The 100,258-nt window shown below is 63.5% G+C and carries 94 protein-coding genes; 65 read left to right on the top strand and 29 right to left on the bottom strand.

What is annotated here, in order from left to right:
* Positions 1 to 645: 645 nt before the first annotated feature.
* The 6 genes from NCR93_RS19565 to fba are packed head-to-tail and all read left to right on the top strand — an operon-like array spanning position 646 to position 7,175.
* Positions 646 to 1,062 carry a ribulose bisphosphate carboxylase small subunit gene (locus NCR93_RS19565; protein WP_008354337.1) on the top strand — a complete coding sequence of 139 codons (417 nt, stop codon included), beginning with the start codon at positions 646 to 648 and terminating at the stop codon, positions 1,060 to 1,062.
* 15 nt (positions 1,063 to 1,077) lie between these two features.
* Positions 1,078 to 1,998 (top strand): CbbX protein, encoded by a 921-nt coding sequence (gene cbbX / locus NCR93_RS19560; RefSeq protein WP_008354338.1) that lies wholly within the window; start codon positions 1,078 to 1,080, stop codon positions 1,996 to 1,998.
* A gap of 16 nt (positions 1,999 to 2,014) precedes the next feature.
* A complete protein-coding gene (locus NCR93_RS19555; protein WP_008354339.1) occupies positions 2,015 to 3,109 on the top strand; it encodes a class 1 fructose-bisphosphatase in 1,095 nt (364 codons plus the stop codon).
* Positions 3,110 to 3,158: 49 nt separating this feature from the next.
* Positions 3,159 to 4,031, top strand: coding sequence for a phosphoribulokinase (locus tag NCR93_RS19550; RefSeq protein ID WP_175982833.1), 873 nt, complete (start codon positions 3,159 to 3,161; stop codon positions 4,029 to 4,031).
* A gap of 35 nt (positions 4,032 to 4,066) precedes the next feature.
* A complete protein-coding gene (gene tkt / locus NCR93_RS19545; RefSeq protein ID WP_175982834.1) occupies positions 4,067 to 6,109 on the top strand; it encodes a transketolase in 2,043 nt (680 codons plus the stop codon).
* 28 nt (positions 6,110 to 6,137) lie between these two features.
* On the top strand, positions 6,138 to 7,175 hold the full coding sequence (gene fba / locus NCR93_RS19540; protein WP_008354342.1) for a class II fructose-bisphosphate aldolase: 1,038 nt from the start codon (positions 6,138 to 6,140) through the stop codon (positions 7,173 to 7,175).
* A 164-nt stretch (positions 7,176 to 7,339) separates the two neighbouring features.
* Here the strand turns inward: fba and NCR93_RS19535 are convergent, their stop codons facing one another.
* On the bottom strand, positions 7,340 to 8,716 hold the full coding sequence (locus tag NCR93_RS19535) for a glycosyltransferase family protein (RefSeq protein WP_175982835.1): 1,377 nt from the start codon (positions 8,714 to 8,716) through the stop codon (positions 7,340 to 7,342).
* Between the two features lie 192 nt (positions 8,717 to 8,908).
* Here NCR93_RS19535 and NCR93_RS19530 point away from each other — a divergent pair, with 192 nt between their 5' ends.
* A complete protein-coding gene (locus tag NCR93_RS19530) occupies positions 8,909 to 9,457 on the top strand; it encodes a thioredoxin family protein (protein ID WP_175982836.1) in 549 nt (182 codons plus the stop codon).
* Here NCR93_RS19530 and NCR93_RS19525 read toward each other — a convergent pair.
* Genes NCR93_RS19525 through NCR93_RS19515 form a run of 3 tightly spaced genes read right to left on the bottom strand, consistent with a single transcriptional unit; the run spans position 9,454 to position 13,486 of the window.
* Positions 9,454 to 10,854, bottom strand: coding sequence for a DUF6513 domain-containing protein (locus NCR93_RS19525; protein ID WP_175982837.1), 1,401 nt, complete (start codon positions 10,852 to 10,854; stop codon positions 9,454 to 9,456). The genes NCR93_RS19530 and NCR93_RS19525 overlap by 4 nt on opposite strands.
* Positions 10,833 to 11,432, bottom strand: coding sequence for a flavoprotein (locus NCR93_RS19520; RefSeq protein WP_250532277.1), 600 nt, complete (start codon positions 11,430 to 11,432; stop codon positions 10,833 to 10,835). Before NCR93_RS19520 ends, NCR93_RS19525 begins: the two co-directional genes overlap by 22 nt.
* Positions 11,429 to 13,486, bottom strand: coding sequence for a sigma-54-dependent Fis family transcriptional regulator (locus NCR93_RS19515; RefSeq protein ID WP_008354347.1), 2,058 nt, complete (start codon positions 13,484 to 13,486; stop codon positions 11,429 to 11,431). Before NCR93_RS19515 ends, NCR93_RS19520 begins: the two co-directional genes overlap by 4 nt.
* Before the next feature lie 327 nt (positions 13,487 to 13,813).
* Between NCR93_RS19515 and NCR93_RS19510 the strand changes: the two genes are divergently transcribed.
* Positions 13,814 to 14,305 (top strand): dihydroneopterin aldolase, encoded by a 492-nt coding sequence (locus NCR93_RS19510; RefSeq protein WP_075583615.1) that lies wholly within the window; start codon positions 13,814 to 13,816, stop codon positions 14,303 to 14,305.
* 161 nt (positions 14,306 to 14,466) lie between these two features.
* Here the strand turns inward: NCR93_RS19510 and NCR93_RS19505 are convergent, their stop codons facing one another.
* From NCR93_RS19505 to NCR93_RS19465, 9 genes are all read right to left on the bottom strand, one after another.
* On the bottom strand, positions 14,467 to 14,868 hold the full coding sequence (locus tag NCR93_RS19505; RefSeq protein WP_008354350.1) for a hypothetical protein: 402 nt from the start codon (positions 14,866 to 14,868) through the stop codon (positions 14,467 to 14,469).
* Positions 14,869 to 14,953: 85 nt separating this feature from the next.
* Entirely contained in the window at positions 14,954 to 15,463 is a 510-nt protein-coding gene (fae, locus tag NCR93_RS19500; RefSeq protein ID WP_008354351.1) for a formaldehyde-activating enzyme, read from the bottom strand.
* Between the two features lie 172 nt (positions 15,464 to 15,635).
* Positions 15,636 to 16,493, bottom strand: coding sequence for a triphosphoribosyl-dephospho-CoA synthase (locus NCR93_RS19495; protein ID WP_175982838.1), 858 nt, complete (start codon positions 16,491 to 16,493; stop codon positions 15,636 to 15,638).
* Complete coding sequence (locus NCR93_RS19490; RefSeq protein ID WP_175982839.1) at positions 16,480 to 17,409, bottom strand: ATP-grasp domain-containing protein; 930 nt, start codon at positions 17,407 to 17,409, stop codon at positions 16,480 to 16,482. The genes NCR93_RS19495 and NCR93_RS19490 overlap by 14 nt, the downstream gene beginning before the upstream one ends.
* Positions 17,406 to 18,404 carry a methenyltetrahydromethanopterin cyclohydrolase gene (gene mch / locus NCR93_RS19485; protein ID WP_175982840.1) on the bottom strand — a complete coding sequence of 333 codons (999 nt, stop codon included), beginning with the start codon at positions 18,402 to 18,404 and terminating at the stop codon, positions 17,406 to 17,408. The genes NCR93_RS19490 and mch overlap by 4 nt, the downstream gene beginning before the upstream one ends.
* A complete protein-coding gene (locus tag NCR93_RS19480; protein ID WP_008354355.1) occupies positions 18,401 to 19,576 on the bottom strand; it encodes an ATP-grasp domain-containing protein in 1,176 nt (391 codons plus the stop codon). Before NCR93_RS19480 ends, mch begins: the two co-directional genes overlap by 4 nt.
* Complete coding sequence (locus tag NCR93_RS19475; RefSeq protein WP_008354357.1) at positions 19,573 to 20,502, bottom strand: NAD(P)-dependent methylenetetrahydromethanopterin dehydrogenase; 930 nt, start codon at positions 20,500 to 20,502, stop codon at positions 19,573 to 19,575. The genes NCR93_RS19480 and NCR93_RS19475 overlap by 4 nt, the downstream gene beginning before the upstream one ends.
* 49 nt (positions 20,503 to 20,551) lie before the next feature.
* Positions 20,552 to 21,604 carry a beta-ribofuranosylaminobenzene 5'-phosphate synthase family protein gene (locus tag NCR93_RS19470; protein WP_008354358.1) on the bottom strand — a complete coding sequence of 351 codons (1,053 nt, stop codon included), beginning with the start codon at positions 21,602 to 21,604 and terminating at the stop codon, positions 20,552 to 20,554.
* Positions 21,605 to 22,446: 842 nt separating this feature from the next.
* Positions 22,447 to 22,827 carry a 4a-hydroxytetrahydrobiopterin dehydratase gene (locus NCR93_RS19465; RefSeq protein WP_008354359.1) on the bottom strand — a complete coding sequence of 127 codons (381 nt, stop codon included), beginning with the start codon at positions 22,825 to 22,827 and terminating at the stop codon, positions 22,447 to 22,449.
* Between the two features lie 345 nt (positions 22,828 to 23,172).
* Between NCR93_RS19465 and NCR93_RS19460 the strand changes: the two genes are divergently transcribed.
* The 11 genes from NCR93_RS19460 to NCR93_RS19410 all read left to right on the top strand — a co-directional run bounded on the left by NCR93_RS19460 (position 23,173) and on the right by NCR93_RS19410 (position 34,100).
* Complete coding sequence (locus NCR93_RS19460; RefSeq protein ID WP_008354360.1) at positions 23,173 to 24,984, top strand: methanol/ethanol family PQQ-dependent dehydrogenase; 1,812 nt, start codon at positions 23,173 to 23,175, stop codon at positions 24,982 to 24,984.
* A 112-nt stretch (positions 24,985 to 25,096) separates the two neighbouring features.
* Positions 25,097 to 25,519 carry a c-type cytochrome gene (locus NCR93_RS19455; protein ID WP_008354361.1) on the top strand — a complete coding sequence of 141 codons (423 nt, stop codon included), beginning with the start codon at positions 25,097 to 25,099 and terminating at the stop codon, positions 25,517 to 25,519.
* 62 nt (positions 25,520 to 25,581) lie between these two features.
* A complete protein-coding gene (locus NCR93_RS19450; protein ID WP_175982841.1) occupies positions 25,582 to 26,493 on the top strand; it encodes a substrate-binding domain-containing protein in 912 nt (303 codons plus the stop codon).
* Positions 26,490 to 27,239 (top strand): hypothetical protein, encoded by a 750-nt coding sequence (locus NCR93_RS19445; RefSeq protein WP_175982842.1) that lies wholly within the window; start codon positions 26,490 to 26,492, stop codon positions 27,237 to 27,239. Before NCR93_RS19450 ends, NCR93_RS19445 begins: the two co-directional genes overlap by 4 nt.
* A 685-nt stretch (positions 27,240 to 27,924) precedes the next feature.
* Positions 27,925 to 28,899 (top strand): LysR family transcriptional regulator, encoded by a 975-nt coding sequence (locus tag NCR93_RS19440; protein ID WP_033536897.1) that lies wholly within the window; start codon positions 27,925 to 27,927, stop codon positions 28,897 to 28,899.
* Entirely contained in the window at positions 28,896 to 29,828 is a 933-nt protein-coding gene (locus tag NCR93_RS19435; RefSeq protein ID WP_034473493.1) for a quinoprotein relay system zinc metallohydrolase 2, read from the top strand. The genes NCR93_RS19440 and NCR93_RS19435 overlap by 4 nt, the downstream gene beginning before the upstream one ends.
* 20 nt (positions 29,829 to 29,848) lie before the next feature.
* The gene (locus NCR93_RS19430; protein ID WP_175982844.1) at positions 29,849 to 30,715 is read left to right on the top strand and encodes a quinoprotein dehydrogenase-associated SoxYZ-like carrier; all 867 of its coding nucleotides are present in this window, start codon (positions 29,849 to 29,851) and stop codon (positions 30,713 to 30,715) included.
* Entirely contained in the window at positions 30,712 to 31,644 is a 933-nt protein-coding gene (locus tag NCR93_RS19425; RefSeq protein ID WP_175982845.1) for an MBL fold metallo-hydrolase, read from the top strand. Before NCR93_RS19430 ends, NCR93_RS19425 begins: the two co-directional genes overlap by 4 nt.
* Positions 31,645 to 31,697: 53 nt before the next feature.
* A complete protein-coding gene (locus tag NCR93_RS19420) occupies positions 31,698 to 32,006 on the top strand; it encodes an EthD family reductase (protein WP_008354369.1) in 309 nt (102 codons plus the stop codon).
* 186 nt (positions 32,007 to 32,192) lie between these two features.
* Complete coding sequence (locus NCR93_RS19415) at positions 32,193 to 32,807, top strand: TetR/AcrR family transcriptional regulator (protein WP_175982846.1); 615 nt, start codon at positions 32,193 to 32,195, stop codon at positions 32,805 to 32,807.
* Between the two features lie 69 nt (positions 32,808 to 32,876).
* Positions 32,877 to 34,100, top strand: coding sequence for a YbfB/YjiJ family MFS transporter (locus NCR93_RS19410; protein WP_175982847.1), 1,224 nt, complete (start codon positions 32,877 to 32,879; stop codon positions 34,098 to 34,100).
* Here NCR93_RS19410 and NCR93_RS19405 read toward each other — a convergent pair.
* Together NCR93_RS19405 and NCR93_RS19400 are read right to left on the bottom strand one after the other, a co-directional pair.
* Positions 34,097 to 34,840: a Pr6Pr family membrane protein gene (locus NCR93_RS19405; RefSeq protein ID WP_175982848.1), complete on the bottom strand. Its 744-nt coding sequence runs from the start codon at positions 34,838 to 34,840 to the stop codon at positions 34,097 to 34,099. The two genes, NCR93_RS19410 and NCR93_RS19405, sit on opposite strands and share 4 nt — an antisense overlap.
* Before the next feature lie 278 nt (positions 34,841 to 35,118).
* A complete protein-coding gene (locus NCR93_RS19400; protein WP_175982849.1) occupies positions 35,119 to 36,507 on the bottom strand; it encodes a dihydrolipoyl dehydrogenase in 1,389 nt (462 codons plus the stop codon).
* A 228-nt stretch (positions 36,508 to 36,735) separates the two neighbouring features.
* On the opposite strand from NCR93_RS19400, the gene phnC reads away from it, so the two are divergent.
* From phnC to phnE, 3 genes are all read left to right on the top strand, one after another.
* A complete protein-coding gene (gene phnC, locus NCR93_RS19395) occupies positions 36,736 to 37,572 on the top strand; it encodes a phosphonate ABC transporter ATP-binding protein (protein WP_175982850.1) in 837 nt (278 codons plus the stop codon).
* Positions 37,569 to 38,531 carry a phosphonate ABC transporter substrate-binding protein gene (gene phnD / locus NCR93_RS19390; RefSeq protein WP_008354376.1) on the top strand — a complete coding sequence of 321 codons (963 nt, stop codon included), beginning with the start codon at positions 37,569 to 37,571 and terminating at the stop codon, positions 38,529 to 38,531. Before phnC ends, phnD begins: the two co-directional genes overlap by 4 nt.
* Positions 38,532 to 38,615: 84 nt before the next feature.
* On the top strand, positions 38,616 to 39,350 hold the full coding sequence (gene phnE, locus NCR93_RS19385; RefSeq protein WP_239295411.1) for a phosphonate ABC transporter, permease protein PhnE: 735 nt from the start codon (positions 38,616 to 38,618) through the stop codon (positions 39,348 to 39,350).
* 52 nt (positions 39,351 to 39,402) lie between these two features.
* Here the strand turns inward: phnE and phnN are convergent, their stop codons facing one another.
* The 3 genes from phnN to phnF are packed head-to-tail and all read right to left on the bottom strand — an operon-like array spanning position 39,403 to position 41,407.
* On the bottom strand, positions 39,403 to 39,963 hold the full coding sequence (phnN, locus tag NCR93_RS19380; protein WP_008354378.1) for a phosphonate metabolism protein/1,5-bisphosphokinase (PRPP-forming) PhnN: 561 nt from the start codon (positions 39,961 to 39,963) through the stop codon (positions 39,403 to 39,405).
* Complete coding sequence (locus NCR93_RS19375) at positions 39,960 to 40,652, bottom strand: DUF1045 domain-containing protein (protein ID WP_175982853.1); 693 nt, start codon at positions 40,650 to 40,652, stop codon at positions 39,960 to 39,962. Before NCR93_RS19375 ends, phnN begins: the two co-directional genes overlap by 4 nt.
* Complete coding sequence (gene phnF / locus NCR93_RS19370; RefSeq protein WP_175982854.1) at positions 40,649 to 41,407, bottom strand: phosphonate metabolism transcriptional regulator PhnF; 759 nt, start codon at positions 41,405 to 41,407, stop codon at positions 40,649 to 40,651. Before phnF ends, NCR93_RS19375 begins: the two co-directional genes overlap by 4 nt.
* A gap of 163 nt (positions 41,408 to 41,570) precedes the next feature.
* On the opposite strand from phnF, the gene phnG reads away from it, so the two are divergent.
* The 10 genes from phnG to NCR93_RS19315 all read left to right on the top strand — a co-directional run bounded on the left by phnG (position 41,571) and on the right by NCR93_RS19315 (position 51,141).
* Positions 41,571 to 42,053, top strand: a complete 483-nt coding sequence (gene phnG, locus NCR93_RS19365; RefSeq protein ID WP_034473491.1) for a phosphonate C-P lyase system protein PhnG — start codon at positions 41,571 to 41,573, stop codon at positions 42,051 to 42,053.
* A complete protein-coding gene (phnH, locus tag NCR93_RS19360) occupies positions 42,050 to 42,673 on the top strand; it encodes a phosphonate C-P lyase system protein PhnH (RefSeq protein ID WP_175982855.1) in 624 nt (207 codons plus the stop codon). The genes phnG and phnH overlap by 4 nt, the downstream gene beginning before the upstream one ends.
* Entirely contained in the window at positions 42,673 to 43,773 is a 1,101-nt protein-coding gene (locus NCR93_RS19355) for a carbon-phosphorus lyase complex subunit (RefSeq protein ID WP_008354383.1), read from the top strand. Before phnH ends, NCR93_RS19355 begins: the two co-directional genes overlap by 1 nt.
* Positions 43,770 to 44,624, top strand: coding sequence for an alpha-D-ribose 1-methylphosphonate 5-phosphate C-P-lyase PhnJ (locus tag NCR93_RS19350; RefSeq protein WP_175982856.1), 855 nt, complete (start codon positions 43,770 to 43,772; stop codon positions 44,622 to 44,624). Before NCR93_RS19355 ends, NCR93_RS19350 begins: the two co-directional genes overlap by 4 nt.
* Positions 44,621 to 45,391 (top strand): phosphonate C-P lyase system protein PhnK, encoded by a 771-nt coding sequence (phnK, locus tag NCR93_RS19345; RefSeq protein WP_008354386.1) that lies wholly within the window; start codon positions 44,621 to 44,623, stop codon positions 45,389 to 45,391. Before NCR93_RS19350 ends, phnK begins: the two co-directional genes overlap by 4 nt.
* A 10-nt stretch (positions 45,392 to 45,401) precedes the next feature.
* Positions 45,402 to 46,169: a phosphonate C-P lyase system protein PhnL gene (gene phnL / locus NCR93_RS19340; RefSeq protein WP_175982857.1), complete on the top strand. Its 768-nt coding sequence runs from the start codon at positions 45,402 to 45,404 to the stop codon at positions 46,167 to 46,169.
* Complete coding sequence (locus NCR93_RS19335) at positions 46,163 to 47,296, top strand: alpha-D-ribose 1-methylphosphonate 5-triphosphate diphosphatase (protein WP_008354389.1); 1,134 nt, start codon at positions 46,163 to 46,165, stop codon at positions 47,294 to 47,296. The genes phnL and NCR93_RS19335 overlap by 7 nt, the downstream gene beginning before the upstream one ends.
* Positions 47,297 to 47,571: 275 nt before the next feature.
* Entirely contained in the window at positions 47,572 to 48,936 is a 1,365-nt protein-coding gene (locus tag NCR93_RS19330; RefSeq protein WP_008354390.1) for an MFS transporter, read from the top strand.
* A gap of 226 nt (positions 48,937 to 49,162) precedes the next feature.
* Positions 49,163 to 50,701 (top strand): methyl-accepting chemotaxis protein, encoded by a 1,539-nt coding sequence (locus tag NCR93_RS31940; RefSeq protein WP_175982858.1) that lies wholly within the window; start codon positions 49,163 to 49,165, stop codon positions 50,699 to 50,701.
* A 155-nt stretch (positions 50,702 to 50,856) separates the two neighbouring features.
* Entirely contained in the window at positions 50,857 to 51,141 is a 285-nt protein-coding gene (locus NCR93_RS19315; RefSeq protein WP_008354392.1) for a hypothetical protein, read from the top strand.
* A gap of 45 nt (positions 51,142 to 51,186) precedes the next feature.
* Here NCR93_RS19315 and NCR93_RS19310 read toward each other — a convergent pair whose 3' ends face one another.
* On the bottom strand, positions 51,187 to 51,621 hold the full coding sequence (locus tag NCR93_RS19310; RefSeq protein ID WP_008354393.1) for a VOC family protein: 435 nt from the start codon (positions 51,619 to 51,621) through the stop codon (positions 51,187 to 51,189).
* A 117-nt stretch (positions 51,622 to 51,738) separates the two neighbouring features.
* Here NCR93_RS19310 and NCR93_RS19305 point away from each other — a divergent pair, with 117 nt between their 5' ends.
* Both NCR93_RS19305 and NCR93_RS19300 read left to right on the top strand, forming a co-directional pair.
* Complete coding sequence (locus NCR93_RS19305) at positions 51,739 to 52,665, top strand: LysR family transcriptional regulator (protein WP_008354394.1); 927 nt, start codon at positions 51,739 to 51,741, stop codon at positions 52,663 to 52,665.
* A 35-nt stretch (positions 52,666 to 52,700) separates the two neighbouring features.
* Entirely contained in the window at positions 52,701 to 53,831 is a 1,131-nt protein-coding gene (locus NCR93_RS19300) for an FUSC family protein (protein ID WP_175982859.1), read from the top strand.
* Positions 53,832 to 53,837: 6 nt separating this feature from the next.
* Here NCR93_RS19300 and NCR93_RS19295 read toward each other — a convergent pair whose 3' ends face one another.
* The gene (locus tag NCR93_RS19295; RefSeq protein ID WP_175982860.1) at positions 53,838 to 55,721 is read right to left on the bottom strand and encodes a PAS domain-containing hybrid sensor histidine kinase/response regulator; all 1,884 of its coding nucleotides are present in this window, start codon (positions 55,719 to 55,721) and stop codon (positions 53,838 to 53,840) included.
* Between the two features lie 357 nt (positions 55,722 to 56,078).
* Here NCR93_RS19295 and NCR93_RS19290 point away from each other — a divergent pair, with 357 nt between their 5' ends.
* Positions 56,079 to 56,306 (top strand): hypothetical protein, encoded by a 228-nt coding sequence (locus tag NCR93_RS19290; protein WP_008354398.1) that lies wholly within the window; start codon positions 56,079 to 56,081, stop codon positions 56,304 to 56,306.
* Positions 56,307 to 56,361: 55 nt separating this feature from the next.
* Here NCR93_RS19290 and NCR93_RS19285 read toward each other — a convergent pair whose 3' ends face one another.
* Positions 56,362 to 57,879, bottom strand: coding sequence for an MDR family MFS transporter (locus NCR93_RS19285; protein WP_175982861.1), 1,518 nt, complete (start codon positions 57,877 to 57,879; stop codon positions 56,362 to 56,364).
* Positions 57,880 to 58,334: 455 nt separating this feature from the next.
* Between NCR93_RS19285 and NCR93_RS19280 the strand changes: the two genes are divergently transcribed.
* Both NCR93_RS19280 and NCR93_RS19275 read left to right on the top strand, forming a co-directional pair.
* Positions 58,335 to 59,684, top strand: a complete 1,350-nt coding sequence (locus NCR93_RS19280; RefSeq protein ID WP_175982862.1) for a sensor histidine kinase — start codon at positions 58,335 to 58,337, stop codon at positions 59,682 to 59,684.
* Positions 59,685 to 59,860: 176 nt separating this feature from the next.
* The gene (locus tag NCR93_RS19275) at positions 59,861 to 60,544 is read left to right on the top strand and encodes a response regulator transcription factor (RefSeq protein WP_175982863.1); all 684 of its coding nucleotides are present in this window, start codon (positions 59,861 to 59,863) and stop codon (positions 60,542 to 60,544) included.
* A gap of 24 nt (positions 60,545 to 60,568) precedes the next feature.
* Here NCR93_RS19275 and NCR93_RS19270 read toward each other — a convergent pair whose 3' ends face one another.
* The gene (locus tag NCR93_RS19270; RefSeq protein WP_008354402.1) at positions 60,569 to 60,763 is read right to left on the bottom strand and encodes a DUF3563 family protein; all 195 of its coding nucleotides are present in this window, start codon (positions 60,761 to 60,763) and stop codon (positions 60,569 to 60,571) included.
* A gap of 279 nt (positions 60,764 to 61,042) precedes the next feature.
* On the opposite strand from NCR93_RS19270, the gene NCR93_RS19265 reads away from it, so the two are divergent.
* The 6 genes from NCR93_RS19265 to NCR93_RS19240 all read left to right on the top strand — a co-directional run bounded on the left by NCR93_RS19265 (position 61,043) and on the right by NCR93_RS19240 (position 66,530).
* Complete coding sequence (locus tag NCR93_RS19265) at positions 61,043 to 61,408, top strand: hypothetical protein (RefSeq protein ID WP_008354403.1); 366 nt, start codon at positions 61,043 to 61,045, stop codon at positions 61,406 to 61,408.
* A gap of 82 nt (positions 61,409 to 61,490) precedes the next feature.
* On the top strand, positions 61,491 to 62,669 hold the full coding sequence (dinB, locus tag NCR93_RS19260; RefSeq protein ID WP_175982864.1) for a DNA polymerase IV: 1,179 nt from the start codon (positions 61,491 to 61,493) through the stop codon (positions 62,667 to 62,669).
* A gap of 113 nt (positions 62,670 to 62,782) precedes the next feature.
* Positions 62,783 to 63,679, top strand: a complete 897-nt coding sequence (locus tag NCR93_RS19255) for a TauD/TfdA dioxygenase family protein (RefSeq protein WP_175982865.1) — start codon at positions 62,783 to 62,785, stop codon at positions 63,677 to 63,679.
* A gap of 29 nt (positions 63,680 to 63,708) precedes the next feature.
* The gene (locus tag NCR93_RS19250) at positions 63,709 to 64,731 is read left to right on the top strand and encodes an ABC transporter substrate-binding protein (RefSeq protein WP_008354407.1); all 1,023 of its coding nucleotides are present in this window, start codon (positions 63,709 to 63,711) and stop codon (positions 64,729 to 64,731) included.
* Between the two features lie 99 nt (positions 64,732 to 64,830).
* Positions 64,831 to 65,655 (top strand): ABC transporter ATP-binding protein, encoded by an 825-nt coding sequence (locus NCR93_RS19245; RefSeq protein WP_008354408.1) that lies wholly within the window; start codon positions 64,831 to 64,833, stop codon positions 65,653 to 65,655.
* Positions 65,652 to 66,530, top strand: coding sequence for an ABC transporter permease (locus NCR93_RS19240; protein WP_175982866.1), 879 nt, complete (start codon positions 65,652 to 65,654; stop codon positions 66,528 to 66,530). Before NCR93_RS19245 ends, NCR93_RS19240 begins: the two co-directional genes overlap by 4 nt.
* A 6-nt stretch (positions 66,531 to 66,536) precedes the next feature.
* Here the strand turns inward: NCR93_RS19240 and NCR93_RS19235 are convergent, their stop codons facing one another.
* Complete coding sequence (locus tag NCR93_RS19235; RefSeq protein WP_175982867.1) at positions 66,537 to 67,430, bottom strand: LysR family transcriptional regulator; 894 nt, start codon at positions 67,428 to 67,430, stop codon at positions 66,537 to 66,539.
* Between the two features lie 108 nt (positions 67,431 to 67,538).
* Here NCR93_RS19235 and NCR93_RS19230 point away from each other — a divergent pair, with 108 nt between their 5' ends.
* Entirely contained in the window at positions 67,539 to 68,543 is a 1,005-nt protein-coding gene (locus tag NCR93_RS19230) for an aldo/keto reductase (RefSeq protein ID WP_008354411.1), read from the top strand.
* Between the two features lie 68 nt (positions 68,544 to 68,611).
* Positions 68,612 to 69,424, top strand: a complete 813-nt coding sequence (locus NCR93_RS19225; protein ID WP_175982868.1) for an exodeoxyribonuclease III — start codon at positions 68,612 to 68,614, stop codon at positions 69,422 to 69,424.
* On the opposite strand, the gene NCR93_RS19220 is transcribed toward NCR93_RS19225, so the two are convergent.
* Positions 69,421 to 70,245, bottom strand: coding sequence for an alpha/beta hydrolase (locus tag NCR93_RS19220; protein ID WP_175982869.1), 825 nt, complete (start codon positions 70,243 to 70,245; stop codon positions 69,421 to 69,423). The two genes, NCR93_RS19225 and NCR93_RS19220, sit on opposite strands and share 4 nt — an antisense overlap.
* Before the next feature lie 538 nt (positions 70,246 to 70,783).
* On the bottom strand, positions 70,784 to 72,154 hold the full coding sequence (locus NCR93_RS19215) for a nucleobase:cation symporter-2 family protein (RefSeq protein ID WP_008354415.1): 1,371 nt from the start codon (positions 72,152 to 72,154) through the stop codon (positions 70,784 to 70,786).
* A gap of 382 nt (positions 72,155 to 72,536) precedes the next feature.
* Between NCR93_RS19215 and NCR93_RS19210 the strand changes: the two genes are divergently transcribed.
* The 17 genes from NCR93_RS19210 to NCR93_RS19130 all read left to right on the top strand — a co-directional run bounded on the left by NCR93_RS19210 (position 72,537) and on the right by NCR93_RS19130 (position 91,836).
* On the top strand, positions 72,537 to 73,454 hold the full coding sequence (locus tag NCR93_RS19210) for an STAS domain-containing protein (protein WP_008354416.1): 918 nt from the start codon (positions 72,537 to 72,539) through the stop codon (positions 73,452 to 73,454).
* A 62-nt stretch (positions 73,455 to 73,516) separates the two neighbouring features.
* The gene (locus NCR93_RS19205; RefSeq protein ID WP_008354417.1) at positions 73,517 to 73,876 is read left to right on the top strand and encodes an STAS domain-containing protein; all 360 of its coding nucleotides are present in this window, start codon (positions 73,517 to 73,519) and stop codon (positions 73,874 to 73,876) included.
* A gap of 21 nt (positions 73,877 to 73,897) precedes the next feature.
* Positions 73,898 to 74,338 carry an anti-sigma regulatory factor gene (locus tag NCR93_RS19200; RefSeq protein WP_008354418.1) on the top strand — a complete coding sequence of 147 codons (441 nt, stop codon included), beginning with the start codon at positions 73,898 to 73,900 and terminating at the stop codon, positions 74,336 to 74,338.
* Entirely contained in the window at positions 74,323 to 75,390 is a 1,068-nt protein-coding gene (locus NCR93_RS19195; protein ID WP_008354419.1) for an ATP-binding SpoIIE family protein phosphatase, read from the top strand. The genes NCR93_RS19200 and NCR93_RS19195 overlap by 16 nt, the downstream gene beginning before the upstream one ends.
* The gene (locus tag NCR93_RS19190) at positions 75,387 to 77,111 is read left to right on the top strand and encodes an ATP-binding response regulator (protein WP_175982870.1); all 1,725 of its coding nucleotides are present in this window, start codon (positions 75,387 to 75,389) and stop codon (positions 77,109 to 77,111) included. The genes NCR93_RS19195 and NCR93_RS19190 overlap by 4 nt, the downstream gene beginning before the upstream one ends.
* Positions 77,108 to 79,027, top strand: coding sequence for a hybrid sensor histidine kinase/response regulator (locus NCR93_RS19185; protein WP_008354421.1), 1,920 nt, complete (start codon positions 77,108 to 77,110; stop codon positions 79,025 to 79,027). The genes NCR93_RS19190 and NCR93_RS19185 overlap by 4 nt, the downstream gene beginning before the upstream one ends.
* 100 nt (positions 79,028 to 79,127) lie before the next feature.
* Positions 79,128 to 80,144 (top strand): glycosyltransferase family 2 protein, encoded by a 1,017-nt coding sequence (locus tag NCR93_RS19180; protein ID WP_175982871.1) that lies wholly within the window; start codon positions 79,128 to 79,130, stop codon positions 80,142 to 80,144.
* A 198-nt stretch (positions 80,145 to 80,342) separates the two neighbouring features.
* Positions 80,343 to 80,996: a GntR family transcriptional regulator gene (locus tag NCR93_RS19175; protein WP_175982872.1), complete on the top strand. Its 654-nt coding sequence runs from the start codon at positions 80,343 to 80,345 to the stop codon at positions 80,994 to 80,996.
* A gap of 26 nt (positions 80,997 to 81,022) precedes the next feature.
* Positions 81,023 to 81,829: an SDR family oxidoreductase gene (locus NCR93_RS19170; RefSeq protein WP_175982873.1), complete on the top strand. Its 807-nt coding sequence runs from the start codon at positions 81,023 to 81,025 to the stop codon at positions 81,827 to 81,829.
* 15 nt (positions 81,830 to 81,844) lie between these two features.
* Positions 81,845 to 82,777 (top strand): 3,5-dioxohexanoate:acetyl-CoA acetone transferase, encoded by a 933-nt coding sequence (gene kce, locus NCR93_RS19165; RefSeq protein ID WP_008354425.1) that lies wholly within the window; start codon positions 81,845 to 81,847, stop codon positions 82,775 to 82,777.
* Between the two features lie 14 nt (positions 82,778 to 82,791).
* Positions 82,792 to 83,565, top strand: coding sequence for an N-acyl homoserine lactonase family protein (locus NCR93_RS19160; RefSeq protein ID WP_175982874.1), 774 nt, complete (start codon positions 82,792 to 82,794; stop codon positions 83,563 to 83,565).
* A 40-nt stretch (positions 83,566 to 83,605) separates the two neighbouring features.
* Positions 83,606 to 84,733, top strand: coding sequence for a sugar ABC transporter substrate-binding protein (locus tag NCR93_RS19155; protein ID WP_008354427.1), 1,128 nt, complete (start codon positions 83,606 to 83,608; stop codon positions 84,731 to 84,733).
* Between the two features lie 9 nt (positions 84,734 to 84,742).
* Positions 84,743 to 86,254, top strand: coding sequence for a sugar ABC transporter ATP-binding protein (locus NCR93_RS19150; protein WP_175982875.1), 1,512 nt, complete (start codon positions 84,743 to 84,745; stop codon positions 86,252 to 86,254).
* A gap of 10 nt (positions 86,255 to 86,264) precedes the next feature.
* A complete protein-coding gene (locus tag NCR93_RS19145) occupies positions 86,265 to 88,364 on the top strand; it encodes an ABC transporter permease subunit (protein ID WP_175982876.1) in 2,100 nt (699 codons plus the stop codon).
* A 27-nt stretch (positions 88,365 to 88,391) separates the two neighbouring features.
* On the top strand, positions 88,392 to 89,336 hold the full coding sequence (locus tag NCR93_RS19140; RefSeq protein WP_175982877.1) for a 3-hydroxyacyl-CoA dehydrogenase: 945 nt from the start codon (positions 88,392 to 88,394) through the stop codon (positions 89,334 to 89,336).
* Between the two features lie 15 nt (positions 89,337 to 89,351).
* Positions 89,352 to 90,254 (top strand): SMP-30/gluconolactonase/LRE family protein, encoded by a 903-nt coding sequence (locus NCR93_RS19135; RefSeq protein WP_175982878.1) that lies wholly within the window; start codon positions 89,352 to 89,354, stop codon positions 90,252 to 90,254.
* A 52-nt stretch (positions 90,255 to 90,306) separates the two neighbouring features.
* Positions 90,307 to 91,836: a class I adenylate-forming enzyme family protein gene (locus NCR93_RS19130; RefSeq protein WP_175982879.1), complete on the top strand. Its 1,530-nt coding sequence runs from the start codon at positions 90,307 to 90,309 to the stop codon at positions 91,834 to 91,836.
* Here the strand turns inward: NCR93_RS19130 and NCR93_RS19125 are convergent.
* The 4 genes from NCR93_RS19125 to NCR93_RS19110 are packed head-to-tail and all read right to left on the bottom strand — an operon-like array spanning position 91,829 to position 96,342.
* Positions 91,829 to 93,268, bottom strand: coding sequence for an efflux transporter outer membrane subunit (locus NCR93_RS19125; RefSeq protein WP_175982880.1), 1,440 nt, complete (start codon positions 93,266 to 93,268; stop codon positions 91,829 to 91,831). The genes NCR93_RS19130 and NCR93_RS19125 overlap by 8 nt on opposite strands.
* Positions 93,269 to 93,278: 10 nt before the next feature.
* The gene (locus NCR93_RS19120; protein WP_008354441.1) at positions 93,279 to 94,439 is read right to left on the bottom strand and encodes an ABC transporter permease; all 1,161 of its coding nucleotides are present in this window, start codon (positions 94,437 to 94,439) and stop codon (positions 93,279 to 93,281) included.
* Positions 94,436 to 95,389 carry an ABC transporter ATP-binding protein gene (locus NCR93_RS19115; protein WP_372492620.1) on the bottom strand — a complete coding sequence of 318 codons (954 nt, stop codon included), beginning with the start codon at positions 95,387 to 95,389 and terminating at the stop codon, positions 94,436 to 94,438. The genes NCR93_RS19120 and NCR93_RS19115 overlap by 4 nt, the downstream gene beginning before the upstream one ends.
* Positions 95,386 to 96,342, bottom strand: coding sequence for an HlyD family secretion protein (locus NCR93_RS19110; RefSeq protein WP_175982881.1), 957 nt, complete (start codon positions 96,340 to 96,342; stop codon positions 95,386 to 95,388). The genes NCR93_RS19115 and NCR93_RS19110 overlap by 4 nt, the downstream gene beginning before the upstream one ends.
* 248 nt (positions 96,343 to 96,590) lie before the next feature.
* On the opposite strand from NCR93_RS19110, the gene NCR93_RS19105 reads away from it, so the two are divergent.
* From NCR93_RS19105 to NCR93_RS19095, 3 genes are all read left to right on the top strand, one after another.
* Positions 96,591 to 96,761 (top strand): hypothetical protein, encoded by a 171-nt coding sequence (locus NCR93_RS19105; protein ID WP_008354446.1) that lies wholly within the window; start codon positions 96,591 to 96,593, stop codon positions 96,759 to 96,761.
* Between the two features lie 169 nt (positions 96,762 to 96,930).
* Positions 96,931 to 99,354 (top strand): penicillin acylase family protein, encoded by a 2,424-nt coding sequence (locus NCR93_RS19100; protein WP_175982882.1) that lies wholly within the window; start codon positions 96,931 to 96,933, stop codon positions 99,352 to 99,354.
* A gap of 309 nt (positions 99,355 to 99,663) precedes the next feature.
* On the top strand, positions 99,664 to 100,044 hold the full coding sequence (locus NCR93_RS19095; protein WP_175982883.1) for a DUF4148 domain-containing protein: 381 nt from the start codon (positions 99,664 to 99,666) through the stop codon (positions 100,042 to 100,044).
* Positions 100,045 to 100,258 lie beyond the last annotated feature (214 nt).

The raw sequence follows: 100,258 nt of genomic DNA, 5'->3' as shown, positions 1-100,258 counted from the left end.
GCTACCGCTTCGAGCGAACGGGAGAGATCAGCTTCCGGACGCCAGATTCAATATACAAGTAACCAAAGAAAGCAGCTTTTCAGGCCCGCGGTCACACGCACGTTGGGTAGTCCTCTCGTCACAGGCGGCACTCGCCTAAAGAGTGCCCTCAAACACCTAATCGGGCTTGGATCGCGCACGGTCCGCCGCCCGAAAACGCTGAGGACACTGGTTCAGCACGAAAGAGCTTCGGCACAGCGCTACGCGCTGCCGCCGGGTATGCAAGGGAAACCATCGGTTTGCGCGCGCAGTGCGATAAAGATGTTAGTAGCGAAGCACGCGCATTCCCGATTGACCGTTCGGCCGCGAAGCGGGCTGGAGCTATTTGGTGCTGAACCAGATTGTTGTGTGGTGCGATGTGGCAGACCGTGCGCGAGCCAAGCCCGATTAGGTGTTTGAGGGCACTCTTTAGGCAGCCCACGATGGACGAGAGGACTACCCAAATTGCGTGTGACCGCGGGCGTATCAGTAGCTGCTTTCTTTGCTTACTTTCTTTGCAGCAGCAAAGAAAGTGAGTGCCGCCCCGCACAGGGGCAACGCTAATAGACCTCCGCGAACACAGGATTTCATAGAAGAAGCCGAATCTCCAAACATAAGGAACCCGAAATGAACATCACCCAAGGAACATTCTCCTTCCTGCCACCATTAACCGACGAAGAAATATCCGCACAGATCAATTACGCGTTAGAGCAAGGCTGGGCCTGCTCGGTGGAATACACCGACGATCCCCATCCAAGGAATACGTATTGGGAAATGTGGGGCCTCCCCATGTTCGACCTCCACGATGCCGCCGGCGTGCTGATGGAAGTGAACGAATGCCGCAAGACGTATCCGAACCACTACATCAAGGTAAACGCCTTCGACTCGGTCCGCGGATTCGAAACGATGCGCCTCTCGTTCATGGTGAATCGCCCAGCGGAAGAACGAGGCTTCCGACTCGAACGCCAGGACGACAGAAGCCGCATCCAGCGCTATGCGATCCGCACCTACGCAACCGATCGCCCGAGCGGCGAGCGTTATTGATGAGGAACACCGACCATGAACGCCGAAGCCACGCTCGAAGAAGCGCCGCAAGCGAAAGCGATGCACGCCGACCTGATGGCGCTCTATCGCGAATCGCGCATCGGCGAAGTACTGGCGGAACTGGACCGCGATCTCATCGGCCTCGCGCCGGTCAAGACGCGCATCCGCGAGATCGCCGCCCATCTGCTCGTGGAGCGCGCCCGCGAGACACTCGGTATCGCATCGGGTGCGCCCACGCTGCACATGTGCTTCTCGGGCAATCCCGGAACCGGCAAGACCACGGTTGCGCTGCGCATGGCGCAAGTGCTGCATCGCCTGGGCTATATCCGCCGCAATCATCTCGTCTCGGTGACACGCGACGATCTCGTCGGCCAGTACATCGGCCATACCGCGCCCAAAACGCGCGAAGTGCTCAAGCGTGCGATGGGCGGCGTGCTCTTCATCGACGAGGCCTATTACCTGTATCGCCCGGAAAACGAACGCGACTACGGACAGGAAGCCATTGAAATCCTGCTGCAAACGATGGAGAACCAGCGCGACGACCTCGTCGTGATCCTCGCGGGATACGAGTCGCGCATGGAGACGTTCTTTCATAGCAACCCGGGCTTTCGTTCGCGCATCGCGCATCACCTCGTATTTCCGGACTACGCGCCCGGCGAGCTTCTGCAAATCGCCGAGCACATGCTGAGCGACATGCACTACCGCTTCGACGACGCCGCCCGATGCGCCTTCGAAGACTATCTCGCGCATCGCATCAGACAGCCGAACTTCGCCAACGCGCGTTCGGTGCGCAATGCGCTGGATCGCGCGCGACTGCGTCAGGCGAACCGGCTGTTCGCCGCGGCCGAAAGCGGCAACGGTGTCGCCGATGCCAACGCGCTGATGCAACTCGACGCCAGCGATATCCGCGCGAGCCGCGTGTTCACCGATTCATAACTCGAAGGAGAACGCGATGCAGGATGGACGCACGACCTTATCGAAGTTCCTGATCGACACGCTCGACCGCAAGCCCGGACCCGAGGCGGCGAGCGGACTCTCCGCGCTGTTGATCGACGTGGCCGCATCGATCAAGACGATCGCGGCCGCATTGACGCGCGGCGCGTTGAGCGGACAGCACGGCTCGGCACAATCGATCAATACGCATGGCGAGGAACAAAAGAAGCTCGACCTCGTGACCAACGATATCTTCCTGCAGCATTGCGAATGGGACGGTCTGCTCGCGGGCATGGTCTCGGAAGAAATGGACGACGTCTACGCGATTCCCGAGCCGTATCCGCGTGGCGAGTATCTGCTCGCGTTCGATCCGCTCGATGGCTCGTCCAACATCGATATCAACGGCGTAGTCGGATCGATCTTCTCGGTGTTGAGGCGCGCGAGCGACGAAAGCGACGCGCCCAACGACGCAGCGTTTCTGCGTCCGGGCCGCGAGCAGGTTGCGGCAGGCTATGCGATCTACGGCCCGTCGACGATGCTCGTGCTCTCCGTCGGCAATGGCACGCACGGCTTCACGCTCGAACGCGATGTCGGCAACTTCGTGCTCACGCATTCCGATATTCGCATTCCCGAGGATTCGTGCGAGTTCGCGATCAACGCATCGAACGAGCGCTTCTGGGAACCCCCCGTGCGCCGCTACGTGCAGGAATGCAAGGACGGCCGCACCGGATGCCGCGCGCAGGACTTCAACATGCGCTGGATCGCATCGATGGTCGCGGAAGTGCATCGCATCCTCATGCGCGGCGGCGTGTTCATGTATCCGCGCGACTTCAAGACGCCAGCGATGGAAGGCCGCCTGCGTCTCCTGTATGAAGCCAGCCCGATGAGCTTTCTCGTCGAGCAGGCGGGCGGGCTGTCGATCACCGGGCGCGAACGCATTCTCGATGTCGAGCCGAAAGCGCTGCATCAACGCGTGCCCGTGATACTCGGCTCACGCAACGAAGTCGACCGCATTCAGCGCTATCACGGCGAATACGATCGCGGCGAGGACAAGCCGTTCACGTCGCCCTTGTTCAAGGAGCGCTCGCTGTTCCTGCCGGAAACGGAAGCCTGATCCCGCATCTGAAACGGCGCTCATCGATTACATTCAGGGAGACAAGCGCATGTCAGTCAAACATCCGATCGTTGCAGTGACCGGTTCGAGCGGCGCCGGCACCACCACCGTCATGAAGAGCTTCACGCATATCTTCAGGCGCGAAAAAATCAACGCGCAGATCGTCGAAGGCGATGCGTTCCATCGATACGATCGCCTCGGCATGCGCGAAGCGATGAAGCAGAGCGAACGCGACGGTCTCGTCAACTTCAGCCACTTCGGGCCGGAAGCGAATCTGCTGCTTGAACTCGAAACGCTGTTCGATACCTACGGCGAAACCGGCGGCGGCAAGTTCCGCCACTACGTGCACGATGAAGGCGAAGCCGTGCATTACAAGCAGGAAGCGGGCACCTTCACGCCATGGGAAGACGTCACGCCCGGGACGGACATGATGTTCTACGAAGGCCTGCATGGCGCAGCCGTCACCGACAAGGTCGATATCGCGCGTCATGCGGACTTGCTCGTCGGCGTGGTGCCGATCATCAATCTCGAATGGATTCAGAAGCTGCATCGCGATCAGACGATGCGCGGTTACTCGCATGAAGCCGTCGTCGATACGATCCTGCGCCGCATGCCCGATTACGTGAACTACATCTGCCCGCAATTCTCGCGCACGCATGTGAATTTCCAGCGCGTGCCGACCGTGGATACGTCGAACCCGTTCACGTCGCGCGAGATTCCGCAGCCCGACGAGAGCTTCGTCGTGATCCGCTTCGCGAAGCCGAAGGGCATCGACTTTCCGTATCTGTTGACGATGCTGCACGACTCGTTCATGTCGCGGCCGAATGTGATCGTCGTGCCCGGCGGCAAGATGGGTCTCGCGATGCAGCTCATCTTCACGCCGATGATCCTGCAGCTACGCGACCGGCGCGCGCGCGCATGAAAGGTTTCTCATCATCGCATCCAAGGAGGCATCACATGAATGCCGTCGCTGAAGCATTGCCCCGACTTCATCGCTCACCCGACACGCGGCAGATGGCGAACGCGTTGCGCATGCTCGCCGTCGATGCCGTGAGCCAGGCCAACTCCGGTCATCCCGGCATGCCGATGGGCATGGCGGAGATCGCGGTCGCGTTATGGGGACGTCATCTGAAACATAATCCCGCCGATCCCGACTGGCCCGATCGCGACCGCTTCGTGCTGTCGAACGGGCACGGCTCGATGCTGCTCTATGCGTTGCTGCATCTGAGCGGCTATGACTTGTCCATCGACGAGATCAAGCGCTTCCGGCAGATGGGCAGCAAGACGCCCGGACATCCGGAATTCGGCGTGACGCCCGGCGTCGAAACGACGACCGGACCGCTCGGGCAAGGGCTGACGAACGCAGTCGGCATGGCGCTTGCCGAAGCGTTGCTCGCGCGCGAGTTCAATCGGCCGGGGCATGAGATCGTCGACCATCGCACGTATGTTTTCGCGGGCGATGGCTGTCTGATGGAAGGCGTGTCGCACGAAGCGGCGTCGCTTGCGGGCACGTTGCGGCTGAACAAGCTCACCGTGCTTTACGACGACAACGGCATTTCCATCGATGGCCACGTCGACGGCTGGTTCACCGACGATACGCCGAGGCGCTTCGAATCGTACGGCTGGCATGTCGTGCGGGCGGTGGACGGCCACGATGTCGACGACGTATCGCATGCGTTGCAGCTCGCGCGCGAGTCGGACCGGCCGACGCTGATCTGCTGCAAGACGGTGATCGGCCTCGGCGCGCCGAAGATGGCCGGCACGCACGATGTGCACGGCGCGCCGCTTCCCGCCGACGAAGTGGAGGCGACGCGGCACGCGCTTGGCTGGATGCATCCGCCGTTCGAGATCCCATCGCCGATACGCGCGCTGTGGGACGCGCGCGAGGCGGGCGCGGCGGCACAGGACGACTGGAATCGTCGCTTCGGTGCGTATCGCCGCGTGTTTCCGGGCGAGGCCGCCGAATTCGAGCGGCGCGTGCGCGGCGCGTTGCCCGCGAACTGGCGCGACACGGCGCATACGCTCGTGCGCGATGCGGATCGCGCGCGACAGAGCATCGCGACCCGCAAGGCGTCGCAACTCGCGATCGAAGGACTGGCGCGCGCGTTGCCCGAACTGCTCGGTGGTTCGGCCGACCTGACCGGCTCGAATCTCACGCGCTGGAAGGACGCGGTCGATGTAAGCGCCGCGCCGGAGAAGGGCAACTACATCCACTTCGGCGTGCGCGAGTTCGGCATGAGCGCGGTGCTGAACGGCGTTGCGCTGCATCGCGGGTATCTGCCGTTCGGCGGCACGTTTCTGACGTTCTCCGACTATTCGCGCAATGCGCTGCGCACGGCCGCGCTGATGAAGACGCGAACGGTGTTCGTTTTCACGCACGATTCCATCGGACTCGGCGAGGATGGCCCGACGCATCAGCCGATCGAACACGCCGCGACGCTGCGCATGATTCCGGGCCTCGACGTGTGGCGTCCGTGCGATACCGTCGAGACGATGCAGGCGTGGATCGGCGCGATCGAGCGCGACCGGCCTTCGTGTCTGCTGTTGTCGCGGCAGAATTTGCCGTTCGTGCCGCGCGACGAAGCGCAGATCGACGGCATCGAGCGCGGCGGCTACGTGCTCGCCGACTGGCCTTCGACTTGCGAGCGCGATGCGCGCCGCGTCGTGTTGATCGCGACCGGCTCGGAAGTCGCGCTTGCGCTCGCCGCCGTCGAGCCGCTGAAGAAAGAGGGCATTCTCGCGCGCGTCGTGTCGATGCCTTCGACGACCGTGTTCGATCGCCAGTGCAACGCGTGGCGCGAACGCGTGCTGCCCGAAGGCGTGCCGCGTGTCGCGATCGAAGCGGGCGTCACGGCGTTCTGGCGGCAGTACGTCGGGCTGAATGGCGGCGTGATCGGCATCGATCGCTTCGGTGAATCGGCGCCCGCCAGCGAACTGTTCGCGCACTTCGGCGTGACGACCGATGCGCTCGTCGACGAAGCGCGCCGCGTGGCCGCATGATTTTCGCGTTTTGCATGGAGACATCACGATGGCTTTCATCGCATTGAGGCAGTTGCTGGATCACGCGGCGGAGCACGGTTACGGCGTGCCCGCGTTCAACGTCAACAACATGGAGCAGGTCCACGCAATCATGCAGGCGGCCGAGGCGACGAGAAGCCCGGTCATCCTGCAGGCGTCGGCGGGCGCGCGCAAGTATGCGGGCGAGCCGTATCTGCGGCATCTGGTGTTGGCGGCGGTCGAGGCGCATCCGGATATTCCGGTGGTGCTGCATCAGGATCACGGCGCGAGCCCGTCGGTTTGCCAGCAGGCGATTCGTTCGGGCTTCACCTCCGTGATGATGGACGGCTCGCTCATGCCCGATCAGAAAACGCCCGCGGAATACGACTACAACGTGGACGTGAGTCGGCGCGTCGTCGAGGCGGCGCATTCGGTGGGCGTGTCGGTGGAGGGCGAGCTGGGTTGTCTCGGATCGCTGGAGACGGGGCGCGCCGGCGACGAGGACGGCGTCGGCGCACAAGGCGCGCTGAGTCACGATCGCCTGCTGACCGATCCCGACGAAGCGCGCGCGTTCGTCGAGGCGACGGGCATCGATGCGCTCGCGATCGCCATCGGCACGTCGCACGGCGCTTACAAGTTCAGCCGCCAGCCAACCGGCGATATTCTCGCGATCGATCGCATCGCCGAGATTCACGCGCGCATTCCGGATACGCATCTCGTGATGCACGGTTCGTCGTCAGTGCCGCAGGAATGGCTCGCGATCATCCGCGAGCATGGCGGCGAGATACCGGCGACGTTCGGCGTGCCCGTCGATGAAATTCGGCGCGGCATCGCGAACGGCGTGCGCAAGGTGAACATCGATACGGATATCCGGCTCGCGATGACCGGCGCGATGCGGCGCGCGATGGCGTCGGCGAAGTCGGAGTTCGATCCGAGGCATGCGCTGAAGGCGGCGACGGCGGCGGCGCGGGATTTATGCGTCGAGCGGTTCGAGGCGTTCGGCTGCGCGGGACACGCGGATCGCATCAGGCCGATGGGACTCGAGGCGATGGCGAAGCGGTATCACTGAGAGGAGCGCCGCTCGGTGAGACGGGCGGCTTCAGGCAGATCCTTCTGCGCTTCTTCGACACTGAAAATATACTCATGTCCTCGGATAGTTAAGGAGAACTTCGATGCTATCCGAGTGCAATCGCCCCACCAATATGCCAAACCGCCAATCGAAACAATTGGGACCTATTTCATGCCTACCGAATCACCGACAGCCATCCCCGCATGTTCCATCTCGGCCCTGCGCAATCGAAGATCGTACGACATGAGCAGCGCCCGCATCTGCGGCGACATGCCGTGATAGTGAACGAGAAAGCTCGACGGCACACGAAAGCCCCACGGCGTGTTGATGTCAACGAGGCTGCATATCTCTTCGCTGCCCAACGATGCCTGCTCCGAGACCGCGCAATTGAAATGCCATTGATCCCCGCCGCCCGATACGAGACTTTGCTTGTCATCGACGTTCTCGACGCTTGCGATGACCCGATCGAGTAGCGCGGCATTCGCAGGCGTGCGGCGAAAGCCCATCACGCCTGAATTGAAAATCCAGGTGCCGACATCGCGCGCAAGAACGAGATCGCGGCTGCTGCAGAAAGACTCGAGCGGCCGGTCGAGATCGTTGACGAGCGTGTCGGCGTCGAGCCAGAAAGCCCATTCGTGATGCGGGAGGTTTTCGCGCAGCAGGAAAGGCTTGACCCAATTGCCGCGCATCGGCAGGCGTTCGGCGATGCGGCGCGGAACCTCGCGATGCACGTACAAGGTATAGCCATGACGTTCGCAATACTCACGCAGGTTCGCTTCTGCGATGCGTCCGTAGATCGCTGCCTCTGGCGTGTAGACGGTCGTGATCGACACGGGCCGTCCGGGATTGCAGGTGCTCATGGCCGTCATCGTGCTTTCATCGGATGCGCCGTCCTCGAACGCACGCGCATGGTTGTTGCGATGTGCATTGAGATGCTCGATGAGCGCTTCCCGCAGCCGGGGATGCACGCATGTTCGCGAGAGATCGGCGTGCTCTTCGGCGATAGCGAGCGCGAATACGCGAAACCGCGGCCATACGGGCATGAGGGGGCCACTGGCGGCGAGCACCGCGTAGATCGGGTTCCGCGCGTTACCGCAAACGCGAGGAAACGTGCATGCATCGAAGGCATCGAGCAGGTCGGTTTCGATTGGCGGTATAGGCGATCCGAACCGGCAGCGATTCACGACTTTCAGCAGCTCGGCGCGCACCCGATCCGTGTTGCGCCAGATTTGAACATCGGGTTGAGGCCGCACGTCCTTGATACGGGTGAGCAGCCAGTCGCGTTCGCCGAGCACGAAGTCGAGCGGCACCGGCTCGACGATCGCAGCGTTCTCGCTCAGCAACAAAACGATCTCGCCCTCTTCGGCGCGGTGCATTTCGGAGAGCAGCGACTCGTACTTGAAGAGCCATTGCGCCGGCGCGTTCCGATAGATGTCTGCCGCGTCGATGACGATATGGCGATAGCCATGCAAGGCGGCATAGTGTCGATGATTGTCGAGCGCTGCGCGGGAGGGGTGAAGAAAAAGACTGATGACTTGCATGATGGCGGCGCCGCTCCGTTGAAAGGAGAGCTGCGCGAAGGCTTAAAGGCGTGGAGAAATGTTCAACGGCGGATGCGAAGTACAAAAAACTAAGGATTACGCTGTAGTTCATGTTGTTAGCGGAACCGCATTTTAGGCTATTTGCAGTCAACCATTGAATAGTTCGAGCAACCTTTTTGGAGCGATGTCATCATGCCTACCGAATCACCGACTGCCGAACTCGGCGCGATCGCATCCGGTTTCGTGCTCCCCGCGACCGACGGCAGCATGCACACACCTCATTCTCTGAAGGGTGAGAACGGCCTCGTGATCGTCTTCATGTGCAATCACTGTCCCTACGTGAAGGCCGCGATGCCGAACCTGATCCGCGATGCGCGCGCGTTGCATGAAATCGGCGTCAACGTGGCAGGCATCAATTCGAACGATGCGGCCGTCTACACCGACGACGCCTTCGATCGCATGATCGCGGTCGCCGAAGAATGGAACCTGCCGTTTCCGTATCTGCACGACGAAACGCAGGAAATCGCGCGCGCGTACGGCGCGGTCTGCACGCCGGAGTGCTTCGGCTTCGACCGCGAATTGCGCCTGAAATATCGCGGCCGAATCGATGCGTCGCGCAAGCAGGCTTTGCCCGATGCGCGCCGCGATCTCTTCGAAGCGATGCGCGCAGTAGCAATAAACGGCGAAGCGCCCGAAGCGCAATATCCCGCGCTCGGCTGCTCGATCAAATGGAAGCCTTAGCTTGTCTTTTTTGTGCTGCCGGGCGCATGCCACGCCATCAGGTCTTCATCGGGCCGATCGACTTCGCATCCCCAATCGAGTTGCTCATCCTGATCGAAGCGCTTGCCCAGCTGCCACGCGATTTCCGCGCGCGCGAGCTGCACGCCGAGGTAGAACGCGTGCCCGCCATCGTTTTCGATCTTCAGCGCGGGATAGAGCGCGAACGGATCGACGGCGACGTGATGCCCGTCGCGGTTATAGACATGTATGCCGTCCGCCGATACTTGCACGCGAAAATTCGGATCGCGCACGGCGGCGGCGAATGCGGCGATCTCTTCGGCATCGTACGGAAACGGCCGCTTTGCGTGCAGCGCGGACAGATCGGCGGATATGCCTTTGGGCAGCGTCTGCGTTTCGCGCGCGGCGTGCATCACGCGACGCGCGACATCGGCTTCGCGAACGGCGCGGCGCGCGTGCAGGCTGACCGACGTCGTCAGCACGGCGGCGATGCGCAATTCCGCCGCCATGCCGAACAACACTGCGTTGATGCCGCTCGTGTCGGCCTCGGTCAGCTCGGTCACATTGCCGACGCCCATCATGATCGGCACTTCGGGATGACGCTCGCGCAACGACACGTAACGCGCGATGGACGCCGCGAGTCCGAACGGAATCGGATCGAGAATCGGATCGGCGAGAAAGGCGCGGCCGCGCCTCGTCATCGCATCGATTGCGGCATCGAGCGATGCGACGTCCGCGGGCTCGCGCGGCACGAGTATCGGCGTCGACGCAATTTCATCAGTTATCCATAGCGTATCGACGTTGAGGCTCATCACATAGTCCGCGCCCGCGCGCCCGCCGCGCACGAGTTCCTCTTCACGCATCGAATCGACGCTCACGCGATAGCCTTGCTCTTTAAGCATCGCGACCGCGTCCTCGAGATGAGCAAACGGCGTTTCCGGCAGACAGCCGATATCGATTACATCCGCGCCTTGCCGCTTGTATTCGCGCGCGCGCGCCGCGATGCCGTCGAGATCGAGACGCGGCGCATCGACGATCTCCGCGAATATCTCCGTCTCGTAGCGCGACAGATCGACATGCCGCGCCTCGCGTCCGAAGAATTGCGGCAAGTCCTTCACCTCTTCGGGACCGCGCTCGACCTTCACGCCGTAATGCGCGGTGAGGGCGTCGAGATCGCCGCGGCATCGGCCGGGCACGATCATGCGAGTCGTGCCTTCGCCCAAGGGCGTCGCGACGCGCCGGCGGATCATGTCGGCGGTCATCAGGCCCGCGACCTGAAGGCCGATCTCGCGCACTTCCCATGTGAACGGCGATCCTGCGGCCGCAGGCGCGATGCTTTCGAGCACTTGCCGAAGGCTCGGCTCCGCGAGCCGTCCCGTCAGGAAGACGATGTGTTCCATGCGAGCTTCAGGTCCGCCAGGCGTTGATCGAGCGCGGCTTTGAGATCGTCGAGCGAGCGGGCCACCGTGGTATGCGCGAAGCGCGCGAGCCGCTCGACGTTCTCGAACTCGATCGCGCGCGGCCTCACTTCGACCCATTCGTGCGGGGCGTGCGTGATGACGGAGGGCGCGGTATCGCATGCGAACACGATGCCCGGCACGCATTGCTTGCCGGCTTGCGCATAGAGATTGGTGGGCAGGGTGTCGGAGATGCCGAACGCGCATTTGGCGACGGTGTTGCTCGTCGCGGGCGCGATCACGACCGTGTGATATTCGCCGTTATAGATCATGCCGATGGGCACGCTGCTCGCGCTGTTGTCGCGCAACACCTTGAAGTGCTCGCGCAGTTTCGCGACAGTCCAGCCGTAGAGCGGCAGCACTTCCTCGCCGGCAGACGAGAGAAACAGATCGACGCCCGGAAGCTGCCGTGCGAGCGCGATCGATTCTTCGAGCATATGGCCCGAGCCCGTCACGCACCACGCAAAGCGCGCGTCGGGCTTGAACTCGTCGAGCCGGCGGGCGGGCGTGGGTTGCGTCATGCGTCGGATGCGCCCGGCGTATCGTGCGACAGCCGGATATGCAGACGATGCATCTTGCGATACAGCGTATTGCGGCTGATGCCGAGCACCTTCGCGACATTGCTCACGTTCCAGCGATGCTCGTCGAGCAACTGAAGCACGGTCTCGCGCTCCTTGACCTGGATCGCGTTGAGCGACGACGTATCGGCATCGTCGGCGAGATGCGGCGCTGCGGTTATCGGCGTGCGTGCGGCGGTTTGCGTGACCGGCGTGACGCCGTTCGCGATCTCTGGCGGCAGATGCGCGCAGCGAATCTCGGGGCCGTCGCAGAGTGCGATCGCCATCTGCAGCACATGCCGCAACTGGCGGATATTGCCCGGCCACGGATAGTTCAAGAGCGCCTGCTTCGCTTCGGCGGAAAGCGCGGGCGGTTCTTCGGCTTCGGTCTCGAGAATATGGCCGATGAGCGCGAGCGCATCGGCGCGTTCGCGCAGCGGCGGCAGATTGATCTCGATACCGTTCAGCCGGTAATACAGGTCCTCGCGGAACATGCCGGTTTGCACGAGCTCGACGAGATTGCGGTGGCTCGCGCTGATGAGCTGAAAGTCCACCTTCACCGTCGTTTCCGCGCCGAGCGGCGTGACCTCGTGTTCTTCGAGCACGCGCAGAAGACGCGCTTGCAAGGCGAGCGGCATGTCGCCGATTTCATCGAGGAAAAGGGTGCCGCCGTTCGCCTGCACGATCTTGCCGCGACGGCCTTCACGCTGCGCGCCGGTGAACGCACCCGCGCGATATCCGAACAGTTCGCTTTCGATCAGATTCTCCGGCAGCGATGCGCAATTCACCGCGACGAACGCACCGGTTCCGTTAGGGCTGATGCTGTGCAGCGCATTGGCGAAGACTTCCTTGCCGGTGCCTGTCTGGCCGCGCAGGATGATCGGGATCTTCCGCTGGATCACGCGCGCCGCGAGTTGAATCTGCGAGGCCATGCGCGGATCGCCGAACTCCAGATGCGCGAGCTTGTCGAGGCGGCCCGCCGATGCCGGCTCGCGCGCGTCCTTCTTCGACGCTTTGGCGCGCGCGCCGGGCGCGGACAGATCGCGCGATGCCGGATCGTTCATCAGGATGCGCGTTGCGCCCTTCGCGCCTTCGCGCGACGTCTGCGCAGTGAGGAAGAAGCGGCTGTTCGCCTTCGCGCTGTAGACCGTCACCGGATGGAACGAGCCGCGAATGCTGCGCGCGATCATGTCTTCGAGCGACGCATTGAACGCTTCCTCGATGCGCTTGCCGCACAGCTCGGCGGGCGAGCGCAGATCGAGCTGGAAGAGGGCGCTGCGGCTTGCGGCGAGCACGACGCCATCGTCGCTGACGGCGAGCTTGCCCGCATGCAGAGTGCCGACGAACTCGGGCCGGCTATGAAAGTGGATCATGTTCGCGTGCCGGTAGCGCGCATCGATCAGACGATTTTCGATCATCTGCCGCGACATGCCGACGAGCACGAGCGAATGCTGCTGCAACAGCTTCGAGCGGCTCGTGACATCGAGCACGCCGACGACGGTGCCGCGTTCATCGAAGATCGGCGCGGCGGAGCACGTGAGCGATGTATAGCGTGGATAGAAATGCTCGTGCTGACAAACGGCGATGCAGTCGCGCTCGATGAGGCACGTGCCCATGCCGTTGGTACCGGCTTCGCGCTCGCTCCACATCGCGCCGACGCGCAGGCCGTCGGCGGCGACGGCTTCGCCGAACGGCACCGACGACACCTGATGCACGATGACGCCATCGGCATCGACGAGCACGACGGCGAGTTCAGGATCGGCGAGTTGCTGATAGAGCGTCGTCATTTCGAGCTTCGAGCACGCGATGAGATCGCTCGCGGCTTCGCGACGCTCGTTGAGTTCGTGCTGCGCGAGCACGGGCGGCATGACGAAGCGGCCTGGATCGAGCCTGAATTCCGTGAGGCATCGCAGCCACGATTGCGCGACCGAATCGCTGGCGCGGCGCGCGGCCAGCGGATTATTGACGATGTTCAGCACTTCCCGGACATGCGTGTCTACGTCAGCAAGTGACGACATGGGGGCAAGTCTCCGTTGCGCCGCATTCCGGTGCGCGTTTCGCGCGGCCGTTCGACGCCGAATCTGTTGTGTTTTACGCTGGCGCTGCGGCCAATCGTGCCTGAAGGCGCGCCTCGTGGCCGGATGATCGGGAGATTTCAGGTGCTGTCTGCGGACCCGAACGACCGGTTCTCAAAAACTGTACATCCTTAGGCGCGTAGGTTCAATAAGTAGTCGCATAGAGTGATGCGAACGCGCCCGCTTTTTGCTTGCCATTCGCGGATGGATTCGGCGATTGGCGCCGGGTCTCTTTTCTATAAAGGGCCGCATTCGCGCGGTGATGAACATATGGGCCGATTCGAACCGATCCGCGAAGCTGCGTATGTTGCGCCGCAACCTGATGCGTCCCTATCGCATGCTGCAATGGACATCGTTTATATCGAGGGACTGACGGGGCAGACGGTTATCGGCATCGACAAGAGCGAGCTGCATGATCCGCAGCCGGTGCGGATGAGCCTCGCGATCGGAGTGCCGTCGTTGCGCGCCTGCGTGACGGATCGGATCGAGGACACGGTCAACTATGCGGCAGTGCGGGAGGCGGTTCACGGGCTGCTTGCGTCGCATGGATTGCAGTTGCTGGAGGCGCTGGCGGAGCGCATCGCGCAGATGCTTATCGCGGATTTCGGTGCGCATTGGGTAAGGGTTACGCTGGCCAAGCCAGCCAAGTTCGATGATGTCGATGCTGTGGGTGTTGTGATTGAGCGACGACGTAGCGTCGATGTGCGGGGCGGCGGTTCTGTTAGCCTTGCTTGGATCGGGCGGGGGTATGTGCCGGGGTGATGGGTTTTTGGTTTTTTTCGCTTTTGGTTTTTGGCTTTGGTTTTCGCCGGATCCCGGTTTCGCGTCGGTCTGTTAGCGTTGCCCCTGTGCTAATAGACCGACACGATCACGGGATCCGGCGAAATCAAGAGCGCGAGAGAAAACCGCAAGCAAAAAGAACTTCACTTGGCAGCAGCCTTCTGCTGAATCCCACAAGCCTTATAAGCATCCCTCTGCAATTCCCGATACTTTTTGGTTTGAGCCTTCGCGCGATCCACGCGAAACTCTGCCCCACCTTCCCCACCCAACGTAGCGTACTTGGAAAACGTAGATTGCTCGACGTAATCGTCATAAGTAAGCACCTTGGCGATCTTGTCGATCGCACACGAGCACTTGTACACGTTGGCGAAATCGTGCCCGTTATCGTCCATGCATCCGAGCACGTATTCCACGCGCCCTTCGGTCGGATAATCGTGCGTCTTCGCCGGCGGCGGCCCGCCACCCGCGCCTGTCGCGGCGAACGAAAGCGGCGAGATCAGCGAGAGGCAAAGAAGCACCGACAACGCGCAGCAACGTGGGGTCATGCGAAGAGCCTCGTGGTTATGAAACGAACAACGCCAAGACAGCCGGCACGCAAAAGTCCCACACGCACCGGCCCCAAACAACAAATCAGCTCGGCGAGAACGGATGCGACATCGTTCCCTTCTTCGATACTACATCTTGGGCCGATGGCTCGCCCGCCACCGCGCGCGCAATCGCTTCCTTCGTCGCCTGATAGTTGAAGTCGTGAATCTTCTGGTCGTTGTCCGCTTCCCAGTGAATGAACACGCCGACGCAAATGAACAGGTCGTCGGCTTCGTCGGCGGGAATGACGCCGCCTTCCACGCTGTCGGCGACAGCCATCGCCACCGCGCGCTGCGCCGGGCCGAACATCTGCACGGCCTGCTTCGCGCCCTTGATCGTCACCTTGTTGAAGAGAATCGTGTTCGGCTTGGTCAGCAGATTCGGCGCAACCACGGCGAGCAGCGACGTGAAGCCGTCCTTGTTGTTCGTGAGCGCGTTGCAGAACGCGGTCTCGGCAGCGGAACCTCGCGGTCCGATGATCAAGTCGATGTGTGCCACCTCGTTGCCATCGCCGACGAGCGACTCTCCTACCAGGACGCGGTTGATCTTGGCCATGCTGTTCCTCCAGTGATGTGTGGTTCTAGGGACTAGCGACTTGCTCTCGACTCGCGACGGGCACCTCTTTAGCCGCGCAAGGCTCGCGGTCCCACCGGATTGCCGATGCGACCGCTCAACCGCGAACTTCCTAACATGTTCCGTGCCAATTTCCGGTCCGCGCGGGCAGACTTCATGCATTCGCCGATGACGTCGTCAACGCGACGAAAAGCGCCGCCACCGCGAGGTCCGCGCTCGTGCCGGGATTGATGCCGCGCGCCTTCAGTTCGGCATCCCATCGATCGAGCGCGGGCGACTCCGCGGGACAACCCGCCGCGTGCCAGTTCGCGCGATGCATCGCCGCATCGCGCGTGACACTTTGCGCCATCGCCGCGCCCTGCTTGCGCACAATGTGCGAATCGGGCCAGCCGGAAAGAAACGTCAGGAACGCTTCCAGCATCGCGCGATGCTCCGTCGCCGACGACACGGCGCCCACCGCATCGAGGCCCGCGCCGAAGATATCGGCGAAACCGTTCTCATACTGACGCGCAATGCTGTCGCGATCCGCCGCGAGCGACATCGCCGCGCGCAAGGTCACGGTCGGCGGCGCATGCACGGGCTGCTCGGGCGCGTCGCCGAGGCCGCCCGGATTCGCCAGCGCGATCGCGCGATACGCGAGGCGCGCATCGTCGACGTCCAGTTCCGCGAGCACGCGCTCGGTCGCCGCGCGCCAGCGCGATGCATCGATCGGAGCGTCGCCATCGAAACGTTCGAGCGCGGCGCACAAAGGCGCGGCGAGCAGCACGATGCCCAGATTCGTGTTGCAGCCGACCGCGTCGAAAGTCCGCCGCACGGCGTCGAGAATGCGCGCGCCCACGCGTGCGCGCGGCGTGAAAAGTCCCGCCGCCGCCGTGCCCGCGCTCGCGATGAATTGCGCCGATGTCATGTTGTGCCCCGCGCTCGCGACGCTCACGTTGCCGGGCTTCCTGGTCTCGACATCGAGCCGGCACGCGCGCAGAAACGCGGTGCGCGCGGCGTCAGACGCGCTCATCGCCGCTGGCGAGCGCAAGCGGGCCTTTCGATGCGGCCAGCTTGCGATCGAGAAAATCGTCGACGAGCAGCGCCGCGATATCGCGCGGCGTCACCGATTGCAAACCGCGCCACGCCGCGACGCCGTTCACTTCGAGCACGACCGGCCGTCCGCCTTCCGCCGGAATCAGATCGACGCCCGCGTAGTCGAGACCGAGCGCCTGTGTCGCGCGCACGGAGATGTCTGCGAGCGCGGGCGTGATTTCGGCAGGCTCGCATTTCGCGCCGCGCGCGAAGTTGTGGATCCAGTCTTCGCCGCCGACGCGCTTCATCGCCGCGACCGCCTTGCCGCCGATCACGAGCACGCGCCAGTCGAAGCCAGGCGCACCCGCATCGACATAACGCTGCAGATACGCGACCTGACTGAAGGGTTCCAGCGACGGCAGCGTCACGCCGGGCTTCTTCAGCCCTTTGCCCTGCGAACCGAAAAGCGGCTTCATCACGACTTGCCGGCCCGCCGCCGCCTCGCGCATCAGCACGCGCTGCGCATGCGACGGCGATTCGCTTGCCCACGTCGCGGGCGTCGGCACGCCGTATCGGTTGAGCAGAAAGCTCGTCATCGACTTGTCGACGCTGCGCTCGATCGCGCGCGCATCGTTATAGACGGGCACGCCGCTCTCGCGCAGCGCATGCAGGATGCCGAGCCGCAACGTCACCTGCTCGAACGTGCCGCCCGCGATGCCGCGCACGAACACCGCGTCGGGCAGCGTGTGGCCGAAGCCGGGAATCGCGAGACCGTGCGGTTTCCATGTCGTGTCGATGCGGCAATCCGCGAGATCGACGCAACGCGCTTCGACATCGCGCGCGCGGAATGCTTTCTTCAGGCGGCCGGTGTGCCAGCCTGTCTCATCGGTCATGATGGCGACGCGCAAGCTCATGACGCGCTCCATTGCGCGTCGAGCAAAGGCTTGTCGACCTTGCCGCCGTGATACGTCGCGCCGCTTTCGAGACTCGACACCCACGTTTCGGCGGGCGCGAAGAGCGCCGGATCGATCTGATAGAAGTCGTAGTTGAACGACGTGAAGATCTCCGCGAACGGACGCCCGTAATCGCGCGCATTCGACGACGGCAATTCGGCGGCGAGCCGCTTCGCGACCGCATCGCTTTTGACCGTCAGATGCACGCGGCCGCCGTAGAGGATCGCGTCGTTGGTGCGGCCCATCGCCTGGATGCCGTCGGGCGCGGGCGGCGGAAGCGGCGCGCTGCCGCTGCCTTCGACGATCTCCGCGAGATCGACGCCCAGCACATGCGTCTTGTGCAGCGCGACTTCCACGACACGCGCGACGACCTGCACCGTGCCCGCAACAGACTGTGTCGGCGTCACGGCGATGACGAGCTTGTCCGGCGCGAGGCCGCAATCGTTGAGCACTTTGTCGATGACAACTTGCGGCGGCAGCCGGTCCACTTCCATCACGAGCGCACCGCGATCGTGACGGTCGCGATAGCCCAGTTCGTCGAAGAGCGGTTCCTTGCACGCGAGCGCGCGCGCCGGCCCCGAGCCGAGCGAGAAAAATTTCTTGCCGCCCGTTTGCTCCTTGGTCGCGGAAAGGCTCCAACCCGCGTACTGACTTGCGAGGCACGCGAGCACCGGGTTGCTCGTATGCACTTCGATGAAGCTCGGCCAAAGCGGTGCGTCATCGAACGCGCTGCGCCGCGCGACCCGCCCGAGCCCGCCCATGCAGATGCGCGCAATCAGGATGCCCGCGTCGGCGCTGCCTTTGGCGTCCACGCCCGCATCGACGATGACGGTGCCGCCATCGGTGCGCGTGACGTCGACGTGAAGACGCGCGGCATCGTCGATGAGACGCGCGACGAGCCGCTCGCTCGATGCGTTGACGCTCACCGCCGAATCCGCCTGGAAAGTTGAAGTCATGGTCTCGATAAGAGTTCGATGCGTTGCAAAAGGCGCGCATGCTCGCGATCCAGCGCGTCGCGCAGATCGGAGAACGCGGGCGCGGACGCGGTCATCGTGCAGACCGGCTGGCCCGCTTCGATGCGCGCGCCGACGAGCGGCACGTCGTGACACGCGGGATCGTCGAAACATGCGTCGCTGAACGCGGGCGACGCCGTGAAGCCTTCGTGCGCGAACACGACGCGCTGCCCCGCATGGAGCGGCGGGGTGCGAGCGGCGGTATCCGGCGCGTGCGGCAGCTCGCCGTGCAAACACGCATCCAGATGCGCGCCGATCAAACCGCGCGGCCAGGCGTCGGGCCAGGCGGCTTCATAGAGCGCCATCGTCGATGACGGGCGCGTGTTGATTTCGAGCACGCTGAACGTGTCGCCGTCGAGCAGAAAGTCGATGCTGTTCAGCCCCGTCAGATCCGTTTGCCAGACGATTCGATCGATCGCTTCGACGATGCGCGCCGCGATGCGCGCGGACAATCGCACCGGCCCGAGCGAGCCCGCGTGCACGAAGGGCAGACGTCCCGCCGCGACCGTCAGTTGCTCCGCGAAGCCGATGACCGCCGCCTCGCGATGCGCGGCGACGAAAAGCGCGGACATCGAACGGCCCGGCGCGAGCCGCTGAAAATACGCGCCGGCGGGCGCGCGCCCGACATCATCGGCCCATTCGATATGCGTGCCGCCGCAGCCGTCCGAACGTTTGACGAGCCAGCCGCTGCGATCGGCGGGCGGCGTGTAGCGCACTTCCGGATGCGCGATGTGCGCTTCGTCGAGCAGCGCGAAGAAGCGGCGCGGATCGCGCACCGCCGCCGCCTGCGCGCCGTTGCCGATGAAGCGCGGCATGTGCGGCGCGCGGCTCAGTTCGCCCGCGAGCGGCTCCAGTCCGCTCGTCACGATGAGACCGAGCATGCGCGGCAGGCGCGCGGCGTGTTCGAGCGCATCGAAGAGACGCGCGCGATCGATCGACAGACCCTTGCCGCCAATATCGAACCACATGCCCGCGTGCTCGCGCGTGTCGCGATCGCCGAAGATATCGAGCGCGACGACGTTCAGTCCCGCGCGCGCCGCCGATTGCGCCAGAAGCCGCGCCGACAAACCCGCGACGGCGATGCGCGGTGCGCGGGATAGCTCGCCTGCGATCATGAGCTTTGTCCCGCGACGATCGCGCGGGCTTCGTCGAATGCTTCGGGAAAGCCGAGATAAACGGGCTTGCCGCCGGTGCGCATGCGCAAAAACAGCCGATGCTCTGCCTGATATTTGACGTTGCCGATCGCGAGCGCGCCGATGCCGACCGCGTCCGCGCGCGCGGCGCCCGCGAGCGGCTTGCCGTCGTCCATCACGTTGACGCCGGCGATGCCTTCGGGCGGCACGGCGTTCACATCGGCGGCGATCAGCAGGTTTTTTGCGTGGGCGAGATCGGCGGATGTCATCACCTGTACGCCCGCGACCGCCGTCGCGAACACGACTTCGGCGCGCGCGAGTTCGCGATGCAACTGATCGGGCGAGCCGGTCGCGACGCCCGAAGTCGCGATATCGAAGCGGCGATTGATTTCGTCGCTCACTTGCGTCGCGCGCGACTGGCTCGAATGGCTCGCGACGACGACATCCGCGCCGAGCGATGCGGCCATCGCCGCGGCCACGCGTCCGACCGCGCCGGTGCCGCCGAGAATGAGCACGCGCTTGCCGCCGAGATCGACGGAATGCGCGGCGCGCAGATGCTTTTCCGCGAGCGCGACGAGCGCGGCGGCGGTCGTGTACGCGCCGCTCGGATCGGCGAAGACGGAGACTTCGAACGGCGGGACCATCGCGTTGCGGGCTTTTTCGAGCATGTCGGCGGCGAGCATCACGTCGCGTCCGCCGATGAAGATGCCCGTGCGCGACACGCCTTTTGGCCCGCGCGAGAAGATCGCGTCCTGCGTGAGCTGCACGACGATGTCTTCATCGACATTGCAGTAGGGCACGAGGATCTGATAGCCCGCGTCGGCGGCCATGTTCACATCGAACGGACTCATTTGCGGCGTGCTGGTGAACATGTGCAGGACGTAGGGTCTTTCGGTGGCTTCGGGCATGGCGATGGACTCGTTGGGCGTGGTGGATGGTTCGATGTGCGTTCCGTGCTCAGGCCGCGTCCGCGCCGTGATGACGATGACCCGCCGCACGCCACGTCGCGCCGCGATTGCGTCCGGCGGCGATCGTGAACGCGAGCGGTGCGCCTTGCGAGACGCGCTGCGCGGCGGCGAGCGCGCGTTCGGCGTCCTGCGCGCTCGCGACGAACGCGAAGCCGACCGGCCCCCACGATGTCTGTCCGATGCCCGCTTTCTGCTCCGCGGCGACGGCTTCGAGCGCGCGCGCGACGGCGGGGCTCGCGAACACGCCGCCTTGAACGGGCGCGAAGTATTCGCCGATGGTGTGTTGCAGGTCGCAGATGGCGTCGGCGTAGGTGTCGAAATCGTGTTCCGCGACGGCGGGCAGGACGCGCATCAGCACGAGATGCGAAAGGTGCGCGGCGAGCGATGCGGGGAAGGGTGCGAGCGATGCGAGGCCGCGTTTCTCTTCGTCGCCGTGGAGGCCTTCGCGCGAGGTGTCGTCGATGAGCAGGACGCGCCATGCGTCCGGGAATGGCTGGCGGGCGATGAGCGGCGGCAGTTTCGTCGTGGAGGTGTGGCGGGTATTGCGCGCGTCGCGGCCGCCGTCGACGATCAGGCCGCCGTGATCGAAGCCATGTATGCCGATGCCGGAGCGCGCGCCTCGCGCGAGGATTGTGGCGATATCGGCGGTGGTGGCTTCGTGGCCTCGTACGCGGGCGTAGGCGGTTCCCAGGGCCAAGGCCAGCTGCGTGCCGGAGCCTAAGCCCGTGTGGGCGCGTGGGGTTTCGTGTACCTCGATGTCGATCGTTGGGCCTTTGCCCAGTGCTGCTTCCAGTTGCTCGACGTGGTGTTCGATGCGTTCGCGTTGTGCTTCGGTGGTTGCGCCTTCGATGTGCGCATCGCGTCTGGATGCTGGTGCTTGCCTCGCCGTTATGCGCGTGCCGTGCGCGTCGATCGCAAGACCCACGCTGCCGAAGACGCGGCCCAGCGAGCCATTCGGATCGATGAAGCCAAGATGCAGGCGCGCAGGCGATTCGACTGTGATCGCCGTGGGCGGCGAGATGCGTGCTGGTTGAGTCGGCATCGGGATGGGCTTCCTTTTTCTTGGCGGGATTTTTTTTGGGGCTTTGGGGTTAGGCAAATCCTGTACCAGTTTTTTTGTTTCGCCGGATTCCGTGGTCTGTCGGTCTATTAGCGTTGCCCCCTGTGCGGGGCGGCACTCGCTTTCCTTGCTGTAGTCGCCGGATCCCGGTTTCGCGTCGGTCTATTAGCGTTGCCCCTGTGCGGGGCGGCACCTACTTTCTTTGCTGCTGCAAAGAAAGTAGGCAAAGAAAGCAGCTTTTCAGGCCCGCGGTCACACGCAATTTGGGTAGTTCTCTCGTCACAGGCGGCACTCGCCTAAAGAGTGCCCTCACCACAATAACGGGGCTTGGATCGCGCACGGTCCGCCGCCCAATAACTTCGGGGGCGCTGGTTCAGCACGAAATGGCGTCGGCACAGCGCTACGCGCTGCCGCTGGGTCTGCAAGGGAAACCATCGGTTTGCGCGCGCAGTGCGATAAAGATGTTAGTAGCGAAGCACGCGCCGACCCGATAGACCGGTCGGCCGCGCAGCGGGCTGGAGCTATTTGGTGCTGAACCCGTTTATTGTGTGGTGCGATGTGGCAGACCGTGCGCGAGCCAAGCCCGATGGGGCCTATGAGGGCACTCTTTAGGCAGCCCACGATGGACGAGAGGACTACCCAAATTGCGTGTGACCGCGGGCGTATCGGAAGCTGCTTTCTTTGCTTACTTTCTTTGCAGCAGCAAAGAAAGTGAGTGCCGCCCCGCACAGGGGCAGTGCTAATAGACCGACACGAATACGGGATCCGGCGAAAGCGAAAGCGAAATCAAAAGCGGAACCGAAAGCAAAAGCAAAAACAAAACCTCAACCCTCGTCATACTTGATATAGCGGAAGCGCTGATCATCCGAGGGAGTGCCCTCGAGCGGCCCATCCTCCTTCCCGGGCTGCCATTGAATGACCTCTTCGATCTTCGAAGCAAGAGCAAAGTCCTTATCCGTGATGCCTTTAGCGGAATGCGTCTTGAGCTTGACGATGACGAACGCATAAGAAACCGTGAGATCCGGATGATGCCAGGCCGCTTCGGCAAGATGCCCCACCGTATTCACGACCATGAGCGTCCCCTTCCAGCTTTCGGTCTTGAACTTGCGCCTGAGCCACCCATCCTCGACATACCAGTGCTTGAGCACACCGGTCAGACGCTGCTTGATCTCCTCATCGGAATAGACCTTCTCGGCTTGAGCCATGGCGAAGCCTCCGCAAAGTTATCGACGCAAGACCCAGTATGCGCCAAACAAAACATGCTGCATCGCGTCATGTCACACGCGCCGCATGACTGTTCGCGTATTTGACACAGTATGTGTCGCCACCCGACAGAAATTCGTCCACTAACGACAGCATCACCCGTCGAATTCCCGATTTAAAGCAACAGAAGTTAAACCGGCATGGAATATGCAATTGGCCTCTCTACGCAAACGTCCGGCTATGTACTGGACGAAGCGCAACTCGTTACCTGCATTTGAAGGCGCGCACGATGCAACCCGGTAGCGTGGTCATCCCTGGGTCGGAGGCATCACCATTCTGGAGGAGACATGAACTTACGCACCCTGGTTCTTGGACTGGCGGTGGCAGCGACGGCAGGCCTGAATTCTTATGTCGCTCAGGCCGACTCGCAGCTCGACAGCCTGATCAAGAATCCCTCGAACTGGGCGGCGCAAGCGGGCGATTACTCGAATCACCGCTATAGCACGCTCAAGCAAATCAACGAAAACAACGTCGGCAAGCTACAGGTTGCCTGGACCATGTCGACTGGTGTGCTGCGCGGTCATGAAGGCTCGCCGCTCGTCATCGGCGACACGATGTATATCCACTCGCCCTTCCCCAACAAGGTTATCGCCATCAACCTGAAGGATCAGACCTTCATCTGGCAATACCAGCCCAAGCAGGACAATCAGGTCATATCGGTGATGTGCTGCGATACGGTCAACCGTGGCCTTGCATATGGCGACGGCAAGATCTTCCTCCAGCAAGCCGACACCAAGCTCGTCGCGCTCGACGCAAAAACCGGCGACGTCGTATGGACCGCGACCAACGGCGATCCGAAGAAAGGCGAAACCAACACCAACGCGCCGCACGTTTTCGGCGACAAGGTCCTGACCGGCATCTCGGGTGGTGAGTTCGGCGTGCGCGGCCGTATCGTCGCGTACAACATCAAGGACGGCAAGGAAGTCTGGAAGGCCTACAGCACCGGTCCCGACAACGAAATGCTGATGGACCCGCAGGCGACCATGACCTGGACCGACGGCAAGATGACGCCGGTCGGTGCGGACTCGTCGCTCAAGAGCTGGCAGGGCGACCAGTGGAAGTACGGCGGCGGCACGACATGGGGCTGGTACGCATGGGATCCGAAGCTGAATCTCATCTACTACGGCTCGGGCAATCCGGGCACATGGAACCCGACGCAGCGTCCGGGCGACAACAAGTGGTCGATGACGATCTTCGCGCGCGATCTCAACACGGGCCAGGCGAAGTGGGTCTATCAGATGACGCCTCACGACGAGTGGGACTATGACGGCGTCAACGAGATGATCCTCTCGGACCTGAACATCGGCGGCAAGACCGTGCCGGCGATCGTTCACTTCGACCGCAATGGCTTCGGCTATACGCTGAATCGCCAGACGGGCGAACTGCTCGTCGCGCAGAAGTACGACCCGGCGGTGAACTGGGCCGATAGCGTCGATCTGAAGAGCGGCCTGCCGATTCGCAATGCGAGCTACTCGACGCAGAAGGCCGGTCCCGATCACAACGTGAAGAACATCTGCCCCGCAGCGCTCGGCTCGAAGGATCAGCAGCCGGCCGCATTCGATCCTGGCTCCAAGCTCTTCCTCGTGCCGACGAATCACGTCTGCATGGACTACGAGCCGTTCCAGGTCGATTACGTGTCGGGTCAGCCGTTCGTCGGCGCGACGCTCTCGATGTATCCGGGCCCGAACGAGAAAGGCGCGATGGGTAACTTCATCGCGTGGGATGCCTCGAAGGGCAAGATCGTGTGGTCCAAGCCGGAGAAGTTCTCGGTGTGGTCCGGCGCGCTCGCGACCGCAGGCGGCGTCGTGTTCTACGGCACGCTCGAAGGCTACATCAAGGCAGTGCGCATTAAGGACGGCAAGGAGCTGTGGAAGTTCAAGACGCCATCGGGCGTCATCGGCAACGTGTTCACGTACCAGTACCAGGGCAAGCAGTATATCGGCGTGTACTCGGGCATCGGCGGCTGGGCCGGCATCGGCATGGCGGCGGGTCTCGAGAAGTCGACGGAAGGCCTGGGCGCGGTCGGCGGCTACAAGGAGCTCGCGAAGTACACGGCTCTCGGCGGCACGCTCTTCGTGTTCGCGATTCCGGGCGGTTGATGTTTCTTCGATGTGAATCAGTCGATGTGCGATGCGCGGCGGCTGCAACGGCCGCCGCGCCGCAGCAACACGAAGCACCTCATATACAAGACATGTTCAAGGAGTCAGACGTATGAAAGGCCGATCACTCTTGCTGCTGACGATGACGCTCGCTGCTTCGTCCGCTTCCTTTGCACAGACGCCGCCTGCGATGCCTGCGCAAATCAAGCCGGTCGCGTATAAGGTCGTCGATGGCAACAAGGTAGACAGCGACACGCTGCAGGGCTGGAAGACCTGGCGGGCGCTCGCGTGCGAACGCTGTCACGGGGCGAAACAGGAAGGGATGGTCGGCCCGTCGCTGATCGATGCTTTCAAGACGCTCGACAAGAATGAGTTTCATCGAACCGTATTCGGCGGTCGCGTGGACAAGGGTATGCCCGACTTCAGCGCGAGCCAGATGATGCAGAAGAACTGGGAGAACCTCTATGCGTATCTGAAGGGGCGCTCCGACGGCAAGATCAACCCGGGCGATCTGCAGGCAATCGATGCAAAATGAAGACGTTGCATGGCCGATTGGCGGCTGACGTCTGATGATTGCTCTCATACCCGGAGGTGTCGATGTCTGATCGTAATGCAAGCCGCGCCGCTTCGTTCCGATTCGTAGCCACGTTATGCGCGGCATTCGCGACGTTCTCGGCGCAACAGGCGTTCGCGCAAGGTGCGCTCGCTCCGCCGCCCGATCTGCCGAACAACGATGGCGCGGACGGCATCCTGCGCGTGTGCGCCGATCCGAACAACATGCCGCTCTCCAACAAGAAGGGCGAGGGTTACGAGAACAAGATCGCGAGTCAGATGGCGAGCGATTTCGGCTACAAGCTCGAATATACGTATTGGCCGCAACGCATGGGATTCGTGCGCAACACGCTGCGCGAGAAAGTGCCGCAGACGGAGCGCTTCAAATGCGATCTGATCATCGGCGTGCCGAAGGGTTATGAATTGACCGCGACGACGCGTCCGTATCTGCATTCCACCTACGCGATGGTGTTTCCGAACAAGCCCGAATACGCGAGCATCAAGACTCCATCGGATCTGATGAATCTGCCGCCGGATCAGTTGAAGAAAATGAAGCTCGGCGTCTTCGTGAAGAGCCCCGCCGTGGACTGGCTGCTTCGCCATGATCTGATCGCTCAGGCTGTGTCGTATCAGGGGCAAAGCGGCGATCCCGAGGCGTTTCCCGGCGAGATGATCGAACGCGATCTGGCGAAGGGCGACGTCGATGCGGCTTTCGTATGGGGGCCGATCGCGGGCTATTTCGCGAATCGTTCCGATAACAGGGTGCGTCTCGTGCCGTTCCCGGCCGGTCAGCCGATTCGCTTCGACTATGAGATTTCGATGGGCGTGCGTTATGGCGAAAAAGCGTGGCGGGACAAGGTCGATAACTGGATTGCATCGAACCAGCCGAAGATCGATCAGATTCTGACGAGCTATCAGGTTCCGTTGTTGCCGTTGCAGCCGGAAAGCGCCCAATGAAGCGGATATACGCGGCTTCTCTTTGCGCGTGGGTTATCGCGCTGGGCAGTGCGATGCCGCGCGTCGCGATGTGTGCGGACGCGCCCGTGGCTTCGGCGCCGGCGTCCGTCGATATCAAGCCCGCTGAGCAGTTGCTCTTCATGCAGCCGCATATGACCGGTGTCGAGGCGCAGACCGAGCTCGATTACGCGGTGGATTATTCCGGGCCGCCGTCGAAGGTCAATGACACGTTGCGCGTGCTCGTCGTGAGTCAGGGCAACAGCAAGAACGACGCGAAGGTTTCCGATCGGACGGGGAATGTCAACGTGCCGGGCGGCTTGCCTTGCAATCCGGTGATCATCTATTTTCTGGAGCATGACATCGCGGAGATGGAGCAACTGACGGGCGGTCAGCGGCGCTATTTCCAGCAGCGCGTGAGGATGGCGCTTGCGGCGGGGCCTGCTATCACGCCGGTGTCGAGCGAAGCGCTCGGGCTTGGCAAGCATGCGAAGGCGCAGCAGATCGTCATTCAGCCTTATTTGAACGATCCCAACGCCGAGCGGTTCACCAAGTACCTCGCCAAGCGCTATACGTTCGTCATGGCCGATGACGTGCCCGGGCGATTGCTCATGATTCGCACCGAAGTGCCCGGTGATGGGAACGATTTTGCGCATCCGCTGCAGAAGGAGACGATTGCTTTTCAAGGGACGTTCAGGAATATGGGCGCGCCGGGGAAGCCCTCGAATGCGCCTCGGGCTAGTCGGTGATTTTTTTTCTTCTTCGCCGGATCCCGATTTCTTAGTGGTCTATTAGCGTTGCCCCTGTGCGGGGCGGCACTCACTTTCTTTGCTGCTGCAAAGAAAGTAAGCAAAGAAAGCAGCTTTTCAGGCCCGCGGTCACACGCAATTTGGGTAGTCCTCTCGTCACAGACGGCACTCGCCTAAAGAGTGCCCTCAAACACCTAATCGGGCTTGGCTCGCACACGGTCTGCCGCCCGAATACGTTGAGCGCGCTGGTTCAGCACGAAATGGCTTCGGCACAGCGCTACGCGCTGCCGCGGGGTCTGCAAGGGAAACCAACGGGCGGCGAAGGCGGCGAGATCGAGGCGTTAGTAGGGAAGCACACGCGGTCCCGATTGACCGGTCGGCCGCGAAGCGGGCCGGATCTATTTGGTGCTGAACCAGTTCGGTGTGTGGTGCGATGTGGCAGACCGTGCGCGAGCCAAGCCCGATGAGACCTATGAGGGCACTCTTTAGGCAGCCCACGATGGACGAGAGGACTACCCAAATTGCGTGTGACCGCGGGCGTATCAGTAGCTGCTTTCTTTGCCTACTTTCTTTGCAGCAGCAAAGAAAGTAGGTGCCGCCCCGCACAGGGGCAGTGCCAATAGACCGACACGATCACAGGATTCCAAAGAAGCCGCAGCGAACCAAACCCGCCCAAAACGACCCCGTGAATTTCATCCGCTCCCTAACCCTGCGTCAGCTGCAAATCTTCGTGATAGCAAGCCGCTGTCCAAGCTTCGCCCGCGCAGCGGAGGAACTGCACCTCACCCAACCAGCGGTATCGATGCAAATCCGGCAACTCGAAGAAGCGATCGGCTTACCGCTATTCGAGCGAGTCGCGCGACGCTTATCGCTGACCGAAGCCGGCGAAAGGCTCTCACATCACGCGAGCCGCATACTCGGCGAAATCAAAGACGCCGAAGACGCCATGATGTCGCTCACACAAGCCGATAGCGGCGCGATAGCGGTGAGCATCGTCAGTTCGGCGACGTACTTCGCCCCCAAGCTTCTCGCGCTCTACAGGCAGCAATATCCCAAGGTCGATGTGCGCTTCTCCGTCGGCAACCGAGAAACGCTCTTGCGTCTCTTGCAGGACAATGCAACCGATCTAGCCATCATGGGCCGCCCGCCGCCCGAACTCGGTACGACCGCCGAGCCACTCGCCTATCATCCGCATGTGATCGTCGCGCCGCTGTCGCATCCGCTGCGTCATGCAAAACAATTCGACCTTCAGGAACTTGCGAACGATACGTTCCTGCTACGCGAACCCGGCTCGGGCACGCGCGCCGTCGCCGAGCATGTCTTTCGGCAGAACCTCTTCGTGCCCGCGCATAGCGTCACGCTCGGCAGCAACGAAACCATCAAGCAGGCCGTCATGGCGGGCATGGGCGTGAGCCTCATCTCGCTGCACACGCTCTCGCTCGAACTGCGCACCGGCGAAATCGCCGTGCTCGACGTGAACGGCACGCCCGTCGAACGCACGTGGCAACTCGTGCATTCACGCTCGAAACAACTTTCGCCGACTTGCCTCGCTTTTCGCCGCTTCCTCCTCGAACACGCCGAACCGTTTCTGGAGCGCGAATACGCGCAGTTCGGCCTGCGCAGACCCAGGCGGCTCGCCGAAGCAAGCGACGTCCGATGAACGTCGCATCGGCCTGCCGTCGCATCACGTTCCTCGTACTAATTGCGTGTGCAACTATCGCGCGTGCGCAGACCGCGCTGCAGGTCACGCAGATCGCGCCCGGTAACTACGCGCATCGCGGTCACGACGATGTCGCGACGCACGAGAACGGCGGCGATATAGCGAATGTGGGCTTCATCGTCGGAACACGCTGCGTCGCGGTGATCGACACAGGCGGCACGCTCGCGGAAGGCCGCGCGTTGCGCGCCGCGATACGCGCTGTCACGCCGCTGCCGGTCTGCTATGTCATCAACACGCACATGCATCCGGATCACATCTTCGGGAATGCGGCTTTCAAGGACGATCATCCGCAATTCGTCGGCAGCGTGACGCTCGCGCAAGCCGAAGCCTCGCGCGCGGACAACTACATGCGCGCGCTCAATCGCGAGTTGGGTAGCGCGGCAGCGGGCAGCGAAATCGTTGCGCCGACGAAGACGATCGACGGAACGGGCACGCTCGATATCGGTGGACGCACGCTCACGCTGCGCACATGGAAAACCGCGCATACCAACAACGACTTGACGGTATACGATGAGAAGAGCGGCACGTTGTGGACGGGTGATCTGCTCTTTGTGCACTGCATTCCTGTGATCGATGGCAGCGTTATCGGCTGGCTCGACGACATTGCGCGCATTCGACAGATGAATCCGCGTCATGTCGTGCCGGGGCACGGTCCGCTCGATCCGCCTTGGACGCAATCGCTCGACGCCGAGGAACGCTATCTCGCCGATCTGGCGCGCGATGTGCGTGCTGCGATCAGGAAGGGCGAAACGATCGGGCAGGCAGTCGATAGCATCGGTCTCGGCGAGAAAGACAAGTGGCTTCTCTTCGACATGTATCACCGTCGCAATGTGACGGCCGCTTATGCGGAGCTCGAATGGGAGCAGTAGTGCAGGACTGGAGGGACATCATGAAGACAACATGGTCCGGCGTTCGCGCGATGACGGTCGCGAGCCTCGCCGCCGCGGCGCTCTCGCCGTATGCCGCGCAGGCGGCGCAGCCCGACGACGATCCCGACAAGGTGGCGCGCTGGATCGACTTCAGGGAAGGGACGTTCAAGGGCCGCACGATCGACACGCACGGCGATGCGGTCATCAGGCTCGACGCCCCCGCGCGCGCAGCCGATGCCGCCGTCGTGCCGATCGCGATCAACGCGCAGTTTCCGCAATCGCCCGCGCGTTACATCAAGAAGCTCTATCTCTTCATCGACGAAAATCCCGAGCCGTATGCAGGATCGTTCGAGTTCACGCCGGAATCGGGACTCGCGACGATCGAAACGCGCGTGCGCGTGGAGGACTACACGTTCATGCGCGCGATTGCTGAGACGAACGACGGCAAGCTCTATAGCGCCGTTCGTTTCGTGAAGGCGTCGGGCGGATGTTCCGCACCCGCCGACAAGGACGAAGACGCGGCCGAGCGGACAGCGGGACAGGTCCGTCTTCAGGCCGAAGGTCAGGCCGTGGCGGGCAAGCCCGAACTCGCGCAACTGATGGTGCGTCATCCGAATCGAACCGGCATGGCGATGAACCAGGTCACGCGCAACTACGCGTCGGCCTATTTCATTCGCAAGGTGTCGGTCACCTATGCGGATAAGCCGGTGATGACCGCGAACGTCAACTTCTCGATTAGCGAGAACCCGAATTTCCGCTTCTATTTCGTGCCGAGCGGAACCGGCGAACTGAAGGCGTTTATCGAGGATACGAAGAACAAGCATTGGGACGGCGCCGTGGCGGTCAACGCGCAAACGGGCAGCGCGCAGACATCGGCGATGAAATGACGGTGCGCCGCTTGCGAGCGCTGTTCTTCACGCTGCTCTTGGCTGTCAGCACGCTCACGCATGCGGCGATGAGCGGCATGCCCGCACCTGTCGCCATTGCGCCGGGCGTGTACGCGTTCATCGGCGACAACGATGCCGTCGCGCCCGCGAATCACGGCATCGTCGCGAACAACGGCTTCATCGTCGGACAGGACGGCGTGACAGTCATCGACACAGGTTCGTCTTATCGCTATGGCCGCGCGATGATCGAAGCGATCCGCAAGGTCACGCCGTTGCCGGTGAAGCTCGTCATCATCACGCATCAGGCGCCCGAGTTCGTGTTCGGCGCGGCCGCGTTTCGCGACGAGGGCGTGCCGATCCTCGCGCACGCGCGCGCCGCGCAATTGATTCGCGAACGCTGTTCGATTTGTCTCGCCAATCTGCGCAAGACGCTCGGCGAAGATGAAATGGCCGGCTCGCGCGTGACCGTTCCCGATCAGACGGTAAACGGCACGACGGAGATCGAAAGCGGCGGACGCAAGCTGCAACTGCTGCACTTCGGTCCTGCCAGCACGCCCGGCGATCTCGCCGTGCTCGACACGCAAACCGGCGTGCTGTTCGCGGGCGGGCTCGTATCGAATGGACGCATACCCGAGCTGCGCAACGAGCAGATTTCCGGCTGGCTCGCCGCGCTCGAGAACCTGCGCGGGCTCGACCTGAAGACGGTTGTACCCGGCTTCGGCAAGCCCTTGCGCGGCGACGACATCATGCGGACCGGCACGTATCTGCGCGAGCTCGAAGCCGCGGTGAAGCAAGCCTACACGAGCGGCGTCGGACTGACCGAAGCGATGCACACCGTACAGGTGCCCGCGTTCAGGAACGACAAGCTCTATGCGATCGCGCAGCCGCAGAACGTGCAGCGCATCTATCTGCAACTGGAAAAGCAGTAGCGCGTTGACGCAACCTTTCTTCCAACGCCGTACAACTACCAGGAGACACAACGATGGCCCAGCTCGTAGCGCTATATAAAAATCCGTCCGACCCGCAGGCATTCGACGACTACTATGCGTCGACTCACGCGCCGCTGGCAAAGACGCTGCCGGGCCTGCGGCGCTATGAGATCAGCGCGGGACCAGTCGTGGCGGCATCGGGAGAATCGCCATATCACCTCGTCGCGCTGCTTCAGTTCGATTCGCTGGAAGCGATCCAAGCCGCGTTCGACTCGCCCGAAGGCCAGAAGACCGCCGGCGATCTCGCGAATTTCGCGCAAGCCGGCGTCGATCTGCTGATGTTCGATTCGAAAGAAGCCTGACCGACCTTCATGCCTTCGGAGATGCAACCGCGTCTCCGAAGCGCGTCTCTTTCCTCAGCTTATTTCCCCGAACGCAAGACCCGCGTCGCCGAATGGGGATGCTGCACGGTTTTATATCTATCGATACAATACGTTTTCTATCGGACGATATAAAACGTCCGTCCTTCAATTCGATGGAGCGGGATCATGGCGCGACCGCGCAATTTCGACGAGGACAGCGTGCTGGATGCCGTTGCCGAAGCGTTCTGGACGCACGGCTACGACGGCACGTCCACACGCGACCTCGTGCAGTACACGGGCCTTACACAGCCGAGCCTCTATAACGCTTTCGGCGACAAGCGCGCGCTCTTTCTGCGCGCGCTCGATCACTATCTCGAACACACCTTGCGCGAGCGCATCAACAGGCTCCAATCCACGATGACGCCCGATCGCGCGATCAGCGCGTTCTTTCGCGAGGTCGTCGAGCGTTCGGTGTCGGACGAGCATCGGCGCGGCTGCATGCTCGTCAATGCGGCGCTCGGCGCATCGCCGGAAGACGAAGCGTTTCGCGAGCTCATCGCGGAGGAGATGTCGCTGATGCGCGCGTTCTTCGAGCGCTGCCTGAAGGCCGGATTCAAGAGCGGCGAAATCGAGCGCGTGATGCCGGCCGATGCCGCCGCCACGAATCTGCTCGCGGTGTTGCTCGGCGTGCGCGTGCTCGCGCGCGTCGATCCGAAGCCCGCGTTGTTGATCGGCGCCGTCGCGCCGACGCTGGCGATGCTGAAGCTGCCGCCGCTCGGGCTCAGCGTCGGCAAGCGTTAAGGCCTTCGTATCCATTCACGTCACGTTGTCCGTCCGCGTGCAAGCGCTGCGGCCGGGGGAGTCGTCATCATGTCGGAACAAACGGTATCGGCCGTCAGCGCCGATCAGCCTACTGCGCTCGATGCCCGCACTTTCTTCGCGATGCTCGCGGGCTTTTGCGCGAGTCTCGTCGCCATCGGCCTCGCGCGCTTCGCCTACACGCCGCTGATTCCGCCGCTGATCGAGGCGCACTGGTTCACGTCTTCCCAAGCGGTGACGCTCGGCGCCGCCAACTTCGCGGGCTATTTCGCGGGCGCGCTCTTCGGCCGCGCGATCGCCCATGCGCTCACGAATCGTCACGCGCTGCGGCTGCTCATGGCGATCGCGACGGTGGCCTTCTTCGCCTGCGCGTTTCCGCTGTCGATTGCCTGGTTCTTCGCGTGGCGGTTCCTTTCGGGCTTGTCGGGCGGCGCGATCATGGTGCTCGTCGCGACGACGATCCTGCCGCATGTTCCGCCCGCGCGTCGCGGCTTCGCGAGCGGGATGATCTTCGTCGGACTGGGCTTCGGCATCGCTGCATCGGGGACGCTGATTCCGAAGCTCCTTCATCACGGATTGCACGATACGTGGATGGGGCTCGGCGTGTTCTCGCTGATATTGACGGCGATTGCGTGGTTCGGATGGCCCGCGTCGAATCCTCCTGCCGTCGCAAAGCAAGATGCGGCAACGCATTCGAACCCGCACGGCAATACGCGTTTGCGCCTGCTGTATGGGCAATATGCGGCGAACGCGCTCGGCCTCGTGCCCGTGATGATCCTGCTCGTCGATTGCATCGCGCGCGGCTATGGCCGAGGCGCCGAAGTGGGCGCGAGCTATTGGGTGCTGTATGGCGTCGCGGCGATCTTCGGGCCGCTCGTCTGCGGCAATGCGGGCGATCGCATCGGCTTCGGCATGGCTTACCGTTTTGCGCTGCTGGTGCAGGCGTGCGCGGTGGCGTTGCTGGCTTTATCGGCGAATCCATATGTGATCGGTGTCGCGACGGTGGCGCTCGGCATCTCGACGACCGGCATCGTGCCCCTCGCGCTCGGGCGCGTGCATGAACTGCTGCCGCACGATCATACCGAGCAACGTGCGGCATGGAGCAGGGCGACGTCGGCGTTCGCGTTGTGTCAGGCGCTTGCCGGATATGGCTACTCGTTTCTGTTCTCGCATACGCATAACGATTACGCGCTGATTTTTGCGTGCGGAGCGTGTGCGCTGGCCGTTGCGTTCATTGCGGATATCGTCGTGAACCGCAAGCGCGCCGCGAGCTAATCGATGTGGCCGGAAGTCGAATCGTCCGCTTCGACTTCGGGGTCTGCGACGCTCAAGTCCTCGCGTCGATGATTGATGACGAGAAACACGCTCATCAGCGCGAGGAAGGCACCGACCAGCATCGCGGCATTGATGAAGACACGTTCATAGCCGAGCTCGGCGACGTTGATGAACGGATAGGGATAAAAGTCGGAGAGACGTCCGCGCCACAGCGTGATGCAAAGATAAGACAGCGGATAGACGAGCCAGAGCGCGCATCGTTTCAATGAAAGGTGAAAGCGCGGCACGAAGAGATACCAGTACAAGGCCGCGAGCGCGGGCACGATGGTATGCAGCGATTCGTTGACGAGCGCGCGATAGCCCGATGGTGTCCATAGATAGCGCAGCAACGCGTTATAAGCGATGCCGACGAACACGATATATACGACGACCGCCGTGACGACGGTCGGTTTGCGGAAGAAGCGCGCCAGGGGGAATCGCGCGCGTGTTGCAACGCAGGTGAAGCAGAACGCGGTCAGCAGCACGGTCAGGTTCGTCAGGTAGCTGCTCATGCGCGCGAGGCCGTCGAAGACGGTGAAGCCGCGATGGACGAGACGCGCGATGGTGATGTCCGTCTGCGCCGCGAACGCGAGCCACGCGATCATCGCGATGGCGGCGGCCAGCGCGAGCGATGCGGTGCTGGGCGTGTGAAGCGGCAACTCGGGTTCTTGCCGGAGAGGTTGGCGGGACGTGTTCGACATGACGCCATTTTACGTGCGCGCCAGGCGACTGCACCGACGATCGCGTCAGCCGTCACCGCGTGAAGCGTGGAAGGCCATAGATCCAGCCTGGCGCCCGTTCGAGACACGTCCGATTCTGGTGCACGGCAAACTCGACTTATAAGTATCCGTGCTTCGCCCTCGAGGAAATCCAGACATGATGTGGCGGGGATTTCCCGGATGCGCACAACAACGTTCGTCTCGCTTGGAAGTGCGGCGGGGCGCAATCGATACGCACGGAGTGCCTCGCCGCGACCCGCTCACCCGAGCCTGACAACCGCATCCCTCAACGCCGTCCTCAACCCTTCCTCGACCACCGGGTGATAAAACGGCATCCGCAGCATCTCATCGACCGTGAGCTTCATCTGCAACGCCCACGCCAGCAAATGCGCGATGTGTTCCGCATCCGGCCCAATCCATTCCGCCCCGACGAAGCGGCGGCTCGCGCGATCGACATACACATGCATCAACCCGCGATTTCTGAGCATCACGCGGCTGCGGCCTTGATCCTCGAAACTCACTTCGCCCGTCACGAACGACTCGGGCTTAAGGTCGACATGACGCGAGCCGACCATCGCAATGCCCGGATCGGTGAACGCAATTGCAATCGGCGCGCGACGCTCGACCGCTTCGACATGCGGATAACGCGCCGCATTCGTGCCCGCCGCGCGTCCTTCGTCGGCGGCTTCGTGAAGCAAGGGCAGCACGCCGTTCGCATCGCCGGCGATGAACACCGGATGAGCGCCCGCCTGCAGCGTGAGCGGATCGTAGACCGGCAGACCAACGTCATCGAGTGCAAGCGATGTATTGCTCAAAGCCAGCCCGCCGACATTCGGCTTGCGCCCGGCAGCGACGAGCACGTAATCAAAGGTTTCCTCGATCGACTCGCCCGCATCTGACACATAGCGCAAACGCACTTCATCTCCTTCGCGCACGGCGGCCTGCACTTGCGCAAACGGCTCGAAACGAAACGCTTCGCTGAACACACGCCCGGCATACGCACGCACATCGGGATCGGTGAAAGGCCCGACGCGCCCGCGCGCGCCCAGCAGCGACACACGCACGCCGAGCCGCGCCAGCGCCTGACCGAGTTCGAGGCCGATGACGCCCGCGCCGATCACCGCAACGCGCTTCGGCAAATCGTCCCACGCGAACACATCGTCGTTGATGATGGCGCGATCGCCGAGCGCGCGATACATCGACGGCATCACGGGACTCGACCCCGTCGCGATGACGATGCTCTTCGCCTGCACCTTCGTATCATCGCCCACTTGCAGCAGGTTATCGTCGATGAAGCGCGCGTAGCCGGTGAGCTTGTCCGCATCGGGCATCGCATCGACGCCCGCGACGACGAAGCTGACGAAACGATCGCGCTCGCGCTTCACGCGCGCCATCACTTCGTGCCCGTCGATGCGCAGCGCGCCATCGATATGCACGCCGAACGCCGCCGCGTGCGCCGCGTGATGCGCGGCATCGGCCGCTGCGATGAGAAGCTTCGACGGCATACAGCCGACGCGCGCACACGTCGTGCCGTGCGCGCCGCCTTCGATGAGAATCGCCGAAGCGCCCGCAGCCTTCGCCGCGCGATACGCCGAAAGTCCCGCGCTGCCCGCGCCGATGATGGCGACATCCGTATGGATCGTATTCATGATGAAGTCCCGAGTGATTGATGCAGTTGCGGATCATCATGAAGCGCGGCACGCAAAACGTGAATGCTCGTTCGTATCGCTTTTCTGCTCGATCGTCTCAACTCGCGACGCATCGAAGTGATGTATTCATCTAGACGTCTCATGCGCGTCACTATCTCGTCATGTTCGCTTCCTAGAATCTCCGGAACGTTTCAGCGCGCCATGTGAGCGCGCCCATCGAGGGAAGCTATGGACGCAATTCGCATCGAGCGTCTCACCAAGACGTTCCGGAATGGCCGCAAGGCGCTCGACTCCGTCGATCTGCGCGTGGAAGAGGGCGAGATGGTCGCGCTCATCGGCGCTTCCGGATCGGGCAAGTCGACGCTTCTGCGGCACATCGCAGGCTTCACGGCATCCGACCCCGCGCCGTCGCACGTCACGTTGCTCGGCCGCCCGATCCAGCAGAACGGCAGGATCGTGCGTGAAGTGCGCTCGATACGCCGCGACGTCGCCTTCGTGTTTCAGCAGTTCAATCTCGTCGGACGTCTTTCAGTGCTGACGAACGTGCTGATCGGCGCGTTGTCGCGCGTGTCGTTGTGGCGTCGTATGTCCGGGCGCTTTCCGCGCGACGAACGCTCGCTCGCGATGGATTCGCTCACCGCGATGGGCATCGGCGAACACGCGTTCGAACGCGCGAGCAATCTGTCGGGAGGTCAGCAGCAGCGCGCGGCACTGGCACGCGCGCTCGTGCAGCGTGCGCGCATCGTGCTCGCGGATGAACCGATCGCATCGCTCGATCCCGAATCGGCGCGACGCGTCATGGAACTCATGCAGACGCTCAATCGCGAGCGCAAGCTGACGGTCGTCGTGTCGCTGCATCAGATCGATGTCGCGATGAAGTACTGCCCGCGCACGATCGCGTTGCGCGATGGCCGCGTCGTCTTCGATGGCGCGAGCGAGCGTCTCACGCCCGAGGTGCTGCACAAGCTCTACGGATCGTCCGCCAGCGAACTGCTTGCGCATCACGTAGCGCGGACGCACGCCGCGGAACCTCAACTCAACGTCAACTCCTGGATCGCATCATGAAAAAATTTCTGGCCGGCGCCGCGCTCGCGTCTTGCCTGCTGACGCAATCCGTTCTTGCCGAGACGATCAACTTCGGCATCATCTCGACGGATTCGTCGGCCGCGCTCAAGCAACGCTGGCAACCGCTCATCGACGATCTGAACAAGCAGACCGGTCTCGACGTGAAGGCCTACTTCGCGACCGACTACGCGGGCATCATCGAAGCGATGCGCTTCAACAAGGTGCAGATCGGCTTCTTCGGCAATGCATCGGCGATCGAAGCGGTCGATCGCTCGAACGGCGAAGTCTTCGCGAAGGTGAAGTACAAGAACGGCGAAGCGGGCTATTACTCGCTGCTCATCACGAACGCGAACAGCAAGTGGAAATCGCTCGATCAGGTGCTGAAGAACACGAAGGAAATCAATCTCGGTTTCGGCGATCCGAATTCGACGTCGGGCACGCTCGTGCCGTCCTATTACCTCTTCGCGAAGAACGGCATCAACGCGAAGTCGTCGTTCAAGAGCGTGCTGCCGTCGAGCCATGAGGCGAACATGCTCGCGGTCGTCAACGACAAGATCGATGTCGCGACCAACAACACCGACATGCTCGACACCATCAAGACGCAACATCCCGAGCTGTATCCGAAGGTGCGCGTGTTGTGGAAGTCGCCGCTCATTCCATCGGACCCGCTAGTATGGCGTCGCGATCTGCCGCAAGCGACGAAGGACAAGCTGCGCAACTTCTTCGATCATTACGCGGAAAAAGACCCGCGCGAACAAGCGGTGATGACTGCGATCTCGGGCTATTCGGGCTTCGCCGATTCGTCGAACGCGCAACTCGTGCCGATTCGTCAGATGGCGCTCTTCCAGAAGAAGCAGCAGGTGCAGAACGACGCGCATCTCGACGACGCCGACAAGAAGGCGCAGATTGCCGCGCTCGATCAGAAGATCGCCGCGCTCGACACGACGGCGGCGAAGTAAATGAAGCCGCTCGACGTAACGACGTTCGAGGCCGGCATCGTGCGGCCCGTGCGGACGAGTGCACCGAAGCGCAGCTGGACATCGATGTTCGGCTGGATCGTCCTGATCGCCGTGCTGGGTCTGTCATGGCAGAGCGCGGACATGCGCCCGCTCGATCTGCTCGGCGCATCGGGCAACATGAGCCAGTTCGCGCGCGACTTCTTTCCGCCCGACTTCACGGAATGGCGCACGTACGTGCATGAAATGATCGTGACGCTCGCGGTCGCCGTGTGGGGCACGGCGCTCGCGCTCGTCTGCGCCGTGCCATGCGGGCTGCTATCGGCGCTGAACATCGCGCCCGTATGGATCTCGCAACCCGTGCGCCGCCTGATGGACGCGTGCCGCGCGATCAACGAAATGGTCTTCGCGATGTTGTTCATCGTCGCGGTCGGACTCGGGCCTTTCGCCGGCGTGCTCGCGTTGTGGGTTCATACAACAGGCGTGCTCGCGAAGCTCTTCGCCGAAGCGGTCGAAGCCGTCGATGCGCGGCCCCCCGAAGGCGTGCGCGCGACCGGCGCGAGCAGTCTCGATGAAATCGTCTACGGCGTGCTGCCGCAAGTGTTGCCGCTGTGGATTTCGTTCGCGCTGTATCGCTTCGAGTCGAACGTGCGCTCCGCGATGGTCGTCGGCATGGTCGGCGCGGGCGGTATCGGCGTCGTGCTGTATGAAGCGATCCGCTCGTTCAACTATGCGCAGACGTCGGCGGTGATGCTGATCGTGATCGCGATCGTGTCGATGATCGATCTCGCTTCGGGGTGGGTGCGCGAACGCGTGATTTGATTGCGCTTGCAACTATCGATGCCGAGCGCCTCATCAGGCGCTCGCGTCGTTTTCAGGCGTGGTTCGTACGCGCGAGCAGCGCGAGCAATTGCATGCCGGCGTCTGCGAGCATGCCCGAGTTGTCGATCTTCACGACGTGCGCGTGCGACGGCAGTTCGAAGGCCGGACGGCGCGCGAGACGCGCTTCGATCTGCCGGGCGTCTTCGCGTCCACGACGCGCGAGGCGCGCGGCAAGCACGGACGGCGCTGCATCGATATGCACGAAGCGCGCATGCGGATAACGTTCGAGCGCGAGTTCCGCATGCTGGCGCGAGCCGTTCACGACGACTGGCCTGCCGCGCGCGAGCCACGCATCCAGCTCGATGCCGATGCCATACCGCAGCCCGAGGCTTTCCCAATGCATCGCGAAGAGGCCGTATGACAGTCTCGAAGCGAATTCGTCATGCGAAAGGGCGATATGGTTCTCGCCGTCCGCGACCGCGCGCGTGATGTAGCGATGCGCGAACAGCACCTGTGCGCCGATGCGTTCGCGCGCGAAGCCGAGCAGCGAGTCCTTGCCCGCGCCTGACGGTCCCATCACGTAGATCAGTTTCGTGCTATCCACTTCGGTCATGCCACTTCCCGTGCGTTGTTGAACGGCAGGCGCTGCCATAGCGCGAACGGCGCGCCCGGCTGCGGCTCGGTGAAAAGCGCCGCGCCGTGCACCGGCAGCGGGCCGAGCGTATCGATGCGCGCCTTCCATTCCGACATGATCGACGCGCGCGCGTTCGCATCGTCGAGGGAATCGGAAAGGGTCATATGGAAGCGATATTCGTCGAGGACATACGGATAACCCCATTCGCGCAGCAGTTCGATCTGCCGTGCGCTCATGCCATCGACGATGCGCCGCTCGATGCTTTCCCGCGATGGCATCGTACGCAACGCGGAGAGCGCCTTCAGTGCGCTCGCGGCCAATGCTCGAAGGGTTGCGTCGTCGGCGGGCGCGGCGGGCCGTAGCGCGACGAAACGGCCCATTTCCGTGGGGCATACCGGCATCTCAAAGCGCGGCGTCGAACTGGCCCACGCACGCGCACATGCCAGCACGTCCGCGAGCTCGACACCCGGGGCCATATGAAACGGCGCGACGAGCGTCGCGTGCCAGCCGTAACGGCGCGGGGCGTGCGTCACGGCATGCGCGGGCGTCGCGGTTTCGCGGCCGCTCTCGGGATCGCGGCCGAGCCATTCGCAACCTTCGCGCCACCATGCGGAAGCGGCGGGCGGCGCATAGTAGAGCGCCACGCGCGGATGAACGGCGGCGCTCATCGATCGTGCTCGACCATCAATTGCACGCGATCCGCCGCGAAATGCGTGATGCCGTATTTGATCGGCACGCCGTCCTCGTCGACATCGACGTTTTCGACCCACAGCACCGGCTGCTGACGATTGATCTGCAAGCGCCGCGCCACGTCCGACGAAGGCAGCACGCTGCCGATGCGGCTCCATTTGCGCATGTAATCCTTTACGCCGAACGTCTCCAGCGCGGCACTGATGCCGCCCGCCGCTTCGATGACCGCGGGCAGATCGTTGAAGCGCGCGGCTGGGTACCAGTTGCGCGCATACGTCATCGGAATGCCGTCGGAGTCGTGGCGCGTTTCGATCTGATAGACGAGCGTGCCGGCGCGCACGCCGAGCGCCTTCGATACGGTCGGATCGGCCTTCACGCGCTCCGAACTCAGCACGACGCCAGCCGACGTGTGCTTCTGGCGGCGCAGATTCTCGGTGAAGCGCGTGCGCCGGCCGATCTGATAATCGATCGCGCCCGGCTGCACGAACGTGCCGCGCCCCTGCTCGACGCTCACGAGACCCGTTGCGGCAAGCCGCAGCATCGCGCGGCGAACCGTATGACGGTTCACGTCGAAACGCTTGGCGAGTTCCGCCTCGCTCGGCAGGCGTCCTTCGTCGCCGAAGCTCTTCGCGGCAATCTCGGCGGCGAGTATCTGCTCGATCTGCCGCCAGACCGCGACCCCCGCGCCGCGCTCCACGGCAACGCCAGGCGCCGCATTTTCGTTGGATGTCATTGCGCTGTCATTCCTGTCGGTTTGAATATCATTCTCCCGGATTGTAGTGCGCAACTCGTGATGGAAATGTGAAAGCCTCACTACACGACCAAACGTCTAGACGACTAGACTAGACAACGAGTAGCATGACGATGATCCGATCCTTCCAGACAAAGGGAATGCGATGAGTACTTCAATGGAGCCGCGCGCAACGCGAGGCCGCCGCGAATGGATGGCGGTGCTTGCCCGCACGCCGCGCGAGGCGCTGCAACATGCGCTCGAAGCGGCGCTCGAAGGCGCGCGGGTGCCCGACTACGAGTGGCTGCGCGCGCCGGATATCGGGCTTGCGATGGTGCGCGGGCGCATCGGCGGCACGGGCGATGCGTTTAACCTCGGCGAAACGACCGTCACGCGCGCCACGCTTCGTCTCATCGCCGATGACGGCAGCGCGCCGGTCGGTGTCGCCGTGCACATGGGGCGCGACAAGGAACGCGCGACGCTCGCCGCGCTCGCGGACGCCCTCCTGCAGATGCCGCGCTTCGCCGACAAGTTGCAGACGCAACTCATCGAGCCGCTGGCTGCGCGCATCGCAGATGAACGACGCCGCAAAGAAGCCGAAGCGGCCGCGACGAAGGTCGAATTCTTCACGATGGTGAGAGGCGAATGATGCGAATCGACATGACCACGCTCGTGCCCGGCTTCAACGACACGGTACACGACGCGCAACGCGTGTTCCGCGCATTGCTCGATGCGCTGTCGCGGCCCGGCAGCATCGTTGCGATCGATGCCGCGCTGCCGGACAACCATGCGATGCGCGATGGCCTCGCCGGGCGCGTGCCGCTCGCGGCGTTCGCGTCGCTGCTCGCGCTGACGGATTATTCGACGCCGGTTTTCATCGAGCGCGAAGACAACGTGCTTGGCGATGCGCTGCGCTTTCACGCGAGCGCGCGCTTGACGCGCGATCGCCGCGAGGCCGCATTCGTCTATATCGACGATGCGCGCGACATGCCTTCGCTCGATGCTTTCTCGCACGGCGAACCCGAATCTCCCGAGCATGCCGCGACGCTCTTTATCCATGTGCCGTCGCTGACCGAAGGCGAGCCGCTCGTGTGGAGCGGTCCAGGCATCGCGCAATCGCGCAGCGTCGCCATTGCGGGCCTGTCACGGGAGTTCTGGCGTCAGCGCGCGGCGCTCACGGCGCTCTTTCCTTGCGGCATCGATTGCTACTTCGTCGCGGGCGGCGCGCTCGTCGGCCTGCCGCGCACGACGCAAGTGGAGGTGAACTGATGTACGTCGCGGTCAAAGGTGGCGAACGCGCCATCGAACGTTCGTGGGACGTGCTCGCGAAGAAGCGTCGCGGCGATGTTTCCGTCCCCGAGTTGTCCGTCGCGCAGATTCGCGAGCAGATGCGTCTTGCCGTCGCGCGCGTGATGACGGAAGGCTCCGTCTACGATGAAGACCTGGCCGCGCTCGCGATCAAGCAGGCAGCCGGCGATCTCGTCGAAGCGATCTTTTTGCTGCGTGCGTATCGCACGACATTGCCGCGTTTCGGCTACACGCTGCCGATCGATACTGAAGCGATGTGTGTCGAGCGCCGCATCTCGGCGGCCTTCAAGGACATTCCCGGCGGACAGATGCTGGGCGGCACGTACGACTACACGCAACGCCTGCTCGATTTCACTTTGCTCGCCGAAGGCCAACAAGTTGCGAATGCAACTATCTCGGCGAAAGAGACGGACGCGAGCGCGATGCCGCGCGTGTTGTCGATGCTGGACAAGGAAGGCCTGATCGAGCAGGAACGCGCGCACGAGAACGCGCCCGAGCCGGGCGATCTTTCGCGCGAACCGCTGTCGTTTCCCGCCGATCGCTCGACGCGCCTGCAGAACCTCGCACGCGGCGACGAAGGCTTTCTGCTCGCGGTCGGCTATGCGACGCAGCGCGGCTACGCGCACAGCCATCCGTTTGCGGGCGAGATCCGTCATGGCGAAGTCGCGGTGGAAATGATGGTCGATGAACTGGGCTTTGCGGTCGAGATCGGCGATATCGACATCACCGAATGTCAGATGATCAATCAGTTCGCGGGCAGCGGCGATGTGCCGCCGACGTTCACGCAAGGCTATGGTCTCGCGTTTGGCCACTCTGAGCGCAAGGCGATGGCGATGGCGCTCGTGGATCGCGCGTTGCGTGCCGAAGAACTCGGCGAATCCGTCGGCTCACCGACGCAGGATCCCGAGTTCGTGCTGTATCACAGCGATAACGTGGAAGCATCCGGTTTCGTGCAGCATCTGAAGTTGCCGCACTACGTCGATTTTCAATCCGAGCTCGAACTGCTGCGCCGTTTGCGCGCCGCGCACGGTTCGGACGACAACGAGGAGGATGCGGCATGAACGCACTCACCGAAGGCTATAACTTCGCGTACCTCGACGAGCAGACCAAGCGCATGATTCGCCGCGCGTTGCTCAAGGCGGTCGCGGTGCCGGGTTATCAGGTGCCGTTCGCATCGCGGGAAATGCCGCTGCCGTATGGATGGGGCACGGGCGGCCTGCAGGTCACGTCCGCGATCATCGGTGCAAGCGATACGCTGAAGGTCATCGATCAAGGCTCCGACGAAACGACGAACGCGGTGAACATTCGCCGCTTCTTCGCGCGCACGGCGGGCGTCGCGACCACCACGCGCACCGCCGATGCGAGCATCGTGCAGACGCGTCACCGCATTCCCGAGACGCCGCTCACGGACAAGCAGATCATCGTGTATCAGGTGCCGATGCCCGAGCCGCTGTTCCGCCTCGAACCGCGCGTGACCGAGTGCAAGAAGCTGCACGCGCTCGCGGACTATGGCCTCATCAACGTCAAATACTATGAGGATATCGTGCAGCACGGCAGCATCGCGACGACCTACGATTACCCGGTGCTCGTGAACGGCCGCTATCTGACGTCGCCTTCGCCGATCCCGAAGTTCGACAATCCGAAGATGCACATGAATCCCGCATTGCAGCTTTTCGGCGCGGGCCGCGAGCGGCGCATCTATGCCATTCCGCCATATACGAAAGTGAAGAGCCTCGATTTCGAGGATCATCCCTTCAGCGTGCAGAAGTGGGAGCACGCGTGCGCGCTGTGCGGCTCGCACGATAGCTTTCTCGACGAGATGATCGTCGACGATCAGGGCACGCGCATATTCGTCTGCTCCGACAGCGATTACTGCCATAGCCGTCGCGACGACGAAGAGGTGACGCGATGAACGCACTCCTGAAAGCGACGCGCCTCACGAAGCGTTATGAAGGACGCGGCGGGTGCGTCGATGTCGATCTCGATGTTCATCCGGGCGAAGTGCTGTGCATCGTCGGCGAATCGGGATCGGGCAAATCGACGTTGCTGAATGCGCTCGCGTTGCGCAGCGACATCGACGGCGGTGCGCTCACCTACACGACGCGCGAAGGCGAAGCGCTCGATCTGCTGACGCTCGCCGAGCCGCGCAAGCGTCTTTTGTCGCGCACCGAATGGGGCTTCGTGCATCAGAACGCGCGCGACGGATTGCGTCGCAACGTATCGGCGGGCGCGAACATCGGCGAGCCGCTGATGGCGATCGGCGCGCGTCACTATGGCCGTCTGCGCGAGACGGCCGCCGACTGGATGAGCCGCGTCGAACTCGATGCCGCGCGCATCGACGAATTGCCTTCGGCATTTTCGGGCGGCATGCAACAACGTCTGCAGATCGCGCGTAATCTGGTGACGGGACCGCGCCTCGTGTTCATGGACGAACCCACCGCCGGCCTCGACGTATCGGTGCAGGCGCGTCTGCTCGACTTGCTGCGCACGCTCACGAGCAAGCTGCATCTCGCGGCCGTGATCGTCACGCACGATATCGGCGTTGCGCGTCTGCTCGCGCATCGGCTGATGGTGATGAAGGACGGGCGCGTCGTCGAAAGCGGGCTGACGGATCAGGTGCTCGACGATCCGCAACATCCTTATACGCAGACGCTCGTCGCGTCCGTGCTGCCTGTTTGAGGTTCGACCGATGACACACGATTCCTTCATCACCAACGACAAGCTGATGCTTCGCGCAATCGGCATCGAAAAGACTTTCACACTGCATCAGCAGGGCGGCGCGCGTATCGCCGCGCTGTCGGGCGTATCGCTCGATGTGGAACGCGGCGAATGCGTCGTGCTCGCGGGCGCGTCGGGCGCGGGCAAGAGCACGTTCCTGCGCTGCATGTACGGCAACTATCTCGCGACGCGCGGCACGATCGCGATTCGCGACGACAGCAAGTCCTCGCGTCATACGATGCTGACCGACGCCGCGCCGCACGAGATCATCCGGCTGCGCAACACGACGATGGGTTACGTGAGCCAGTTCCTGCGCGCGATTCCGCGTGTGTCGTCGCTCGATCTCGTCGCGGAGCCGCTCGTGTCGCGCGGCGTCGATGAAGACGAAGCACGTAAGCGTGCGAGCGCGTTGCTCGAACGCCTCAACGTGCCGCGCCGTTTGTGGACGCTCGCGCCCGCGACGTTCTCGGGCGGCGAGCAGCAGCGCGTGAACATCGCGCGCGGACTGATCGCGGCGCATCCGCTGCTGTTGCTCGATGAACCCACTGCGTCGCTCGATGCCGAAAACCGCGACGGGGTCGCCAATCTGATCGTCGAGGCGCGCGAGCAGGGCGCGGCGATCGTCGGCATCTTTCACGACGAAGACACGCGCGAGCGCGTCGCGACCCGCATCGTGCGGCTCGCATCGAGCGCGGCCATCGCTCATCAAACCGATTCCGGAGTGTTGCAGACATGCTGATAACAAATGCGCGCATCGTGACGCGCGACGAGGATTTCGTGGGCACCTTGCGCGTCGAGGACGGATGCATCGCCGACATTGCGCCGGGCAATACGGCGGCGCGCGAGGCGCACGACTGGGACGGGGATTATCTGTTGCCCGGCTTCGTCGAGCTGCATACGGACAACATCGAGAAGCATCTCGCGCCGCGCCCCGGCGTGCTGTGGAATCACGAAGCGGCGATCATCGTGCATGACGCGCAAGTGGCGTCGGCGGGCATCACGACCGTGTTCGATGCGCTCGGCGTCGGTTCGCGTCCCGAAGACGGCGTGCGCGGCCGCGAGCTTCAGGTGCAATGCGCGAAGTCGATCGGCAAGTTCGTCGCGCGCGATCTCTTGCGCGCCGATCACTTCCTGCATCTGCGATGCGAAGTCGGCACGACGGATGTCGTCGAAGTGTTCGACCTGCTTTCGTCCGATCCGCTTTTCCGGCTTGCATCCGTGATGGACCACACGCCCGGCCAGCGTCAGTGGCAGGATCACGAGAAGTGGCGCAAGTATCAGGAACGTCATGGCAAATGGAGCGACGAGCACGCGAAGAAAATCCTCGCCGAACTCGCGGATCATCAGGCGCGTTACGCGGCGAAGCATCGCGCGGAAATCGTCGCGCGCTGCAAGAGCCTGAACATCTCGCTTGCGAGCCACGACGACACGCTCGTCGAGCATGTCGAGGAAGCGGCGCGCGACGGCATCGCGCTCGCCGAATTCCCGACGACGCTCGAAGCCGCGCGCGCCGCGCGCGAACACGGCATCGCGACGATCATGGGCGCGCCGAACGTCGTGCGCGGCGGCTCGCATTCGGGCAACGTGTCGGCGCTCGAACTGGCGCACGAAGGGCTGCTCGATATCCTGTCGTCGGATTACGTGCCGTCGAGTCTGCTGATCGCGGTGTTCGATCTCGTCGCCAAGGCGGGCTGGTCGCTGCCGCGCGCCGTCGCGACCGTTTCGTGGGCGCCCGCGCACGCGGCGGGTCTCGCCGACCGCGGCGCGATCGCGACGGGCCTGCGCGCGGACTTCGTGCGCGTCGCCTCGGTGGACGGCCTGCAGGTGCCGCGCGAAACGTATCGCGCGGGGCGGCGCGTCTCCTGACTGTCCGCAGATTCGCTGCCTTTTGACAGCCACACGTCAGCGCTTCGTCATACGCGGGAAAGCCCGCGTTGACGAAGCGCAAACTTCTTCAGTACCCTCACTCGCGAGTTCGCTATGTGAATCGGTGTTCGTCTAACGAACTTTTCTCCGATTTCCATGCGGTTTGACCGGGGTTCGCTGCTCGCACGACAACAACAAGAACGGCGGCGGGAAGCGGTTTCAGTTCCGGGACGCGGCCTTGCGAGGCGCGCGCCCATCACCGAAAAGGGAATGAAGTGAGTAGAAGTCCTGCCGTGAACGTACAGACGTTCATCAACGAGCATCCGTTCTCGCCGTTTCAGTGGCTCATCTTCGTGATGTGCTTCGTGATCGTGCTGCTGGACGGTTTCGATACCGCCGCGATCGGCTTTATCGCGCCGTCGCTCGTCGCCGAATGGCATATCAGCCGTCCGGCGCTCGCGCCCGTCTTGAGCGCCGCGCTGTTCGGCCTCGCCGCGGGCGCGCTGTTGTCCGGGCCGCTGTCCGACAAGCTCGGCCGCCGCGCGATGTTGCTTTCGTCGGTGCTGATCTTCGGCGTCGCGTGTCTCGCGTCGGCGTTCTCGGCCGACCTCACGCAATTGACGACGCTGCGCTTCATCACCGGCCTGGGGCTGGGCGCCGCGATGCCGAACGCCGTCACGATGATGAGCGAGTTCTGTCCGGACAGCCGCCGCGCGACGCTCATCAATCTGATGTTCTGCGGCTTTCCGCTCGGCGCGGCGTTCGGCGGCTTTCTCGCCGCGTGGATGATTCCGCAGTTCGGCTGGCGCAGCGTGCTGATGCTCGGCGGCATCGCGCCGCTCGTGCTGTCGGTGCTGTTGATCGTCACGTTGCCGGAATCGGTGCGCTACATGGTGGCGAAGTCGAAGCCCGTCGAGAAGATTCGCGCGACGCTCGCCCGCATTTCGTCCGACGCGATGAACGCCGGCTCGTTCTTCATGACCGAGGCCGCGCCCGCCGCGACGGGACAGAGCGGCATCAGCGTGGTGCTGTCGCGCTCGTATCTCGTCGGCTCGATCATGCTGTGGCTCACGTATTTCATGGGCCTCGTGATCTTCTACGCGTCGATCAACTGGATGCCGATTCTGCTGAAGGAATCGGGCCTGCCGCCGCAAAAGGCGACGCTCATTTCCGCATTGTTCCCGCTCGGCGGCGTCGGCGCGGTGCTGTGCGGCGTGCTGATGGACAAGTTCAACGCGAACCGCATCATCGCGGCGTGCTACGCGCTGACCGCCGTGAGCGTGTATCTGATCGGCCAGGCGGCGGGCAATGTCGGCATGCTCGTGCTCGTCGTGTTTGTCGCGGGCGTGCTGATGAACACCGCGCAATCGTCGATGCCCGCGCTCGCCGCGGCGTTCTATCCGACGCAAGGGCGCGGAACGGGCGTCGCGTGGATGCTCGGCATCGGGCGCTTCGGGGGCATCGCGGGATCGTTCCTCGTCGCCGAGCTGACGCGTCTGCATTTCACGTTCGGCGGCATCTTCGCGACGATCGCGGTGGCGGGCATCGTTTCGGCGGTCGCGCTGCTCATCAAGCAGGCCGCGCATCCGCAAACGGCGATGGCGAGCGACCTGAAATCGACAGGGCCGGTCGGGCACTGAAGCAGCATGGACCGACGCCCCGCATGACTTCGGTCATGCGGGGCGTTTTGCTTTGTGCGCCGCGTTCCGCGCCTCAAGATTCGACGCGCCTTGCCGTTAAATTGCACGCAGCTTTCGATAACGACGCGGCGTCGCACCCGCTCACGCAAACGTAAAATCGCCCGCGATCGGAAGCCGCAAAGCGAGCGCCTGCCCCGGCGTGTCCATCGGCTATTACAACCAGATCGTGAAAAAACTTTCTTTCAAGACCAAGCTCATGAGCATCGTGGGCTTCGTATGGCTCAGTCTGATTCTTCTGTGCGCGCTCAACGCGATCTCCACGAAACATTCGCTGATGAACAACCGCGAAGGCGCGCTCGCCGAACAGGTTCAGTCGGCGGCGAGCGTCGTCAGGTTCTATGTGAAGCAGGCGCAAAGCGGCGCGCTGCCCGAAGACGAAGCGAAGAAACGCGCGATCGCGAGCGTGCGCGCGATCCGCTACGGCACGAGCGGCTATGTCGGCATCATCGATTCGAAGATGTGGCAGGTGCTCGATCCGCCGCGTCCGCACTCCGAGGGCAAGATCAACGATTTCGTCGATAGCACGGGCAAGCACTTCACCGCTGAGATCGTCAAGCACGGTCTCGACGGCTCGCATATCACGACGTATTCGTATCCCAAACCGGGCGAGCAGGAACCGCTGCCCAAGGTCACGTACGGTGATTACGTGCGCGAATGGGACTGGCACGTCTACACGGGCGCGTGGATCGACGACATCGATCGCGCCTTCCATGCCATCGTGCTCAAGTCGCTCCTGCTGATCGGCGTGATCGGCGCGGCGCTGACGGTCGCGATGACGCTCATCATCCGCGGCGTGCTGAAGAGCATCGGCGGCGACCCGCGCGATGCGGCCGTCGTCTGCCAGCGCATCGCGGCCGGCGATCTCGCGCAGACCGTGCAAGTGCAGCGCGGCGACGATTCGAGCCTCATGCATTCGATGCACACGATGCAATCGCGCCTCACGCAGACGATCGCGCAGATCAAGCTCGTCGCGGACGGCATCACGGCGGCGTCGCGCGAAATCGCGGACGGCCATCACGATCTTTCGTCGCGCACGGAAGAGCAGGCCGCGTCGCTCGCGCAAACGGCGTCGAGCATGGAAGAGCTCACGTCGACCGTGCGTCTGAACTCCGATAACGCCGGCGAAGCGTGCCAGCTCGCGGCGAGCGCATCGTCGACGGTGGAAAGCGGCAGCGGCGTCGTGCTCGGCGTCGTCGCGACGATGGACAAGATCGCGGGCAGCTCGGAGAAGATCGTCGACATCATCGGCGTGATCGAAGGCATCGCGTTTCAGACCAACATCCTCGCGTTGAACGCGGCCGTCGAAGCGGCGCGTGCGGGCGAGCACGGGCGCGGCTTCGCGGTGGTCGCATCGGAAGTGCGGGCGCTCGCGCAGCGCTGCGCGGCGGCCGCGAAGGATGTGAAGACGCTCATCGACGAATCGGTGACGAACGTCACGGCGGGGCAAGACCTCGCGCAGCAATCCGGCGACACGATGAAGCAGATTCTCACGTCCGTTTCGCGCGTGACCGACATCATGAACGAGATCTCGTCGGCGTCGACGCAGCAGACGCAGGGCATCGAGCAGGTCGGCGTCGCGATCGTGCAGATGGACGCGGTCACGCAGCAGAACGCCGCGCTCGTCGAACAGGCGACGGCCGCCGCCGCCGCGCTCGCGACGCAGGCCGAAGAGCTGAAGCGCGCCATCGCGGTCTTCAAAACCTGACACGAAGACGCGAAGACGTTGGCGAATCGTCAGACCGTGGCATGTCGCGTGCTGACTCCTGACGTGCGAACGGCCGCTCGCGTGAAGCGCGGCGGCCAGCAGGCAGAACAAGCCGTGAGCATCGCATTTCGCAACCGCCAACAGGAGTCTTCGATATGAAACGTTTCGCCCTTTCCGCCGCTGCCGGCGCTTTCGCGCTGGTGTGCGCGTCCGCTTTCGCGCAGGACAATCCGCCGAGCTCGAACACGGGCCTGCAGGCCGGCGACAACGCGCAGACCACGACGCAGCCCGCGCAGCCGAACGCGCACGCGCACAAATCGACGCATTCGAAGAAGACGCACAAGAGCACGATGAACTCGGGTCCGTCCACGCAACCGGGCGGCACCGCGACGCCGAGCGGTCCGGGCGCGCCGGTCAGCGCGAGCGGCTCCGGCCAGTAAAGCGCGCTGCAATGACAAACGGGACGTCGCGCGGCGTCCCGTTTTTTATTTCGCGAAGAGCGACGACATATCGGCGAACGCTTTGATCTCGACGGCATTGCCCGACGGATCGAGGAAGAACATCGTCGCCTGTTCGCCGACTTCGCCCTTGAAGCGCACATGCGGCTCGATGATGAAGCGCGTGCCCGCCGCGCGCAGCTTGTCGGCGAGCTCGTTCCACTGCGGTATGGACAGCACCACGCCGAAGTGGCGCACCGGCACGGCGTCGCCATCGACCGCGCTCGTCGTGCGATGTCCGCATTCCTCCGGCGCGAGATGCGCGACGATCTGATGGCCGTAGAAATCGAAATCCACCCATGCGTCGGAGCTGCGGCCTTCCGGGCAGCCGAGCAGTTCGCCGTAGAACTCGCGCGCGGCCGCGAGGCTATGAACGGGAAACGCGAGATGGAACGGCGGCATGGCGTGCTGGGTCGTGCTCATGGAGTTGAGTCCTTCAATCGACGTTCATGGGAACTGGAACGAAAGTTTATTAATAAATATTTGTGTTGAAAAACGATATATTTCTGGAGTCAGCCCAAATATTTTCGATGAATCGACATGCTGCGCGAACTCCGGACTTTCATCGCGGTGGCGCGCCACGGCACTTTCGCGGGTGCCGGTGCGCAGATCGGCCTCACGCAATCGGCCGTGAGCGCGCAGATGCAGCGCCTCGAAGCGCATCTCGGCGCGAAGCTGTTCGACAGGACGGGCCGCTCCGCGACGCTCAACAAGGCCGGCAAGCGCACGCTCGAACTCGCCGATGAACTGATCGCGCTGTACGCGCGCCTCGCTGAGCCGGAAGGCGAGGACGGGCGCGGCGGCTCGCTTTCGGTGGGCGCGATCGCGTCGGCGCATGCGGCGCTTTTGCCCGATGCCATCGGCGCGTTCCGGCGCATGCTGCCGGCGTGGCGCATCCGGCTCGTGCCGGGCGTGTCGCTCAATCTGCTCGCAAGCGTCGATGCAGGCGAGATGGACATGGCCGTGATGATCCGCCCGCCGTTTTCGCTGCCCGCGGAGCTGCAATGGCGCACGCTCGCCGTCGAGCCGTTCGTGCTGCTCGTACCTGCCGCGAAGAAGGGCGCCGACTGGCGCGCGCTGATCGAATCGGAGCCGTTCATCCGATACGACCGGCGCTCGTTCGGCGGCCGGCAAGTCGACATGTTTCTGACGAAGCGCCGCATCGCCGTGCGCGATTCGATCGAGGTCGACGAGCTGCCGGGCATCGCGCAACTGGTGGCGCGCGGGCTGGGCGTGGCGCTCGTGCCGGTATCGGACGGCATCGGCGCGTGGCCGCGCGGCGCGGTCGCGCTCGATCTCGGCGGCGACACGTTTCATCGCGAGATCGGGCTTGTGGAGCGCGCGCGGCGCGTGCGCGCGGACGAGCCGGATGCGGCGGCGCGCCTCGCGGGCTGCATCGTCGAAGCGGCGCAGCGCGGCGGGCCGATTGCGGCCGTCAAACGCGCGCGCAGGCGCAACGCGTCCTAGAATGCGTGGCAGGTGCGTTACCTGTGGGGAAGCCAATGGATGACGAGCAGCCCATCGGCGACGCGAAAGCGCGTCTCGCGGATTCGTCGCTGACGATCGTGCAAGCGCTCGTGCAGCGCGTGCAGGCCGTGCTCGCGTGGCTCGATCGCGTCGATCCGGGCACGCATCGGCGCATCAAGGGATTGCGGCTCGTGACCGCGTACGGGCTGGCGGCGGCGCTCGGCGCGCTGCAGGACGTGACGCAAAGCGTGCCGGCGGGTGTGTCGGTGGGCGCGCTCGCGGGCGGCTTCGCGCTGTGGGCGAGCGTGTCCGAGGCGCGCACGACGCGTTTCGAGTCGAGCCGCGATCTCGTCATTCTGTGCGTCGCGGCTGCGTTCGGCGCGTTCACCTTCACGTTTTTTGCGCCGATGCTACGTGAAACCGGACGCGGCGGCGCCGAGCTGATTCTCGTGACGGGCGCGTTCCTCGCGGGCTATCTGAAGCGCTTCGGGATGACGGGCGCGGGCGTCGGCTCGCAGCTCTATATCGGCCAGCTCCTCGCTTACGGGATGGATCTGCGCCCCGGCGATTCCTGGGCGATCCTGCTCGCGTTACTGATCGGCATGCTCGCGGCGATCGTGCCGCGCGTGCTGAGCGGACCGGCCGAGCATCCGGTCGTGCTGCCCGCGCTGGCGTCGGAGCCCGCTTACGGTCGGGACGCGATCTCGCCCGCCTTCGCGATGGGTCTGCAGGCGGCGTGCGGCGCGCTCGTCGTCGTGGCGTTGAATCGCCTGTTCGGGCTCGCGGAATCGGCGTGGGCGATCACGGCTTGCGTGTATGTCGTCGCGACGTCGGCGGTCGGGACGGCGGAGCGCGTACGGCGGCGCATCTACGGGACGCTTGTCGGCGTGCCGATCGGCATCGTGTGTCTGCCGCTCGCGGAACATTGGCCGCTCGTCGTGTGGATTCTGTCCGCGTTCGCGATGATCGCCTATGCGATGGCGCTGCCGGAGCGATACGACATCGCGTGCGGCGCGTTCGCGTTCGTGCTCATCGTGACGCTCGCGGCGAGCGGCGTGCATTCGCTCGAACTGCTGACGGCGCGCGCGTGGGAAACGCTGCTCGGCGGCGCGCTGGGGCTGATCGCGTCGCGGGTGATTTTTCCGTTGCGGGTGGTGAGGGCGTGATCGCCCTCACCGCTTCGCCACCTCCTCCAGCAACCGGTCCAGCACGTCGAAATCCACCGGCTTCACCAGATGCGCGTCGAAGCCCGCCTGCGCGGAGCGTTCCTTGTCGCTGTCCTGTCCGAAGCCCGTCATCGCGACCACCGTCGCACGCCCGATGAGCCGCTGCGAGCGCAGCGCGCGCAGCACCGCGTGACCGTCCATGTCGGGCAAGGCGAGATCGAGCAGAATCAGTTGCGGCGGGAAATGGCGGATCACGTCGAGTCCTTCCTTGCCGTGATACGCGGTACGCACGTCGTGGCCTTTCATCTGCAAGAGCAGCGCGAGGCTGTCGGCGGAATCCTGGTTGTCGTCGATCACGACGATGCGCAGGCCGCCGCCCGTGCCTAGCGTCGCAGTCTGCGCGAGCACGCGATGCGGCCGCGGCGCATCGTGGTCGGACGCGTAAGGCAGGCGCACGACGAACGTGCTGCCCTGATTCGGTCCGGCGCTCGCCGCGCTGATCGACCCCCCGTGCATCTCGACGATCGACCGGCACAGCGTCAGCCCGATGCCGAGGCCCGCCTCGCCGGGATTGAGATAGTGATCCTCCTGCACGAACAGATCGAAGATGGACGTGAGACCCTTCTGCGAGATGCCGCGCCCCTTGTCGATCACTTTCAGCAGCAGCGCTGTCGCCTCGCGCTCGACTTCGACGCGGATCGTGCTGGCGCGCGGCGAGAACTTCGACGCGTTGTTCAACAGGTTCTGCACGACCTGCACGAGCCGCGTGATGTCGCCCATCACATGAACGGGCTCGGACGGCAGCTTGCTGACGACGTTCTGCGCGCGTTCGTCGGTGAACGGATGCACGAGCTCGATGCTGCGCGCGACGATCTCGCTCACGTCCACGCGCGTCATGCGCAGATCGATCTTGCCGGTCGTGATGCGGCCCATGTCGAGCAGATCGTCGACGAGCCGGCCGAGATGCGAAGTCTGTCTGTCGATGATGTCGCGGCATGCGGCGATGCGTTCCGGCACGTCGCTTTCCATCTGCATCACGCCGATCGCATTGCGCACCGGCGCGAGCGGATTGCGCAACTCGTGCGCGAGCGTTGCGAGAAACTCGCTGATGCGCCGCGACGACACTTCGAGCTGATCGAGGCGCTTTCTGTCGCTCATGTCGCGCGTGACCTTCGCGAAGCCGCGCAGCACGCGATGCTCGTCGTACACCGCGTTGATCACCACGTTCGCCCAGAAGAGCGAGCCGTCCTTGCGCACGCGCCAGCCTTCGCTCTCCACGCGGCCCGTGCGGATCGCGGTCTGCAGTTCGATCTCGGGGAGGTTGGCTTCGAGATCCTCGGGGCAATAGAACATCGAAAAGTGCTTGCCCAGGATCTCCGACGGCTGATAACCCTTGATTCGCATCGCGCCCGTATTCCAGCTTGCGATATGGCCGGCCGGATCGAGCATGAAGATCGCGTAATCGCTGACGCTTTCCACGAGCAGACGAAAGCGCTCTTCCGAGAGCCGCAGCTTCTCTTCCTCGGCGCGCTTCGCGGTGAGATCGCGCGTGTACTTCGCGTAGCCGATGATCTCGCCCTGCGTATTGCGCGCCGCCGTGATGACGACATTCGCCCAGAACAGCGTGCCGTCCTTGCGCACGCGCCAGCCTTCGTCCTCGAAGCGCCCGGTCGCGTAGGCCTGCTTCAGCTCGTACTCGGGCCAGCCGCGCGCCACCGATTCCGCCGTGTAAAAGCGCGACAGATGCTGTCCGATGATTTCGTGCGCCTCATAGCCCTTGATCTTGCGCGCGCCCTTATTCCAGCTCGTGATGCGGCCGCTCAGGTCGAGCATGAAGATCGCGCAGTCTTCGATCGCATCGACGAGCGCGTGATACTGCGGCTCGCTCATGGCGGGCTCGGATGGCGCGTGGCGGGCGAGGTCGAGGGGCGAGTCGGCTTTAGGTCTGGTCATGGTTCGGGTGGTCGGCGCAGCGGCGGACGTTTCCTGGACAAAAGGTCCGCCGACGCCACAGTCTACCCGGAGCCCCGGCATCGCTGCCATGCCTTTAGTGAGCGTAGCTATCGGCGTGCCGGGCCGCGAAACGGCGCGCGGCGATCGCACCACCCGTTTTCAGCCGTGCTTCTGGAGGGATTTCAACGCCGATGCGCGCACGTAGACTGCGTTCACATTTCAGAAGGTCGGTGCTGGGCAGGCAGTGCGACGAGGCCGATGAAGTGGATTCGTGAAACCCTCAGGAGCACTACCATGACCGGCAATCTCAAAGGCATCATCTTCGTCGCGGCGCTCGCATGCGCTTCCTACGCGCTCGCAAGCGGATACGGCCCCGCGCCGCACTATTCGCCGATGGAAGGCGCGCCCGTCTCGCAGCAAGGCATGAACATGCAGACGATCGCGCAGGACGCTCAGCCAGGCAACGATGCAGGCGCCGGGAAGGCGAAGCAGGACAGCCCGCTCATTCAGGCGCAGGATTGAGCGCTTTTTGCATGAGACCGCGTTCCGCCGGTCGTCTCGGCGGGACGCGGCGCGTTCAATGAAACGCCTGATTTGCGGCGTTTTTCGCATCGGCCGCGCCGACCGTCTCGACCGTGCCCTTCGCGCGCCCGATGTCGATCTTCGGCATGAACAGCATCGAAATCACGGTGCCTAGCGCGATCACGAACATCGCCGTGAAGGTCAGATGCAGCGAATGGTGCAGCACGAGGCGAATCTCGTTGTTCATCGCGAAGTCGCCGGGCACGGACGACAGCAGTTGCTTCAGCTGATCCGCATGAACGGGCGGCAGGCCGGCCGTGTGCGTGAGGCCGTAGTTCTGCACCGCGCCGAACACGGCTGCACCGAGCGTATTGCCGAGGTTGCGCGAAAAGAGGTTCGATGCCGTCGCGCTGCCGCGTTCCATCGGCTGCACGATTTCCTGTATCAGGATGAGGCAGGACACGCTCGTGATGCCCATGCCGAAGCCCAGCACCGCCGAGCCGACGCCCGCCCAGACCGGGCTCGATTGCGGACCGAGCAGCACGAACGGCAACGCGCCCAGCGGAATGAAGACCGGGCCGATCATCAACAGACGCCTCAGGCCGATGCGGCTGAACGCGCGCGACGTGAAAGTGGCGCCGCTCGGCCAGCCGATCATCATCATCGTGAGCGCGAGGCCCGCTTCCACCGGCGTGCGATGCATCACGCCCTGCACGTACATCGGCAGGAAAGTCGTGAGGCCCATCATCGCCATGCCGGCGAGGACCGTCGCGACGTTGCTCGCGGCAATCGGCCGATGCGACCACAGCTTGAACGAGATCATCGGATCGGCGGCGCGGCGCTCCTGAATCACGAAGCACACGATCGCGAGCACGAACACGCCGATCTCCACGCCGACGCGCGCATTGCTCGCGTGGCCGGCGTCGGTGAGCGCCATCATCAGCGCGGCGACGGCGGCGGTGAAGAAGAACGCGCCCGCGAGATCGATCGCCGGACGGTCGTGGCGCTTTTCCTCGTGCAGAAAGAGCGTGAAAAGCAGCGCGGCCAGTATGCCGATCGGCACGTTGATCCAGAAGATCCACGCCCACGAGAACTGGCGAATCAGCAGGCCGCCCACCATCGGCCCTAGAACGGCGGACACGGCCCACACGCTCGCGAGATAGCCCTGCACCTTGCCGCGCTCGCGCGCCGGATAGAGATCGCCGACGACCGTCAGCGCGACCGGCAGGATCGCGCCCGCGCCGACGCCCTGAATCAGCCGGAAGACGATCATCGCGGGCATCGACCACGCGAAGCCCGCGAGCACCGAGCCGATCAGAAAGATCGCGATGCCCGCGAGGATCGCCGGCTTGCGGCCGTAGAGATCGGCGAGCTTGCCGAACACGACCGTGAGCGCCGTCTGCGTGAGCAGGAACGACGAGAACACCCAGCTATACAGATTGAGGCCCCCGAGCTGCGTCGCGATTTGCGGCATCGCGGTGGAGACGATGGTGGCTTCGATCGCGACCATGGCCATCGAGGCCATCACCGCGCCGATGACGAGGGGACGGACGGTTTTGCTGTTCTGTGACATGCGGGCAGGAAGGCATATCGCCCGCCGCGCGTACGAGACAACCATGCGCGCAGACGGGCCATGCTCGAAAAATGAAGATGCGGCGGCGACGCCCCGGCTTGCGGATTCCTTGCAGCCGAAGCAATGTCGCCGATGAAAAAGCGCCGGATGCAATGTTATCCCGCCGCGCGAATCGCTGCTCGATGCGCATTTGCGCGCTCATTCAACGCTAATTCTTCGGGCCTACCTTCTGTACGTGGACGGGCAGCATGCTTCCCCGAGCAATCCGGCGGCCCGTTTCACGTATTCTCCTCAGCCCTTGGCGCCGGCCGTGATTCGGACCGGCGCATTTTTTTCCGCGCTTACGCGCATCTGCCACGCACATGTCGTCTTTCAGACCTAAATCCCCGGGAATGTCGCCTAAAATCGAACGGGCTGCAGCTTTGCCCCGTTCCCTTCCGAAGCGGCGGACTCGCATGATCAAATCACTGAAGAATCAGCTGGTGCTCGCGCTCGGGCTGCTCGTCAGCGTGATCGGCGTCGTGCAGGGCGTGAGTTCGTATCAGTTGAGCAAGACCGGCATGAGCGCGCTGCTCGACATGCGGCTCGAACAAGTGGCGGCGCGTCTGCGCGACGGACTCGCCGACAGCCTGCCGAAAAATCCCGCACGCGGCACGCAGGACGAGCGCGACGTCGTCGCCGTGGTGTGGAAGCCGGGCGAGGCGCTGCCTTTCCGCACGACCGACCCGTCGCTGCACTTTCCGCGCGACGCGCAGCCGGGTTTTTCCGGCGTCGACGTCAACGGCGAGCATTGGCGCATGTTCACGCGCCAGGAGCCGACGATGACGATCCAGGTCGCGCAGCGCTCGTCGATCCGGCGCGAAATCACGCAGGAAGCCGCGACGCAAACGCTCTGGCCGATCGCGGTGCTTTTGCCGCTCGTGTGGATCGCGGTCGCGCTCGTCGTGCGGCGCTCGCTGCGTCAGTTGAACGAGCTGGGCGAGGAAGTCCGCGCCATCGACATGGGTCATCTGCAGCCGCTGCCGACCGTCGGCGTGCCCACGGAAATCGCGCCCTTCATCCATTCGATCAACACGATGATCGAGCGCCTCGCGACATCGATCGAGAAGGAGCGCAAGTTCATCGCCGATGCCGCGCACGAATTGCGCACGCCGCTCACCGCGCTGCAGCTTCAGGCCGACAATCTCGCGCCGCATATCTATCCCGGCAATCAGGAGCGCTTTCAGGAGTTGCGCAAGGGCATCGCGCGCAGCGGCAAGCTGATTACGCAACTCTTGCGGATGGCGCGCGCCGATGCGCCGATGAACGGCGCGCCGCTCGCGCGCGTGAACATCGCGGACGTGGTCACGGCCGCCGTCGCCGACGTGCTGCCGATCGCCTTGTCGCGCGGCATGGATATCGGCGCGGAGGAAATGGTGAACGCGCACGTGCGCGCGGTGGAAACCGACATCGGCATGGCGGTGAAGAATCTCGTGTCGAACGCGGTGCGCTATACGCCCGATGGCGGCACCATCGACCTGCGCACGCGGCGCGATGGCGACATGGTCTGGATCGATGTCGTCGACACGGGGCCGGGCATCGACGAAGCGTTGCTGCCGCGCGTGTTCGACCGCTTTTTCCGCGCGAATCCGGACATCGAGGGCAGCGGGCTGGGGCTGTCGATCGTGAAGGCGATTGCCGCGCGTTACGGCGGCGACGTGACGCTCGAAAATCGCAGCGACGGGCGCTCGGGCATCGTCGCTTCGATCGGTTTTCCGGTCGAGGAGGCGAGCGAAAGCGTGCCATCGCCCGCGTTGAACCTTTAGTGTTTTGCGCGCTGTTTTCCGCCGATTACAATGCATTCGCTGCGTGGCGCGAAGCGATCGTCGCCGGTCAGTAGAACACTCAAAATGACCGGTCGTGCGTTTTCCGTTTTCCCAGATCCTTCGGGCCGCATTCCGGCGCGTGGCGCGCGCCATTCTCGCGGGACGCGGGGTGGAACATGCGAATTCTTCTGATCGAAGACGACGTGCAGATCGGCACGAGCCTGATGCGTGCGCTCAAGGACGCCGATTACGCCGTCGATTGGGTCCGCGACGGCAACGCGGGCCGCGAGGCGATCAACGCCGCCGAGTACACCGTCGTGCTGCTCGATCTCGGCTTGCCGGGCATGACGGGCATCGAACTCTTGCGGCAGGCGCGCACGTCCGGCAACGCGACGCCGGTGCTGATCCTCACCGCGCGCGACGATCTCGACACACGCGTCCAGGGCCTCGATCTCGGCGCCGACGACTATCTGCTCAAGCCCTTCGACATGCCCGAACTGCTGGCGCGCATCCGCGCGGTGCTGCGCCGCAAGGCGGGCTACGCGGTCTCGCGCCTCGGCGACGATTCGCTCTGCCTCAATCTCGATCAGCGTACGCTTACGTGCGGAGAGACGTCGGGCGTGCTGTCCGCGCGTGAATTCGCGCTGATGCACGCGCTGCTCGAACGTCCCGGCACGATCTTCTCGCGCGATCAACTCGAAGACCGTCTCTACGGCTGGGGCAAGGAAGTGGAGAGCAACGCGGTCGACGTGCTGATCCATTCGGTGCGCAAGAAATTCGGCGCGGGCGTGATCCGCAACGTGCGCGGCCTCGGCTGGACGGTGATGCTCGACCAGGCCGGCCGCGAGGAAACGAAATAGCGCGCGCGACATCGGCGGCGCGGGTCAATGCTCGTCGTATCGACGGCCGAGCGCGCCGCAAAAATACATGCTGTAGTCGTGATCCTGCGTTTCGATCTGACGCATGCGCCGTTCGAGATCCGCGAGATCGCTCGACGATGCGAGATAGTCGTCGCGGGCTTCCTGCGCGGTGCGGATCGAAAAGAGATGGTCGATGGAGTGAGTGAGACGTTCAAACATGATGTGCTCCCGTCGTTGAATGCAGGCCGATGAGTGGGGCCGACGAAAGCAGGTTATGCGCGCTGAATTAGCAGCGAATGAGAGCGCGAAGCAGCGACTCGCGGCATGCGCGATGCTGCTCTTCGCATGACGAAGCGTTCGCCAACGCACCGTGACGCGGATCACGCTGCGGGGAGGCACTGCCGCGCCGCACCATCCCGTGCTATCTTGTTTTAATAGGGGTTTCATACGGAACTGTGCGCTGTTCGCATTCGTCGATCGTCTCTCGTGAAGGCCGCCATGAACGATGTGTCTCGTACCCTCAGTGCCCGCGACCGCGTCGAGTTGCTGTGCTGGCTCACATGCGGCAGTCTCGGCGCGTATTACCTCAATGGCGACTGGCCGGCGGCCTCGTTTCACGTACAGGCCGCGCACAAGTGGCTCGACCGTCATCAGCGGCTCGCGGACTGGCTGACGGTCGCGAAGCTCGCGGCCATCGCCCGCGACATCGCCACGCAGCATTGCGCGATGCTCGAAGCCGACTGGGCCCGCGACGCCGTCGAGGAGATTCTCGATAGCGAAGACCTCAACTATCAATCGGATGTCGTGCGGCAGGTTTTCGACGATTGCCGCCGCGCGCTCGCGGAAAAGCGCACGCCGGAATGAGCCGGCCATCGCGACGGGCGGCCTCTAGCGCGAACACCTGTATGGATGTACAGTAAGCCATTTTTCTGCTCTCGTCGCCGCGATGGACGCGCTGTCCTTCACATCCGCACCGCGCCGCATCGCGCATCTCGACATGGACGCCTTCTTCGCGTCGGTCGAACTTCTGCGTTATCCGGAATTGCGCGGCATGCCCGTCGTGGTCGGCGGCGGGCGCAGCGCCACGCCTGAAACGTTGCCCGACGGCAGGCGCCGCTTCAAGCGTCTGCGCGATTACGCGGGTCGCGGCGTCGTCACCACGTCTACCTACGAGGCGCGCAAGTTCGGCGTCTTTTCCGCGATGGGCATGATGAAAGCCGCCCAGCTCGCGCCCGACGCAATTCTTCTGCCGACCGATTTCGAGTCCTATCGCCATTATTCGCGGCTTTTCAAGGCGGCCGTCGCGACGTTCACCACGCAGATCGAGAATCGCGGCATCGACGAAATTTATATCGATGTCAGCGATCTACCGGGCGAATCCGCCGAGATCGGCCAGCGCATGAAGGACGCCGTGCACGACGCGACGGGTCTCACCTGCTCGATCTGCATCGCGCCGAACAAGCTGCTCGCGAAGATCGGCTCCGAACTCGACAAGCCCGACGGTCTCACCATCCTCACGATGGACGATCTGCCAACGCGCATCTGGCCGCTCGCCGCGCGCAAGGTGAACGGCATCGGACCGAAGGCGAACGAGAAGCTCGCGGCGCTCGGCATCGTGACCGTGGGCGATATCGCCGCCGCCGATCCCGGTTTCCTGCAGACGCATTTCGGCCACACGTACGCCGCCTGGCTCGCGCGCATCGCGCAGGGGCAGGACGAGCGGCCTGTCGTCGTCACTTCGACGCCCAAGTCGATGAGCCGCGAGACGACCTTCGAGCGGGACTTTCATCCGAAGCAGGATCGCGCGACGCTTTCCGCCGAGTTCACGGGGCTGTGCACGCGCGTCGCCGAAGACTTGCAGCGCAAGGGCTACGTCGGGCGCACGGTCGGCATCAAGCTGCGCTTCGACGACTTCCGCACCGTGACGCGCGATCTGACCGTGCCCGTCGCGACCGCCGATCCCGTCGAGATTCGCCGCGCCGCGACCGAATGCCTGAAGCGCATCGTGCTCGATCGCCGCATCCGTCTGCTCGGCGTACGCGTCAGCGCGCTCGCCGGGCGCAACGAAAGCGGCTTCGTCGAGCCGGTGCAGGTCGAATTGCCGTTCGATATCGCCGGCGACTGAAGCGCGCCTTATTTCATAGGCGCATAACGTAATCGCAGATGCTTCGTTGCCGCGCGAATCGCCGCGCGTTAGATTGATCGCTTCCCCAAGCTATCGATTGCCACTAGTTCGACGTGACGATTCTCACTGCCCCCATTGCCGAGCACGCTGCCGCCGATCAATCCATCGAGATTCGCACGTTCGATGCGCCGCTCGGCGCGGAAGTCATCGGGCTCGATCTGTCGAAGCCATTGTCACAAGCCGATTTCGCGCGCATCCATCGCGCGCATCTGGATCATCACGTTCTCGTGTTTCGCGATCAGCGCATCACGCCCGACGAACAGGTCGCGTTCAGCAAGCGCTTCGGTCCGCTGCAGATTCACGTGCTGCATCAGTTCGGGCTCGGGGGGCATCCGGAAGTGCTGATCGTGTCGAACATCGTCGAGAACGGCAAGCCGATCGGTCTCGGCGATGCGGGTCATTTCTGGCATTCCGATCTTTCGTACAAGGACAAGCCGAGTCTCGGCTCGATGCTGCACGCGCAGGAATTGCCCGCGACCGGCGGCGACACGCTGTTCGCGAATCAGCATCTCGCGTGGGACACGCTGCCCGCGCATCTGCGCGATGCAGTCGAAGGCCGCGTCGCCGAACACACCTATCTCGCCAAATACGGCGAGCTGCAAAAGCGCAGTCCGTGGCGTCCGAATCTGTCGGCGGAGCAGATCGCGCAAGTCAAGCCGGTGACGCATCCGATCGTGCGGACGCATCCGGAAACCAAGCGTCGCGCGCTCTTCGTGAGCGAGCATTTCACGACGCGCATCATCGGTCTGCCGGAAGACGAAAGCCGCGCCTTGCTCGCGGAACTCTTCGCGCATAGCACGCAAAGCGAGTTCGTCTATCGCCATCAATGGCGCGAACGCGACATGGTCTTCTGGGACAACCGCTCGGTGATGCATCTCGCCGCCGGCACGCCCGACGATCAGCGCCGCAAGCTCTATCGCACGACCATCGAAGGCGACGCGCCTTTCTAAAAAGCCACTATTTTTACGGGGTTTCATCGATGCATTCTCGAACCGGGAAGGGCGGCGCACGCGCGCTCGTCGCGGCGCTTTCGCTCGCGATCGGCGTCACGTCGGCGAGCGCGCATGCCGAAGGCACGTTGCGCATCGCCGAGCAATTCGGCGTCGTGTATCTGCTGCTCAATGTCGCGCGCGACCAGAAGTTCATCGAGCAGGAAGGCAAGAAGGAAGGGCTCGATATCAAGGTCGACTGGGCGAAGCTGTCGGGCGGATCGAGCGTCAACGATGCGCTGTTGTCCGGCTCGGTCGATATCGCCGCGGCGGGCGTCGGCCCGTTGCTGACGATCTGGGACCGCACGCACGGACGGCAAAACGTGAAGGGCGTCGCGTCGCTCGGCAACTTCCCGTATTACCTCGTATCGAACGATCCGCGCGTAAAAACCATCGCCGATTTCACCGACAAGGATCGCATCGCGGTGCCGGCAGTCGGCGTGTCGGTGCAATCGCGCGTCCTGCAATACGCGGCGGCGAAGCAATGGGGCGACAAGGAATACAACCGCCTCGACAAGCTCACGCAAGCGGTGCCGCATCCGGACGCAGCCGCGGCGCTCATCGCGGGCGGCACGGAGATCAACGCGCACTTCGGCAATCCGCCGTTCCAGCAGCAGGAACTCGCGGGCAATCCAAAAGCGCATATCGTGCTCAATTCATACGATGTGCTCGGCGGCCCCAGTTCCGCGACGGTGCTCTACGCGACCGAGAAATTCCGCAACGAGAATCCGAAGACGTATCGCGCGTTTGTCGCCGGTCTTGCCGATGCCGCGCGCTATATCACGCAACATCCGGAACAAGCCGCCGATATCTATCTGCGCGTGAACAACGCGAAGATCGACCGCGATCTGCTGATCAAGGTGATCAAGGATCCGTCGGTGCAATTCAAGGTCGCGCCGCAAAACACGTTCGGGCTCGCGCAGTTCATGCATCGTGTCGGCGTCATCAAGAACGAGCCGAAGTCGTGGCAGGATTACTTCTTTACCGATCCCGCGACGAAAGACGGAAGCTGACGCCGCTTATCGGCGATTGCGGATTCGATATGCGCAATGATTGGTTCGCTCGAGCGCAGCGCGCCGGTATCGTGATCGTTTGCAATCGGGCAGATGAACATGGCCGCCAATCCCCAAGCGCTTTATTCGCACGAAGCCGATCGTGAGGCTGCGACGAGCGGCAAGCTTCTCAGCGCGAAGAACGTCACGCTCGAATACCGCACGCCGGAGCGGCTCGTTCGCGCGACGCACGATGTCAGCTTCGATGTCTACGGCGCCGACCGCTTCGTGCTGCTCGGGCCTTCGGGCTGCGGCAAGTCGACCTTGCTCAAGGCCGTTGCGGGCTTCATCGAGCCGGTTGGAGGCAGCATCGAAATCGGCGGTGAACGTGTGCGCGGGCCGGGCGCGGATCGCATCGTCGTGTTTCAGGAGTTCGATCAGTTGCCGCCGTGGAAGACCGTCGTGCAGAACGTCGCCTTTCCGCTGCGCGTCGCGCGCAAGCTCGGCCGCGCCGAAGCTCGCGAACGCGCGCTGCATTATCTCGACAAGGTCGGTCTCGCCAAATTCGCCGATGCGTATCCGCATACGCTGTCGGGCGGCATGAAGCAGCGCGTCGCCATTGCACGCGCCCTCGCGATGCAGCCGCGCGTGCTGCTGATGGACGAGCCCTTCGCCGCACTCGATGCGCTCACGCGACGCCGCATGCAGGAAGAGCTCTTGCGCCTCTGGAGCGACGAGCGATTCACGCTGTTGTTCGTCACGCACTCGATCGAGGAAGCGCTGATCGTCGGCAATCGCATTCTGCTGCTGACGCCGCATCCGGGACGCGTGCGCGCCGAACTCAACAGTCATCAATACACGCAGGACAGCCTGGGTCGCGGCGAGTTTCAGCAGAGCGTCGCGCGCATTCATCGTCTGTTGTTCGAAGAGGAGCGCGCGCAATGAGCACGCCGCATCTGATCGTGCCGCCCGTGCGGCCCGAGTATGAAATCGCGCCTGCCGCGAGCGTCGCCGTCGAACATGAAGCGCCGTTGTCGCTGTCGAAGCGGCTAGCGGATCGTGCGTGGCTGCGCAAGTCGATCATCGCGCTCGTGCTGATCGCGTTGTGGGAAATCGCCGCACGCGCCGTCGATAACGATCTGCTGTTGCCCACTTTCAGCGCGACCTTCGTCGCATTCGTGCAGGGCATCGCGTCGGGCGAACTCATCGAGAAGATCGGCATTTCGATGTCGGTACTGCTGCGCGGCTATGCGCTCGGCGCGGCGCTCGCGTTCGCGCTGACATCGCTTGCGGTCTCGACGCGCATCGGCCGCGACATCCTTTCGATGCTCACCGCGATGTTCAATCCGCTGCCTTCCATCGCGCTGTTGCCGCTCGCGTTGCTGTGGTTCGGCCTCGGCACCGGAAGCCTGCTTTTCGTGCTCGTGCATTCGGTGTTGTGGCCGCTCGCGCTCAACACGTATGCGGGCTTTCAGGCCGTGCCGACGACCTTGCGCATGACGGGCCGCAACTACGGTCTCAACGGCATGCGCCATGTGATGCTGATTCTGGTGCCCGCCGCGTTGCCTTCGATTCTCGCGGGCTTGCGCGTGGGCTGGGCCTTCGCGTGGCGCACGCTGATCGCGGCGGAGCTCGTGTTCGGCGCGAGCTCGGGCAAGGGCGGGCTCGGCTGGTACATCTTCCAGAACCGCAACGAGCTTTACACGGACCGCGTGTTCGCGGGACTGGCTGCGGTCATCGTGATCGGCCTTGCTGTGGAGCATCTCGTCTTCGATACGATCGAGCGCGTGACCGTGCGCCGCTGGGGCGTGCAGCAATGAGCGCGCTCAATTCCCCGCGCGAATGAAGTCGATGAACGCGCGCAACGGCCCCGGCATGTGCGCGCGGCTCGGATAATAGAGACGCGGCCCGGTGAAACTCTGCCACCACGGTTTGAGCACGGGCACGAGCGCGCCATCGTCGATGGCCGGGCGCACGAACTCGTCGAACGTATAGACGAGGCCCAATCCCGCGATGGCCGCGCTTCGGCTGATCTCGATCGACGACGTGACGAGCGGTCCTTCCGGCGCGATGCGTATCGTTTCCTTGCCGCGCATGAATTCCCACACGGCCAGCACGCCGCTATCGAAACGATGCCCGATGCACGCGTGATTCACGAGTTCGCGCGGATGCTTCGGCTCGCCGTGCGCCGCGAGATAAGCCGGCGACGCCACCGCGACGAAGCGTTGCGTGCGCGGCCCGATCGGCACGGCGATCATGTCGCGCTCGATGCGCTCGTCATAACGGATGCCCGCATCGAAACCGGCGGCGAGCACGTCGATGAAGGTATCGGTTGCGCTGATCTCCAGCTTGATGCCCGGATGCGCCGTCAGAAAACGCGCGACGATTGGCGGCAGGATCTCGCGTGACACGATGCGCGGGACGTTCAGGCGCAACGTGCCGGTCGGGCTGTCGCGAAAGCCGTTGACGGCATCGAGCGCGCCTGCGATTTCCGCGAACGCGGGCCCGAGGCGTTCGATGAGCCGCTCGCCCGCTTCGGTCGGCGTGACGCTGCGCGTCGTGCGATTCAAAAGCCGCACGCCCAGACGCGTTTCGAGCCTGCGTATGGCCTCGCTCAGCGACGACGCCGACACGCCGCGCAACAGCGCCGCCTGCCTGAAGCCACGCGACCGCGCGACGGCCAGAAACGCGTGAAGATCCGACAAATCCGGTTCGCTCATCTCTCACCCATTGTTCGCTGGGGCGCACAGCCCATTCGGATTGAGGCGGATTATCGCACGCGAGGTTTGCTCCCATAATCGTCTCCATCCTTCAAGGAGAGAACGAACATGGAACAACGCAAGCTCGGAAAGAACGGACCGCAATCGTCGGCGATCGGCCTCGGATGCATGGGCATGTCGGGCATGTACGGGCCGTCGGATCGCGCGGAGAGCATCGCGACGATACACGCGGCCCTCGAAGCGGGCGTGACGCTGCTCGACACCGGCGACTTCTACGGCATGGGGCACAACGAAATGCTGATCGGCGAAGCGTTGAGAAGCGCGCCGCCTTCACGCCGCGATGCGGCGATTCTCAGCGTGAAATTCGGCGGCATGCGCGATCCGGCCGGCCGGTTCATCGCGTTCGATGGACGGCCCGTCGCCGTGAAGAATTCGCTCGCGTATACATTGCAGCGGCTCGGCGTCGAACATATCGACATTTATCGGCCCGCGCGCCTCGATGCGAACGTGCCGGTCGAAGACACCGTCGGCGCGATCGCCGAGATGATCGACGCGGGCTATGTGCGCCACGTCGGATTGTCGGAAGTCGGCGCGGACACGATTCGCCGTGCCGCCGCCGTGCATGCGGTGTGCGATCTGCAGATCGAATACTCGCTGATTTCGCGCGGCCTCGAGGAATCGATTCTTCCGGCATGCCGCGAACTCGGCATCGGCATCACGGCGTACGGCGTGCTGTCGCGCGGACTCATCAGCGGACACTGGAGCCGCGACGCCGCGCAATCCGGCGACTGGCGCGCGAACAGTCCGCGCTTTCAGCAAGGCAACGTCGAACGCAATCTCGCGCTCGTCGATGCGTTGCGCAAGATCGCCGATGCAAAAGGCGTGAGCGTCGCGCAGATCGCGATCGCGTGGGTGCTCGCGCAGGGCGATGACATCGTGCCTGTCGTCGGCGCGCGCCGTCGCGACCGGCTGACGGAATCGCTCGGGGCGCTCGATGTCGCGCTCACGAAGGATGACCTCGCCGCGATCGAAGCGGCGGTGCCGAAGGGCGCGGCGGCGGGCGATCGCTACGAGGCCGTGCAGATGGCGCATCTCGACAGCGAGAAGCGCTGAATCTCCCGGCGTGGTTCGCGACGCGGCACGCAAACTGCGACGCGTGTAGCATCGATCCCGATCCACCGATGGAGAGACGCCGAGTGAAAATCGCGACCTTCAACATCAACGGCATCCGTCCGCGGCTCGACGCCTTGCTGACATGGCTCGAACGCGAATCGCCCGATATCGTCTGCCTGCAGGAACTGAAAGCGACCGACGCGCAGTTTCCCGCCGACGCGATCGCGAACGCGGGCTACGGCGCGCTATGGCATGGGCAACAATCGTGGAACGGCGTGGCGATTCTCGCGAAAGACGCGGAGCCGGTGCTGAGCCGGCGCGGGCTGCCGGGTTACGAAGACGATACGCATAGCCGTTATATCGAGGCGGCCGTGGGCGGCTTGCTGATCGGCTGTCTTTATCTTCCGAACGGCAATCCGCAGCCCGGCCCGAAGTTCGATTACAAGCTCGAATGGTTCGCGCGCTTCAACGCGCATGCGAAGATGTTGCTCGATAGCGGACATCCCGTCGTGCTCGCGGGCGATTACAACGTCGTGCCGACCGATGACGACATCTACAACACGCGCTCGTGGCTGAAGGACGCGCTGTTGCAGCCGGAGAGCCGCGCGGCCTACGCGGCTTTGCTCGCGCAAGGCTGGACCGATGCGCTGAAGCAGAAGTTTCCCGATGAGCGCATCTATACGTTCTGGGATTACTTCCGCAATCATTGGCAGACGAATTCCGGCTTGCGCATCGATCACATCCTTCTTAGCAAGGATCTCGCGAAGAAGCTGGAGGCGGCGGGCGTCGACAAATGGGTGCGCGGCGAGCCGCATGCGAGCGATCATGCGCCGGCGTGGGTCACGCTCAAGCTCGGGCGCACGCGCAAGAAATCGGCTTAGGCTTGCAGCGTGTCGCGCGTCGGTTGCAGTGACGCGAGGAATTGCATCGCGTGTTCGCGGCCGCCCATCGTCCAAACGTCGAGATGATCGGCGTCTTCGATGAGCGCGAGACGCTTGTCGCCGCGTGCTGCATCGAAGAGACGCTGGAAGTGTTCGGGCGGAATCACGCCGTCTTTCGTGCCGCCGTAGATCAAGAGCGGCGCATCGATCGATGCGATTTTCGCGAGGCTTTCGTAGCGATCGCGTGCGAGCAGCCGCACGGGAAAGAGCCGGAAGCGTTTCGCGGCGACATCGACGATGCTCGTGAACGGCGCTTCGAGCATCAGCGCATGGATCTTCGCGACGCTTGCAAGCTGCACGGCGACACCCGAGCCGAGCGAATAACCGTGCAGCACGATGTTGCGTGAACGCGCCGCGGCGTAGGCGTAGGCGGCGCGCGCATCGGCGCAAAGGCCGGCTTCGTGCGGCCTGCCGGGATTGCCGCCGTAGCCGCGATATTCGGCGAGCAGCACGCCATAGCCCGCTTCGATCATCTCCAATGCAACATGACCGCGCTGGAAAAGGTCTTCGCCATTGCCGTGAAAGAGGATGACCGTGGGCGCGTCGTCGTCGGGCGGCGCTTTGTAGCGCATGGTCAGGTCGAGGCCGTCATCGGTTCTGATGACGACTGCTTCGGTGCGCGCTTCCACATCGGCGTTCTTGAAGGCTTCGATCTGTTCCAGCGGATAGACGAGCCTTCCTTGCAGCCAATACAGGCCCGCGAGCGCGATCGTGTAGACCAGCGCTATGGCGAGCAGGGCGATCCAGAGGACTTCGCGCATCGGTGTCGGCGGCGGGTTGGCGTTCCTCGTATGGTAGTGGAGTTGCGGCGTGTGGATGCGTGCGCTTGCGCCTGCATTTCATGTACGGGCGGTGAATTGTTACCGACAGAAAAATGACCCAGATGAATTCCGCGGGATCCAATCGATCAAATTCGACGCGGACAACTTGTCGCTGTCAAATCGCCATCGAGTTGATCTGGCGCGCACGCTCGTCGACGCTAACAACAGCGTCGCGCGGACTGACATTGTTGTTCCCTATGGCTATTTTGAAAAGGGCGACGAGACGGAACGGCGGTCACAAAAAAGCGCGTTGAATCCGTCGTTAGCTATCTTCGTGCGCTCGGCGTCGAAGAGAGGCGTATCGAGGTCGACTATGAGATTTGGCCTACCGTTCCAAATGTCCCCGATTCGGAGCGCTTCCAGGTTCTGTTCGAATTCATCCCGGCCCAAAGCCCTTGCGGTTAGGTAGGGCGCGGTTGCGCGCGAGCGATTGCAGGCCGCTTGCGTGGCGCCATCGGCCGGATCTCCGGCAACTCGCTCACTCCCGCACATCCACATCCCCCTGCCGCAAGCTCAAAGGCATCTCCGCAGCGATCTCCTTCTCCACGTCCTCCGCTTCCCGCTCGCGATTGAACAGCGCGTTGAGCAGAATCGCGAACACCGCGGCGAGCGTGATTCCGCTATGCGTCAGCGGCCCCGCCCACGCCGGCATGTGCGCGAAGAACGCCGGCGCGGCAAGCGGAATCACGCCCACGCCCAGACTGATCGCGATGATGAGCAAGTTGTTCTTGCTATCGAAATCGACCTTGCTCAGGATCTTCACGCCGGTCGCCGCGACCATGCCGAACATCGCGATGCCCGCGCCGCCGAGCACGACCACCGGTATCGAAGCAATCAGATTCGAGAGCTTCGGCAGCAGCCCGAGCAGGATCAGGATCACGCCCGACACCGCGACCACCCAGCGGCTTTTGACGCCCGTAATGCCCACGAGCCCGATGTTCTGCGAAAACGACGAATGCGGAAACGTATTGAAGATGCCGCCGATCACCGTGCCGAGACCATCGGTGCGCAGTCCGCGCGTCGCATCGATGCGCGAAACGGGGCGCATCGCGAGATCGCCGAGCGCGAGGAACATACCGAGCGATTCCACCATGATGACGACCATCACGAGACACAGCGAGGCGATCGCCGCGACATCGAAGACCGGCATGCCGAACGCGAACGGCCGCACCGGCGCGAACCACGCGGCTTGACCGACGCCCGCGAAATCGACGAAGCCGAGCGGCAACGCGATCACGAAGCCGATCGCCATGCCGAGCAACACCGAAATATTCGCGACGAAGCCCTTCAGATACTTGTTGATGAGCAGAATCGCGAGCAGCACGATGCCCGCGATCATCAGATTGCGCGGCTCGCCGAAATTCGGTGCGCCGCGTCCGCCGCCCGCCCAGTTGATCGCGACGGGAAAGAGCGTCATGCCGATCGTCAGAATGATCGTGCCCGTGACGATCGGCGGAAAGAAGCGCATCAGCCGTCCGAAGAACGGCGCGATCAGGACCGCGAACACGCCCGCCGCGATGGTCGCGCCGAAGATCGCCGGCAGGCCCGCACCGGATGATGCCATCGCGACCATCGGCCCGACCGGCGCGAAGCTCACGCCCATGATGACCGGCAGGCGGATGCCGAATTTCCATACGCCGATGCACTGCACCAGCGTGACGACTCCGCACGCGAAGAGGTCCGAGCTGATCAGAAACGCGACCTGCTCCTTCGGCAGCTTGAGCGCTGCGCCGATGATGAGCGGCACCGCGATCGCGCCCGCGTACATCACGAGTACGTGCTGAATGCCGACCGCGAGCATCTGACCGATGGGCAGCACTTCGTCGACGGGATGAATCGTTTGGGCCATGTGCGCTCCGGCAAGCTCGAATGTCTATGACGTTGAGTGGGTCGCCCGAGTATTGCACCGCGCGACGGCCGAAAAAATATTCGGGCCGCTATACATGGCATCGCACGCGCGCTTGACTTTGTTCAGGATATTTGACCGATATTGTCCATGCGATCGCGCGCACACGGCAGCATTTGCCGATTCGGCGCAGCGCGCATCGCGACAAACGGAAGAATCCTCGAAACCCTTGTGCCGCAAGGCTTGTCGCACTGTCGATTTTTGGGATGGCGTGCTACATTCCGAGCGCTTCGCGTTGCTTTATTTCGATAGCTTTCGCGGCGATGCAACAATCCAGCTTCCAGGGCTTGGCGCCCAATAACATCATTCGCACGGGGATCTCGGCATGGAAATGGTCGGCGGAACGCGGCTTGCCCAACTGTTCACCAGCAACCAGGAGCAATTGCTCGCGGAATGGTTCGCGCAGCAGCACGCCATCGCGGCGCGGCGCGGCCTCGTCGGCGAGGCGGAACTGCGCAATCAGTTCAGCCAGTTCACGTCGCTTCTCGTGACGGCGCTCGGCGCCTCCGAACGCGTCGATTTCAAATCGTCCGCATGGCAGGAAGTGCGCGCGTTTCTCGCGGAAATGTCGGCGCAGCGTGCGCGTCAGGGCTTCACGCCCGTCGAGACCGCGATGTTCGTGTTCTCGCTCAAGCAGCCGCTCTTCGCGCGTTTGCGCGACACGCTCGTCAACGATGCCCCCGCGCTCGCCGATCTCACCTGGACGATCAGCACGCTCTTCGACGAGCTCGGGCTCTTCACGACCGAAGTGTTCCAGGCGAGCCGCGAGCAGGTCATCGTGCGCCAGCAGCAGGAACTGCTCGAACTGTCGACGCCCGTCGTGCAGTTGTGGGACGGCATTCTCGCGCTGCCGCTCATCGGCACGCTCGATTCCGCGCGCACGCAAGTCGTGATGGAAAACCTGCTGCAGAAGATCGTCGAGACGGGCGCGGCCATTTCGATCATCGACATCACCGGCGTGCCGACCGTCGATACGCTCGTCGCGCAGCACTTGCTGAAGACGGTCGCGGCGGCGCGTCTGATGGGCGCGGACTGCATCATCAGCGGTATTCGTCCGCAGATCGCGCAGACCATCGTTCATCTCGGCGTGAATCTCACGAACGTCACGACCAAGGCGACGCTCGCGTCGGCGTTCGTCGTCGCGCTGCAGCGCACGGGCAAGTCGGTGACGGCCGGATCCGCGCAGGACGCCTCGCGCGGCAGCCGCGCAAGCGACGGCTTCGATTCGCTGCAAGCGGAATGACGCAGCCTTTCGCCATTCGAAGCACGCATCGAACGCAACGCGACTGAACGGGGTTTCAAGCGATGGAACGCATTCCGATTCTCACGATGGGCAGGCTCCTGCTCGTCACCATTCAGGTCGACATGCACGACCGGCTCGCGCTCGCGCTGCAGGACGATCTGACGAGCCGCATCGTGAAAGACGGCGCGCGCGGCGTCCTGATCGACATTTCCTCGCTCGACGTGGTCGATTCGTTCATCGGACGCATGATCGGCAACACGGCCGCCATGGCGCGCGTGCTCGATGCCGAGACGGTCGTCGTCGGCATGCAGCCTTCGGTCGCGATCACGCTCGTCGAACTCGGCCTCACGCTTTCGGGCGTACGCACGGCGCTGAACGTGGAGAAGGGCATGGCGCTCCTTTCGAAGGGCGGCACGGCCTGACGGCCGCATGCACACGACTCCATGACGATCTTCAATTCCACAGCCGCGCCGACGTCCTCGTCGCCGCCCGACACGCTGCCGATCCGCAACGACGAGCAGATCGTGCGGCTGCGCCAGTTCGTGCGCGAGAAGGCGGTCTCGCAGGGCCTGTCTCTCATCGACCAGACGAAGTTCGTGACGGCGGCGAGCGAGCTGGCACGCAACACGCTCATCTACGGCGGCGGCGGCGACGTGCATTGCTATCTCGTCGAGCGTAACGGCCGCCGTGGCCTCAAGCTCGAATTCGTCGACAATGGTCCGGGCATTCCGGATATCCCGCGCGCGCTCTCCGACGGATTCACGTCGGGCAGCGGCCTCGGGCTCGGGCTTGGCGGCGCCAAACGTCTGTGCGACGAATTCGACATCCGCTCCGCGCCGGGCGAAGGCACGCACGTCTCGATCACAAAATGGAAACCGTTCTGAAGGAATCGATGGCTGCGCAGCAGCGCTACGAGATCGCCGAGGCGAGCCAGATCGCCTATGCGCGGCGTTCTATCGGCGAACTCGCGCGCGGGCTCGGTTTCAACGAGACGGCCGCGGGCGAGCTCGCGATCGTCGTCACCGAATGCGGCACGAATCTGCTGAAGCATGCACAGCGCGGCGAACTGCTCGTGCGTCCGCTCGTCGACAGGGGCGCCGGCGCGACTTTGCGCTACGGCATCGAAGTGCTGTGCATCGACAACGGGCCGGGCATTTACGATCTGCATCGCTGTTTCGAGGACGGCTACACGACGGCGGGCAGTCCCGGCAACGGCATGGGCGCGATCGAGCGTCTTTCCGACGAACTCGACATCTGGAGCGCGCCGCAACGCGGCACGGTGTTGCGCGCCGTGTTCTGGAACGCGCCGGGCGCGGCGAACACGCGTGCGCCACAACTGACATACGGCGTCGTGAACCTGCCGCTGCAAACCGAAACCGTATCCGGCGATGCATGGTCCGTCTACGCGCATGACGGCGAATTCACCGTGCTCGTCGCCGATGGCCTCGGTCACGGACCGCTCGCCAATGTCGCGGCGATCGAGGCGGCCAAAGCGCTCGCCGCGAACGGCGACCAGGCGCTCGATCGCATCATGGAGGCCGCCAACGAGGCGCTGCGCCCGACGCGCGGCGCGGCGGTCGGCATCGCGCGCATGCCGGCGTTCGCGTCGATGCCGGGCATGGCGGTGAGCTTCGCGGGCATCGGCAATATTTCGGCGAGCGTGTGGACCGAAGGCACGCACAAGCATCTCGTCTCGCACAGCGGCATCGTCGGGCATGCGGCGCGGCGCGCGCAGATCTTCGACGTGCCGTATCCGCCGAACGCGCTCGTCGTGCTGCATTCGGACGGGCTCACGTCGCGCTGGGATCTCGCGCGCTATCCGGGCCTCGCGATGCGGCACCCGGCGCTCGTCGCGGCGGTGCTGTATCGCGACTTCGCGCGCGGCCGCGACGACATCACCGTGTTCGTGGCCCGCGCAGCCGGGAGCGCAGGATGACGCAACCGCTCTACACGATGCGGATCGATCACGAGCGCGATATCGTCGCGGTCCGCGTGAAGGCGCGCGATGCGAGCGCGGCGCTCGGCTTCTCGCCGCAGGATCAGACGCGCATTTCCACGTCCGTGCTCGAAGCCGCGCGCACCGTGCTGATCGCGGGGCAGGCGGCGCGCGCGGAATTTCTCGTCGATAACGCCGCGCGCCCGCCGCGCTTCGTCGTGCGTTTTCTGGCGGGCGGCGGTGCGGGCGAGCGTCTGCGCGCCATGCGCCACGACGACTCGCAAGCCGCGCTGGGCCTGCTCGCGGCGCAACGTCTGATGGATCAATGCGCGATCGCCGACGAAGCCGATGGCGACACCTCGATCTCGCTCGCGAAGGCTTTACCCGATGGCGTGCCGTGCGATGCGCAGGCGGTGAAGAACGCACTCGAGCGTCAGCCGAGCGAAGACACGGCCGCGGAATTGCAGCGCCAGAATCGCGAGCTGATCGCCGCGCTCGCGGATCTGCGCGAGCGTCAGGAGGAGCTCACGCGTCTTACGCGCGAACTCGAGGACACCAATCGCGGCGTCGTCGCGCTTTATGCGGAACTGGATGCGCGCGCCGATCATCTGCGCCGCGCGGACGAATCGAAATCGCGCTTTCTGTCGAACATGAGCCACGAGTTCCGCACGCCGCTGTCGTCGATCCGCGCGCTCTCGAAACTCTTGCTCGAACGTATCGACGGCGATCTGACGGAAGAGCAGGAAAAGCAGGTGCGCTTCATCCGCAAGGCGGCGGAGGATTTGTCGGAAACGGTCGACGATCTGCTCGATCTCGCGAAGATCGAAGCGGGCAAGATCGACGTGCGTCCCGCCGAATTCGAAGTCGATACCCTGTTTTCGGCGCTGCGCGGCATGTTGCGGCCGCTGTCGCCGGGCGGCGCGGTGGAACTCGTGTTCGAATCGTGCGAAGGCCTGCCGCCCATTCATACCGATGAAGCCAAGGTCGCGCAGGTGCTGCGCAACTTCGTATCGAATGCGCTCAAGTTCACCGAGCGCGGCGAAGTGCGCGTCGCGGCGAGCTATGACGACGCGCGCCGGCTCATCACGTTTTCCGTCAGCGATACGGGCATCGGCATCGCGCCGGAGCATCAGCAGGTCGTCTTCGAAGAGTTCGGGCAAGTCGAAAACCGCCTTCAGCAATACGTGAAGGGTACGGGCCTCGGCCTGCCGCTGTGCCGCAAGCTGTGCAAGCTGCTCGGCGGCGATGTGTCGCTCGCGAGCGAACCCGGGCGCGGCTCGACTTTCAGCGCGACGATTCCCGCGCATTACGGCGCGGACGTCGACGCCGCGCATCACGCCGCGAGCGATACGCGGCCCGCCGTGCTGATCGTCGCGAGCAATCCGATCGAGCGGCTCGACTGCGAGGCCGCGCTGCGCGCTTCGCCGTATCGCCCGATGAGCGCCGCGACGCTCGACGAAGCGAGCCGCCTGCTCGCGCGCACGCAGCCCGCCGCGTTGCTGCTCGCCGTGCGGCCCGCGCCGTCGGAAGCGTGGATCTGGCTCGCCGCGTTGCGCGCGCAGGCCGCGACGCGCAGCATTCCGATCGTGGTGCTCGGCGAGGACGAGGATCGCAATGAAGCGCGGGCGCTGGGCGCGACCGCGTTCGTTGAAAAGCCGGCGGGCGGTGGCGAGCTGCCGGGCGTGCTGGATGCGGTGACGGGCGAGGGACGAGCATCATGAGAAGCGACTGGAACGAGGTGCTGATCCTCAACGTCGACGACAACGACGGCGCGCGCTATGCGAAAACGCGCATCCTGTCGCGCGCGGGCTTCAACGTGATCGAAGCGCCGACGGGCACGGCCGCGCTCGAACGCGTGCGCGCCGAAGCGCCCGATCTCGTGCTGCTCGACGTGAAGCTGCCCGACATCAACGGGCTCGAAGTGTGCAGGCAGATCAAGGCATCGCCGGAGACGTCGGGCACGCTCGTGCTGCAGACATCGGCGGCGGCCGTGCATAGCCTCGATCGCATTCGCGGTCTCGAAGGCGGCGCGGATAGCTATTTGACCGAGCCTGTCGAACCCGCGGAACTGATCGCGCATGTGCGCGCGTTGCTGCGCGTGCGGCTCGCGGAAAATGCGCTGCGCGAGAGCGAGGAGCGCTTTCGCCAGCTTGCCGGGAATATCGACGACGTGTTCTGGATGCTCGATCCGGCATCCAACGAACTGCTCTATGTGAGCCCCGCTTACGCGCATCTCTTCGATACCGGCGGCGGCGCGCCCGCGCCCCTGCCTGGCCCCGATCACTGGTCCGGCGACATTCTTCCCCTCGATCGCGATCATGTCGCCGAGGCGTATCGGCAACTGCTCGCGAACGGCACGCCGTATCAGGTCGAATATCGCATCGTGCGCGCGAGCGGCGGGCCGCGCTGGGTCGCGGAGCGCGCGTTTCCGGTTCACGGCGCGGCGGGTCATCCGGCGCGGCCGTATCGCATTGCGGGCATCGTCAACGATATCTCCGAGCGCAAGGCCGCCGAGCTGCTGTTGCGCGAAGCGGACCGCCGCAAGGACGAGTTTCTCGCGATGCTCGCGCATGAATTGCGCAATCCGCTCGCGCCGATCCGCAATGCGGTCGATCTGCTCGATCCGGATCGCGAGCCGTCCGTGCAGCACTTCGCGACGGTGCGCGCGATCATCGACAGACAGGTGCGGCATTTGAGCCGGCTCGTCGACGATCTGCTCGACGTTGCGCGCATCACGCAGGGCAAGATCACGCTGCGCCAGGAAACGGTCGATCTCGCGGCGGCGCTCGCGGCGGCCATCGAGACCGTGCAGCCCGCGCTCGAACGAAAGCGGCACGCGTTGACGGTGAAGCTGCCGGATGCGCCGCTCTACATCGTCGGCGACAGCGTGCGGCTCGCGCAGGTGTTCGGCAATCTGCTGTCGAATGCGTCGAAGTACAGCGTCGAGGAAGGCGAGATCGCCATCGAAACGGAACAGTTCGGCGATGAGGTGCGTATCGTCGTGCGCGACAAGGGCATCGGCATCGCGTCCGACATGCTGCCGCACATCTTCGATCTGTTCGTGCAATCGGAGACATCGCTCGAACGATCGGAGGGCGGGCTCGGCATCGGCTTGCCGCTGGCGAAGACGCTCGTCGAATTGCAGGGCGGACGCATCGAAGCATTCTCGGCGGGGGCGCAGGCGGGCAGCGAGTTCGTCGTGTGGCTGCCGCTCGCGAAGGATGCGCAAGTGGCCACGCAAGGCGCGCCGGCAACGCCCGCGACCGTCAACGCGGGCAAGCGCGTGCTGCTCGTCGATGACAGCGTCGACGCGGCCACCGCGATGGCGCTGCTACTCGAGGCCGACGGCTTCGACGTTCGCACGGCGCACGATGCAACCGAAGCGCTCGCGGTCTCCGACACCTTCATGCCGCAGATCGTGCTGCTCGATATCGGCTTGCCGGGCATGGACGGATACCGGCTCGCGGCCGAGATGCGCGCGCGTCCCGCAACCGCCGATGCCTTGCTGATCGCCGTGACGGGATACGGGCAGGCGCATGATCGTCAGCGCTCGAAGGAAGCGGGCTTCGATCATCATCTCGTGAAGCCGGTGGCGTTCGCGGAGATTCAAAGGGCGGTGTCGGGAAAGTTCGCCTGAGCGCGGAGCCGAAAAATCTGAATTGCCGATGGAAATGGCGTAATCGCGCGCCGATTGCGGCACACTCCGCCGGGAACAAATCAGAACGGATTCCGTTCCCATGACATCCTCACCGCTCGTCACCGTCGTCATGCCCGCGTTCAACGCGCAGGCCTTCATCGGCGAAGCAATCGCTTCGATTCGCGCTCAAACGCTCGAAGACTGGGAGCTCATCGTCGTGGACGATGGCTCGATCGATCAGACGTTCGCCGTCGCGCAGCAGGCAGCGGGCGACGACAGCCGCGTGCGCCTCATACGCTTCGGCCGGAACGAGGGCATCAGCGCCGCTTCGAATGCGGGTTTCGACGCGGCGCGCGGCGAGTTCATCGCGCGCATCGACTCGGACGACCGGGCGCTGCCGACGAGGCTCGCCGCGCAAGTCGCCGCTTTCCGCGAGTGCGCGCGCCTTGCCGCTTGCGGCGGCCATGCGCGCTTGTTCGGCGATGGTATTGCCAACGACACTTATGGGCTTTGCACGCTCGGCGACGGCGCTCTGAAGGCCCGGCTTTTCGAAGGCTTCAACACCATCGGCGGCGCAATGCTCATGGTGCGCCGTTCGTTCGTCCGCGAGCATCGCATCCGGTTCGACATGCAGATGGCGAGCGCCGAAGACCTGAACTATCTCGTCGCGATCATGGTGGCCGGCGGCGAGATCGGCAATGTCGATGAAGTCCTCGTCGAGGTCAGGTCGCACCGAACCAGTTTCACCAGAAGCCGGGAAGATCTGGCGGGCCCGGCGATGAAAGGCCTCCGCAAACGTCTTTTGGCGCTCTGGTACCCGAGCCTCGATCCGCGCGACATCGATCTCATCGTTGGCATGTGGTTCGGCCTGGAAGTCGGCACCGACGAATTGCTCGCCGTCGTGCGCGCGGTCGACAGACTCATTGCTGCCGACGCGAAGGACTTCGGGCAAGACGTGTCCGTGCTTCATGATCTCATCGTCAGGCGCTTGGTCGCGGTGGTCGACTTCTTTCGAGGCGCATTCGATGCGTCCCATTTTCAGGCAATCCGCGTGTTGGCCGCTCCCGCCATCGGCGTCGCGCTCGATGCGGCCCGTCTTTCGCACGAAGCGGTCTGAGGCGTCGCTCCGCGTTTTCACCTAGCAATTCAAGGTTGACTCGCGTGCTCGCGCGTCCGACACTTTAGCCATGCAGGTGTGATCACAGGTCACACCAATCGAAAGCATCGCAGCAGCCGAACGAAAGAACGGAGGCAAAAGTTGGCGACACGCTCGACGACGGACTTACCCGCGCTCGAATTAGTTGCACGCGAAACCATGGCCGGTCGCGTTTATGCGCAATTGAGGCAGGCGATCATGACGGGCCGCTTCGCGCCTGGGCAGTTGCTCAGCTTGCGCAGCGTCGCGGAAGCGGTCGGCTCGTCGACCATGCCCGTGCGCGCCGCGCTCACGCGCTTGCAGGCGGAAGGCGCATTGATCGACGGTCCCGGCCGCGCGCTGATGGTTCCGCCGATGACGCTCGAACTCCTCGATGAGTTGCGGGACGTTCGCATCGCACTGGAAGGCGCGGTCGCCAAACGCGCGGCGTCGCGCATGACACGCGCGCATCTCGACGCGCTGCAGGCCATCTTCGACACGATGGACGCACACGTCGAAGCGGGCGACGTACCCGCGTATCTGCGCAGCAACTTCGAATTTCATATCGCCATTTACACGCACGGCGCGAGCGATCTCACGCTCGCGACCATCCAGAACCTCTGGATGCGCATCGGCCCGTTCCTGAATCTCGTCGCGCCCGACATTCCGCATATGCGCCGTTCGATGGCGGCGCATCGTCATATCGTCGAAGCGCTCTGGCGCGGCGATGGCGAAGGCGCGCGCGCCGGCATCGAGGAAGACATCGGCGATGCGGCCGCCGATCTGCAAGAGCGTTTGCAAAGCGGCGAACTGAGCAACAAGGCAAGCGCCTGACACGCATAACAACAACGGAGACATGGATGACGGTTCTTCAGATGCTGAAACCGCACGCGGGATTGCGCGTGCTCATCACGGGCGGCGCATCGGGCATCGGGCTCGTGATAGCGCGCGCGTTCATCGATGCAGGCGCGCGCGTGCACGTCTGCGATGCGAGTCCCGAAGCAATCGACGCATTGGCGAAAGCCGAAGCGAGCGCGGAGTGCAATGCGATCACGTCGACGCTCGCGGACGTAGCGGACAAGGAAGCGGTCGAGCGCGTATTCGTCGATGTGGAACGCGAGCTCGGCGGACTCGATGTGCTCGTGAACAACGCGGGCATCGCGGGGCCGACGGGCGGCATCGACGAGCTCGATGCGAACGAATGGGAACAGACCGTCGATGTGAATCTGAACGCGCAGTTCTACTTCGCGCGCCGCGCGGTGCCGCTCTTGCGCAACGCGAATGGCGGCGGGGCGATCATCGCGTTGTCGTCGGTGGCGGGACGGCTCGGCTACGCGTTTCGCACGCCTTATGCCGCGACGAAGTGGGCCGTCGTCGGCATGACGAAGAGCCTGGCTATCGAGCTCGGGCCGTCGAACATTCGCGTCAATGCGATCCAGCCGGGCATCGTGAAAGGGCCGCGCATCGAGCGCGTGATCGCGGCGCGCGCGAAGCAACTGAACGTCTCCTATGAAGAGATGGAGAAGCAATATCTCGCGAAGATTTCGCTGCGCCGCATGACGACGCCCGAGGAAGTCGCGGCCACGACGCTCTTCCTGTGCTCGCCCGCGGGCAGCGGCATCTCGGGACAGGCGATCTCCGTCTGCGGCAACGTCGAAGTCCTTTAATAGAACGAGGAGCACATGGCAACGAAACGCAAGGTCATCATCACCTGCGCGCCGACGGGCGCGATCCATACGCCTTCGATGTCGCCGTATCTTCCGCTCACGCCGCAGCAGATCGGCGATGCCGCGCTCGCGGCTGCAAAGGAAGGCGCCGCCATTCTGCACCTGCATGCACGCGACCCGAACGATGGTCATCCGACGCAGGATCCCGCCGTGTTTCAGGAGTTTCTGCCGCGCATCAAGGCGGAAACCGATGCGGTCATCAACATCACGACGGGCGGCAGCCCGCACATGACCGTCGCGGAGCGATTGAAGCCCGCGCATCACTTCAAGCCGGAAGTGGCGTCGCTCAACATGGGATCGATGAACTTCGGCCTGTATCCGATGCTCGATCGCTTCAAGGAATTCAAGTACGAGTGGGAGCGCAAGCATCTGGAAAACAGCCGCGATCTCGTGTTCAAGAACACGTTCGCGGATATCGAATACATCCTCACGTCGTGCAGCGATAACGGTACGCGCTTCGAGCATGAGTGCTACGACATCTCGCACCTGTACAACCTCGCGCACTTCGTCGATCGCGGGCTCGTCAAGCCGCCGTTCTTCGTGCAGAGCGTTTTTGGCTTGCTCGGTGGCATCGGGCCGCATCCCGAAGATCTGGCGCATATGAAGCGCACGGCGGATCGTCTCTTCGGCGACGACTATGTATGGTCGATTCTCGGCGCGGGACGTCATCAGATTCCGCTCGGCTCGATGGGCGTCGCGCAGGGATCGAACGTGCGTGTCGGCCTCGAAGACTCGTTGTGGATCGAGCCGGGCAAGCTCGCCGAATCGAGCGCGGCGCAGGTGAAGAAGATTCGCCAGGTGATCGAAGGACTGTCCCTCGATATCGCGACGCCCGCCGAAGCACGCGAGATGCTCAAGCTCAAAGGCGCGAGCGATACCAACTTCTGATAGCGGAGGGCATCGTGAGCACGAAGCTGAAGGTAGTCGCGATGCCGACGGGCTGGCTCACCGTCGATCGCTCATCGCAAGTGTATGGCCGCTACTTCGGCCAGCAGATGAAGGTGCCCGTATGGTCGACGGCGATTGTCGGCGCGCAGAAGAAGATCGTCGTCGATACGGGCATACACGATCCAGGCTGGGTGTCGAACTTCGTGTGCCCATGCGATCAGGCGCCGGAGGAAAAGCTCGAACGCGCGTTGAAGGAGTATGTCGGCTGGAGCGCGGACGAGGTCGATATCGTCATCAACACGCATCTGCATTACGACCATTCCGGCGGCAACACGCTTTTCAAGAATGCGCGCTTCATCGTGCAGGCGGCCGAGTGGGAATACGCGGGTCATCCGCTGCCGACGCAGGCCACGTATTACCAGGAGTTTCTGATCGGCCGCGAGCCGCTCGCGTATTTTCGGTGGCAGTTCGTGAACGGCGTGACCGATATCGTGCCCGGCGTGCGCGTCGTGCCGACGCCGGGTCATACGCCGGGGCATCAGTCCGTCGCGGTCGACACGGAAGAAGGTGTCGTGCTGATCGCCGGCGATTGCGCGAACTGCATGGAGAACATCGTCGATCTCGTTCCAGTGGGCATCGTGCATGAAACGCTGGCGGAGATCGGCTCGTTGTCGCGCATCCGTCAGATCGCCGATTTCGTCATACCCGGACACGACCCGGATGTCGTGCCCGGCAGCGCGGGCATCGCTCTGCCCGCGAGCGCTCGTCTGCCGCACATCCGAAGTTAGAAGCGCCCGCTTCATAACCATACGAATACCGGAGGAAGACATGAAAGCATTGACGCAGTCGATTCGTCATGCGGGACGGGCAGCGCTCGGCCTCGCGTTCGCGGCGGCGCTCGCCGTATCGGGCACGGCGCACGCGGCCGGCAAATACAAGATCTTTTTGTCGATGAGCTATGTCGGCAACGACTGGCAAACCGAAGCCGCGAACATGGTCAAGGCGATGGCCAATACGCCGGGGCTGAAAGACAAGGTCGATCTCGAAGTGCAGGTCGCGGGCACCGATGCGCAGAAGCAGATTCAGCAGATCAACTCGATGGTGCAGGCAGGCGCGAAGGCCATCGTCATCTATCCGATCTCGCCGACGGCGCTCAATCGCGCGATCAAGAACGCGTGCTCGAAGGGCGTCGTCGTCGCGGCGTATGACGGAGAAGTCACCGAGCCGTGCGCGCATAACGTGACGATCGATCAGCATCAGGCGGGCACCGTCACCGCGGAATGGCTCGCGAAGACCATCAACGGCAAGGGCAATGTCGTGATGATCACGGGCGTGCCGGGCACGTCGGTCGATCGCGCACGCACCGAGGCGGCGAAGGCCGTGTTCGCGAAGTATCCGGACATCAAGATCGTCGCGGAAGGAACGGGCATGTGGAGTCAGGCGACCGCGAAGACCGAGCTTTCGAAGATTCTCGCGACGAACAGCTGGGACAAGATCGACGGCCTGTGGATGCAGGTCGGCTGCTTCACGGCGGCGTCGATGCAGCTCGAAGCGGGCATTGCCGACGACAAGATCAAGCCGTGCGCGGGCGAATCGTCTAACGGCCATCGCGTGCAGATGCTGCCGCCGGGCGAAGTGAAGGGACAGGGCGGTTATCGCTCGATCGGCTATCGCTCGATCTCTTACGGCGCGCCTCCGTACTCGGGCGCGATGGCGCTCAAGATGGCCGTGAAGAAGCTCGACGGCGGCGACTTTCCGGCGCGCGTGACGCTCAAGCTGCCGCTTGTGCTGACCTCGGAATCGAAGCTGTGCAAGACGGGCAGCATCGACGAACTGAAGGCGGGCTGCACCGCGTTCCCGCCGGACAAGGTGCCGCCGGGCTGGTTCGCGGACATCTACTCCGAAGAGACGAAGGAAGTCGGCTTCAATGCGGCCTTGACGGGCAATCAGGACTGAGGCGGCGCGATGAACGACGCATCATTGGCGATCGATCTGTCGAAGGTGACGAAGCGCTTCGGCGCGACCGTCGCGCTCGATGGCGCGTCGTTCTCGGTGAAGCGCGGCGCGGTGCATGCGCTGCTCGGCGAGAACGGCGCGGGAAAGTCCACCACGGTCAAGCTGCTGTCCGGATTGATGCAGCCGGATGCGGGCAGCATCCGCGTAATGGGCAGCGACGTGACGATGAAGAGCCCGAAGGACGCGCATCGCGCGGGCGTGCAGACGGCGTTTCAGGAGATGACGCTCGTGCGCGATCTCACGGTCGCGCAGAACCTATTGATGTCGTACGAGCCGACGGGTTTTCTCGGGCGCATCAGAAAGCGCGACGCGCAGCGGCAAGCAGCGGAATGGCTCGACAGGCTCGAACTGTCCGATGTGCGTCCCGGCGCTTATATTCGCGATCTTTCGTTGCCGGTGCGGCAGAAGATCGAGATTGCGAAGGCCATCGTGCGCAAGCCGAAAGTGCTGTTGCTCGACGAACCGACGTCCGCGCTGTCGGGACGCGATGTCGCGTGGCTCTCACGGCGCATCGACGAACTGAAGGCGAGCGGCGTGACTTTCGTGTTCATCTCGCATCGCATGCAGGAAGTGCGCGAGTTCTGCGACAGCCTCACGGTGTATCGCAATGGCCGAGATGTGGGCGCGTTCGACGCTGCGGATATATCGGATGACGAAGTAATTCGACTCGTCATCGGGCGTTCGATGGAGGCGAAGTATCCGCCTAAGACCACGACGGTACGAAGCGACGCGACGCCGGCGATCGAGACGCGCAACGTTCGCGTCGATGGCGTCGTCGCCGATTTCGATCTCGCCGTGAAGCCGGGCGAAGTGCACGGCATCGCAGCGCTGCAGGGCATGGGGCAACGCGAGCTGTTCGAGGCGCTGTTCGGTGCCACTTACATCGACGATGGCGAGATTCGCATCGACGGTAAACCGGTGACGCTGACATCGACGGCGGATTCGCTGAAGGCCGGCGTATCGACGAGCTTTCTGCCCGAAGACCGCAAGACCGAAGGCCTGTTCCTGCGCTTGCCCGGCGGCGAGAATGTGTCGCTTCCCGTGATCGGCCGCTATGCGCGCTTCGGCCTCATCGATCGCAAGCGCGAGCAGGCCGCGATTCGTCGCTCGCTTGCGCAGATGGAGGTGAATCCGCGCGCGCTGTACAAGCCGTGTCTGTCGTTCTCCGGCGGCAATCAGCAGAAGATCGCGATGGCCAAGTGGCTGCTCACGCAAAGCCGCGTGTGGCTCATGTTCGATCCGACGCGCGGCATCGACGTCGGCACCAAGCATCAGATCTTCGTGCTGATGCGTGCATTCGCCGCGGCGGGTGGCTCCGTGCTCTTCTATTCGACGGACGTGCCCGAGCTCGTCAACGTGTGCGACCGCGTGTCGGTGATGTATCGCGGACGCAACGCCGGCGAGTTGAGCGGCGACGCGCTGACCGAAGAAAACGTGATGCGCAAGATGCTTTCCAGTTGAGAGGTTGCTCATGAAGATAGCCGTTGCGTCGCCCGAAAGCGAGGTCGTGCGGCCGGGCGCACGCGTGGGATTTGGCGCGCGCATCGATCATCATCGCGGACTTATCATCGCGATCAGTGCGTTGCTTGCGATGCTCGCCGGATGGGTTTCGCTGTCCGCGACACCTGTCGGGCTCTACGACATCGGATCGGTAATTTCGAGCGCAACTACACTCGCGCTCGCGGCGATCGGGCAGACCATCGTCGTGCTGTCGGGCGGATTCGATCTGTCGGCCTCGGCGGTCGTGTCGCTCGCGAACGTGCTTGCCGTGCGCTTCGTGCAAGGATCGCCCGTCGAACAATGGGGCGGCGCCGCGCTGATTCTGGCGATCGGCGGCGGCATCGGCCTCGTCAACGGCGCGCTGATCGCATGGTTTCGCTTGCAATCGATCGTCGTCACGCTCGCGACGATGTTCATGGTGCAAGGCTTGACGCTGCTGATTCAGAACAAGCCGGGCGGCAGCGTCGGCGATCAGTTCGGCGCGGTGCTCACCGCCGATCTCATCCCCGACAAGATGCCGATGTCGGCGGGCTTGCTGATTCTTGCGCTGTTGATCTGGTCGTTCATCAAGCGCACGCGTTACGGCGTGGGTCTGTACGCGTTAGGCAGCGATGCCGACGGCGCGTATGCGAACGGCATGCCGGTCACGCGCTACCGCATCGCGACGTATGCGCTCGCTGGCATGTTCTACGCGGCGGCGGGTCTGTATGTATCGGCACAGACGGGCTCGGCCGATCCGCTCGTCGGCCGTCCGCTGCTGCTCTCGATGTTCACGGCCGTCGTGCTCGGCGGCACGTTGCTCGGCGGCGGACGTGGCGGCTGCGTCGGCACCGTGTTCGCAGCAATGACGCTGATGATCACCGTGAACATTCTGCTCGTGCTGAACGTATCGGCGTTCTTCACGACGATAGCCGAGGCGGTGATCCTGATTCTCGCGGTGCTCGGTTCGTCGATCGGCAAGCAATCGGCGGCGCATGAATGCGCGCGTCACGCGGCGCAGTGGCTCAAGGCGGTGCGAACGGGCACGCGCGCACGCGACGACAAGCATGCGCGGCGCGTTGCGTTCGAAGTCGACGATTATCGTCCGGTTGAAAACACGGAGCTGAAGGGACGACCGATCGCCGACTGGATCGAGCGCAATCGCGAATGGGTCAAGTATGTGGTGCCGGCTTATCTGCTGTTCTTCGCGGTGGTCGTCATCACGGGCTTTGTCTATGGGCCGGGCGTGCTCGTCAGCGCGAACTTCTATAGCAGCCTGCTCACGCTGACCTTGTTTCTCGCGATACTCGGCCTCGGCCAGGGCGCGGTGATCCTGACGGGCGGACTCGACTTGTCGATGCCCTGGCTCATCACGCTGTCGGGCGTGTTGCTGACCGGACTCACGCACGGCGTGAACGGCGCGGCCGCGTGGGCGGTGCCGATGGTGCTGCTGGTCGGCCTGCTCGTCGGCGTGTTCAATGGCGTGGGCGTCGTGATGCTCGGCTTGCCGCCGATCGTCGTCACGCTTGCGGCGAACGGTTTGCTGCAAGGCCTCACGCTGATCTATTGCAATGGCTCGCCACAAGGATGGTCGCCGTCGACGATCAGCGAATTCACCAACGGACGCTTCGGTCCGCTGTCGATCGCGGCGTGGAGCGTGCCGGTATTTCTCGTCATCGCGTTGCTGCTCCTGCATCGCACGCCGTTTGGGCGGCGCGTGCATGCGGTCGGCAATTCGCCGGTCGCGGCGAAGCTGTCGGGCGTGCGCGTGGGCACGACGCTCATCGCCGTGTATTGCCTGTCGGGTCTGTGCTCCGCGATCGTCGGTCTGTTGCTCGCGGGGTTCAGCTCGCAAGCTTTTCTCGGCATGGGCGATCCGTATCTGCTGCCGTCGATTGCAGTGGTTGTTGTCGGCGGCGCATTGATTACCGGTGGACGCGGGCACTATCTCGGCGTGTTCGGCGGCGCGCTGCTGCTTACGGCGCTCGGGACGTTGCTTGCGGGAACCACGGTGCCGCCCGCGGTGCGCGACATCATCAACGGACTCGTCGTGCTGGCGGCTGTCATCACGCTGCGGGACAAGAAGGGCTAAACCAACTCGAACGAGGACCAGATGCAGATGCAAGCGAACAACATTGCGGTGATCGGTTCGGGCCGTATCGGCCGCGCGTGGGCGATCGTCTTTGCGAAGAGCGGCTTCAACGTCACGATCCACGATGCATCGAAGGACATGCTCGGCGGCGCGATTCCCGCGATCCGCGAAAGCGTCGAGGATCTGGCGTCGTTCGACCTGATCGATGAAGCCGTCGATGCGATCGTGGCCCGCATCACCGCATGCGAACATCTCGCCGATGCTGTCGCCGACGCGGATCTCGTGCAGGAGAACATCGCGGAAGTGGTGGAAGCGAAGCGTGCGTTGTTCATCGAACTGGACCGCCTCACGAAGCCTGACGCGATTCTGGCGAGTTCGACATCGGGATTGCCTGCATCGACCTTCACGGAAGGCATCGCAGGCCGCGCACGCTGTCTCGTCGCGCATCCGGTGAATCCGCCGTCGCTGGTGCCGCTCGTCGAGTTGTGCGGCGCGCCGTGGACCTCGCAGGACACGATGGAACGCGCACGCGCCATCTACGAAGGAGCGAAGCAAAAGCCCGTCACCGTGAATCGCGAGATCTCGGGCTTTCTGCTCAATCGTCTGCAAGGCGCGTTGCTCGACGAAGCGTTGAGTCTCTATGAACAAGGTTATGCGAGCGCCGCCGATCTCGACACCGTGATACGCGATGGACTCGCGATGCGCTGGTCGTTCATGGGCCCGTTCGAAACGATCGACCTCAACGCGCCCGGTGGCGTGGCCGATTACGCTGCGCGCTACGGCGGCACATACAAGAGCATCGCTGCGGGACGCAAGCCGTTCGACTGGTCCGCCGAGACGCTCGGCAAGCTCGATGCCGAACGGCGCGCGGTGCTGCCCCGCGAGAAGATCGAAGAACGCAGCCGCTGGCGCGATCGGCGTTTGATGGCGCTGCTCGCGCATCGGCGCGATATCGAGGACGGTGAAGCCTGAACAAAGGAGACGACGATGCCCGAAGTACGCTTGCTGGTCGATGCGAACAATCATCTCGGCGAAGGACCGCTATGGGATGTGAAGGAGGAGCGGCTCTACTGGATCGACAGCACGGCCGCGGAAATCTATAGCTGCCGTGCTGACGGCGGCGACGTGAAGCGCTATTTCGTGCCGCGTCACATCGGTTCGATGGCGTTGCGCGAGCAGGGCGGCGCGGTGGTCGCGCTCGCGAACGGCCTGCATTTCTACGACTTCGATGCGCAGACCGTGCAGTTCATCGCCGATCCCGAAAGCGACGATCCCGAGACGCGGTTCAATGACGGAAAGGTGGATCGCCGTGGACGCTTCATCGCGGGCACCATGTCCTACGACTTCGACCGCTACGATGCCGATCGCGGCCAGCGCTCGACGCGCAGCGGCGGGCTGTATCGGCTCGATACGAATGGCCAGGTCACGCGGCTCGACAGCGGCATCAGTTGTTCGAACGGCCCATGCTGGAGCCCCGACAACAAGACCTTCTACTTCACCGACACATACAGCAAGGAGATGTACGCCTACGACTACGACATCGAAACGGGCGCGGCGACGAACAAGCGCCTGTTCGCATCGGCGCACGACTTGGCCGGCACGTTCGATGGCGCAACCGTCGATGAAGAAGGCTATGTCTGGTCTGCTCTCGTCTTCGGCGGACGCATTCTGCGCTTCGCTCCCGATGGCAAACTCGATCGCGTCGTGCCGTTTCCCGTGCGCAATCTGACGAGCGTGATGTTCGGCGGACCGAGTCTCGACATCCTCTACGTATCGACGATGGGCCGCCCGATGTGGGGCATTCCGCAGAAAGAGCGCGACAAGGGCGGCCTTTTCGCGGTGACGGGCCTCGGCGTGCGCGGCATTCCCGAGCCGCGTTTCGCGGGATAGAGCATGAGCGTTTATCATTCGGGCCTCAGGGTCTCGAACGATATCGCTCGACATGGATACGAACAAGCTCATTGCGTCGCTGCCCGCGCGCATCGACGCGATCATCTCGCGCGGTGCGAAGGCGCATCCCGATCACATCGCGTTGCATGAGGACGCGCGCGCGTTGACTTATGCGCAACTCGACGATGCAATCGATGCGCTGGCCGCGCGTCTCGGTGCGGCGGGCGTGCGCGCCGGCGATCGCGTCATGCTGATCGGCGAGAACAGCGTCCTGCTCGTCGCATCGCTTTTTGCCGTGAGCCGTCTCGATGCGTGGGTGCTGATCGTGAATGCGCGATTGTCCGCAGTCGAGCTCGATGTGATCCGCGCGCATGCGAAGCCACGCATCGCGCTCTATACCGTCGATGTTTCCGACGACGCCGCGCATCACGCGCAACGTGACGGCGCTTCGGTCGAATCGCTCGATGCGACGCCGATCGGCGCGTTTGCGTTAAGCGATATCGATGCCGCGTCTGAGCAGGAGCCGCACGGACTGTCATCGGACAGGCAATGCGCGGCGCTCATCTACACGACGGGAACGACCGGCGCGCCGAAGGGCGTGATGCTGTCGCATCGCAATCTGCTGTTCGTCGCGGCAGTATCCAGCACGCTGCGTCGTGTCGGTACCAGCGATCGCGTCTATGCCGTACTGCCGATATCGCATGTGTTCGGTCTTGCGTCCATGTGCCTCGGTTCGCTGTATGCGGGCGCGACGTTGCGTCTTGCGGCGCGTTTCGATCCCGCGCGCGCGGGACGCGTTCTCAGCGATGAACGCATGACGATCTTTCAAGGCGTTCCCGCGATGCATGCGAAGCTGATCGATCATTTCACGCCGCGCGGCGGCCTGAATGCGCCATCGTTGCGCTTCGTCTATTGCGGCGGCTCGCCTCTCGACATGACGCTCAAGGCCGCTGCCGAAGCGTTCTACGGTGTGCCCTTGCATAACGGCTATGGCATGACGGAGAGCAGTCCGACCGTATCGAACACGCTGCTCGATGCACCGGCGCCCGATTCGTCCGTCGGGCCGCTGATTCCAGGCGTCGAGGCGCGCATCGTGCCGCTCGCGCATCAAAGCGACGCCGACGATACCGGCGAACTATGGGTGCGCGGGCCGAACGTGATGCTCGCCTATTACCGCGATGCGGCGCAGACGGCGGCCACGGTGACGGAGGACGGCTGGCTCAAGACGGGCGATCTCGCGCGCTTCGAGAGGGGCAACCTGTATATCGTCGGGCGCAGCAAGGAGTTGATCATCCGCTCGGGTTTCAACGTGTATCCCGCCGAAGTGGAGCAGGCGTTCAACAGTCATCCCGCCGTGCTGCATTCCGCCGTGATCGGACGGAGCGTGCAGGGCAATGAAGACGTGCTTGCGTTCGTCGAATTGAGGCCCGGCTGCACGGCGAGCGAAAGCGAACTCGCGGAGTGGGTCGGCGAGCGGCTCGCGCCCTACAAGCGGCCTTCTTCTATCCGCATACTCGATGCATTGCCCGTGTCCGCGAGCGGCAAGGTGCTCAAGCATCGGCTCGGAAAGCTCGCTAATTAGTTGCGGATGCAACCGGTTTGCTCGCTGCATTCGTGTCTTCGCCTGCGCCGCCCAGCGACTGGAAAAGTGCCGCGGTGTCCGAGAGACGATTGGCGTGCGCGAGCGCGTAATCGAGTTGCGTCTGAAGCGCCTGACGTTGTGTGTCGAGCAGATCGAAGCGGCTCACGCCGCCCGCCGTAAAGCGCGCGCTGGCTGTGTCGAGATTGGCTTGCGCTTCGTTCGCCGCGATCTCGCGCGCGTGCAGGGCATCGGCATCGTTTTGAAGCGCGGTCAGGCTATCGGCGACTTGTTGCAGCGCGTCCAGCACGGTCTGTCGATAGGCTTGCATGGCTGCTTCGTAGGCCGCTTCGGACGATCGCTTCCTCGCGCGCAGCTCGCCGCCATGAAATAGCGGCTGCGTGAGATTCAGGCCGACGTTCCACACGTTGAGGCTATTGAGCATGTCGTGGATGTTCGTGCGCTGGCTTCCCACGCCCGCAGAGAGCGAGAACTTCGGATAGAGGTCGGCAGTCGCCACGCCGACGTTCGCGCTCGCCCGATGCAGCAACGCTTCCGATGCGCGGATGTCGGGTCGTTCGCGTGCGAGCGTCGAGGGCAAGGTCAGCGGAACGTTGCCCGGAACATGAAGCGAGTCGAGCGTGATGGCATCGAAGTCGGCCTTGGATGGCTCGACGCCCAGCAACACTGCAAGCCGGTGATCGGCCTGATCGCGTTGCGTGACGAGCGACGGAAGGTTTGCGCGCGTCTGCTCGACGAGCGTGCGCTGGCTGCGCACGTCGAACGGCGCGACGCCGCCCGCCTTCAGGCGGCCTTCCATGATGGACAGTTGACGCATCTGTGCATCGACGAGACCTTCGGTGAGCGTGATCTGATGCTGCAACGAAGCGCGCCGGATCGCGGTGGCAACGACATTGCCCGCGATCGAAAGCCGCGCCGCATCGAGCTCGAACGACTGATAGTCCACTTGCGCACGCAATGCTTCGAGTGCGCGCCGCTCGCCGCCGAAGAAGTCGAGCGTGTAAGACACGCTCACCGAGGCATCATAAAGCGTGAACGGACCCGGACTCGGAATCGGCACGCCGAAGGCAGCAGGATCGACCTTTTGACGCGAGCCGGAGAGCGAGGCATCGACGACGGGAAAGTATGTCGCGCCCGCCTGCGCGCGATAGTCCTCGCGCGCCTGCACGAGCTTCGCCCGCGCCTCGTCGAGCGTGGGACTGTCGCTCAATGCGCGATCGACGAGACGGTTCAGCGTATTGGAGCCGAACTGCGTCCACCAGCGCGGCAGCGCATGATCGGCCGCGGGAAAGTCCTTTACCGCGACCGGCGTTTTGACATAGGTCTGCGTGTCCGGCGGCGCAGGCGCATGAAAATCGGGGCCGACAGTGCAGCCGCACAACGTGAGCGCGCAGAGGGGAAGAATCTTTTTCATCGATGTTTCCCTAGTCGAGCGTGCGCCGATAGAAGCGCAACGCAATGCCCATCACGATGACGGTGAAGAGCGCCATCGGCCACACCGAGGGCCACAGGTCCGCCCAGCCGTTGCCCTTGAGAAGAATGCCGCGAATCAGGCGATTGAAGTACGTGAGCGGCAGCAAATTGCCGATGAACTGCGCCCACGCCGGCATGCCCGCGAACGGAAACATGAAGCCGGAGAGAAGGATGTTCGGCAGGAAATAGAACATGGTGAGCTGCATCGCCTGAAGTTGGTTCTGCGCGAGCGACGACAGCGTGATGCCCACTGTCAGATTCGCGGCGATGAAAAGCAGCGCGGCGAGATAGATCGCGAGCGGATTGCCGACGAGCGGCACATGGAAGACGAAACGCGTGGCCGCGAGAATGATCGACGCCTGAATGAGACCGATGAACACGTAAGGCACGATCTTGCCCGTCATCACTTCGACGGGACGCACGGGCGTGGCAAGGAGGTTTTCCATCGTGCCGCGCTCGCGTTCGCGCGTCATCGCGAGGCCGGTCATCATGACGAGCGTCATCGTGAGAATCACGCCCATCAAGCCGGGCACGACGTTGTATTGCGTGATGCCTTCGGGGTTGTAGAGGTTGTGGACCTGCACGTCGAATGGGGCGGGCGTTGCGTTCAAACGAGCAAGCGGGCCGGTGATGTCCTTGTCGGCAACGGACTGCACGAGCATGGTCAGCGCGTTGCTCGCCTTGCTCACCGCATTCGGATCGGTCGCGTCGGCCTCGACGAGCAGCGCGGGCCGCTCGCCGCGCAACAGCTTGCGCGAGAAGTCGACGGGTATGTTCAGCACGAAAAGCACGCGGCCTTGCGCAAGTGCGCGACGGCCAGCTTCGTCGTCGGGCAGCGTCTCGACGATGTCGAAATAGCCGGAGTGCTCCATTGCCGCGATGAAGCTGCGCGAAAACGGACTCTGATCGCCGACGATCACGGCCGTCGGCAGATGCTTCGGGTCGGTGTTGATTGCGTAGCCGAAGAGGGCGAGCTGCACGATAGGCAAGCCGACGATCATGCCGAACGTGATGCGGTCGCGCCGCAATTGCAGGAACTCCTTGATGACGATGCTCCACCAGCGCGTCACGGAGAAGCGCGCGAATATCGCGAGCGGGCCGCGTGCCTTCATGACGTCACCTTGAAGTTGTCGGTCGACCGGCTCATCAGATAGATGAAGACATCTTCGAGTCCGGTTTCGATCGGCTCGGCGCGCGTTGCGCCGTCTTTTGTCGCATCGCGCACGGCCGCCTCGAGCGCAGCGTGATCGCTGCCGCTCACATGCAGCGCAGAGCCGAATACGACGGTCTGATCGATGCCGGGCGTCTTGCGCAAGCGTTCGGAAAGTTCGCTCAAATGCTCGCCGTGAATGCTCCATGTCGCGAGGTTTTGCGATGCGATCACTTCGTTCGCGGTGCCTTGCGCAAGCAGCTTGCCATACGCGATATACGCGAGCTTGTGGCATCGCTCGGCTTCATCCATGTAGTGCGTGCTCACCAGCACCGAAATGCCTTTCGCGGCGAGACGATGCAACTCCTCCCAGAAGTCGCGGCGCGCGGTGGGATCCACGCCTGCGGTCGGCTCATCGAGCAGGAGCAGCTTCGGCTCGTGCAGCATGCATGCGGCGAGCGCGAGGCGTTGCTTCCATCCGCCCGAGAGCGAGCCCGTCAGCTGACTCGCGCGGCTCTCCAGACCGAGCGCTTCGAGCGCGCGATCCACGGTTTCGCGGCGATTGCTCATCTGATAGATGCGCGCGACGAAGTCGAGATTCTCGCGAATCGTCAGGTCTTCCCAGTACGAGAAGCGCTGCGTCATATAGCCGACGTTGCGCTTGATCTCTTCGCTTTCGCGCACGATGTCGTAGCCGAGGCACGTACCGCTGCCCGAATCGGGGGTGAGCAGGCCGCACATCAGGCGGATGGATGTTGTCTTGCCGCTGCCGTTCGGGCCGAGAAAGCCGAAGATCTCGCCGCGCGCGACTTGCAGCGATACATCGTTGACGACGTGTTTGTCGCCGAAGTGCTTGTTGAGATTCTGGACGTCGATGACGTATTGCGTGTCCTGCATGCTCGTTACACTCATTGCAACCTCACGCCGACGGGTTGGCCCGGATGAAGCTTCGATGCATCGGCCGGTTGAGGATGCGCTTCGACCATGAACACGAGCTTCGAGCGATTCTCGTTGCTATAGATGACCGGCGGCGTGTATTCGGCCTGATTCGAGATGTAGGTGATTTTCGCGGGCACGTCTTCCGTGCAGCCGTCGCAATGAATCGATATCGCGCGCCCCGTTGCGAGGCTACCCACCGTGTTTTCCGCAACGAAGAAGCGCACTTTCACGTTCTGCGGCGGCAACATCTGCACGACCGGACTGCCCGCCTGTACCCATTCGCCGACACGATAAAGCGTGTCGTACACGAGCCCGTCCGCAGGCGCCGCAACGCGCTTTTGGTCGACCTTCCATTGCGCCTGAGCGACAAAGGCTTGCGCGGCTGCGACTTGCGCGCGTTGCGCCGCGATCTGTTGAGGACGGCCCGGCAGGCGTGCGATATCGACCTGTTCGGCGAGGTCGCGTACTTGCGCGGCGGCGGCATCCGCATTCGCGCGCGAATCGTCGAGCTGCCCTTTGGCGATGCCGCCCGCGCTGAACTGCGCTTCATCGCGGCTCAGTTGCAGCGCGGCCTTGCGAGCGTTCGCGCGTGCCTGCGCGAGTTGCGCGCGCACCGATGCGACCTCCGGTGCGCGCTTTCCCGTGAGGATGTCCTCGAGTTGCGACTGCGCGGCCGTGAGTTGACGCTGTGCCTGATCGAGGGCGGCGGTTTCATCGGCCGATTCGAGCATGAAGGCGCTCGTTCCCGCCTTCAACGTTTGCCCCCGCGCGACGGACAGCGCTGTGAGCTTGCCCGATTGCGACGAGCCGAGGTAGACGAATTCACCTTCCACGTAGCCCTGATAGATATCGCGGTCCTGATGCGAGCACGCCGCGAGCGCCGTGGCGAAAAGCAAGCAGGTCGGGATGGCGGTGATGCGGCTCATGGCGCGCTCCGTGGAAGTATTCGTTACTTGGTTGGTCTACCAAACAATACGTGAGACGGCTCGTCGGTGTCAAGCAGAGCGGCGGTGGGTCGCACGCGGGTGTGCCAAATCAAGGATAGACGGCGCGAGTAAAAATTACAGGCGGGGCGGATGCGCCGGCGTAAAACGACGCCACGAGCGAAAGTAAGACGAAAGCGCGAGCAGGCATTACGTGTGCTTCGCTGATAGCGACACGAGGCGACGACGACATGGACAATCTTTTGAAGATCGCGCAGGACTGCGGCTTTTCCGTGGTGCTGGAAGGCCGGATCGGCACGCAGGAATACAACAGCGTGAGTGGTCCGCTGCAGGCGTTGGAGAAGTTCGCGGAAGTCATCCGCGATACGGCTTTGCAGGAGCAGCCGCGGCAGGACGAGTGAGCTCGAGTCGCTGTTCGAGAATGGCGTCATTCGGGTGAAAGCGTTTCGCGAATAGATTCGGCTTCCGAATTAAATAACCGCCGACAACCTTTGCGTGTCTCCTGCATTCGAATTACAGTGCGATATTCGTGTGACTGGAATCGACACTGATAAGAACGGAGACGCCAAGATGAATCGAAGAAAGGGACAACGCCTGATTGCGCTGACGATCGGCGCATCTCTAATCGCACCGCTCGACGCGCGAATCGCATTCGCCGATACACCGGGCGATGAAACGATTGCCGTTGCCGGTCTTTCGCAACCGTCGGACATCCTGATCGACCGTTGGGGCGTACCGCACATCTTCGCCGTCAACGATAGCGACGCCTTCTTCGTGCAAGGCTTCAACGCCGCGCGTGACCGCATGTTTCAGATCGATCTGTGGCGCAGACGCGGCCTCGGCGAGCTTTCGGAGGTCTTCGGTCCCGCTTATGTGGAACAGGACAAGGCCACGCGGCTCTTTCTTTATCGCGGCGACATGGCGACCGAATGGCAGCGCTATGGTCCCGATGCGAAGCCTGCCGCGACACGCTACGCAGCCGGCGTGAATGCGTATATCGACTGGCTTGCCGCGCATCCGGACCGCATGCCTTATGAGTTTCGCAAGATCGGCTATTGGCCGGCGAAATGGAGCGCCGACGATATCGTGCGTATTCGCAGCCACGGTCTCACGCGAAATCTCACGAGCGAAGTCGCGCGTGCACGCGTGACGTGCAAGAGCTCGCTCGAAGCGGACACCGTGCGTTTCGGACTGCAGCCGCAGTGGAAAGCGCAGATGCCCGCGGGCCTCGATCCCTGCCTTCCCGATGATGTCCTCAAAGTCTTTACGCTCGCAACACAAGGCGTGCGCGTGACGAAGGAGTCGATGAAGAGCACGGATGCATCGACGACGATGATCGCCGCAGCCGAGAATCCCGAGGAAGTGACCGAAGGCAGCAACAACTGGGTGATCGCGCCATCGAAGTCGGCGACGGGCCGCGCGATCATGGCGAACGATCCGCATCGTGCTTATGCCGCGCCGAGCCTTCGCTACATTCAGCAGATCAGCACGCCGACGCTCGATATCATCGGCGCGGGCGAACCTTCGGCGCCAGGCATTTCGATCGGGCATAACGGCTCGATCGCTTATGGACTCACGATCTTCAACATCGATCAGGAAGATCTCTATGTATACGAGTTGAATCCGGCGAATTCGCGGCAGTATCGTTATAAGGGCAAGTGGGAGCCGATGCGCGTCGTGCGTGAACAGATCGCCGTGCGTAATGGCGCTCCCGTCACCGCCGATCTGCTTTACACGCGACACGGTCCTGTGATCTATACGGAAGAAGGCAAGCATCGCGCCTTCGCCGTGCGCACGGCGTGGCTGTCGCCCGGCATGTCGCCGTATTTCGATTCGATGCGCTATATGCGCGCGAAGAATTACGCGCAGTTCAAGGCATCGCTTGCGACATGGGGCGCGCCGACTGTGAATCAGCTCTATGCGGACAAGGATGGAAACATCGGCTGGGTGCCGAGCGGCCTCGCGCCGAAACGCCCGAACTGGGACGGCCTCATGCCCGTGCCCGGCGATGGCCGCTATGAATGGGCGGGCTTCTGGCCGCGCGATGCAATGCCTTCGGTCTATAACCCGGCGCAAGCTTATTTCACCACGTCGAACGAAATGAATCTGCCCGCGGGTTATTCGTATGCGGAGCGCAAGCTCGGCTTCGAATGGACCAACGGGTCGCGGCATCAGCGTATCGACGAAGTGTTGAAATCGCTGCCGAGGGTGTCGATCGAAGACTCCGAGCGCTTGCAGAACGATGACGTTTCGATTCCGGCGCGCAGGCTCGTCGCATTACTCGCGCCGCTTTCGAGCGATGATGAAGACACACGCGCCGCGCTCGCGATGCTCAAGGACTGGGACGCGCACATGAGCGCGAGTTCGCCGCAAGCCGCGCTCGAAGAAGTATGGTTCTCGCGTCATCTCGGACGCACGTTCAAGGAAGCGGTGTTGCCGAAGGACGCGGCGGCGTCGTTCGGCGCACCCGATACCTCGGTGATGCTCGATTCGCTCGAACATCCCGAGACGCGCTTCGGCGATGAGGCGCTGGCCAAACGCGATGCCGTTCTGCTTTCGAGTCTGCGCGATGCCTATGCGGAGATGCGTCATCTGCAAGGCGCCGATGCAACCCAGTGGCGTTGGGGCAAGCTGCAAACGAACCTCAACGCGCATCCTCTGGCCGATGTCGTCGATGCGGACATGCGTGCGAAGCTGAACGTCGGGCCGATCGGAAAGGGAGGCAGCGCTTACACGCCGAATCAGTCGACCTATCGCGCGAGCGACTTCCGCGAGACGAACGGACCGTCGTTTCGTGTGGTCGTCGATGTCGGCAACTGGGACAACTCGCGTGCGGTGAATCTGCCTGGCGAATCGGGCGATCCGGATAGCCCGCATTATCGGGATCTCGCGCAGATGTGGCTCGACGGGCAGTACTTCCCGTTGCTGTATTCGCGCTCGGCCGTCGAAGCCGCAACGGAGAAACGCGTGCATCTCGTGCCGGACGCGCATTGAGCACGGGCTGCGTGAGCGCCGATGATCTTCACGGCGCTTTGCATCACAATTACGATCGCGGTGGACGGGTGCTGGCTGGCGCCTTGCCGGACTCCTCATCCGGTTCATCCTCCGCGCTTCCTTCTTTTTTCTTCTTATAGAGTCTGCTTCGACGCGGGAATAGATCGCTGCGTACCCGGGTTAACCAATCGAAGCCTCTACGCTTGAAACCTAGGTCAAGTGAGTCGAAGCCGCGCAAGGGCCCTGTGCGTTCGATGAGGTCGTGGATCGCGTGCGATCCGGTCAACCTTTTCTGTCGGAGTGAACATCATGAACGCCATCGCCAAAATCGTCGTGTCCGTCGCCGTGGTCGCTGCACCCACGTTCGTTTTCGCGCAGAGCCAGAACGCCCCTCTGACGCGCGAACAAGTCAAGGCCGAGCTTGTTCAGCTCGAACAGGCGGGGTATTCGCCGGCCACGGGCGAGCAAGCCAACTATCCCTCGGATATTCAGGCGGCGGAAGCGAAGGTCGCCGCGCGGCGGAACGCGAACGAAGCGAATGAAGCGTACGGCGGCACCCATGCCGGCGGCGCGGCGTCGGGTTCAGGCGCGATGCGCAAGCCGATGTCGATGAAGCATGGTTCGATGTGGATGTCTACGTCGGATTGCGTCGGGCCCGCGAGTTATTGCACGCTGTTTTTCGGAAGCTGAGTCGTCGGGCTGTTGGTGAGCGCGGGGGAGTCGGTCGGGACTTCCCGCGTTTGCATGTCTGGCTATTTGTACGTCCAGCGGCGTTTGGCGGGCGCAGAAAATAATTTGTGAAAGGGGCTTGCGGAGATGTCATCGGCTCTTCATAATCTCGTTTCTCTGCTGCTGATGCAGCGACGCAAGACGGAAGTTGAAGTAAGGCTTGTCTTGCGATGTG

Origin of the sequence: Caballeronia sp. ATUFL_F1_KS39 (genome assembly GCF_023630985.1) — a bacterium.
GTDB classification, from domain to species: domain Bacteria; phylum Pseudomonadota; class Gammaproteobacteria; order Burkholderiales; family Burkholderiaceae; genus Caballeronia; species Caballeronia zhejiangensis.
This window is presented reverse-complemented; position numbering and strand designations above follow the sequence as displayed.

What these genes read in the sequence shown, in the direction of transcription:
- NCR93_RS19505 (WP_008354350.1), bottom strand. Translation starts at nt 14,868, where the DNA reads ATGACCCCACGTTGCTGCGCGTTGTCGGTGCTTCTTTGCCTCTCGCTG.
- NCR93_RS19195 (WP_008354419.1), top strand. Translation starts at nt 74,323, where the DNA reads ATGGAAACCGTTCTGAAGGAATCGATGGCTGCGCAGCAGCGCTACGAG.
- kce (WP_008354425.1), top strand. Translation starts at nt 81,845, where the DNA reads ATGGCAACGAAACGCAAGGTCATCATCACCTGCGCGCCGACGGGCGCG.
- NCR93_RS19230 (WP_008354411.1), top strand. Translation starts at nt 67,539, where the DNA reads ATGGAACAACGCAAGCTCGGAAAGAACGGACCGCAATCGTCGGCGATC.
- fae (WP_008354351.1), bottom strand. Translation starts at nt 15,463, where the DNA reads ATGGCCAAGATCAACCGCGTCCTGGTAGGAGAGTCGCTCGTCGGCGAT.
- NCR93_RS19375 (WP_175982853.1), bottom strand. Translation starts at nt 40,652, where the DNA reads ATGAGCGCCGCCGTTCATCCGCGCGTGGCGCTCTACTATGCGCCGCCC.
- mch (WP_175982840.1), bottom strand. Translation starts at nt 18,404, where the DNA reads ATGACTTCAACTTTCCAGGCGGATTCGGCGGTGAGCGTCAACGCATCG.
- phnH (WP_175982855.1), top strand. Translation starts at nt 42,050, where the DNA reads ATGATGCGAATCGACATGACCACGCTCGTGCCCGGCTTCAACGACACG.
- NCR93_RS19170 (WP_175982873.1), top strand. Translation starts at nt 81,023, where the DNA reads ATGACGGTTCTTCAGATGCTGAAACCGCACGCGGGATTGCGCGTGCTC.
- NCR93_RS19510 (WP_075583615.1), top strand. Translation starts at nt 13,814, where the DNA reads ATGGGCCGATTCGAACCGATCCGCGAAGCTGCGTATGTTGCGCCGCAA.
- NCR93_RS19205 (WP_008354417.1), top strand. Translation starts at nt 73,517, where the DNA reads ATGGAACGCATTCCGATTCTCACGATGGGCAGGCTCCTGCTCGTCACC.
- NCR93_RS19225 (WP_175982868.1), top strand. Translation starts at nt 68,612, where the DNA reads ATGGAGAGACGCCGAGTGAAAATCGCGACCTTCAACATCAACGGCATC.
- NCR93_RS19495 (WP_175982838.1), bottom strand. Translation starts at nt 16,493, where the DNA reads ATGAGCGCGTCTGACGCCGCGCGCACCGCGTTTCTGCGCGCGTGCCGG.
- NCR93_RS19140 (WP_175982877.1), top strand. Translation starts at nt 88,392, where the DNA reads ATGCAAGCGAACAACATTGCGGTGATCGGTTCGGGCCGTATCGGCCGC.
- NCR93_RS19535 (WP_175982835.1), bottom strand. Translation starts at nt 8,716, where the DNA reads ATGCAAGTCATCAGTCTTTTTCTTCACCCCTCCCGCGCAGCGCTCGAC.
- NCR93_RS19410 (WP_175982847.1), top strand. Translation starts at nt 32,877, where the DNA reads ATGTCGGAACAAACGGTATCGGCCGTCAGCGCCGATCAGCCTACTGCG.
- NCR93_RS19415 (WP_175982846.1), top strand. Translation starts at nt 32,193, where the DNA reads ATGGCGCGACCGCGCAATTTCGACGAGGACAGCGTGCTGGATGCCGTT.
- NCR93_RS19110 (WP_175982881.1), bottom strand. Translation starts at nt 96,342, where the DNA reads ATGAGCCGCATCACCGCCATCCCGACCTGCTTGCTTTTCGCCACGGCG.
- NCR93_RS19245 (WP_008354408.1), top strand. Translation starts at nt 64,831, where the DNA reads ATGGCCGCCAATCCCCAAGCGCTTTATTCGCACGAAGCCGATCGTGAG.
- phnC (WP_175982850.1), top strand. Translation starts at nt 36,736, where the DNA reads ATGGACGCAATTCGCATCGAGCGTCTCACCAAGACGTTCCGGAATGGC.
- NCR93_RS19285 (WP_175982861.1), bottom strand. Translation starts at nt 57,879, where the DNA reads ATGTCACAGAACAGCAAAACCGTCCGTCCCCTCGTCATCGGCGCGGTG.
- NCR93_RS19155 (WP_008354427.1), top strand. Translation starts at nt 83,606, where the DNA reads ATGAAAGCATTGACGCAGTCGATTCGTCATGCGGGACGGGCAGCGCTC.
- NCR93_RS19300 (WP_175982859.1), top strand. Translation starts at nt 52,701, where the DNA reads ATGGATGACGAGCAGCCCATCGGCGACGCGAAAGCGCGTCTCGCGGAT.
- NCR93_RS19095 (WP_175982883.1), top strand. Translation starts at nt 99,664, where the DNA reads ATGAACGCCATCGCCAAAATCGTCGTGTCCGTCGCCGTGGTCGCTGCA.
- NCR93_RS19290 (WP_008354398.1), top strand. Translation starts at nt 56,079, where the DNA reads ATGACCGGCAATCTCAAAGGCATCATCTTCGTCGCGGCGCTCGCATGC.
- NCR93_RS19550 (WP_175982833.1), top strand. Translation starts at nt 3,159, where the DNA reads ATGTCAGTCAAACATCCGATCGTTGCAGTGACCGGTTCGAGCGGCGCC.
- NCR93_RS19475 (WP_008354357.1), bottom strand. Translation starts at nt 20,502, where the DNA reads ATGCCCGAAGCCACCGAAAGACCCTACGTCCTGCACATGTTCACCAGC.
- NCR93_RS19270 (WP_008354402.1), bottom strand. Translation starts at nt 60,763, where the DNA reads ATGTTTGAACGTCTCACTCACTCCATCGACCATCTCTTTTCGATCCGC.
- NCR93_RS19465 (WP_008354359.1), bottom strand. Translation starts at nt 22,827, where the DNA reads ATGGCTCAAGCCGAGAAGGTCTATTCCGATGAGGAGATCAAGCAGCGT.
- NCR93_RS19420 (WP_008354369.1), top strand. Translation starts at nt 31,698, where the DNA reads ATGGCCCAGCTCGTAGCGCTATATAAAAATCCGTCCGACCCGCAGGCA.
- NCR93_RS19275 (WP_175982863.1), top strand. Translation starts at nt 59,861, where the DNA reads ATGCGAATTCTTCTGATCGAAGACGACGTGCAGATCGGCACGAGCCTG.
- phnD (WP_008354376.1), top strand. Translation starts at nt 37,569, where the DNA reads ATGAAAAAATTTCTGGCCGGCGCCGCGCTCGCGTCTTGCCTGCTGACG.
- NCR93_RS19220 (WP_175982869.1), bottom strand. Translation starts at nt 70,245, where the DNA reads ATGCGCGAAGTCCTCTGGATCGCCCTGCTCGCCATAGCGCTGGTCTAC.
- NCR93_RS19135 (WP_175982878.1), top strand. Translation starts at nt 89,352, where the DNA reads ATGCCCGAAGTACGCTTGCTGGTCGATGCGAACAATCATCTCGGCGAA.
- NCR93_RS19200 (WP_008354418.1), top strand. Translation starts at nt 73,898, where the DNA reads ATGACGATCTTCAATTCCACAGCCGCGCCGACGTCCTCGTCGCCGCCC.
- NCR93_RS19215 (WP_008354415.1), bottom strand. Translation starts at nt 72,154, where the DNA reads ATGGCCCAAACGATTCATCCCGTCGACGAAGTGCTGCCCATCGGTCAG.
- NCR93_RS19435 (WP_034473493.1), top strand. Translation starts at nt 28,896, where the DNA reads ATGAACGTCGCATCGGCCTGCCGTCGCATCACGTTCCTCGTACTAATT.
- NCR93_RS19120 (WP_008354441.1), bottom strand. Translation starts at nt 94,439, where the DNA reads ATGAAGGCACGCGGCCCGCTCGCGATATTCGCGCGCTTCTCCGTGACG.
- NCR93_RS19525 (WP_175982837.1), bottom strand. Translation starts at nt 10,854, where the DNA reads ATGGAACACATCGTCTTCCTGACGGGACGGCTCGCGGAGCCGAGCCTT.
- NCR93_RS19115 (WP_372492620.1), bottom strand. Translation starts at nt 95,389, where the DNA reads ATGAGTGTAACGAGCATGCAGGACACGCAATACGTCATCGACGTCCAG.
- NCR93_RS19105 (WP_008354446.1), top strand. Translation starts at nt 96,591, where the DNA reads ATGGACAATCTTTTGAAGATCGCGCAGGACTGCGGCTTTTCCGTGGTG.
- cbbX (WP_008354338.1), top strand. Translation starts at nt 1,078, where the DNA reads ATGAACGCCGAAGCCACGCTCGAAGAAGCGCCGCAAGCGAAAGCGATG.
- NCR93_RS19315 (WP_008354392.1), top strand. Translation starts at nt 50,857, where the DNA reads ATGAAACGTTTCGCCCTTTCCGCCGCTGCCGGCGCTTTCGCGCTGGTG.
- phnN (WP_008354378.1), bottom strand. Translation starts at nt 39,963, where the DNA reads ATGACCGAAGTGGATAGCACGAAACTGATCTACGTGATGGGACCGTCA.
- fba (WP_008354342.1), top strand. Translation starts at nt 6,138, where the DNA reads ATGGCTTTCATCGCATTGAGGCAGTTGCTGGATCACGCGGCGGAGCAC.
- phnE (WP_239295411.1), top strand. Translation starts at nt 38,616, where the DNA reads ATGTTCGGCTGGATCGTCCTGATCGCCGTGCTGGGTCTGTCATGGCAG.
- NCR93_RS19445 (WP_175982842.1), top strand. Translation starts at nt 26,490, where the DNA reads ATGAAGCGGATATACGCGGCTTCTCTTTGCGCGTGGGTTATCGCGCTG.
- NCR93_RS19355 (WP_008354383.1), top strand. Translation starts at nt 42,673, where the DNA reads ATGTACGTCGCGGTCAAAGGTGGCGAACGCGCCATCGAACGTTCGTGG.
- NCR93_RS19250 (WP_008354407.1), top strand. Translation starts at nt 63,709, where the DNA reads ATGCATTCTCGAACCGGGAAGGGCGGCGCACGCGCGCTCGTCGCGGCG.
- NCR93_RS19175 (WP_175982872.1), top strand. Translation starts at nt 80,343, where the DNA reads ATGGCCGGTCGCGTTTATGCGCAATTGAGGCAGGCGATCATGACGGGC.
- NCR93_RS19430 (WP_175982844.1), top strand. Translation starts at nt 29,849, where the DNA reads ATGAAGACAACATGGTCCGGCGTTCGCGCGATGACGGTCGCGAGCCTC.
- phnK (WP_008354386.1), top strand. Translation starts at nt 44,621, where the DNA reads ATGAACGCACTCCTGAAAGCGACGCGCCTCACGAAGCGTTATGAAGGA.
- NCR93_RS19490 (WP_175982839.1), bottom strand. Translation starts at nt 17,409, where the DNA reads ATGAGCTTGCGCGTCGCCATCATGACCGATGAGACAGGCTGGCACACC.
- NCR93_RS19530 (WP_175982836.1), top strand. Translation starts at nt 8,909, where the DNA reads ATGCCTACCGAATCACCGACTGCCGAACTCGGCGCGATCGCATCCGGT.
- NCR93_RS19295 (WP_175982860.1), bottom strand. Translation starts at nt 55,721, where the DNA reads ATGAGCGAGCCGCAGTATCACGCGCTCGTCGATGCGATCGAAGACTGC.
- phnF (WP_175982854.1), bottom strand. Translation starts at nt 41,407, where the DNA reads ATGACATCCAACGAAAATGCGGCGCCTGGCGTTGCCGTGGAGCGCGGC.
- NCR93_RS19400 (WP_175982849.1), bottom strand. Translation starts at nt 36,507, where the DNA reads ATGAATACGATCCATACGGATGTCGCCATCATCGGCGCGGGCAGCGCG.
- NCR93_RS19240 (WP_175982866.1), top strand. Translation starts at nt 65,652, where the DNA reads ATGAGCACGCCGCATCTGATCGTGCCGCCCGTGCGGCCCGAGTATGAA.
- NCR93_RS19145 (WP_175982876.1), top strand. Translation starts at nt 86,265, where the DNA reads ATGAAGATAGCCGTTGCGTCGCCCGAAAGCGAGGTCGTGCGGCCGGGC.
- NCR93_RS19515 (WP_008354347.1), bottom strand. Translation starts at nt 13,486, where the DNA reads ATGTCGTCACTTGCTGACGTAGACACGCATGTCCGGGAAGTGCTGAAC.
- NCR93_RS19455 (WP_008354361.1), top strand. Translation starts at nt 25,097, where the DNA reads ATGAAAGGCCGATCACTCTTGCTGCTGACGATGACGCTCGCTGCTTCG.
- tkt (WP_175982834.1), top strand. Translation starts at nt 4,067, where the DNA reads ATGAATGCCGTCGCTGAAGCATTGCCCCGACTTCATCGCTCACCCGAC.
- NCR93_RS19280 (WP_175982862.1), top strand. Translation starts at nt 58,335, where the DNA reads ATGATCAAATCACTGAAGAATCAGCTGGTGCTCGCGCTCGGGCTGCTC.
- NCR93_RS19185 (WP_008354421.1), top strand. Translation starts at nt 77,108, where the DNA reads ATGAGAAGCGACTGGAACGAGGTGCTGATCCTCAACGTCGACGACAAC.
- NCR93_RS19480 (WP_008354355.1), bottom strand. Translation starts at nt 19,576, where the DNA reads ATGATCGCAGGCGAGCTATCCCGCGCACCGCGCATCGCCGTCGCGGGT.
- dinB (WP_175982864.1), top strand. Translation starts at nt 61,491, where the DNA reads ATGGACGCGCTGTCCTTCACATCCGCACCGCGCCGCATCGCGCATCTC.
- NCR93_RS19335 (WP_008354389.1), top strand. Translation starts at nt 46,163, where the DNA reads ATGCTGATAACAAATGCGCGCATCGTGACGCGCGACGAGGATTTCGTG.
- NCR93_RS19235 (WP_175982867.1), bottom strand. Translation starts at nt 67,430, where the DNA reads ATGAGCGAACCGGATTTGTCGGATCTTCACGCGTTTCTGGCCGTCGCG.
- NCR93_RS19305 (WP_008354394.1), top strand. Translation starts at nt 51,739, where the DNA reads ATGCTGCGCGAACTCCGGACTTTCATCGCGGTGGCGCGCCACGGCACT.
- phnL (WP_175982857.1), top strand. Translation starts at nt 45,402, where the DNA reads ATGACACACGATTCCTTCATCACCAACGACAAGCTGATGCTTCGCGCA.
- NCR93_RS19450 (WP_175982841.1), top strand. Translation starts at nt 25,582, where the DNA reads ATGTCTGATCGTAATGCAAGCCGCGCCGCTTCGTTCCGATTCGTAGCC.
- NCR93_RS19470 (WP_008354358.1), bottom strand. Translation starts at nt 21,604, where the DNA reads ATGCCGACTCAACCAGCACGCATCTCGCCGCCCACGGCGATCACAGTC.
- NCR93_RS19100 (WP_175982882.1), top strand. Translation starts at nt 96,931, where the DNA reads ATGAATCGAAGAAAGGGACAACGCCTGATTGCGCTGACGATCGGCGCA.
- NCR93_RS19350 (WP_175982856.1), top strand. Translation starts at nt 43,770, where the DNA reads ATGAACGCACTCACCGAAGGCTATAACTTCGCGTACCTCGACGAGCAG.
- NCR93_RS19310 (WP_008354393.1), bottom strand. Translation starts at nt 51,621, where the DNA reads ATGAGCACGACCCAGCACGCCATGCCGCCGTTCCATCTCGCGTTTCCC.
- NCR93_RS19555 (WP_008354339.1), top strand. Translation starts at nt 2,015, where the DNA reads ATGCAGGATGGACGCACGACCTTATCGAAGTTCCTGATCGACACGCTC.
- NCR93_RS19125 (WP_175982880.1), bottom strand. Translation starts at nt 93,268, where the DNA reads ATGAAAAAGATTCTTCCCCTCTGCGCGCTCACGTTGTGCGGCTGCACT.
- NCR93_RS19150 (WP_175982875.1), top strand. Translation starts at nt 84,743, where the DNA reads ATGAACGACGCATCATTGGCGATCGATCTGTCGAAGGTGACGAAGCGC.
- NCR93_RS19425 (WP_175982845.1), top strand. Translation starts at nt 30,712, where the DNA reads ATGACGGTGCGCCGCTTGCGAGCGCTGTTCTTCACGCTGCTCTTGGCT.
- NCR93_RS19190 (WP_175982870.1), top strand. Translation starts at nt 75,387, where the DNA reads ATGACGCAACCGCTCTACACGATGCGGATCGATCACGAGCGCGATATC.
- NCR93_RS19405 (WP_175982848.1), bottom strand. Translation starts at nt 34,840, where the DNA reads ATGTCGAACACGTCCCGCCAACCTCTCCGGCAAGAACCCGAGTTGCCG.
- NCR93_RS19460 (WP_008354360.1), top strand. Translation starts at nt 23,173, where the DNA reads ATGAACTTACGCACCCTGGTTCTTGGACTGGCGGTGGCAGCGACGGCA.
- NCR93_RS19180 (WP_175982871.1), top strand. Translation starts at nt 79,128, where the DNA reads ATGACATCCTCACCGCTCGTCACCGTCGTCATGCCCGCGTTCAACGCG.
- phnG (WP_034473491.1), top strand. Translation starts at nt 41,571, where the DNA reads ATGAGTACTTCAATGGAGCCGCGCGCAACGCGAGGCCGCCGCGAATGG.
- NCR93_RS19565 (WP_008354337.1), top strand. Translation starts at nt 646, where the DNA reads ATGAACATCACCCAAGGAACATTCTCCTTCCTGCCACCATTAACCGAC.
- NCR93_RS19265 (WP_008354403.1), top strand. Translation starts at nt 61,043, where the DNA reads ATGAACGATGTGTCTCGTACCCTCAGTGCCCGCGACCGCGTCGAGTTG.
- NCR93_RS19520 (WP_250532277.1), bottom strand. Translation starts at nt 11,432, where the DNA reads ATGACGCAACCCACGCCCGCCCGCCGGCTCGACGAGTTCAAGCCCGAC.
- NCR93_RS19130 (WP_175982879.1), top strand. Translation starts at nt 90,307, where the DNA reads ATGGATACGAACAAGCTCATTGCGTCGCTGCCCGCGCGCATCGACGCG.
- NCR93_RS19210 (WP_008354416.1), top strand. Translation starts at nt 72,537, where the DNA reads ATGGAAATGGTCGGCGGAACGCGGCTTGCCCAACTGTTCACCAGCAAC.